Source organism: Halomonas ventosae (assembly GCF_004363555.1).
GTDB classification, from domain to species: domain Bacteria; phylum Pseudomonadota; class Gammaproteobacteria; order Pseudomonadales; family Halomonadaceae; genus Halomonas; species Halomonas ventosae.
The window spans coordinates 1-102,775 of record NZ_SNZJ01000017.1 but is presented as its reverse complement, the minus strand read 5'-3'; the positions used below and the strand labels follow the sequence as shown (position 1 = coordinate 102,775).

Genomic DNA, 102,775 nt, shown 5'->3' with positions numbered 1-102,775 from the left:
GGAGCTGCGCTTCAACTGGCACACCCTGAGCCACCGCTACAAGAAGACCGACAGCTACTTCGGCAGCGCCTTCTACACCCTGGACGTGTCGGGGGCGACGCCGCTGATCACCAGAAAAGTCGTGCAACTCAACAACGACTACATCCACCAGGTCATCGACGTCTACCACGTCTGACGACGACGCCCAAGCATGAGCGGGACAGGGACGTCCCAGCAGAGCATCGCGCTCCAACAACAACTGACCCCCTGGGAATCACCATGAAGAATGCCAAGAAGACCGCCCTCGCCAGCGTGCTGGGCACCGCTACCCTCATGTCTGCCTCCGCCGCCATGGCCGACAGCCACCCGGTCAAGGTCGGCCTGATGCTGCCCTACTCCGGCACCTACACGGCCCTGGGCGAGGCCATCACCAATGGCCTGAAGCTTGCCATCGAGCAGAATGGCGGCCAGCTCGGCGGCCGCGACGTCGAGTACGTGCAGCTCGACTCCGAGGCCAACCCCTCCAAGGCGCCCCAGAACATGAGTCGCCTGGTCAAGGGCGATGGCGTCGACTTCGTCATCGGCCCGGTCCACTCCGGCGTGGCCATGGGCATGCTGCGGGTGGCCAAGCAGTCCGGCGCCATCACCATCATCCCCAATGCCGGCCTGGAGGCCGCCACCAACCAGCTGTGCATGCCCAACGTCTTCCGCACCTCGTTCAGCATGTGGCAGAACAGCTTCCCGATGGGCAAGGTCGCCCATGACCGGGGGCACCGCGAGGTCGTGACCATCACCTGGGACTACGCCGGCGGCAAGGAGGACGTGGCCGGCTTCAAGGAGGCCTTCGAGGCACAGGGCGGCGAGATCGTCGAGGAGATCCTGGTGCCCTTCCCGAGCACCGAGTTCCAGAGCTACCTCACCCAGATCGCCAGCATCGCCCCGGACGCGGTCTACACCTTCTTCGCGGGGGGCGGCGGGGTCAGCTTCGTGCGCGACTACGCCGCCGCCGGCCTCAAGGAGAGCATCCCGCTGATGGGCTCGGGCTTCCTCATCGAGGGCAACATCGCGGCCATGGACGGTGCCGGCGAGGGTGTGCTGACCACCATGCACTACGCCGAGACCCTGGACAGTGAGGAGAACCGGGCCTTCTTGTCGGCCTACGAGGACGCCTACGAGGTGACCCCCGACACCTACTCGGTGCAGGGCTATGACACCGGCGCCATGCTGGTCCAGGCGCTCGACGCGGTCGGCGGCAACACCGAGGACCGGGACGCCCTGATCGAGGCCCTGGCCAAGGTGGAGCTCGAGAGCCCGCGGGGCCCGATGAGCTTCTCCAGCTCCCACCACCCGATCCAGAACGTCTACCTGCGCGAGATCCGCGACGGCAAGCACGAGGTGGTCGGCGTCGCTGCCGAGCAGCTCGAGGTGCCGGACGACGCCTGCCAGATGTGAGCCGGTGAACGTCTGACTTCCCGGGGCGAGCCTGGCTCGCCCCTTCCATCGCGGAGGAGATCGTCATGGATCTCGCATTCTTTGGTGTGCAGCTCCTCAACGGGCTGCAGTACGGACTGCTGCTGTTCCTGATCGCCAGCGGCCTGACCCTGATCTTCGGCATCATGGGCATCATCAACCTGGCCCACGGGGCCATGTACATGATCGGGGCCTACCTGGTGTGGGACCTGACCCTGCGGCTGGGCAACTTCTGGCTGGCGATCCTCATCGCCATTCCCATCGCCGTCGCCCTGGGGCTGGTCATCGAGCGGCTGTTCCTGGATACGCTCTACAAGCGCGACCACCTCTACCAGGTGCTGCTGACCTTCGGCCTGATCCTGGTGATCAACGAGGCGCAGCGCATCATCTGGGGCGGTGACGTCCACAGCGTGGCGATCCCGGCGCCCTTCGATGCCAGCCTGCAGCTTACCGACAACCTGCAGTACTCGGTCTACCGGCTGTTTGTGATGGGCGTCTGCCTGGCGCTGGCCGGCGTCATCTACTGGGTGATCCGCCATACGCGCCTGGGCATCATCATCCGCGCGGGGGCCGTGAACCGTGACATGGTGGAGGGTCTGGGCATCAACGTGCGCACCCTGTTCACGTTGATCTTCAGCGTCGGCGTCGCACTGACCGCCTTCGCCGGCATGATCGCCGCCCCCTTGACCTCCATCACCCCGGGCATGGGCGACAGCATCCTGATCACCTGTTTCGTGGTGGTGGTCATCGGCGGGATCGGCTCGATCAAGGGCGCCTTCTGGGGTGCCATCCTGATCGGCATGGCCGAGACCTTCGGCTCGGTGCTGATCCCCAGCATCGCCAGCATGGTGATCTACCTGATCATGGCCGCCGTGCTGCTGGTCAAGCCCCGCGGCCTGTTCGCTTGAGGAGACTGAGACATGTTGCATAGATATCCCAAGCGCGTCGCCGTCATCATGCTGGTCCTGCTGGCCATCGTCGCGATCTTCCCGCTCTGGGGGCCGGCGCTGTTCGGCGACCAGTCGGACTTCATCCTCGAGAAGCTGACCCTGATGGTGATCCTGGCGCTTTTCGCCATGAGCCTGGATCTGCTGGTCGGCATCGTCGGCCTGGTCAGCCTGGGCCACGCGCTGTTCTTCGGCCTCGGCGCCTATACCCTGGCGCTGGCCAGCCCCGACTTCGATGCGGCCTCGCTGTGGTGGATGCTGCCGCTGGTGATGCTGGTATCGGCCGTCGCCGCCCTGGTGGTGGGCCTGCTGGTGATCCGCACCAAGGGCATCTTCTTCATCATGACCACCCTGGCCTTCGGCCAGATGCTCTACTACCTGATCAGCACCGCACCCTTCGCCGGCGGTACGGATGGGGTCTTCATCATGTTCCGCCCCGATGTCACGGTCGGCGAGACGGCCCTGGTGGATATGAGCGATCCCCACACCTTCTTCTACTTCTGCCTGGGGATGCTGGTCGCGGGCTTCCTGTTCCTGCGCTGGCTGACCCGCTCCTACTTCGGCCAGGTGCTCGACGGCATCCACGACAACGAGCACCGCATGCAGGCGCTCGGCTATGCCACCAACGGCTACAAGCTGGTCGCCTTCGTGATCGCCGGGGTCCTCGCCGCCATCGCCGGCATGCTGGCGGCCATGCAGTACGGCTTCGCCAACCCGGCCCAGCTCGGTTGGCACACCTCCGGGGAGGTGCTGATGATGCTGATCCTTGGCGGCATGGGCACCATCTTCGGCCCTATCCTCGGCGCCTTCGCCTACGAGATCCTGCTCTATATCTACGAGCACCTGACCATGCACTGGCCGATCCTGATGGGCCTGACCATCATCGCGGCCGTGCTGGTGCTGCCACGCGGCATCGCCGGGCTGATCATCGCGCCGCCCTGGCGGCGCAAGGTGACATCCGCGGAGGGGGAAGATGCGCCTGATGATCAGGCCTCCGTGCGGCCCGCAACCCAGAGCAAGGAGGGCTAAGCCATGAGCCAGGAACCGATACTCGCCACCCGGGGTTTGACGCGCCGCTTCGGCGGCCTGGTGGCGGTCAACGGCGTCGACTTCGACGTCCGGCCGGGCGAGATCCACGCCATCCTCGGGCCCAACGGCGCCGGCAAGAGCACCCTGATCAACCTGCTGTCGGGGGAGATCCCGCCCTCGGAGGGCGAGGTGCTCTTCCACGGCAAGCCGATCCAGGGCAAGAGCGTGCGCCAGATCGCCCGCATGGGCATCGGCCGCAGCCACCAGAAGACCAATATCTTCCCGCGCCTCAACTGCCTGCAGAATTGCGAGCTGGCGGCGCGCATCCACCTGGGCGGTGTGTTCGGCAGCTGGCGCTCCCGCCAGCGTGCCCGCGAGGTCGGCGAGCGGGCCCTCGAGGTGCTCGAGACCTGCCACCTGGTCCATCGGGCCTATACCCCGGCCGCCGACATGAGCTATGGCGAGCAGCGCCAGCTGCAGATCGCCATGGTGCTGGCCACGGCCCCCAGCCTGATGCTGCTCGACGAGCCCATGGCCGGCATGGGCCGCGAGGAGACCGTGCAGGTCACGGAACTGCTCGAGAGCCTCACCGACCGCTACACCCTGGTGCTGATCGAGCACGACATGGACAGCGTCTTCCGCCTGGCCGACCGCATCACCGTGATGGTGGACGGCTGCGTGCTGGAGAGCGGGCCTACCGAGCAGATTCGCTCCAGCGAGAAGGTGCGCGACGTCTATCTCGGGCGCCACCACGAGGAGGCCACGGCATGACGGCACAACAGCAGATCACCCCGCTGATCGAGGCCCGCGGGCTGCATACCTACTATGGCGAGAGCCATATCCTGCACGGCGTCGACCTCACCCTGATGCCCGGCGAGACGCTGAGCCTGCTGGGGCGCAACGGCATGGGCAAGACCACCACGCTGAAGTCGATCCTGGGCTTCGTGCCACCGCGGCGCGGCGAGGTGCGCATCAAGGGCGTCCCGGCGGCGAAGCGTCGCCCCTGGCAGCTGATCCGCCAGGGCATCGGCTATGTGCCAGAAGGGCGCGGCATCTTCCCGGGGATCAGCGTGCGCGAGCACCTGATCATGGCCGCTCGCCCCAACGAGCAGGGCGAGTCGCCCTGGACGCTGGAGCGCGTGCTGGACACCTTCCCGCGACTCGGCCAGCGCATCAACCATGATGGCTCCTTCCTCTCCGGGGGCGAGCAGCAGATGCTCTCCATCGGCCGGGCGCTGACCCTCAACCCGGACCTGATGATCCTCGACGAGGCCACCGAGGGGCTCGCACCGCTGATCCGCGACGAGATCTGGAAGATCATCCACGAGATCAAGGCCTCGGGCATCGCCACCATCATCGTCGACAAGAACATCGACAACCTGCTCGACGTGGCCGAGAAACACATCCTGCTGGTCAAGGGCGAAGTGGTCTACAGCGGCGACTCCCGAGGCCTGAAGGATGATCCCACCATCCTCGACACCCACCTCGGCGTCGCCTGAGGTGTGACGGAGAGACGTTACATGCGACTTCACAAGGATTGGTCGATACCCGCGATCACCGCCGGCTTCGTGGCGGTGCTGGTCTCCTACTCCGGTCCCCTGGCGATCTTCTTCCAGGCGGCCCAGAGTGCCGAGATCTCCACGGCCATGATGACCTCATGGGTGTGGGCGATCTCCATCGGTGCCGCCGTCTCGGGAATCGTGCTCAGTCTATGGTTGAAGGTGCCCGTGGTCACCGCCTGGTCGGCACCGGGTACGGCACTGCTGGTGACCCTGTTCCCTGGCCTGTCCCTGAACGAGGCGGTGGGGGCCTATCTTACGGCGGCGGCGGTGATCTTCGTGATCGGGATCACCGGCTCCTTCGACCGCATCATCCAGGCGATCCCTCCTGGCATCGCCAGCGCCATGATGGCGGGCATCCTGTTCCAGTTCGGTGTCGGGGTCTTCGTCTCCCTGGAGGCGGTGCCGGCGCTGACCTTGGGCATGATCCTGACCTACCTGGTGTTCAAGCGGCTGACCCCACGCTACAGCCTGGTGGCGCTGCTGGTGGTCGGCGTCATCCTGGCCGTGGTGTTCGAGGATGCGAACCTCGATGGCGTGACGCTGAGCCTCGCAAACCCGCAGTTCATCCGTCCCGAGTGGAGCTGGAATGCGACCCTGAGCCTGGCCATCCCGCTGGTGCTGGTCAGCCTGACCGGCCAGTTCCTGCCGGGCATGGCGATCATGCGTAGCTCTGGCTACAACACGCCGGCCAGACCAATCGTTACCGTGACCAGCCTGACCTCCTTCGTCACCGCCTTCTTCGGAGGGGTCACCACGGTGATCGCCGCGATCACGGCGGCCATCTGCACCAGCAAGGAGGCCCATGAGGACCCCGGCAAGCGCTACGTGGCCGGGGTAGCCAACGGGGTTTTCTATCTGATCGGCGGCACCTTCGCGGGGACCATTGTGCTGCTGTTCACCTCATTGCCCGGCGAGTTCGTCGCAGTGCTGGCAGGTCTGGCGCTGATCGGTGCCATCACCAGCAACGTCAGTGCCTTCGCCGCCCACAAGGACCATCTGGAGGCTTCGGTAATCACCTTCATCGCCACGGCCTCGGGCATGAGCTTCCTGGGGCTGGGCTCGGCCTTCTGGGGGGTGGCGGTCGGCGCACTCGCCTATGCCCTGCTGCACCGACCGTTGCCTGGCCTCGGACGCAAGGCGAGACAAGCCCAGGCACGCAAGCAGAGCTGATATCGCGACCCAGCATAAAACTTCAAGAACAAGGCTTTTCAGAGGAGTCCTACGATGGACAAGATTCATGTGGCGATGGACGAGAGCGACGCCTCCCAGCGCGCCCTGATGCTCGGCCAGCTTTTATCCCGTCAGCTGGCGCTGCCGCTCTGTGTGACCTCCGTGGTGGCCGGTGAGGAGCGAGTCGAGCCGCGGCGAGTGGCCCTGCAGTCGCGTCTCTCGGAGCAGCAGGCGGAAGACACCAGCATCGAGGTGGTCGTCCACGCGAGTGCCAAGGACTATCTGGGCCAACTGGCCGGCCGGGAAGCGGTGGGGCTGTGCATGATGGCCCACGGCCGGCGGCCGGTACCCGAGATGCTGATCGGCAGCGTCACCGCCGGCGTGGTGCGGCGCGCCAACCGGCCGGTCTACCTGTGCGGGCCGCGCTTCGATGTTGACTCGCATCGCGAGGTCAAGGTGTTGATGGTCTGTGTGGATGGCTCCAGGCTTTCCGAGGCGATCCTGCCCCATGCGGTGGCGCTATCCAAGCGGCTGGGCGCCCGCCTGCAGCTGCTGCAGGTCATCGATACCGCGGCCGCCGCGGCGGTTCCACTGGATGGCGGCCATGCCGATGTGATGGAGTCCGGCTATGTGCATGGCCTGGCACGACGCCTGCGCAGCGAGCATGACATGGACCTGGACTGGGAGGTGCTGCATGGTGATCCGGCGGATTCCATCGTCAGCTACCTTGCGGACTGCCAGGACACCATGCTGGCCATGACCACCCATGGGCGCAGCGGGCTTTCCCAGGTGGTGGCCGGCAGTGTCAGCCACGAGGTGCTCCACGAGGTGCGCTGTCCGGTGGCGGTGCTGCGCCCCGCCGATGTTGGCTGAGCCATCGGGATGCCATCTGGCTGATGCAGGTCAAGGCGGTGTGGCCTGGGCTGGCCTAGTGTGACCTCATGGATCTGATCTGAGGAGGCCTGCCCATGACGACATTACGCGACGGTATCCACGCCACGGCCGGACGTCTGGCTCACACCATGGTCGGTGCCTGGCGGAGACATCGCCAGCACCGGGCCTGGGAGGAGCTGGATGAGGCCGAGCGCGAATCACGCCTGAATGACCTGGGGCTGGCGCGAATCGATTCTCCGCTGTTCTGGTCTGATGGAGGCTCGGTATCCGACCTGCTGCCGCGCATGATGGAAGTCCACGGGGTCGATCCTATGACACCCCTGGTTGTTGGCAATGGTGTGAAGCGTGATCTCGAGCGGGTCTGCAGTCTATGCCCCCACAAGACGCGCTGCGCCCGGGTGCTCGCGGATGGGCCGGAGCCCGAGGCCTGCGACTTCTGTCCCAATGCCGGTACCCTGGAAGCGTTGGGCAGCCATTGAGTTTGCAAGGTTTCATCTACCCTGAAGGCCCGCCGTGTTGGCGGGCCTTGTCGTTCAGGTGCGGTCGGGATCCTTGTGCTCTCCTTCCCGGGACTCCCCACTCTTGACTTCATAATCCCCCTCCAGCACCTGCTGCTCGCGATGGCTGCCGCTGGAGGTGTGCGTCTCCCGATAACGGGTTTCCTGATAGTGGAAGCTGGCGCCGTCCACGTCCTCGGCCTGTTCGGCGCGCATCTGTTCCATGCGTTTCTTCAGCCGGTGGCGTAGCAGCGGCATCAATGCCCAGCCCAGCAGCAGGAAGATCAGGCCGAACACCATGGCCACGATCATCAGGGTGCCGAACAGCAGCCAGGTGAGCAGCAGCTTCAGGCCGCCCAGGGGGCCGTCGGCGCGGGTCTGGCGGGCGCGTGCCTGCCACTCTCGGGCGGCGCGCCAGGCGGCATTCTGCTGTGCATCGCGGCGCGGGTCATGGGGATCGGGCATGCGGGACTCCAGTGTCTGTGAGGGGCGTCGGCACGGCCGACACCCCGTGAATGACTGCCCCTTGGAAAGCGCGGCGGGCGCTTCGTTCCGAGGCGGGCTCAGGAGGCGACCAGCCGCCACAGGGCGGCGGTCAGGATTCCGGCGGCGATGGCCGGCAGCGGCTTGCGCAGCACCAGCATCACCCCCGCCGTGGCGACCAGGGCCATCCGGGCCCCGCCGTCGCCGTTCACGGCCATGGGGGTGATCACCGCCACCAGCACCGAGCCGGCCATGGCGTTGATGAAGCGCTCGACCCGCGGGCCGATGGGCACCCGGGCCATCACGAAGACCCCGCCGGCGCGGGTCAGGTAGGTGACCAGCGCCATGATCACGATGGCCAGCAGCACGCCGCCGTTGGCGGCCGACAGGGTCATGGCGCCGTCTCCTTGCCCGTGGGGGGCAGCAGCAGGCCCACCACGCCGCCCGCCAGCGCCCCCACAATCACGTGGGCGTGGGGCGGCAGCCAGGCCATCGCCGCCAGGGCCGCCAGGGCCGCGGCGCCCCAGGGCAGCAGCACGCCGAGGTCGCGCTTGTCGCCCACCAGCATGGCCAGCAGGAAGCAGCCCATGATGGCATCCAGCCCGAAGCGGCCCGGCTCGCTGATGCCGCTGCCGAAGGCCACGCCGAGGCCGGTGCCGAGCATCCAGGTGGACCACAGCGCCAGGCCCCCGCCGACCAGGATGCCCAGGCGCGACGCCGAGGAGCCTCCGGTCATGGCCATGGCCCAGTTGGCGTCGCTGAGCAGGATCAGGCTGGCGTAGCGACGCCCGCTGGAGAGGTCGCGCAGGTGGGGGTAGAAGGCGGCGCCCATCAGCAGGTGACGGGCATTGATCGCCAGGGTGATGGCCACCAGCGGCAGCAGCGGGATGGTATCGCCCCACAGCTCCAGGGTCGCGAACTGAGCCGCCCCCGCGAACACCAGGCCGCTCATCAGCAGGGTCTCGGCCGCGGAGAGCCCCTGCTGCAGGGCCGCCACCCCGAAGGCCAGCCCGAAGACGATCACGAACAGCGACAGCGGCGCCATGCGCCGGAAGCCGTCGACGAGATGGCCAAGGGTCGGTCGCGAGGCGTCGGTCCGGGTCATGAGCGCCACACGTCGGCGACGATCTCGTAGCTCCGCAGCCGGTCCTCGGCGGCGTAGACATCGGTATTGAGCATCAGCTCGTCGGCGCCGGTCAGCTCCAGGAAGCGCTCCAGGCCCTCGCGCACGGTCTCGGGCCCGCCGATCACCGCGGCGCCCAGGAACTGCTCCACCTGGGACTGCTCCCGGGGTGACCAGTCCAGCGTCTCCACCGGTGGCAGGGCCTTGGTGCGCTGGCCGCGGATCATGCCCAGGAACTTGCGGCGGGCGGTGGAGGCGAGGTAGTCCGCCTGGAGGTCGTTCTCGGCGGCGATCACCGGCAGGCCGACCATGGCGTGGGGCCGGTCCAGCACCGCCGATGGCCGGAAGTTGTCGCGATAGAGCCTTAGCGCCTCGAACAGCTGGGCCGGGGCGAACTGGGCGGCGAAGGCGAAGGGCAGCCCCTCCCGGGCCGCCAGGCGCGCGCTGAAGTCGCTGGAGCCGAGCAGCCAGAGCGGCACCCGCGTGCCCTGGCCGGGCACCGCCCGCACTCGCTGGCCCGGGCGCTCGTCGTCGAGATAGCCCTGGAGCTCGGCCAGTCGCTGCGGGAAGTCATCGACGCCGGCATAGGGGTCGCGGCGCATGGCGGCCATGGTGGGGCCGTCGGAGCCCGGCGCGCGCCCCAGGCCCAGGTCGATGCGCCCGGGATAGAGGGTCTCCAGGGTGCCGAACTGCTCGGCGACCACCAGCGGCGGGTGGTTGGGCAGCATGATGCCGCCGCTGCCCACCCGGATGCGCTCGGTGGCGCCGGCGATATGCCCGATCAGCACCGCGGTGGCGGCGCTGGCGATGCCCTCGATGCTGTGGTGCTCGGCCAGCCAGTAGCGCGTGAAGCCGAGCCGCTCGGTGAGCCGGGCCAGCGCCACGCTCTCCCGGAAGCTGTCGGCGGCGCTGCCGCCCTCGCGGATCGGGGCCAGGTCGAGCACGGATAGGGGCGTGTCGGCGAGTCGGGACATGTCGTGGAGCGCTCCGGAAACGATTAGCCTGCTGAGTTTCTCCTAGCATCGGGGCGGCCGGTGCGGAATGCAATGCCCGCGCCGCCGAGGGGGCAGGCTGCCTGGCGGGCTGGGCCGGCCGCGGGTCGGCATGATAGCGTCCGGGCTCTCTGGCAGCATGATTTTTGTACAAATCCTCGACAAAGGAAGCGTCTTCATGGCGAATCACGGAGGACAGCGGGTCTTCGCCGTCTCGGCGCTGATCATCCTGGCACTGGTGGCGGTGGGCGCCGCCTTTCCCGACGGCTTCGGCGCCGCCGCCAGCGCCGCGCTCTCGACCACCACCCGGCTGTTCGGCTGGTTCTATCTCTTCTCGGTGTTCGGTTTCGTGCTCTTCCTGCTGGGCCTGGCCTTCAGCAAGTACGGCAAGATCCGCCTGGGACCCCAGGATAGCTCGCCGAGCTTCAGCTTCTTCTCCTGGATCAGCATGCTGCTGGCCGCGGGCTTCGGCGTCGGGCTGGTGTTCTACGGCATGGCCGAGCCCATGACCCACTATATCGACCCACCCTACGGCGACGTGCCGGCCGAGAGCGTCGAGTCGGCGCGCTATGCCATCCAGTACAGCTACTTCAACTGGGGCATCCACCAGTGGGCGGCCTTCTCGGTGGTGGGGCTGATCATCGCCTACTTCCAGTTCCGCAAGGGGCAGGCCGGTCTGGTCTCCTCGGTGCTCTCCTCGGTGACCGCCAGGCATCCCAGGGTGCGTCCCTATGCCTCCTGGCTGGATATCTTCGCGGTGGTGGCCACGGTGATGGGGGTGGCCACCTCCCTTGGGCTGGGCGTGCTGCAGATGAACGGCGGGCTCAATGCCGTCTTCGGCCTGCCCGAGAACGCCCTGTGGCAGTTCATCATCCTGTTCGTGATGTTCCTGGCCTATATGGCCTCGACCTGGTCGGGCCTGGACAAGGGTATCAAGCGCCTCTCCAACCTCAACATGATCCTGTGCATCGGCCTGATGCTTTACGTGCTGGTCACCGGCCCCACGGTGGCCATCCTCGAGACGATCACCCTGGGCCTCGGCGACTACCTGCAGAACTTCATCGGCATGAGCCTGCGCATCTCGCCCTACGGCGACATCACCTGGGCGAGCAGCTGGACGATCTTCTACTGGGCCTGGGTGATCGCCTGGTCGCCCTTCGTCGGCACCTTCGTGGCGCGGGTCTCGCGCGGGCGCACCATCAAGGAGTACGTGCTCGGCGTGCTGCTGATCCCGCCGCTGCTGGCCTGCCTGTGGATCGGCGTGTTCGGCGGTGCCGCCATCAACATGGAACTCGGTGCCGACGTGGGCCTGGCCGCGGCCACCCAGGACAACATCACCGTGGCGCTGTTCGAGATGTTCGAGTTGATGCCCTTCTCCGGGGCGCTCTCGGTGGTGGCGATGCTGCTGATCTTCATCTTCCTGGTCACCTCCGCGGACTCCGCCTCCTATATCGTCGCACAGATGACCGACGCCGGCTCCATCAACCCGCCGCTCTTCAAGCGGGTGGCGTGGGGCGTGCTGATCGCCGCCATCTGCCTGACGCTGATCGCCGCCGGCGGCCTGACCGGGCTGCAGTCGGCCTCGGTACTCTCGGCGCTGCCCTTCACCTTCATCCTCTACATGATGGTGGTGGTGCTGGTTCGCGAGCTGCGCAGCGATCGCAAGGCGATGCTCACTCAGCTCTATCGCCGCCATGGCGAGACCCCGGTGGGGGCGGATGCCTTCGAGGCCGAGTCCCTGGGCGAGGAGGAACGCCTGCGCCGGGCCCCCAGCGTGGTCAACCGGCGTGTCAAGCGCTGAACCGGGCTGTTGGTGGCGATCACCGCCGATGGCAGTGGCCAGCCGCCGCGGCAGGCCGTAAGCTCAGGGAACAATGGTGAAATCGGACTTCGACCATGACCCTCATCCGCACCGGCCGCGGCGCGCCACGTCGCGGTGCCACCCGTCGACGCCAGCGGCGCCGGCTCGACTGGGCCTGCTTCGATCGCTGGCTCGATCGGGTGGTGGTCGTGGCGGTGAGCATCGCCCTGCTGGTGGGCGTCGTGGCCCTGGTGCTCACCTTGTGGCTCTAGTCGCGTGCCGTGCCTTCCCTCCGCTGGATAAAGGATGGTCAGCCCCATGCTGGGATTCCTGCAGGGTTTTTCCTATGGTCTCTTCCTGACCTGCCTGCCGTGGCTGCTGGTGGGGCTGGTCAACCCACGCCTGGCCGTGCCGGTCGAGCCGCCCGGCCGCCTGCAGGTCATCCTGCGCTACGCCCTGGTGGTGCCCTTCATCAGCCTGCTGCTGTGGCTCACCTCGCTGTGGGGCGGCTTCGGGCCGACCCTGACGGGCTGGCTCGCCGGGCTGGTGGCGGTGCCGGTCGCGCTGCCGCTGGAGCGCCGGCTGCGCGGCTGGCTCGCTCGGCGGCGCGAGAAGCGCCGGCAGGCGGTGCGTGCGTCCGAGGAGGCGCACCGCCGAGCCGAGCGGCAGCGCGACGCACACGAGGCCGACCTGGCCGTCCTCGACCCGGCACGCCCACCGGCGGATGCCGACGACCTGGTGCTGGCCCTGTGCCGGGCCAAGCAGGGGCTGGTCGATGCACGCCGCCCCGACCTGGCGGTGCAGGCCGACCGCGTCTACAGCCGCTACCGCCATGTGCTGGAGGTGCTGGGGAGCCGCTTCGACAGCGGCGAGCTGGCCTTCGCCCGCGCCCGGGGCCTGGTGGTCGAGGTCTGCCGTACCGCGGTGGATACCCTCGACGCCATGGCCTCCCGGGCCAGTGGGGTGGCGAACGTCGACGGTGACTTCGTGCGCCGCCGCCTGAGTCGCGAGGGCCGGGCGCTGGGGGAGCAGGAGCGTGCCGCCCTGGTGCGGCGGCTGGAACTGCTCGAGGAGACCGAGAAGGGGCTGCGCGAGCTGGCCGCGCGCAACGAATCGGCGCTGACCGTCCTCGACGACACGGCCGTCTCCCTGGCGCGCATCGAGACCGGGCGCCCGCAGGCCTCGGTCACCACCGAGCAGGCGCTGGAGGAGCTGCGCCGCTTCGTCTCCCGTGCCGACCGCTACGGGCGTGGCCGGTCCTGAGGCCGGCCCGTCCCATGCCCTGACCCGATTCTTCGAGAGGTGCCCATGACCCAGCAACCCGAACGCGAGTCCCGCCTGTCGCTGCCACCGGTGGAGGAGATCGCCCACCAGCTGGACGACAGCGGCCTGGACGCCGGCACAGAGGACCCGTCGCTTTCGGCCGAGGCCGATGCCTTCGTCGACGAGCTGGTCGCCGGCGGCGATGCCGAGGCCATGGCGCGCCAGCGACGCGCCATCGACGAGCTGGGGCTGGAGCTGCAGCAGCAGGCCGCCCACCAGAGCACCATGCTGCAGACGCCGCTGCGCCAGCTGGCCCACCACGGGGACGAGGGCGGCCCCGTGGCCAGGGCCCTGGTCGACCTGCGCGGCCGGATGCAGGAGCTGGACCCGGGCCGTCATCGCCTGTCGCCGGGCCCGCTGGACCGCGTGCTGGCCTTGCTCCCGGGCGCTGGCAGTCGCCTGCAGCGCTACTTCCGCAAGTTCGAGACGGCCCAGCAGGCGCTGGATGCGATCATCGCCGACCTGGAAGGGGGGCGCGACATGCTGCATCGCGACAACCTCACCCTCGGCGACGACCAGCAGTCGCTGCACGAGAGCCACGTCCAGCTGCAGCGACAGGTCGCCCTGGGACGGCTGATCGACGAGCGGCTGCAGGCCGCCATCGCCCGCCGCGACGAGGAGGATCCCCAGCGGCGCTTCCTTGAGGAGGAGCTGCTGTTTCCGCTGCGCCAGCGCATCGTCGACCTCCAGCAGCAGCTGGCGGTGAGCCAGCAGGGCGTGCTGGCGCTGGAGGTGATCATCCGCAACAACCGCGAGCTGATGCGTGGCGTCGACCGCGCCATCAACGTCACCGTCTCGGCGCTCACCGTGGCGGTCACGGTCGCCCTGGCCATCGCCAACCAGCGGCTGGTGCTGGATCGCGTCGAGGCGCTCAATGCCACCACCTCGGAGATGATCGGCGGCACCGCACGGGCGCTGCGCCAGCAGGGCGTGGACATCCAGCAGCGGGCCTCGTCGGCAATGCTCGACATGCAGGCCCTGGAGCAGGCTTTCGGCGAGGTGATGGGGGCCATCGACGACCTCTCCCGCTATCGCCGCGAGGCCCTGCCGCGGCTGGACGACCAGATCGACCGGCTGGCGGCACTGGCCGACCGGGGCGGCGAGGCCATCGACCGCCTGCAGCGCGGCCGCGAGGAAGGCGACGCTGCCGGACGCGACCGGCACGACTGACCCGGCATCCAGCCCGCACTGGACTATGCTGCTCGAAGGCGCCGGGTCCGGCGCGCGACAGAGGGGGCAGGGCGATGGCCGAGGTCAGGAACATCTTCGTGGTGGGGCTCAACGACTTCAATCGCCAGCGTCTCGAGACGCTGCGTGGTGCCGGGCAGTGGCGCTTCCACGGGGTGATCGCCCCGGAGGCGGTCTACGACACCGAGGAGTTCGACATCGCCGCCATGCTGGCGGAGGCCACGGCACAGCTCGAGGCCTTCGAGGGTTCCATCGACGCCATCGTCGGCTACATGGACTTCCCGGTCTCGACCATGCTGCCGATCCTCTGTGAGCGCTTCGGCACCTCGACCACCTCGCTGGAAAGCCTGCTCAAGTGCGAGCACAAGTACTGGAGCCGCCGGGTGCAGCGTGAGGTGATTCCCGGCCACATCCCGGCCTTCGTCGCCTTCGACCCCTTCGACGACGAGGCGATGACCCGGATCAGCGAGGCGGGGCTCTACTTTCCCTTCTTCGTCAAGCCGATCAAGTCCTCGGGCTCGCGGCTGGGCTTTCGCATCGACACCCCCGAGGACTTCTACCACGCCATTGAGCAGCTGCGCGACGCCATCGGCCTGATCGCCGACCCCTTCAACACGGTGCTGGAGCAGGCGCGGCTGCCGCCGGAGGTGGCCGCGGTGGACGGGCACTTCTGCATGGCCGAGGAGATCATCGGCGGCTGGCAGTGCACGGTGGAGGGGTACGTCTACCAGGGCGAGGTGGAGAGCTACGGCATCGTCGACTCGCTGCGCTACCCTCAGGTGCTGAGCTTCTTCCACTATCGCTACCCCTCGGGGCTGCCCGGCGAGATCCAGGCAGAGATGGTCGAGCTGACCCGTACCGTCATGAGCCATATCGGCTACGACAATGCCGCCTTCAACGTCGAGTACTTCTGGGACGAGGTGCAGGGGCGCATCTGGCTGCTGGAGATCAACACGCGCATCTCCCAGTCGCACTGCGACCTCTTCGAGAAGGTCGACGGCATCAGCCATCAGCAGGTCACCATCGACCTGGGGCTGGGAAACCGCCCCGACATGCCGCATCGCGAAGGGGCCTTCCCCATCGCCGCCAAGTTCTTCTATCGGGTGTTCTTCTCCGATGCCCGGGTGACCCGGGTGCCCACCCCGGACGAGCTCGCCGCGCTCGAGGCCGACTTCCCGGGGGCCATGATCGATGTCCAGGTGGAGGAGGGGCAGTGGCTCTCCGCGCTGCCCGAACAGGACAGCTACAGCTATGCCCTGGCCTATGTCTGGATGGGGGCGTCATCGTCCGAACAGCTGCTCGCCGACTACGACCGGCTAGCGGCGCGCCTGGTGTTCGAGTTCGACAATATCCAGGGCTGAGCACGGCCGGCCCGGAGCAGGTTTCAAGGGACTAGTTCAGGGACTAACTCAAGGGACTTACTCAAGGGTCTAAGGAGTGCAGGATCATGCGTATCGTCAACGACTTTCCCCGCCGCGTCATGGAGGAGGAGACCTGGATTCCCCTGCCCGACGGCAGCCGGCTGGCGGCGCGCATCTGGCGGCCGGTGGACGCCGAGCTCCACCCCGTGCCGGCGATCCTCGAGTACCTGCCCTATCGCAAGCGCGACCTCACCGCCGAGCGCGACGTCCAGAGCCATCCCTACTGGGCGGGCCATGGCTATGCCGGGGTGCGGGTCGACATCCGCGGCACCGGCGAGTCCGACGGCGTGCTCACCGACGAGTACCTGCCCAGCGAGCTCGAGGATGGCCTGGTGATTCTCAAGTGGCTGGAGGCCCAGCCCTGGTGCACCGGCGACGTCGGCATGATCGGCATCTCCTGGGGCGGCTTCAACGGCCTGCAGATCGCCGCCCTGCGCCCGCCGCAGCTCAAGGCGGTGATCACCCTCTGCTTCACCGACGACCGCTACGCCGACGACATCCACCACATGGGCGGCTGCCTGCTCGCCGACAACCTCTCCTGGGCCTCGACCATGTTCGACGGCAACGCCTGCCCCCCCGACCCCGAGCTGGTGGGGGAGCGCTGGAGGGAGATGTGGCTCGAGCGCCTGGACGGTAGCGGCCTGTGGCTCGCCCAGTGGCTCGAGCACCAGCGCCGCGACGACTACTGGAAGCACGGCTCGGTGTGCGAGGACTACTCGCAGATCCAGTGCCCGGTCTATGCCGTCAGCGGCTGGGCCGACGGCTACTGCAACGCCGTCTTCCGGGTGCTCGAGGGGCTCGAGGTGCCGCGCAAGGGGCTGGTCGGCCCCTGGGCCCACAAGTACCCGCACCTGGGCGTGCCGGGGCCGGCCATCGGCTTCCTGCAGGAGTCGCTGCGCTGGTGGGACCAGTGGCTCAAGGGCATCGACACCGGGATCATGGACGAGCCCATGCTGCGCGTCTGGATGCAGGAGTCGGTGCCGCCCTCGGCACGCTACGACGAGCGTCCCGGGCGCTGGGTCGCCGAGCCCGACTGGCCATCGCCGAACATCGTGGCCGAGGCCTTCCAGCTCACCGAGGGGCACGATCTGGTGCCGGAAGACGAAGGGGGCGAGGAGGACGAGGCGGTTCTGGACATCCGCTCGCCCCTCTCGGTGGGGCTCTATGCCGGCAAGTGGTGCTCCTACAATGCCCCGCCCGACCTACCCCACGACCAGCGCGACGAGGATGGGGGCTCGCTGATCTTCCAGACGGCGCGCCTCGAGGCGCCACTGGAGATCTGCGGGTCGCCGATGGTCGAACTCGAGCTCTCCGCCGACCAGCCGGTGGCCATGGTGGCGCTGCGCCTCTCCGACATCGCCGAGGATGACAAGGCCACAAGGGTCTCCTACGGGCTTCTCAACCTGACCCACCGCGACAGCGACGAGCACCCCGAGCCGCTGGAGCCGGGCCGGCGCTATCGGGTCAGGATCCCGCTCAAGCACATCGCCCAGCAGTTTCCCGCGGGCCACGCCTTGCGCCTCTCCCTCTCCACCAGCTACTGGCCGCTGGCCTGGCCGGCGCCGCAGCCGGCACGCATCACCCTCTGGCCCGGCGCCAGCCGGCTGCTGCTGCCGAGGCGTGAGCCACGCCCCGCCGAGGAGGCCGCGCTGCCCGCCTTCGCCGAGCCGGAGGGCGCGCCGCCCCTGGCCAAGACGCTGCTGCAGCCGACCCAGGAGACCTGGCAGGTGATCCGCGACCTGGCCCAGGATCGCACCACCCTGGAGGTGGTCCATGACGAAGGGCGCTACCGGATCGATGACATCGACCTGGAGATCGCCGCCAGCGTCACCGAGCGTTATGCCTACGCCTACGGCAGCTACGACAGCGTCAGCGGCTGGACGGAGTGGCAGCGCAGCTTCAAGCGCGGTGACTGGGAGGTCAGCACCCTGACCCGCACCCTGCTGACTTCTGATGCCGACAACTTCCGCATCCGGGCTACCCTGGACGCCTGGGAGGGGGATACCCGGATCTATGCGCGCACCTGGGATGAGACCATTCCCCGCGATCTCGTCTAGGGCAGGAGGGGCTGCTATGGTGACGGCCTGATGCCACAGGGACGTCCCGCATGAGCCCGATCCCCGCCGCCGTGCCGACGACTCCCCGCGCCTCGCGCAAGGAGATCCTCGGCTGGGCGATGTTCGACTTCGCCAACCAGGCCTATACCCTGCTGATCATCACCGTGGTGTTCGGCGAGCTCTTCACCACGGTGATCGTCGGCGATCGCGGCGACGGCTACCGCCTGGCCAACTTCCTGTGGAGCCTGGCGCTGGCGATCAGCTACCTGCTGGTGGTGGTGACCGGCCCGCTATGCGGGGCGGTGATGGACTACCGGGCCGAGAAGAAGGGATTCCTGTTCGTCAGCTACCTGGCCACCGTGGCCACCACCGCCATGCTCTACTTCGTGGAACCGGGCTACGTGGTGCTGGGTCTCGTGCTGATCGTGCTCTCCAACTACGCCTACTCCATGGGCGAGTCCTTCATCGCTGCCTTCCTGCCGGACCTCGGTCCGCCCGAGGACCTGGGCAAGATCTCCGGCTTCGGCTGGGCGCTGGGCTACGTGGGCGGGCTCTTCGCCGCGGGGTTCACGCTGGTGGCGCTGGGCGAGGCCACGGCGGAGAACTTCGAGCGCATCCGCTGGGTGGGGCCCTTCGCGGCGGGCTTCTTCCTGCTGACCGCCATCCCCACCTTCCTGTGGGTGAAGGAGCGCGGCACGCCCCAGCCGCCCGGCAAGCCCTACCGCGAGATCGCCTGGGAGCGTGTCTCGACGACCCTGCACGAGCTCAGGCGCTTCCGCGACCTGGGCATCTTCCTGGTCTCGCTGCTCTTCTCCATGGCCGGCGTCTACATCATCATCGCCTTCGCCTTCATCTACGGCGCCCAGGTGATCGGCTGGGACGAGTCGGTGCGCAACATCATGTTCATCATCGTGCAGGTCACCGCGGCGGCAGGCGCCCTGGGCTTCGGCTTCATCCAGGACCGCATCGGCACCCGGGTCACCTACCTCTTCACCCTGGGACTCTGGGTGGCGGCGATACTGGCCATCTGGGCCACGCCGGAGGTCACCGCCTTCCTGCATGCCCGGTTCGGGCTCGACTGGGAGGCCCAGCACCTCTTCCTGGTGGTGGGCTGTCTGGCGGGGCTCTCCCTGGGCTCCAGCCAGTCCGCCAGCCGCGCCCTGGTGGGGCTCTTCTCGCCGAGCCGCAAGGCCGCCGAGTTCTTCGGCTTCTGGGGCCTGGCCAACAAGCTCGCCGGGGTGATCGGCATCATCGGCCTGGGGCTGCTGCAGTCGCTGGTGGGGCTCAAGGCGTCGATCCTGCTCTGCGCGGTGCTCTTCGTCATTGCCATCCTGGTCTGCCTCTTCGTCAACCAGGCCCGCGGCCAGCAGGCGGCCCGAGACTGGGAGGCGCGCAACGGGCGCTAGCGCAACGGATGCGGAATGTCGCTGTGGCATGATGGTCTCAAGGGGCAGATGCCGGGAGGGAAGGTCATGAGCGAGGAGCGCGCCACGCGCCGTGCGGGGCTGGGCATGATGCTGCTGTTCTGGGTGCTCTTCCTGGGCGGCGGGGCCTGGTGGTTCCACGGCTACCTGGAGACGCAGCGCAACCCCAATGCCCATCTCGCCAACGTCGCGGTGGGGGAGGGCGAGCCGGTGGTGCTGGAGCGCAACCGCGCCGGCCACTTCGTGGCCACCGGGCGCATCAACGGGCAGCCGGTGGAGTTCCTGCTCGACACCGGCGCCACCTATGTCGCGGTGCCCGCCGGGATGGCCGAGCGGCTGGGGCTCCAGAGCACCGGCAGCGCCTGGTTCAACACCGCCAACGGCCGGGTGCGCGGCGAGCTGGCTACCCTCGAGACGGTGAGCCTGGGCGGCTACGAGGCCCACGAGGTGCGCGGCTCGATCAGCCCGGGGCTCACCGGCGAGGCGGCGCTGCTGGGCATGAGCTTCCTCGACCGCTTCGACATCGAGATCCGCGATGCGCGCATGGTGCTGCGCCCCGCGGAGCGGCCCTGAGGTGGCCATGGCGAAGCCGGAACGCGGTCGCCGTGCCGACCAGCCCAGGCAGATCCCCGCGACCGGGTGGCTGGATATCGTATGGCGCGTCAAGCAGCAGGTCATCCAGGACTTCGTCGCCATGATGGCCGCCGGGATCGCCTTCAATGCCATGCTGGCGCTCTTCCCGACCATCGCCGCGATCATCTCGGTCTGGGCGCTGGTGATGGACCCCCAGGACCTGGCGAGTCAGATCGTGGAACTCAGCCGCTATCTCCCGCCCGAGGCCTCCACCCTGATCAAGGACCAGGCACGCAAGATCGCCGAGACCACCAGCACCGGCCTCAGCCTGACGGCCCTTGGCAGTGTGCTGGTGGCGATGTTCATCGCCTCCAAGGGCGTGCTCTGGATGGTGGCCGGGCTGAACGTGGTATACGGCGAGGAGGACCGTCGGGGATCGCTGCAGCGTGGCTGGATCGTCGCGGCGCTGACGCTGGGGCTGATCCTGGTCCTGCTGATCACCATCGTCTTCGTCGCCTTCTTTCCGCTGGCCATCGGCATGCTGGCGCTGGATACGCTGCTGGTGATGGCGATCGTGTGGCTGCGCTGGCCGGTGCTCCTGATGGTGATGATGCTGGTCATCGCCGTCTTCTATCGCTTCGGGCCCGACAGGCGGCCGCCGCGCTGGCAGTGGGTCAGCATGGGTTCCGTCGTCGCGACGCTCCTGTGGCTGATCGGCTCTGCGGGCCTCTCGTTCTACTTCGGCAGCGTGATCAACCTGAGTGATATCTATGGCTCGCTGGGGGCGGTGGTGATGCTGATGCTGTGGTTCTGGCTCTCGGCATTCACCGTGTTGCTGGGCGCGGAGTTCAACGCGGAAATGGAGCGCCAGACCTATCGCGATACCACCGTCGGCACGGCCCGCCCGCTGGGGGAGCGCGACGCCCACGCCGCCGATACCCTGGGCCGCAAGTGGCCCTGGCGACAGACCGGCCGGAAGCGCACTCCCTCCGACCAGGATCCCACCGACCAGAACACCAACGACCGAGGAGATACCCCATGACACTGGCCGATCGACTGGGCCTCGACCTGCCCATCCTCCAGGCTCCCATGGCGGGTGCCCAGGGCAGCGAGCTGGCCATTGCCGTCTCCCGTGCCGGCGGCCTCGGGGCCCTGCCCTGCGCCATGCTCTCGCCCGAGGCCATGGCGGAGGAACTCGAGGCCCTGCGCGCCGCGACCTCGGGGCCGGTGAATGTCAACTTCTTCTGTCACACGCCGCCCGCGCCCGACCCCGAGCGGCTGGCGCGCTGGCAGGCGGCGCTGGCGCCCTGGTATGCCGAGTTCGGCCTCGACACCGAGGCGGTGCCGGCCGGGGCCGGGCGGCGTCCCTTCGACCATGCGGCCTGCGACGCCCTCGAGCCCTTCCGTCCGGAGGTGGTGAGCTTCCACTTCGGCCTGCCGGCGCCTGAGCTGCTGACGCGGGTCAAGGCCTGGGGCGCGACGGTGCTCTCCACGGCCACCACGGTGGAGGAGGCGCGCTGGCTGGAGGCCCGCGGCGCCGATGCGTTGATCGCCCAGGGGCTCGAGGCCGGCGGCCATCGCGGGCTCTTCCTGACCGAGGACCTGACCACCCAGATGGGGACCCAGGCGCTGCTGCCCCAGGTCCGCCAGGCGGTGGAGGTGCCGGTGATCGCCGCCGGCGGCATCGCCGATGCCCGGGGCGTGGCGGCGGCCCTGGCGCTGGGCGCCGAGGCCGTCCAGGTGGGCACCGCCTTCCTCTGCTGTCCGGAGTCCCGCGCCTCGGCCATCCATCGCCGGGCGCTGATGAGCGAGGCGGCCCGCCATACGGCCCTGACCAACCTCTACAGCGGCCGCCCGGCCCGGGGCATCGTCACCCGGCTGATGCGCGAGCTGGGGCCGATCAGTGACGCGGCGCCGGCCTTCCCGCTGGCCACCGCGGCCATCACCCCGCTGCGGGCCGCTGCCGAGGCGCAAGGGCGTGGTGATTTCTCGCCGCTATGGGCCGGGCAGAACGCCAGCCGCTGCCGCGAGGTTCCCGCCGCCGAGGTGGTGCGCGAACTGGCCCGGGGCCTGCCGCGCTGACGCTGCCTCCTCGGCCCTGATACCATGGATGCATGAACAGTATTCCCGCCGCCGCCCCGGTCACCGCGCCCCTGGACGACCCGCGCTACTACCTGGCGAACTTCCGCTTCGTGCTGGCGTGGGTGGCCGAGCGCCACGGTGACCTGCTGGACGCGGCCGAGCACGGCTTCCTGGCGGCATTCGCCGCCCTGCCCGAGGCCTCGCAGGCGCTGCTGGTGCGCATGGTGATGCGCAAGGGGGAGCACTTTCGCACCTCGCGCCTGCGCTATCCCGAGATCGGCGACACCGAGGCGGCGCTCGCGCCCCTGGTCGAGGCGGGTCTGCTCGAGGCCGCGCCGGAACTCGACCTCGAGGAGCTCTTCCGCCAGCTGCGCCTGCCCGAGCTGCGCCGTGCCCTGTCCGGCGAGATCGCCGCCGCGGGGTTGGCCGCCGCCACCGGCAAGGCCGCGCTGTTCGAGGCGCTTGCGCCGCGGCTCACCGAGGACCTCCCGCTTGCCGACTGGTGGCCCGAGGCGCCGGACCGTGTCGTGCGTATTGCCGTGATGGCGACCTGCGACCGGCTGCGGCTGATGTTCTTCGGCAACCTGCGCCAGGACTGGGCCGAGTTCGTGCTCACCGAACTCGGCCTGCAGCGCTTCGAGCGGGTGGCGATCACCCCCGACTCCCGGGCCTTCCGGCGCCGCACGGAAGTGGATGCCTACCTGGCCCTGCACCGCCTGCGCGAACGGCTCGAGGCCGGGGAGGCGGTCTCGGTATTGCAGGCCGAACTGCCCGCGCCGCTGGCCGACAACGCCTGGCTGGCGGCGCGGCATCGGCGGCTCTGCGTGGCGCTGGGGCGACAGGCGGAGCGAGAGGGTCAGGGCGAGCCGGCCCTTGCCCTCTATGCCGAGGCCGGCTGGCCGGACGCGGGCCATACCGGCAGCGTCGAGGCGCGCATCCGCCACCTGCGCCTGCTGGAGCGCCGCGGGGAGCACGTCGCGGCCCTGGCCCTGGCCGAGCCCCTGGCCGAGGCCCCGTCCAGCGAGGAGGAGGCCCAGGCGCTGGGACGGCTGGTGCCGAGGCTGCGCCGCCGGCTGGGGCTTGCCCCGCGGACCTTCCCGCGAGAGCCGGCGCCTCGGCAGTGGACCCTGACCCTGCCGCCCGGTCCGGTTGAGGCCGGGGTGCGCGACCACCTGCACGATGATGCGGCGCCGGTGCACTACGTGGAGAACAGCCTGTTCACCGGGCTCTTCGGTCTGCTCTGCTGGGAGGCGCTCTTCGCGCCGCTGCCCGGCGCCTTCTTCCACCCCTTTCACCACGGCCCGGCGGACCTCTACCGCGAGGACTTCGTGGCCCGCCGCCGCGACCGCTTCGATGCCTGCCTGGCCCGGCTCGAGACCGGCGAGTATCGCGAGGCGATCCGCGCCACCTGGCGGGCGAAGCAGGGGCTGGCCTCGCCCTTCGTGCACTGGGGGGCGCTCGACGCGGCGCTGCTCGAGCGGGCGCTGGCCTGCCTGCCGGCCGCTCACCTGCGCGCCTGCTTCGAGCGGCTGCTCGGCGACCTCAAGGCCAACCGGGCCGGCCTTCCTGACCTGATCCAGTTCCTTCCCGAGGCCCCGCAGGGCGAGCCGCGCTACCGGCTGATCGAGGTGAAGGGGCCCGGCGACCGGCTGCAGGACAACCAGCGGCGCTGGCTGGCCTTCTTCCATGCCCGGGCGATCCCCGCCGGGGTCTGCCATGTGCGCTGGGCGGTGGACGGCGAATGAGCGGGGAGGCGGGCTATCGCGTGGCGGTGCGCGCGCTGTGCGACTTCACCGCCCGGGAGGGGGACCTGGACCATCGCTTCACCCCGGCTCCCAGCGCCCGGGAGGGCATCGCGGGCCATGCCCTGGTGGCGAGGCGGCGTGGCGGGGGATACGAGTCCGAGCTGCCGCTCTCCGGCGCCTTCGAGGGGCTGACGGTGGGCGGCCGTGCCGACGGCTTCGACCCGGCGGCCAACCGCCTGGAGGAGGTCAAGACCCACCGCGGGCGCCTGGAGCGCATGGCCGACAACCAGCGGGCCCTGCACTGGGCGCAGGTCAGCGTCTATGGTGCGCTGCTGTGTGCCGAGCGTGGCCTCGCCTCGCTGACCCTGGCGCTGGTCTACCTGGACATCACCACCGGCCGCGAGACCGTGCTGACCCGCGAGGCGAGCGCCACCGAACTGCAGGCCTTCTTCGCGACTCATTGCCGCCGCTTCCTGGCCTGGGCCGCGCAGGAGGCCCGGCATCGGGAGCGGCGTGACGGGGCGCTTGGCGAGCTCGCCTTTCCCCACGAGCGCTTCCGTCCCGGCCAGCGCGACCTGGCGGAGAGCGTCTACAAGGCCGCCAGCACCGGCCGCTGCCTGCTGGTCCAGGCCCCCACCGGCATCGGCAAGACCCTCGGCACCCTCTTCCCGCTGCTCAAGGCCATGCCCCGCCAGGGGCTCGACCGCGTGGCCTTCCTGACCATGAAGACGCCGGGACGCCGGCTGGCGCTGGATGCCCTGGTCGCCCTCGGGGCCGGGGGCGCCGGCAGCCCGGACGCCGCCGCCGCCCCGCTGCGGGTGCTGGAGCTCACCGCCCGGGAGAAGGCCTGCGAGTATCCCGACCGGGCCTGCCACGGCGAGGCCTGCCCGCTGGCGTCGGGCTTCTACGACCGGCTGCCGGCGGCACGCCAGGCCGCCGTGGCGCGAGGCTGGCTGGATCGCGAGGCGCTGCGCGAGGTGGCCCTCGACCATGGTGTCTGCCCCTACTACCTGGGGCAGGAGCTGGCGCGCTGGTGCGACGTGGTCGTCGGCGACGTCAACCACTGGTTCGATGCCAACGCCCTGCTGCATGGCCTCGCCCGCGCCAACGGCTGGCGCCTGGGCCTGCTGGTGGACGAGGCCCACAACCTGGTGGAACGGGCCCGGGGCATGTACAGCGCCGAGCTGGACCAGCGCCGCCTCGCCCGGCTGCGCCGTGAGGCTCCTGGGGCCCTGGCGCGCCCCCTGGGGCGCCTGGCCCGTCAGTGGCAGGCGCTGGTCCGGGAGGCGGGAATGGGCGAGGCCGGCGAGCCGGGCCGGCCGGCCTACCGCGTGCTCGACGGCCTGCCCGAGGGGATGGTCGCGGCCCTGCAGGGGGTCGCCAGCGCCATCACCGAGCACCTGGGCGAACACCCCGACCAGGCCTCCCTCGCGCTCCAGGAGCTGCTCTTCGAGGCGCTGGCCTTCACCCGCCTGGTGGAGTCCTTCGGCGAGCACTCGCTATGCGACCTGGCCCGCCACGGTCGCGGCCGGGCCGTGCTGGGGCTGCGCAACCTGGTGCCGGCGGACTTCCTGGCGCCGCGCTTCGCGGCGGCGCAGTCTGCGGTGCTCTTCTCGGCGACCCTGAGCCCCGCCCACTACCACCGCGACCTGCTGGGCCTGCCGGCCGCCACGGTGTGGCACGAGGTCGCCTCGCCGTTCGCCGCCGAGCAGCTCGAGGTGCGCATCCGCGCCGACATCTCCACCCGGCTGCGCGACAGGGAGGCGTCGCTTTCGCCCATCGTCGCCGAACTGGCCGGCCAATACCGTCGCCGGCCGGGCCACTACCTGGCCTTCTTCAGCAGCTTCGCCTACCTGGAGGCGGCCCTGGCACGGCTGCAGGCGGCCCATCCGGAGATTCCCGTGCGCGCCCAGACCCGCGGCATGCGCGAGGAGGCCCGCGACGCCTTCCTGGCCGGCTTCGCGCCGGGCGGGCAGGGGATCGGCTTCGCGGTGCTGGGCGGGGCCTTCGCCGAGGGCATCGACCTGCCGGGCGAGCGGCTGATCGGCGCCTTCATCGCCACCCTGGGGCTGCCGCCCTTCGATCCCTTCAACGAGGCCCTCAAGGCGCGGCTGGCGGCGCGCTTCGGACTTGGTGACGACTACGCCTATCGCATCCCGGGGCTGATCAAGGTGGTGCAGGCGGCGGGGCGGGTGATCCGTGGCCCCGGCGACGAGGGCACGGTGGTGCTGATGGACGACCGCTTCGCGCGCCCCGAGGTGCGGGCCCGGCTGCCGGGGTGGTGGGCGGTCGAGTGATCGTGCCTCAGCGCCGGAAGCGCGGAATCTCCTCCACCCGGGTGGCGATGTCCTCGTCCGCCTCGTAGAGCGCCTCGAGCTCCCGGGCGGCCTCCTGGATGGTCTGGATCTGTTGCGTCTCGTTGCCGAACACCTCGAGCTGGCGCAGCAGCGCCTGCTCGTCGTGGGGGCGGAAGGTGTCGATGGTGTGCTGGGCCTGCTCCCGGGGAATGCCCAGGCCGATCAGGGCGTCGCGGGTCAGCTCGAGGCTGGCGGGGAGCAGCTCGCGCACGATGTGGGTGATCCCGGCCCGCATCAGCAGGTGGGCATGGTGGCGGTTGCGCGCCCGGGCATAGAGCTGCAGATGGGGAAACTGGCGCCGCACCTGGCCGACGATGCGCATCGAGGCCTCGGGGTCTCCCACCGCCACCACCAGCACCCGGGCCCGGTCGGCCCCGGCAGCCTTGAGCAGGTCGATGCGCGAGGCGTCCCCGTAGTAGACCTGGTTGCCGTAGCGGCGCACCACCTCGACCTGGTCGGCGTTGATGTCGAGCACCGTGTAGGGGATCTTCAGCCCCTGCAGGGCGCGCCCCATGATCTGCCCGAAGCGCCCGAATCCGGCGATGATGATCTGCGGGGCGTCGTCGGGGAGGGTGTCGTAGTCGCGCTTCGCCCGACGACGGGTGAAGAGGCGGCGAAGGCCCCGCACATGCAGCTGGAAGAGCAGCGGGGTGGTCGCCATGGAGAGCGAGATCACGAGTATCAGCAGGCTGACCAGCGACGGGTCGAGCAGGGCGGCACTGGCCGCCGCGGAGAGCAGCACGAAGCCGAACTCGCCGCCCTGGGAGAGCAGCACCCCAAGGTTGAGCCCCTCCTTCCAGCCGGTGCCGTGGAGCCTGGCGGCGACCAGCATGGCCAGCGCCTTGAGCATCACCAGCCCCAGGGTCAGGCCGAGCACGACCAGCGGCATCTCGCCGATCAGGCGGATATCGGCCGTCATGCCCACCGCCATGAAGAACAGCCCCAGCAGCAGCCCGCGGTAGGGCTCGATATCGGCCTCGATGTTGTGGCGGTAGCTCGAGTCAGCGAGCAGCACGCCGGCGATGAAGGCCCCCAGGGCCATGGAGAGCCCGGCCAGCTCCATCAGCAGAGCGGCGCCGATCACCACCAGCAGCACCGTGCCGGCAAAGACCTCGCGGCTGCGGGTGGCCGCGGCATAGTGGAACAGCGGCCTCAGCAGGTAGCGGCCACCGACGATCAGCCCGAGGAAGGCGCCGACCGCCACCAGCACCTCCTGCAGCAGCGGCAACGGCCCCTCGGCGAGCAGGCTCTCGGCCGCGAGCATGGGAATGAGGGCCAGCACCGGGATGGCCGCCAGGTCCTGGAACAGCAGCAGGGCGAAGGCATTGCGACCGTGGCGGGTCTGCAGCTCCTTGCGCTCGCCGAGCAGCTGCAGCACCAGCGGCGTGGAGCAGAGCCCCAGGCTGAAGCCCACCACCAGCGCCGCGGCGGGGGAGAGCCCCAGCCACCAGGCGGCCAGCGAGAGCAGGGCCGTGGTGATGGCGACCTGCAGGCTGCCGAAGCCGAACACCGCCTTGCGCATCACGCGCAGGCGCGAGGGCTTGAGTTCGAGGCCGATCACGAACAGCAGGAAGACGATGCCGACCTGGGAGAACTGCAGCACCGCCTCGGCGTCGGCCACCAGGGCCAGGACCGAGGGGCCGATGACCACCCCTGCGGCCAGGTAGCCCAGTACCTCGCCGAGCCCCAGGCGCTTGAAGACCGGCACGATCAGCACCGCCGCCGCGAGGAAGATCAGCGCATTGAGCAGCAGGTCGGTGGCCAAGGGGCCTCCTTGAGAATGGCGGTGGGGAGCCCCATGCTAACCGATGGAGGCCATGCCGTGGCCACGCAAGCGTCGGGCCAGGCCCGCGGCTCGACACCGAGAGGTCCCTGGCCCGGAGGCCCTGTCAGAAGGAGAGCGTCATGCGACTCAATGCCGATTTCAGCCGCCGTGCGGTGGTCACGCCCGACCAGTACCGCTGGGTGGACTCCCCTACCCCGGGGGTGGAGCGGATGATGCTGGACCGGGTCGGCGACGAGGTGGCCCGGGCCACCTCCCTGGTGCGCTATGCGCCCGACAGCACCTTCCCGACCCACGAGCACGGTGGCGGCGAGGAGATCCTGGTGCTGGAGGGCGAGTTCGCCGACGAGCATGGCCGCTATCCCGCGGGCCACTACCTGCGCAATCCCATCGGCACGTCTCATGCACCGCGGGTGGGCGAAGAAGGGGCGCTGATCTTCGTCAAGCTGCACCAGTTCTCGCCGGACGACACCGAACAGAAGGTCATCGACACCCGCGCCGGCGGCTGGCGCCCCGGGCTCGTCGAGGGTCTCGAGGTGCTGCCGCTCCACGACTTCGAGGGCGAGCACGTAGCCCTGGTGAAGTGGGCGCCCAACACCCGCTTCCAGACCCATGCCCACTGGGGCGGCGAGGAGATCCTGGTCCTCGAGGGCACCTTCCACGACGAGCATGGGGCCTATCCCGCCGGCAGCTGGCTGCGCAGCCCCCATCGCAGCCAGCATACGCCCTTCACGGGCGAGGATGGCGCGCTGATCTACGTCAAGGTCGGGCACCTGCTGCCCGAGTGAGCGGCGGCCCCGTTACGCGTGCTGACAATTCGCTACCGGCCGCGATTGTGCGTTTCGCGACCGCTGTGCTACCTCTAAGGGCGGCACTTCGCCGAATGGAAATCGACAAGGAGACGTCGCATGGGTATCGAAGTAGGCGGCCTGCTGGGCCTTATCTGGCTGATCATCGTCATCTGGGCCATCGTCAAGGTGGCCAAGAGCCCGGCCGGCGGGCTGTCCAAGCTGATCTGGATCCTGGTCCTGCTGTTCTTCCCGCTGATCGGGCTGATCGTCTGGCTCCTGTTCGGGCCCAAGGGATAGCGATTCCCCGGCCTTCCACTCGCCGCATCGGCGGGCGCCTCGCGGTCCATTCGGGCCGCGGGTGTTGCGTGGCGTGAGCCGGACTCGCCGGGCTCAGGCCTGGTCCTTGCCCGCCTCGCGGGTGATCTCCTCCAGGGTGCGTCCCGACACCACGGACTCGGGTTCGGTCGAGGTGGGATTGCGCCTCGCATCGGCGGCCTCGTCCTCCATCTTCACCAGCAGCCAGCCCTCACCCTGCTCCAGGTGCGTGCGGATCAGCGCATAGCCCCCGCGCAGCTTCTCCCCCTCCAGCCAGACGGTGGCATGGCCCTCCTCGAGCTGCTCGGCGATCGAGGGCCGGTCGTCGCCCTCCTTGAGGTTGCGGTAGTGGCCGCGATCCCAGATCAGCACGGTGCCGGCACCGTATTCGCCCTCGGGAATCACACCCTCGAAGTCGGCATAGGCCAGGGGATGATCCTCGGTGGGGATCGCCAGGCGCTTGACCCGCGGGTCGGTGGAGGGGCCCTTGGGCACGGCCCAGGACTTCAGCACGCCATCGACCTCGAGGCGGACGTCGTAGTGCATTGTGGAGGCGGCGTGCTGCTGGATGACGAAGCGCGGCAGGTCGCCCTGCCGGCCGTCTTCCATGGGCTCGGGGGTACGGCGTGGGTCGCGCTTCTCGCGATAGCGTGTCGGGGTGTCGCGGGATGCGGCCATGGGGCACCTCCGGGCGGTGGCTACCCGCAGTCTAGTCGCTGACCGGGTTGTCCCGGGGCTCGCCACGATCACACTTGACACACTCCAGGGCGAGGCCGAGCCGCGAGCGCCGCCCGGCCTCGCTGGTCACCCAGGGGCGCTCGGTCCAGGGGGGCTGGTGGCGCACGTGCTGGTTATGGCCGCAGGCGAGTTCCGCGACCCAGTGGCCCTCCTCGTCGAGGTGGTAGCCGATGATGGGCTGCTGCATGGGGGAGGCTATCGCCGCGGCGGGGCCTTGTAGTGGCCGGGTACTCTCACCCGTTCACCGTTGGGCAGGTCGCGGACATGGGCGGGCACGAAGACCCGCGTGATCACGCTTCTGGCCTTGCGCTCTTTCATGGGTGAGCCCTCCGTGTCATCCCGGGACGTCGTGCCTCCACGTTAGCGCTCGCGGCCACCGGGAATCAATGCTGCCCGGGGCCAGCGGCCCCGGGCTTGGCTCAGTGGTGCCCCGGCCCGGAAGCGGGACGCGCGCCGCCCCGGGGCAGCCGGGTGAAGCGCACCGGCGGGCTGTACTTCTCGTTGGCGGGCGCACGCTCGGGGGCCGGGCGGACCCGCCAGCCCCGCGAGGTCGCCCACTCCTTGAGCTCCCGGTAGTCGAGCAGCGGGTAGTCCCGCGAGTAGGGGTTGGGGGAGGCCGACGGGAAGGCGAAGGCCACATGGGGATAGCGGGCCAGGGCGTCTTCGCTGTCATGGGCGCTGAGCGCCCGGTCCAGCGCGGACTGCCACGCCTGCGACTCGCGACGTGCTACGGCTTGGGTTGCTTGCATCGGATTGCCCTCCGTTGTTGTGCCTGTTGCCGGGCCATGAAAAACGCCCTGCCCGGCATGGCCGGACAGGGCGTCATCATCTGGGGTGGCGGCAGGCCGGCGGACGCGGGCGCGTCGCGTCTCACGGGTCGCGATGGGCATCTCCATCATGACGAGGCCTCCCTCCATCCTGCCGGGGCGGATGGCCCCGGCCTTGCGTCTACGGGATCAGTCCCAGCTCAGTGCGCCGCCCACCTGGTATTCGGTGACGCGGGTCTCGAAGAAGTTCTTCTCCTTGCGCAGGTCGATGATCTCGCTCATCCACGGGAAAGGGTTCTGCGCGCCGGGGAACTGCTCCTTCAGGCCGATCTGCGCCAGGCGGCGATTGCAGATGAAGTGCAGGTACTCCTCCATGATCGCCGCGTTCATGCCCAGCACGCCGCGGGGCATGGTGTCCCGGGCATAGGCGATCTCCAGCTCGGTGCCCTCGAGGATCATCTGGGTGACCTCGTCCTGGAACTCGGCCGTCCAGAGGTGCGGGTTCTCGATCTTGATCTGGTTGATCATGTCCACGCCGAAGTTCAGGTGCATGGACTCGTCACGCAGGATGTACTGGAACTGCTCGGCCACGCCGGTCATCTTGTTGCGCCGGCCCATGGAGAGGATCTGGCTGAAGCCGCAGTAGAAGAAGATGCCCTCGGTGACGCAGTAGAAGGCGATCAGGTTGCGCAGCAGCTCCTGGTCGGTCTCCGGGGTGCCGGTGTTGAAGTCCGGGCGCGCCAGCGATTGGGTATGCTTGAGGCTCCAGGCGGACTTGGCGGCCACCGAGGGAACCTCGCGGTACATGTTGAAGACCTCGCCCTCGTCCATGCCCAGCGATTCCACGCAGTACTGGTAGGCGTGGGTGTGGATCGCCTCCTCGAAGGCCTGGCGCAGCAGGTACTGGCGGCACTCGGGGTTGGTGATCAGGCGGTAGAGCGCCAGCACCAGGTTGTTGGCCACCAGCGAGTCCGCCGTGGAGAAGTAGCCCAGGCTGCGCTCGACGATGCGCCGCTCGTCCGCGGTGAGGCCCTCGGCACTCTTCCACAGCGCGATGTCGGCGTTCATGTTCACTTCCTGGGGCATCCAGTGGTTGGCGCTGCCGTCCAGGTACTTCTGCCAGGCCCACTCGTACTTGAAGGGCACCAGCTGGTTGAGGTCGGCGCGGGCATTGATCATCTGCTTGTCGTCGACCTCGATGCGCGCCGCGCCCATCTCCAGCTCCTCGAGGCCGGCGGCCACGTCGAGGGCCTCCAGCGAGGCCCGGGCACGCGCCAGGCGGTCGCCCTCGGCGGCCCGGTAGCTGCCGCGGCTCTCGGCAACGGCCGCATCGTCGGCCTGGGGCTCGGCAGCGGGCTGCGGCGCGGGCGCCGGCTTGGGTTGCTCGGCGACGGCTGTCTCGTCCTCGTGGAATTCGTCCCAGTTCAGCATGTTCTTCCTCGCTCCTCGAGATGGAAGATGTAAGAGGGAAACGCCCCTTGGGCGGAAGAAGGCGGCAACGGCGTGTGCCGCCTTCTTCATTGGCGCGTTTCGCACCGCTTATCCTGTTGCTTGGCGCTTGGCGCTTGGCGCTTGGCGCTTGGCGCTTGGCGCTTGGCGCTTGGCGCTTGGCGCTTGGCGCTGTTACTGGCAGGCCTCGCAGCCCAGCTCGTCGATCTCGCCGGCACTCGGTGCCCGCTGGCCGCCCTTGCCCTGCAGGAAGTCGTCGATGCCGCGCGGCTCGCGGCTCGCCCCGGCAGAGGGCTCTGGCGCCGGTGCCTGCCCCGGGGCGGCGTTGCTCACGGCATTGAGGGTGCCGCGGTCGACGGTGGACTTCTCCACCGAGGTGGCGCCCAGGGCGCGCAGGTAGTAGGTGGTCTTCAGGCCGCGGAACCAGGCCATGCGGTAGGTCACGTCGAGCTTCTTGCCGGAGACCCCCTTGATGTAGAGGTTCAGCGACTGGGCCTGGTCGATCCACTTCTGGCGCCGCGCGGCGGCCTCCACCAGCCACTTGGGCTCCACCTCGAAGGCGGTGGCATACTTGGCCTTGAGGTCGTCCGGGATGCGGTCGATGGGCTGGGCCGAGCCGTCGTAGTACTTGAGGTCGTTGATCATCACCTCGTCCCACAGCCCGCGCGCCTTGAGGTCGTTGACCATGGGCGCATTGACCACCGTGAACTCGCCGGAGAGGTTCGACTTCACGTAGAGGTTCTGGTAGGTCGGCTCGATGGACTGGGTCACGCCACAGATGTTGGAGATGGTGGCGGTCGGGGCGATGGCCATCACGTTGGAGTTGCGCATGCCCTGGCCGGCGATCTTGTCGCGCAGGCGGTCCCAGTCCTGGGTGGCGCTCTCGTCGACCTCGATGTACTTCTCGCCGCGCTCGGTCTTGAGCTTCTGGATGGAGTCGATGGGCAGGATGCCCTGGCTCCACAGCGAGCCCTCGAAGCTCTCGTAGCGGCCGCGCTCGGTGGCGAGGTCGCTGGAGGCCTCGATGGCGTGATAGCTGACCAGCTCCATGGAGCGGTCGGCGAACTCGACGGCCGCGTCACTGGCGTAGGCGATGTCCTGGGCGTAGAGGGCGTCCTGGAAGCCCATGATGCCGAGCCCCACCGGGCGGTGCTTGGCGTTGGAGTTCTTCGCCTGGGGCACCGCGTAGTAGTTGATGTCGATGACGTTATCGAGCATGCGCACGGCGGTGCGCACGGTCTTTCTCAGCTTCTCGCCGTCTAGCCTGCCGTCCACCACGTGCTGGGCCAGGTTGACCGAGCCCAGGTTGCACACCGCGATCTCGTCGGCCGAGGTGTTGAGGGTGATCTCGGTGCAGAGGTTGGAGCTGTGCACCACGCCGGCGTGCTGCTGCGGGCTGCGCAGGTTGCACGGGTCCTTGAAGGTGATCCAGGGATGGCCGGTCTCGAACAGCATCGAGAGCATCCTGCGCCACAGGTCCTTGGCGCGGACGCGCTTGTAGAGCTTGAGCTCCCCCGTGCGGGTCATCGCCTCGTACTCCTCGTAGCGCTGCTCGAAGGCCGCGCCGTAGAGGTCGTGGAGGTCCGGGCAGGTGGAGGGGGAGAAGAGCGTCCACTCGCCGTCATCGAAGACCCGCTTCATGAACAGGTCGGGCACCCAGTTGGCGGTGTTCATGTCGTGGGTGCGGCGGCGGTCGTCGCCGGTGTTCTTGCGCAGTTCCAGGAACTCCTCGATATCGAGGTGCCAGGTCTCGAGGTAGGCGCAGACCGCCCCCTTGCGCTTGCCGCCCTGGTTGACCGCCACGGCGGTGTCGTTGACCACCTTGAGGAAGGGGACGACGCCCTGGGACTTGCCGTTGGTGCCCTTGATCCAGGAGCCGAGCGCGCGCACCGGCGTCCAGTCGTTGCCCAGGCCCCCGGCCCACTTGGAGAGCAGGGCGTTGTCGCGGATGGCGCTGTAGATGCCGTCCAGCTCGTCGGGCACGGTGGTCAGGTAACAGCTGGAGAGCTGGCTGCGCACGGTGCCGGCGTTGAACAGGGTCGGCGTGGAGGCCATGTAGTCGAAGCTAGAGAGCAGCTCGTAGAACTCGATGGCCCGCGCCTCGCGGTCGTCCTCGCCCAGCGCCAGGCCCATGGCGACGCGCATGAACATCACCTGGGGCAGCTCGTAGCGCACCTCGTCGCGGTGGATGAAGTAGCGGTCGTAGAGGGTCTGCAGGCCCAGGTAGGTGAAGGCGTTGTCGCGATGGTGGTCCAGCGCCTCGCCCAGGCGGTCGAGGTCGAACTCGGCCAGTGCGGGGTCGAGCTGCTCGAACTCGATGCCCTTGGCGATATAGGCCTTGAAGGCCGGCGCGTAGAGCTCGGCCATCTCCCCGTAGGTGGCCTCGTCGGCGATGCCCAGGAAGGAGAGCGCCTCGCGGCGCAGGTTGTCCTGCAGCAGGCGGGCGGTGACGTAGGTGTAGTCGGGATCCTTCTCCACCAGGGTACGGGCGGTCATCATCAGCGCCTGGGAGACGCCGTCCACGGTGACCCCGTCGTAGAGGTTCTTCAGCGAGTCGTCGACGATCTTCTGGGCCTCGACGTTGGCCAGCCCCTCGCAGGCGTCCGCCACCAGGGTCTCGATGCGGCCCAGGTCCAGCGGGCGGGTGGTGCCGTCGGCGAGGGTCACGTTGAGGCTGGGGTGGGGCTTGACGATGTCGCCACCGGCCGCGGCCCGCGCCCGGGCGTGTGCCTCGCGGTAGAGCACGTAGGCGCGGGCGACCCGCTGCTCGCCGGCGCGCATCAGCGCCAGCTCGACCTGGTCCTGGATGTCCTCGATGTGCAGGGTGCCGCCGTCGGGCATGCGGCGCAGGAAGGCCTTCTCGATGCTCTCGGTGGACTGGCGGACGAAGTCGCGCACTCGCGAGGAGGTGGCAGCGTTGTCGCCCTCCACGGCGATGAAGGCCTTGCTCATGGCGATGGCGATCTTGTCGGCATCGAAGGCCACGACGTCGCCGTTGCGCTTGATGACGCGCAGGGCCTTGGGTGCGGTGACGGAAACGGACGGCTCGTCCGGTGTGACAATGGTATCCATGGCGCCGGGGGTCCCTGACTGGTGAGTCGGATGGTCGAAGGCCGCCTCGCGGGCGACGGTTGACAGGCATGGTGCCGGTTGCTAAGGCACATGATGTAGTGTTCGTGCCGGGTCGAGACACAAGATAGTGTGCTTTCTGGCCCCCATCAAGTGGATAACCTGTGGATCGGCTGTGGCCATCCGGGGGGCAGAATGGCCTCCGTCGCCAGGCCCCGTCGTTGGGCCTTGGAGACACTCCCTGTCGCCATGTGGAGACGGGAAGGCGGAATGTCGGATTTCGGGTATCCTTTAGCCATTGGCGTTGGCTCCCGAGAGCGGGAGCCCCGTGACCGCTCACCTGCCCGCCAGGATGGAACAGAGGATGGACGACAGCTTGCAAGCCCAGGAACAGGATCATGTGCTGATCATCGAGGATGACGAGCGGCTGGCCGGCCTGACCCGCGACTACCTGGAGGCCAACGGCTTCCGGGTCACGGTGGAGGCCGACGGGGCCCGCGGCGTCGAGCGGATCCTCTCCCTGCAGCCGGACCTGGTGATCCTCGACCTGATGCTGCCCGGCGAGGATGGCCTGTCGATCTGCCGCCGGGTGCGCAGCGAGTACCCCGGCCCGATCATGATGCTCACCGCCCGCACCGACGACATGGACCAGGTGCTGGGCCTGGAGATGGGCGCCGACGACTACGTGCCCAAGCCGGTGCAGCCGCGGGTGCTGCTGGCGCGCATGCGCGCCCTGCTGCGGCGCGCCGAGCCGGCCGAGTCCGGCGAGGAGACCCGCCTGACCTTCGCCGACCTGGTGATCGACAACGCCACCCGCGAGGCCTGGCTGGACGGCGAGCGCATCGACCTGACCAGTGCCGAGTTCGACCTGCTGTGGCTGCTGGCCAGCAATGCCGGCCGGGTGCTGACCCGCGAGGAGATCTTCGACCGCCTGCGCGGCATCAAGTACGACGGCCAGGATCGCTCCATCGACGTGCGTGTCTCGCGCATTCGCCCCAAGATCGGCGACGATCCCAACCAGCCGCACCGCATCAAGACGGTGCGCAGCAAGGGCTACCTCTTCGTCAGGGATGGCTGAAGCATGCGTCGGACCCTGGCCGACAGCACCTTCCTGCGCGTCTATGTCCTGCTGGCGCTGGCACTGCTGCTGACCTTCGGCCTGGCCCTGCTGGGGCTGGCCATGGTCGACCAGGTGCGCCGCGAACACTATCGCGAGCAGCTGGTCGAGCCGCCCATGCGGGTGCTGACCGCCTGGGTCGATTCCCTGCCCGAGACGGGACGCGAGGCGTGGCTGGCGAGTCGCGCCGAACAGCTCGACATGACCCTTCGGCTGGTGTCGGTCGACGACCTCTCGCTGAACTACTTCTCCCGCTCGCGCCTCGAGCGCGGCCGCGTGCTGGTCATGCCCCGGGGCGAGCATGGCTGGCGCCTGCAGCGCCTGCTCCCCGGTGGCGAGCGGCTGCTGGAGGTCGACGTGGCGAGCCTCAGCGAGCAGCAGCTGCGCGGGCTCACCGAGCTGCTCGCCGAGTGGCTCACCCAGGCCTCGGGCGAGGCGCGCCGGGCCCAGCTGGCGCAGGTCGCGGGGGACGGCATCCCCCTGCAGCTGAGCGAGTCCCCGCCCGAGGGGCTGGATACCCGCCAGCTGGCGCGCCTGGCCGAGGGGGAGGTGGTGATCCGGCTGCTGCCCGGGCGCTGGTCCATGGCGATGTACCGCCTGCTGCCCGGCAGCGACCCCCAGACCCGCTGGCTGGCCATCGGCCCGGTGAAGGCCTTCGAGCCGCTGCCGGTCTCGCTGCAGCTGCTGCTGCTGGTGCTGCTGCTCGGCGTGCTGGCGGCGATCATCTACCTGATCGTGCGCGGGGTGGAGGCGCGCATGGCGCGCCTGGAGCTGGCGGCGACCCGCATCGCCGGGGGACGGCTGGATACCCGGGTCAAGGTCGAGAGCGGCGACTTCCTGGGGCGCCTGGGGATGGCCTTCAACGGCATGGCCGCCCAGGTGCAGTCGCTGCTGCGCGCCCAGCAGGACATGATCCGCGCCGTCTCCCACGAGCTGCGCACCCCGGTGGCACGCATCCGGTTCGCGGTGCAGATGGTCGAGGACATGACCGATGATCCGGCGATCCGTCGGCAGCTGGAGGGCGTCGATGGCGACATCACCGAACTCGACGAGCTGATCGACGAGATCCTCACCTATGCCCGGCTGGGCAGCGAGACGGCCAATGGCGCCGAGCTCGAGACCTCGCTGGTCGATTGTCGCGCCATGGCCGAGCGGGTCATCGAGGCGTTGCGGCCGCTGCATCGCACTATCCGCATCGAGCTCGAGGCGGGGCCGGAAGTCGAGGTCCAGGCAGAGCCCCGCTACCTGCAGCGGGCGCTGCAGAACCTGGTGGCCAATGCCTGCCGTCACGCCCGTTCCCGGGTGGTGATCCGCCTGCAGAGCGAACCCCGGCTGGTGCGCCTGGACGTGGAGGACGATGGTCCCGGCATTCCCGCGGCGGCGCGCAGCGAGGTCTTCAAGCCCTTCGCGCGCCTGGACGACAGCCGCACTCGCCGCTCCGGCGGCTACGGGCTGGGGCTCTCCATCGTGCAGAAGGTCATGGCCTGGCACGGCGGCAGCGTGATGGTGGATGCCAGCGCCACGCTGGGCGGGGCGCGCTTCACCCTGCTGCTGCCACGGCGCAACGCTACGCCGGCCTGATCCCCTCCAGCACCGCGAAGGAGGTCTCCCTGGCGGTGCGCAGGAAGTCCTCCATCCAGGGCGCGCCGCGGGTCTCCTCGCGGATGGCCGCAAACAGCGTGCTCCACACCCCCTTCTCGCCCAGGGCCACGGCCTTGACGTAGTCGCGTTCCAGGTACTCGGTCAGCGCCCAGTTGGGCAGGGCGCAGACGCCGCGCCCGCTGGCCACCAGCTGCATCATCATGATCGTCAGCTCGGCGGTACGCACTTCCTTCGGCCGCACCCCGGCGGGGTCGAGGAACTGGGTGAAGACGTCGAGCCGGGAGTGTTCCACCGGATAGGTGATCAGGGTCTCCTCGGCCAGCTCCTCGGGCGTTACGAAGGGGCGCCCCGCCAGGGGATGCTGCCGGGCCACCGCCAGCAGGCCCTCGTAGCGGAACAGCGGCTCGTAGTGGATCCCGGGCAGCGGCTGGGGGTCGGCGGTGATCACCAGGTCGAGCTGTTCGCGGGCCAGCGCCGGCAGGGGGTCGAAGTGGTGGCCGCCGGGGATGTCGATCTCCACCTCCGGCCAGTGGTTGCGGAAGTGGTCGATGGTGGGCATCAGCCACTGGAAGCAGCTGTGGCACTCGATGGCCATGTGCAGCCTTCCCTGCTCGTTGCCGGCCAGCCGGGCCAGGTCGCGCTCGGCCATGCGCACCAGCGGCAGGACCTGCTCGGCCAGGGTCAGCAGGCGCGTGCCGGCCCGGGTGAACTCCACCGGCCGGGTCTTGCGCAGGAAAAGCGGGCTGCCCAGGCGCTCCTCGAGGTCCTTGATCTGGTGGGAGAGGGCCGACTGGGTCAGGTGCACACGTTCGGCGGCCTCCACCAGGGAGCCGGCATCGCGCAGCGCGACCAGGGTGCGCAGGTGACGGAGTTCGAGCATTAGAGTGAGCCTGATTCATCTTCAAGATTAAGAAGTTTAGTTTGATTCACATCCGCTGGCCAGCGAGACTTCCCGGCATCATTCATGCAAAAGGGACATCATCATGACGCTGGCTCATGTCATCGGCTATCCGCGCATCGGCGCGGACCGTGAATTGAAGCGTGCCACCGAGGCCTACTGGCAGGGCGACATCGACCGCGAGGCCCTGGAGGCCACCGGACGTGCCCTGCGCCTGGCGAACTGGGCGGCCCAGCGCGAGGCCGGACTCGACCTGGTGACGGTGGGGGACTTCGCCTTCTACGACCAGGTGCTCGATGTCTCGGTGCTGCTGGGGGCGGTGCCGCGGCGCTTCGGGGCCGAGGCGGAGGTGGCGCGCGGCGAGGTGTCGCTGGACACCGCCTTTCGCATGGCCCGGGGGCGGGCCCCCGGCGGCGAGCCGGCTGCGGCCTGCGAGATGACCAAGTACTTCGATACCAACTATCACTACCTGGTCCCGGAGCTGCATCCCGGCCAGCGCTTCCGGCTCTCCAGTACCCGGCTGTTCGACCAGGTGGAGGAGGCCCGGGCCGCCGGCCACCCGGTCAAGGTGGCCCTGACCGGGCCGCTGACCTGGCTGTGGCTGGGCAAGGGGCGCGGCGAGGCCGGCGACGATTTCGACCGGCTTTCGCTGCTCGACAGCGTCCTCGATGTCTACGCCGAGGTGCTGGAGCGGCTGGCCGGGCAGGGCGTCGAGTGGGTCCAGCTCGACGAGCCGGCGCTGGTGCAGGACCTGCCCCTGGCCTGGCGGCAGGCCTACGAGCGCGCCTACCATCGGCTGCAGGCCAGCCCGGTCAGGCTGCTGCTGGCAAGCCCCTTCGGTGGCCTGGGCGACAACCTCTCCCTGGCGGTGGGACTGCCGGTGGATGGCCTGCACATCGACGTGGTGCGTGCCCCGGCGCAGCTCGACGCGGTGCTGGACCGCCTGCTGCCCCACAAGGTGCTCTCGGTGGGGGCCATCGACGGGCGCAACGTCTGGCGAGCCGACCTGGCCCTGTGGCGCGAGCGCCTGGCCACGGCGCGCATGCGCCTGGGCGAGCGGCTGTGGATCGCCACCAGCTGCTCGCTGCTGCACGTGCCGGTGGACCTGGCCGCGGAGACCACGCTGGATGCCGAGCTCAGGAGCTGGCTGGCCTTCGCCCGGCAGAAGCTCGACGAGACAGCCACCCTGGCACGCCTGCTGGATGGCCGCGCCGGCGCTGCCGACCGGGATCGCGTGGAAGCCGCCAGCCGGGCCCTGCAGTCGCGTCGCGAGGCGCCGCGCCTGCATCGTCCCGAGGTGGCCGAGCGGCTGGCCCGGGTCACGGCGGCCGATACCCGGCGCGCGCACCCCTTCGCCGAGCGTGCCGTGGCCCAGCAGCGCCATCTCGCGCTGCCGCTGTTCCCCACCACCACGATCGGCTCCTTCCCCCAGACGGCTCAGATCCGCGCCGACCGGCGCGCCTTCAAGGCCGGCGAGCTCTCTCGCGAGGCCTATGAGGCCCGGATGCGCGAGGAGATCGCCCGGGTGGTGGCCCGCCAGGAGGCGCTGGGCATCGACATGCCGGTGCACGGCGAGCCCGAGCGCAACGACATGGTCGAATACTTCGGCGAGCAGCTCGACGGCTACGCCTTCACGCGCTTCGGCTGGGTGCAGAGCTACGGGACGCGCTGCGTCAAGCCGCCGATCCTCTTCGGTGACGTGGTCCGCCCGGCGGCGATGACGGTGCGCTGGAGCGAATATGCCCAGTCGCTCACCGAGCGGCCGATGAAGGGCATGCTCACCGGGCCGGTCACCCTGCTGCAGTGGTCCTTCGTGCGCGACGACCAGCCCCGCGAGACCACCTGCCGGCAGCTCGCCCTGGCGCTGCGCGACGAGGTCCTCGACCTCGAGGCGGCGGGCATCCGCGCCATCCAGATCGACGAGCCGGCGCTGCGCGAGGGGCTGCCGCTGCGTCGCGCCGAGTGGCAGGGCTACCTGGACTGGGCGGTGGCCTGCTTCCGGCTGGCCGCCTCGGGGGTGCGCGACGAGACCCAGATCCACACCCACATGTGCTATGCGGAGTTCAACGACATCATCGAGTCGATTGCCGCCCTGGACGCCGATGTGATCACCATCGAGACCTCGCGCTCGGCGATGGAGCTGCTCGACGCCTTCCAGGACTTTGCCTACCCCAACGCCATCGGGCCCGGGGTCTACGACATCCACTCGCCCAACATCCCCGAGGTGGCCTGGATGGTGGCGCTGATGGAGAAGGCCGCCGAGCGCATCCCGGTCGAGCGGCTCTGGGTGAACCCGGACTGCGGCCTCAAGACCCGCGGCTGGGAAGAGGTGGAGCCGGCCCTGGCCAGCATGGTCGAGGCGGCGCGGGAACTGAGGCGTCGCCATGGTTGACGCGCAGCGTTGAGCCCGAAGCCGGCGCGCGAGAGCGGAGTGGCTGGTATGCTGCGGCCTCAGGGAACATCGCCGACACGCAAGGAGCCGCCATGTCTCGTCACACCGCTTCCGCCGCCCGCCCCCTCGTCCTGCTGGGGGCGGTCCTGTGGCTTGCCGGCTGCGCCGCCACCCCCGACGGTGCGGCGACACGCCCCGAGGTCAGCGATCGCGGGGCGTCCCGCGAGGAGGCGGGTCCCGCGGCATCGCCCACCGCGCCGCTGATGCCCTCGCTCTTCTTCCCCGGCGACGCCGGGACGCTGACCGCCTGGCGCTGCACGCCGGCCCAGGACCTGGTCACTGCGGCGACCGAGGAGGAGCTGAGGCTCTGGTCCGCCCACGGGGCCTACCGGCTGCCGCCGGCGGTGGTGGCCAGCGGCGCCCGCTACCAGCAGGGCGAGCTCAGCTTCTGGAACAAGGGCGACCAGGCGGTGGTGGAGAGCGCCACGGGGCGGCTCGACTGTACTCGCGACCTGAGCCAGGAGGTGCTCACCCGTCGCCAGCGGCCGGGGACGATGTTCCACGCTCGCGGCAACGAGCCAGGCTGGGTGGTCAACCTGGCCAGCGACCGGCCCGAGGCGACCCTGGTGCTGGACTATGGGCAGCGCGAGATGACCCTGCCCTACCGGGTGACCACCCTGGACAACGGCGAGGGGCGCATGATCCTGGCCAGTGGCCGGGCCGATACGCCCTTCGAGTTGCGCCTCGAGGCGCGGGCCTGTTTCGACAGCATGAGCGGGCAGCCCTTCCCGGCGCGGGTCACCCTGAGCATCGACGGCGAGCAGTATAGGGGCTGTGGTCAGGGCATCGCGCCCTGAGCGGGGCCGGCGAAAACTGTCTGCGCTCGGCCATACGTCGTTAAAAATCGGCTTAAGGACCTCATTTAGCCGCAAGTAAACTCGATCCTTGCGCCGATTTTTGCCTGGTCTGGCCATCGCTCGACGACTTTTCGCCGAGCCCCGGCTGCTGGAATGGGATGAGTTTTCGGTTTAATCGAATGAAAGCGGCGGAACTTTGCGCTTTTCGTTGCAATTCGTGCACGTAAAATGGCGATCAATTATCCGATACCGCATCCAAGGAGATCGCCATGACTACCCGTGCCCTCGTCCTCACCGCCTCCATCCTCGGCGAGAAGGGCCAGTCCATCGCCCTGGCCGAGCATTTCCGGACCCGCGCCGCCGAGCGCGAGGGGCTGGCGGTGACCCACCGCGACCTGGTCGCCGAGGCGCTGCCGCACCTCGAGGCCAGCGAGCTGGGCGCCTGGCAGGTGCCGGCCGAGGAGCGTTCGGCCGAGCAGAGGGCGCTGGCCGAGCGCTCCGACGCCCTGATCCACGAGCTTCTCGACCACGACGTCCTGGTGCTGGCGGTGCCTCTCTACAACCTGGGCATCCCCTCCCAGCTCAAGGCCTGGTTCGATCGGGTGCTGCGGGCCGGCGAGACCTTCCGCTACACCGAGAGCGGCCCCAAGGGACTGGTCGAGGGCAAGCGGGCGGTGATCCTGGCGGCCCGCGGCGGCCAGTATGCTGGCACCGAGCTGGACAGCCAGACCCCGCACCTCAAGGGCATGCTGGGGCTGATGGGCATCACCGAGGTGGATGTGGTGTTCGCCGAGGGGCTCAACATGGGCAAGCGTGACGCGGCCATCGAGGAGGCGCGTCAGGCCATCGACGCCCTGGTGGCGCGCCTCTGACCGTCCCGGTCGACACGGGCCGAAAAGGTGCGGGGGTGGCCGGATGGCCACCCCCGTTTGCGTCGCTGCCTGTCGTCAGCACGTGCCGGGCGTGCCGACCAGCCACTGGCGGGACACGAAGTCGCTGGTGCAGAGCCCGGGTTCCGGGCTGAGGATGCGGGAACCCAGTCGGGTGAGGGCGTCACGGTTGCCGCGGGAGGGGGAGGGCAGCTGCTCGGAGACGCCGACCGGCTGCCACTCGCCGTCGTCGCGGGTGGCCAGGGTGAAGGCGAAGGGGTGGAAGCCCGGAAAGCCCAGCCGCAGGTCGGTGGCTACCAGGGTCTCGCGGCCCTCTCGCGGGCGAGTCTCGTAGCGCAGGAAGGGGCCGGCGAACCAGTCGAGGCGCCGGCCGCGTGCGCTGTCGAGTGCCTTCGCCTCCAGGTCGGCGCCCCGGGCATAGGTCTCCAGCGACGGCCGACGGTCGCCATCGAGCACCCCCACCAGGGCCTCGTGGAGGTGCGCGCCGTCGGCCACCGTGACCCGCCACAGCAGGGTATTGAAGGGGGTGGGCTGGACGAGCCGCGGCGCCTGTTCCAGACCCTGCTCGGCCAGCACCGGGGCGATGCGCGCCTCGACCAGCTGCTTGGCCCCGACGGCGAATACCAGGTAGGCACAGGAGAGGGCCAGTCCCCAGCGCGGGGCCCGCTGCGCCTTGCCGGTGGCCAGTGCCACCCCCACACCCACCAGCAGCGGCAGGCTGTAGAGCGGGTCGATGATGAAGACGATGGGCCAGGCCGCGGGGCGCACCTCCAGCGGCCACCAGAGCTGGGTGCCGTAGGTGGTCAGGGCGTCGAGCAGCGGGTGGGTCAGCAGGATGAGTCCGAAGAAGAGCCCCCAGCGGCGCAGGGAGATGTCCCGGGCCGGTGCGAATCGCGCCGCGAGCAGTGCCAGGGCGGTGGCCAGTCCCGCCAGCACGAACAGCGAGTGGGAGAAGCCTCGGTGCTCGGTGACATTGGCCACGGCATCACCGTAGTCGCTGATCACGTCCAGGTCGGGCAGGGTGCCGAGGGCCGCGCCCACCAGGACCGCCTTGCGGCCCAGCCGCCGGCCGAGCACGGCGCCGCCGATTGCCGCGCCCAGCGCGGCCTGGGTAATCGAGTCCATCAGGAGGTCCTTGGTCAGCGGTAAGCCTTTCCTGTGACGCCCCGCTGTGCCGGGGGTTCCCCCGGGCGGCGCTCAACCGGGCCGTGCCCAGGGCGGAGAGGCGGCCAGGATGCGCGCCTGCACCGGGCAGTCGTCGCGGTGGGCGCCCGACAGGTAGCCGGTGCTCATCAGCAACTCGCCCACGATCTCCGGCCCGGTGAAGCGGAAGGTGCGCCGGAAGAGGCGCACCCAGGCGGCATGATCCAGCGGATGGTGGTGGTCGAGCCAGGAGCGCAGGCTGCCGTGCTCGGCCTGCAGCACCTGCACCACCGCGGCGTTGTGAATCACGGCATCGACCTTGAGGCGGTTGCGGATGATGCCCGCATCCGCCAGCAGCCGCGCCCGTTCGGCTTCGCCATAGTTGGCGATGCGGTCGATGTCGAAGCCCTCGAAGGCCTCCCGGAAGGCCTCGCGCTTCTTCAGCACGGTGAGCCAGGAGAGTCCCGCCTGGTTGATCTCCAGCACCAGGCGTTCGAAGAGGGTGCCGTCGTCGTCCACCGGGAAGCCGTATTCGTGGTCGTGATAGGGGCCGTGGAACGGATGCCCGGGGGCCAGGTCGCAGTAGTGGCTCATGCTGTCGCTCCGGGTGGCAGTGGGGCCGGGAAATGACCGACAATCGTGCCGATACCTTATACCGGGGAGTGCCCGTCATGACATCACCGCTACGCCTGACCCTCGCCGGCGCCCTGCTGGCCGTCACCGCCATCCCCGCCTGGGCCGAACCCGTGGTGGAGATACACAAGGACCCGAACTGCGGCTGCTGCACCGCCTGGGCCGAGCACCTGGAGGCCGAGGGCTTCGAGGTCACACAGCACGAGACCCGCGACATGCGGGCGGTGAAGATCGAGCATGGCGTCTCGCCCGAGCTCGCCTCCTGCCACACCGCGGTGGTGGATGGCTACGTGATCGAGGGCCATGTCCCGGCGGCCGACATCCGTCGCCTGCTGGACGAACGGCCCGACCTGGCGGGACTGGCGGTGCCGGGCATGCCCCATGGCTCTCCCGGCATGGAGACCGGCCGCCAGGACGACTATGCGGTGCTGGGCTGGCGCCATGACGATCGCACGCCGGCGATCTTCTCCGAATACACCCACGACTGACGCGACAGGAGTTTCCCATGCAGTACCTGCACACCATGGTCCGGGTCAGCGACCTCGACGCCTCGCTGCACTTCTACTGTGACCTGCTCGGCCTGACCGAGGTGCGTCGCAAGGAGAGCGAGAAGGGCCGCTTCACCCTGGTCTTCCTGGCCGCCCCGGCGGACGAGGCCCGCTCCGCCGAGCTCAAGGCGCCGGAGCTGGAGCTGACCTGGAACTGGGATCCCGAGGAGTACTCCGGCGGGCGCAACTTCGGCCACCTGGCCTACCGGGTGGACGACATCTATGCCCTCTGCGAGCACCTGCAGGCGAATGGCGTGACCATCAACCGTCCGCCCCGGGACGGCCACATGGCCTTCGTCAGAAGTCCCGACAATATCTCCGTCGAGTTGCTCCAGAAGGGGGAACCCCAGGAACCGAAAGAGCCTTGGGCTTCCATGGAAAACACGGGTACCTGGTAATCGCCAGGGCTCGGTGTCCGGGTGGCAGGCTCAATCCGGCCGCCAGGCCATACGTCCGCTGCCCAGGAAGACCAGCGCCAGGGCGCCGAACAGGAAGAAGCCCTGCAACTCCAGAGCCCAGCCGCCGTTGTCCTTGAAGGCGGTGATCTCCCCCATGTGCACCAGAAAGATGGCCACCACCATGTTGGCGGCCATCAGCAGTCCCGCCACGCGGCTACGCCAGCCGACCAGCGCCATCAGCGGCGCCGCAACCTCGCCGACCAGCACGCCGTAGGCGAGCACGGTGGGTAGCCCCTGGCCGGCCAGGGTATTGCCGATCCAGGTCAGGCTGCCCGGGTTGAGCAGCTTGGTCAGCCCGTGGGGCAGCAGCAGGCCTGCCACGGTGAGTCGCAGGATCAGCTTGCCGAGGGCATCGTTGTGGAGCGCGTGAAGCATGCGGGGCCTCATGGGGAGCAATGAACGGTGGAGCGGGGGAATTGTCTCGATGCCCCGGCTGGGGCAAGCTTGGCGCCTGGGCAATCGCCTCGTGCCTCAAGGAAGATACCATGATGATCAAACCGTTACGCAATACACTGATGCTCGCGGCCGGCGCCCTGCTGCTGGCCGCCTGCGGGGGTGGGCCGGCGCCCCAGGTCGCCGACGAGCCCACGGCCCGGCTCGAGGGGCCGGTGGTCGACCAGCGCTGGAACCTGCTGCTGGTGGGCACCGACGAGCGCCTCGAGATGCCGGAGCACCCCCACTTCGTGATCGATCGCGATGGCCGGGTGAGCGGCAGCGACGGCTGCAATCGGCTGACCGGTCGGGCCGCGCTGGGCGACAACAACCGCATCGCGTTCTCGGACCTGGCCACCACGCGTCGCGCCTGCCCCCGGGCCGAGGACGCCGCCCGGGTGACCGGCATGCTGGAGAACGCCTACCGCTACCTGATCGACCACGACCGGCTGGTGTTCTTCGGCCCCGACCAGCGGGTGCTGGGCGGCTGGCGACGCGTCGACTGATCCTGTAGCGACCGATCCCTGAACGATAAGGGCCCGCCATTGGCGGGCCCTTTCGTCCTGGGGGAGTGGACAGCGATCAGAGCGCGGCGATCTTGTCCTTCTGTTCGACTAGCACCTTGCGAGCCGCCTGGAAATCCGCGAGCTTGCCGCGCTCCTTCTCGACCACCGCCTCGGGCGCCTTGGCGACGAAGCTCTCGTTGGAGAGCTTCTTCTCGATGCCGCCGATCAGCTTGTCCTGCTTGTCGATCTCCTTGGCCAGGCGGGCGAGCTCGGCCTCCTTGTCGATCAGGTCAGCCATGGGCACCAGTACCTCCATCTCGCCCACCAGCTGGGTGGCAGACAGCGGCGCCTGCTCGGGGGCGTCGAGCCACTCGGCGCGCTCCAGCTTGGCCAGCTTGGCGAGGAAGGGCCGGTTGGCCGCCAGGCGCTCACGGTCGGCGGCGCCGCCCTTGGTGAGCAGCACCTCCAGCGGCTTGCCCGGGGCGATGTTCATCTCGGCGCGGATGTTGCGCACCGCGACGATCACGCCCTTGAGCCACTCGATATCGCGGGTCGCCGACTCGTCGACCCTGCTGTCGTCGGCCTGCGGCCAGGGCTGGACCATCAGGGAGTCCCCCTCGCCCTGGCAGGTGCCGGCGAGCGGCGCGACGCGCTGCCAGATCTCCTCGGAGATGAAGGGCATCATCGGGTGGGCCAGGCGCAGGATCGCCTCCAGCACGCGCACCAGGGTGCGGCGCGTGCCGCGCTTGGCCTCCGCGCTGGCGTTATCGTCCCACAGCACCGGCTTGGAGAGCTCCAGGTACCAGTCGCAGTACTCGTTCCAGACGAAGTCGTAGAGCGCCTGGGAGGCGTGGTCGAAGCGGAACTCCTCCAGGGCTCGGGTCACCTGGGTCTCGGTCTGCTGCAGGCGCGAGACGATCCAGCGGTCGGCCAGCGACAGTTCGACCGGCTCACCCCCCAGGCCGGTGTCCTCGCCCTCGGCGTTCATCAGCACATAGCGCGAGGCGTTCCACAGCTTGTTGCAGAAGTTGCGGTAGCCCTCCAGGCGGCCCATGTCGAACTTGATGTCGCGCCCGGTGGTGGCCTGGGAGAGGAAGGTGAAGCGCAGGGCGTCGGTGCCGTGGGGCTCGATGCCCTCGGGGAACTCGGCGCGGGTGGCCTTCTCGATCGCCCGGGCCTTCTGCGGCTGCATCATGTTGCCGGTGCGTTTCTGGACGAGGCTCTCCAGGTCGATGCCGTCGATCAGGTCGATGGGGTCGAGGACGTTGCCCTTGGACTTGGACATCTTCTGGCCCTGGCCGTCGCGCACCAGGCCATGCACATAGACCTGCTGGAAGGGCACCTCGCCCATGAACTTGCCGGTCAGCATGATCATCCGCGCGACCCAGAAGAAGATGATGTCGAAGCCGGTGACCAGCACGCTGGAGGGGTGGAAGGTCGCCAGCTCCGGGGTCTCTTCCGGCCAGCCCAGGGTGCCGAAGGTCCAGAGCCCGGAGCTGAACCAGGTGTCGAGCACGTCCTCGTCCTGGGTCAGCTCGACCTCGGCGGGAAGGTCATGCTTCTCGCGGGCCTCCTGCTCGCTTCTCGCCACGTAGACGTTGCCTTCGGCGTCGTACCAGGCGGGGATGCGGTGGCCCCACCACAGCTGGCGGGAGATGCACCAGTCCTGGAGATCGCGCATCCAGGCGAAGTACATGTTCTCGTAGTTCTTCGGCACGAACTGGATGTCGCCCTTCTCCACGGCCTCGATGGCGGGCCTGGCCAGCTCCTCGACGGCCACGAACCACTGGTCGGTGAGCAACGGCTCGATGACGTCGCCGGAGCGGTCGCCATAGGGCAGGGTGTTGCTGACGGTCTCCACCTGCTCGAGCAGGCCGGCGGCCTCCATGTCGGCGACGATGCGTGCCCTTGCCTCGAAGCGATCCAGCCCGGCATAGGCCTCGGGCAGGGTCGGGTCGATCTCCGGCAGCGGCCGACCCTGGATATCGAAGGCCTCGGCGCGGGCGAGGATGGCGGCGTCCTGGGTGAAGACGTTGATCAGCGGCAGGCCCTGGCGGCGACCCACCTCGTAGTCATTGAAGTCGTGGGCCGGGGTGATCTTCACGCAGCCCGAGCCCTTCTCCATGTCGGCGTGCTCGTCGGCCACGATCGGGATACGGCGCCCCACCAGCGGCAGTTCCACGAACTTGCCGACCAGCGACGCGTAGCGCGGATCCTCGGGGTTGACCGCCACCCCGGTATCGCCGAGCAGGGTCTCCGGGCGAGTGGTGGCGACGACCAGGTGGTCCTTGCCGTCATCGGTGGTGACGCCGTCGGCCAGCGGGTAGCGGAAGTGCCAGAAGCTGCCCTGCTGGTCGCGGTTCTCGACCTCGAGGTCCGAGATGGCGGTGTGCAGGGTGGGGTCCCAGTTGACCAGCCGCTTGCCGCGGTAGATCAGCTCCTCCTCATGGAGGCGCACGAAGACCTCCTGCACCGCCCGGTAGAAGCCGTCGTCCATGGTGAAGCGCTCGCGCGACCAGTCGACGCTGGCGCCCATGCGGCGCAGCTGGCGGGTGATATGCCCGCCGGACTCCTGCTTCCACTCCCATACCCGGTCGATGAAGGCCTCGCGGCCCAGGTCGAAGCGGGTCTTGCCCTCCTCGGCGGCGACCTTGCGCTCGACCAGCATCTGGGTGGCGATGCCGGCGTGGTCGGTGCCCACCTGCCAGAGGGTGTTGCGTCCCTGCATCCGCCGCCAGCGGATCAGGGTGTCCATGATGGTGTCCTGGAAGGCGTGGCCCATGTGCAGGCTGCCGGTCACGTTGGGCGGCGGGATCATGATCGCGTAGGGCTCGCCCTCGCCCGAGGGGGCGAAGCGGTTGTCGGCTTCCCAGCGCGCGTACCAGCGGGATTCGATCTGCTCGGGTTGGTAGGTCTTGTCCATGGGCATTCCGGGTCGAGGAGGTGGCACCGACCCATGGCAGCGCGCCTCGCGGGAGCTGCCAGGGTGCCGGGGATGCTGAAAAATGGGCCCGATTATAGCGTGATGCCGGGGGAGGCGTCAGCCCGCCTGGCCCTTGAGCTGGTGGGGGGTGACCGGGTAGCCGCGCTTCTTGTAGGTCTGCCAGCACTCGCGCTTGGCGATGAGCACGTCCTGGTGCTGGTTGATGATCTCGGCGACCCGCTCGAAGCGCGAGAACCACTCGGGGATCCCGGGATGCAGGTTGAGCAGCGCCTGGGGCGGCTCGCCGTCCATCGGCAGGTCCTGCCAGCCGATGGTCACCGGCACGCCCTCGGCCGCCTCGTCCCCCGACAGGGCGTGCGGCACGTAGGCATCGGCCCGAAAGGTCCAGAGCCGGTCGTCCAGCTCCCGGGCCATGGCCTCGTCCTCGGCGTGCAGGTGCAGCCGGTAGCCCTTGCGATAGATCGTCTCGGCCAGCCGGCAGGCGAAGAGCAGGCGGGCCTCGAGCGTGGTATCAGGGAGGATATAGAAGTCGACTTGGGTCATGGGTTATCGCAGAGCAACTCGTCGCGGGGCTGGCCCGGCGACAGGGAGCGAGGGGGCGCTGTGAACCCTTCCCTGGGCGCTACCGATGCCATTCCTGGCATAGGACCCCCTCTTCGCCCTGTCTCCGGCGCCCCTTGATCGGAAGGAGGCGTAAGCTCGAGTGTCTCAGGCCAGGCGCGTCAGCCAGCCTCGGGTGTCCTCGCGGCGGCCGTACTGCAGGTCGAGCAGGCGGGTGCGCAGGCGCTTGGCCACCTCGTTGTCGCCCTGGGCGGAGAGGCGGATGCGGTCGCTCTCGGTGACCAGCTCGCCCACCGGGGTGATCACCGCGGCGGTACCGCAGGCGAAGATCTCGGTGATCTCGCCGGAGGCGGCGCCCTCGCGCCACTCCTCGATGCTGATCGGGCGCTCCTCCGGGGTAAGGCCCTCGTCCCTGGCCAGGGTCAGCACCGAGTCGCGGGTCACGCCCTCGAGGATGGTGTCGGTGAGGCGCGGGGTGACGATGCGGCCGTCGCGGAACACGAAGAACAGGTTCATGCCCCCGAGCTCCTCGACCCACATGTTCTCGGCGGCGTCGAGGAAGGCGACCTGGCTGCAGTCATGGGCCGCGGCCTCCTTCTGGGCGGCCAGCGAGGCGGCGTAGTTGCCGCCGCACTTGGCGTAGCCGGTGCCGCCGGGAGCGGCGCGCTTGTAGTGCGAGGAGAGCCAGATGGAGACCGGCTTCACGCCGCCCTGGAAGTAGGCGGCCGCCGGCGAGGCGATGACGTAGTAGTCGACCTCATGGGACGGGCGCACCCCGAGGAAGGTCTCGCTGGCGATCATGAAGGGACGCAGGTAGAGGCTCGACTCGTCGGCCTCGCTGGCCGGGGTCGGCACCCAGGCCTGGTCGCGAGCGAGCAGGGCCTTGAGCGAGTCGATGAAGTCCTCGTCGGAGAGCTCCGGCAGGGCCAGGCGGCGGGCGCTGCGGCGGAAGCGCTCGGCGTTCTTTTCCGGGCGGAAGGTCCAGACCGAGCCGTCGGCGTGGCGGTAGGCCTTGATGCCCTCGAAGATCTCCTGGCCGTAGTGCAGCACCGCGGCGGCGGGGTCCAGGGTCAGCGGGCCGTAGGGGCGCACCTCATGGCCGTGCCAGCCGGCATCGAGGGTCCAGCGGACATGGGCCATGTGGTCGGTGAAGTAGCGACCGAAGCCCGGGTTGTCGAGGATGTCGTTGCGGATCGTTTCCGCGGTGGGGCGAGTGGAGGGGCTCACGGAAAAGCGTTCAAGGGACACGGCAAGGGGTCTCCGCTACTGGCGGGGCGCATCCGGGCGCCCGTGCACTAAACAGGATACCGGGCCGGCAAGGGCCCGGTGCATGGAAGTCGACATCCCACATGAAAAGGTCACCACCGCGAAAAGGCAACCCTGCCGGGCGCGAAATCAGTCGTCGGTGATCTCGACCTCATGGTCGGTCTCGCGGTCCAGCAGGTACTGGGTCAGCAGCCCCACCGGGCGGCCGCTGGCCCCCTTCTCCTTGCCGGAGGTCCAGGCGGTGCCGGCGATGTCCAGGTGCGCCCACGGGAACTTGTCGGCGAAGCGCGAGAGGAAGCAGGCGGCGGTGATGGTGCCCGCCGGGCGGCCGCCTATGTTCGCCAGGTCGGCGAAGTTGGAGTCGAGCTGCTCCTGGTACTCGTCCCACAGCGGCAGGTGCCAGGCGCGGTCCCAGGCGGTCTCGCCGGCATCCAGCAGGTCCAGCGCCAGGTCGTCATCGTTGGCGAGCAGGCCGGTGGCATGGTGGCCCAGGGCGATGATGGCGGCCCCGGTCAGGGTGGCGATGTCCACTACGCTTGCAGGCTCGAAGCGCTCGGCGTAGGTCAGGGCATCGCACAGCACCAGGCGGCCCTCGGCATCGGTATTGAGCACCTCCACGGAGAGGCCCTTGAGCGTCTTGATGATGTCGCCGGGCTTGGTGGCACGGCCGTCGGGCATGTTCTCGGCGGCGGCGACGATGGCCACCAGGTTGATCCTCGGCTTGATGGCCAGCACCGCGGTCACGGTGCCGAACACGCTGGCCGCCCCGCACATGTCGAACTTCATCTCGTCCATCGCCTCGCCGGGCTTGAGCGAGATGCCGCCGGTGTCGAAGGTGATGCCCTTGCCCACCAGCACGTGGGGCGCCTCGTCGGGGTTCTCGGCACCCTGGTAGCTCATGACGATCAGCCGCGAGGGCTGCTCGCTTCCGCGGCCCACGGAGAGCAGGCTGTGGGCGCCCAGGCGCTCCAGGGCCTCCTCGTCGAGGATCTCCACGGAGAGCGCCCCGCCGGAGCCCTCGCCCAGCGCCTCGGCCTGCTCCGCCAGGTAGCTGGGGGTACAGACGTTGCCCGGCAGGTTGCCCAGGGTGCGGGTGGTGGCCACGCCCTGGCCGATGGCGTCGCCGATGCGCCCGCCCAGGCGGGCCGCCTCGGCATCGCCCTGCTCGCTGACCAGCAGGGTGACGCGGGCGAGCTGCGGCGCGGGGGCCTTCTCGGACTTGAACTCGTCGAAGCGGTAGACGGCGCGATGGGCGGCCTCGGCCACCATGCGGGCCTTCCAGTCACAGGCCCGGTCGGGCACCGGCACGTCGTTGAAGGCCACGGCGACCTCCTCGACGGGCAGCGCCGCCAGGGCGGTGAAGGCGGCATCCAGTGCCTTGCGGAAGGCGCCTTCCCGGCACTTGTCGCGCTCGCCGAGGCCCACCAGCATCAGACGATCGGCATTGAGCCCCGGGGCGAAGGGGACCATCAGCACATTGCCCAGCCTGGCATCGAAGTCACCGCGCTCGATCAGCTGGCCGATCAGCCGCTCGCTGACGTCGTCGAGCTTGGCGGCCGCGGGCAGCAGCGCGCCATCCTTGAACACCGGTACCACGAGACAGGCCGTCTCGGCCTTGGCGGGATTGGCCGTCTGAACGGGGAATTCCATGGTGTCTCCACAAGACAAGCGATGGGGGATTCTGGATAATGCCGGCACGTTGCCGAGTCATCCCAGTGTACCCAAGGCAAGGCGTCATTGCATGGAAGATGGCCGGGCCCCGCGGGGTGCCGGGCCGGGAGACAGCGTTGATCATATTCCGTTACCTGACCCGCGAGATCCTGCTGACCATGGCCGCCGTGGCTGGCGTCCTGCTGCTGGTGATCATGGGCAGCCGCTTCATCCGCTACTTCTCCAATGCCGCCGAGGGGGAGATCCCGGCGAGCATCCTCGGCACCCTGATGCTCTTCCACCTGCCGGGGTTCCTTGAGCTGATCCTGCCGCTGGCGTTCTTCCTGGGCATCCTGCTGGCCTATGGCCAGCTCTACCTCAACAGCGAGATCACCGTGCTGGTGGCCTGCGGCACCAGCCCCAACCGCCTGCTGCAGGTCAGCCTGGTGCCCGCCACCCTGGTGGCGATCCTGGTGGGGATGTGCAGCCTCTGGCTGACCCCGACCGGGGCCCTGCACAACGAGGTGCTGCTCGAGGAGCAGCGCAGCCAGCTCGACTTCTCCGCCCTGGCGCCGGGGCGCTTCCAGGACTTCGGCGGCGGCCGCACGGCCTATACCGAGGCCATGAACGAGGACCAGAGCCGCATGCAGGAGGTGTTCATCAGCGAGCGTCAGTCGCGCGGCGACGGCACCCCCGAGAGCGTGGTGACCCGAGCCGAAACCGGCTACCAGACCACCGATCCCGAGACCGGCAGCCGTTTCCTGGTGCTCGCCGACGGCGAGCGCTACAGCGTCGACCCCGGGCGGGCCGAGGCCGAGCGGCTGGAATTCGGCACCTATGCGGTGCGCCTCTCGGGGGCCGCCGAGAAGGCCGAGCTCGATGCGCCCGAATACGCCACCACCGCCGCGCTGTTCGCCGATGACGCCCGGCCGGCGCGGGCCCAGCTGCAGTGGCGGCTTGGCCTGCCGTTGATGGTCTTCATCCTGACCCTGCTGGCCATGCCGCTCTCCCGGGTCAACCCCCGCCAGGGACGCTTCGCCAAGCTGCTGCCGGCGATCTTCCTCTACGTGGCCTACCTCAGCCTGCTGCTGGCGGCGCTGGACGCCATCGGCCGTGGCAGCTGGCCGGTGGCGCTTGGGATGTGGCCGATCCATGGCGGCTTCCTGGCCATCGGCCTGGCGATGATGGCCCGGGCCCAGCACAAGGGGATGAGCGGATGATCATCGACCGGCTCGACCGCTACATCGCCCGCAACGTGCTGGGCGCCATCATCGTGGTGCAGGTGGTGCTGCTGGGCCTGGACCTGGTGATCACCTACATCAATGATCTCGGCGACGTGGAAGGCGACTATGGCGCCTTCCAGGTACTGCTCTACCTGCTGATGCGCCTGCCCTGGCGCTTCTACCAGTACGCGCCGGTGGGGGTGCTGATCGGGGCGCTGATCGGGCTTGGCAGCATGGCCTCGAGCAACGAGCTGACGGTGATGCGCGCCGCCGGCCGCTCGCTGGTCCGCATCCTCTGGGGCGTGATGAAGCCCATCATCCTGGTGATCGTGGTGGTGCTCGCCATCGCCGAGTTCGTCAGCCCGCGTACCGAGCAGTTCGCCAGCGCCTGGCGCCTCGAGCAGATGCAGGGCGAGGGCGCGGTGCTCACCGAGCGCGGCGGCTGGCAGCGCGAGGGTGACAGCTTCTATCGCTTCGGTGCCATCCGCGCCGATGATACCGTGCTCGACCTGACCCGCTACCGCTTCGAGGGCAAGACCCTGCGCGAGGCGACGAGCGCCCGCCGGGCGGTGTGGCGCGATGACCGCTGGGAACTGGAGGACGTGGCGGTGACCCGCTTTCTCGAGGCGCGCACCGAGGTCGAGCGCCATGAGACCCTGGGCTGGGAGACCGCCATGACGCCGGACCAGCTCGACCGGCTACTGCGTGACGTGGAGAGCCAGGCGCCCAGCGAGCTGTGGGCCTATGCCCGCTACCTGCGCGACCAGGGCCAGCAGGCGACCCAGCCGCTGCTCTATTTCTGGCAGAAGATGCTGATGCCGTTGACCATGGCGTCGCTAGTCCTGGTGGCGGCCTCCTTCGTGTTCGGCCCCTTGCGCACCGTGGCCGCGGGCACGCGGGTCTTCTACGGGGTGATCACCGGCCTGGTCTTCAAGTACCTGCAGGACCTGCTGGGGCCGGCCTCCACGGTATTCGGCTTCTCGCCGGCCTGGGCGGTGCTGGCGCCGACCCTGCTATGTGCCGGGGTGGGGTTCTATCTGTTACGCCGTACGGGCTGAGCCGGGGGATTCATGCAACGACGTTTCGACCAACTCGACGCTGTCTGGCCGGCCGGCCTCGGCCGGCGGCTGGGCGCCATGCTCTATGATGGCCTGCTGGTGCTGGCGATCTGGATCGTCATGGTCTCGGCGCACCTGGCCGTGGTGCGGCTGGTGCTGGAGGTGCCGGCGGAGCAGGTGGGCACGGGGCTTGTCCAGGTGCTGTCGCTGCGCCTGCTGCTGGCGGTCACTGCCTTCGTCTTCTTCGGCTTCTTCTGGACCCGTGGCGGCATGACGCTGGGCATGCAGGCCTGGCGGCTGCGGGTGCAGACCCTCGATGGCTGCTCGATCACCGGCTTCCAGGCGCTGCAGCGCTTCCTGGTGGCCAGCATCTCGCTGGCCGCCTTCGGCCTGGGATACCTGTGGATCCTGGTCGACGGCGAGAAGCGTAGCTGGTCGGACATCGCCTCCGGCACCCGGGTGGTGGTCCTTCCCAAGCGCCCTTGAGGAGCGCGCGACGCGCCGGTCCTGACCTCGGTCAGGTTTTTGCGCGATGCCGCTTGCGATTACCCATGCGAATCATTTACATTTACTTCATGGCCAGCGTGAGGTGATGTGATGTACGTGTGTATTTGCAAGAACGTGACCGACCACCGCATCCGGGACGTCGTCGAGGACGGGGCGCGCAGCTGGCGCGAGGTCCAGCAGGTGACGGGGTGCGGGACTCAGTGCGGCAAGTGCGCCTGCACCGGCAAGGACATCACCCGCGAGGCAATCCAGGCCGAACTCAGTGCCGCGGCCGAGGGACTCGCCTACGCCGTCTGATGGCAATAGCTATTGTTCTCCTTCGCCTTAACAAGTCCATGATTTGATTGAGTTATATGTGATATTGCCTAGACTGTGGTAGGTGCGGGCTGGCCAGGCTTCGGTGGTCGTGCCAAGCTGACAGCCAGTTCCCTGACAACCCTGATCGAGGTAATGAGATGAAAGGCGACAGCAAGGTCATCGAACATCTGAACACCGCGCTCGGCAACGAGCTGGTGGCCATCAACCAGTACTTCCTGCATGCCAAGATGTACAAGGACTGGGGCCTGAAGGCGCTGGCCAAGTGGGAGTACGATGAGTCCATCGAGGAGATGAATCACGCCGACAAGCTGATCGAGCGCATCCTCTTCCTCGAGGGGGTGCCCAACCTCCAGGATCTCGGCAAGCTGAACATCGGCGAGAACGTGCGTGAGATGCTCGAGTGCGACCTGAAGATCGAGCATGAGGGTCGCAACGACTACATCGAGGCGATCACCTACTGTGAGCAGGTCAAGGACTATGTCAGCCGTGACCTCTTCCGGGACATCCTCGCCGACGAGGAAGACCACATCGACCATATCGAGACCGAGCTCGGCCTGATCGACAAGGTCGGCATCGAGAACTACCTGCAGAAGCAGATGCAGGAAGCCGGCGAGGAATAACGCGCAAAGCGACTGTCATTGCTGAGCCTCGACGAGCGCCCCGCGGCCTGTGGCCACGGGGCGCTCCTGCGTCAGGGGAACGCCTTCTCCAGGGCAAAGCGGGGGACCGGCTCGCCCTGGACCTCGACGCTCTCCAGGAACATGTCCAGGGGGCGGGTCCAGAGGCCATAGTCGCCGTAGAGGGCGCGATAGACCACCAGCGGCTCCTCGGTCTCGCTGTGCCGGGCGACGCCCAGCACCTCGTACAGCGGGCCCTTGTAGTGACGGTAGATGCCGGGGCGAGGGCAGTGGTGTTCCATGGGGCGGCTCCTTTGGTCTTAACGGCAGGGTCTCAAGGACAGGGTCTCAAGGGCGTGGGCTCGGGGGCGTGGCCTGGGGCGCGCTGTCAGGGGGTGGCGCGGGCCTGTTTCGCCAGCCGGGCCAGCACCCTGGCGGCGGCGGTGAAGCCGAAGCTGCCGGTGACGAAGCTCGCCGCCCCGAAACCCGAGGCGCAGTCGAGCCGGCTGGCCTCGCCCTCGGCGGGCTTCTGGAAGCACACCTCGCCATCGGCACCGGGGTAGACCAGCTGCTCGTCCGAGTAGACGCACTCCACCGAGAAGCGCCGCTTCGGGTTGCGCGAGAAGCCGAAGTCGCGGCGCAGCCGGGCGCGCACCTTGGCGAGCAGCGGGTCGTGCTCGGTGCGGGACAGGTCGGCCACCCGGATGCGGGTGGGGTCGGTCTGGCCGCCCGCGGCGCCGGTGACCACGATCGGCAGCTTGCGACGCCTGCACCAGGCGATCAGCGCCGCCTTGGCAACCACGCTGTCGATGGCGTCCACCAGCTGGTCGGCATCGTCGGGGATGCGCCTGGCCAGGTTGGCAGGGGTGACGAAGGCGCTGTCGGCCACCACCTCGATGCCCGGCTGGATGGCCCGGCAGCGCTCGGCCAGCACTTCCACCTTGGGGCGGCCGATGGTGCCGTCCAGGGCGTGCAGCTGACGGTTGACGTTGGAGACGCAGACATCATCGAGGTCGATCAGCGTCAGCTTGCCGATGCCGGAACGCGCCAGGGCCTCCACCGTCCAGCTGCCCACGCCCCCCACGCCCACCACCACCACGTGGGCGCTGCGGAAGTGCTCGGCGGCGCGTCGGCCATAGAGCCGGCGGATGCCGCCAAAGCGAGCGTCGTAGTCGTCCATGGCAGCGGTGGAGGCGGTGAAGGCAGCGGAATCGGTCATGGCATCACGCTCGGGTGGTGGCGGTGTCGGGGCGGCGCCGGCAAATGGCCCGACCAGCCGAAGCGCTCGAAGAGCGTCGTCATGCAGGCGTCCAGGGGGCAGCAGAGATCGAGGCGTTCTCCGCTCACCGGGTGGTCGAAGGCCAGGCCTACCGCCGCCAGCAGCAGGCGCGGGCATTCCAGGTGCTCGGCGAAGAAGCGGTTATGGTTGCCCTTGCCGTGCTTGGCATCGCCGATGATCGGGTAGCCACGTCGGGAGAGGTGGCGGCGGATCTGGTGGCGGCGACCGGTCTGCGGTCGTGCCTCCATCAGCGAGTAGCGGCTCTGGGGATAGCGATCCACCTGCACCGGCAGTTCGACGCTGTCGAGCCGGCGGATCTCGGTCACCGCCTCCATGGCCGGCATCTCGGCCTTGGGGCGGCGCCCCTCTTCATCGCGCAGCGGGTAGTCCAGCCGCTCCTGGTGCGGCCCGATGCCCCGCACCACGGCCAGGTAGCGCTTCGCCACCCGGCGGGCGGCGAAGGCCGCCTGGAGGGCCGCCGCGGTCTCGGGGTCGAGCGCGAAGACGATCACCCCGGAGGTCGGGCGGTCCAGGCGGTGGACCGGATAGACTCGACGACCGAGCTGGTCGCGCAGCCGTTGCAGCAGGAACTCGCGCTCGCCGCGGGCAAGCGCGCTGCGATGCACCAGCAGGCCGGCCGGCTTGTGCACGGCGACCAGGTGGTCATCCTGATGGAGAAGGCTCAGCGCGGGTGTCATCGGGGCACCGTCACGGGTCAAGGGGGCGCCATTGTCGCCGGCCGGCGGCGTGCTGTCATCCCGCCCGTACCTCGTGGCGTGCCTGAAAGTCCGGCGGGAGTTCGACATCGCCGCTAGTCTGGTCGACATGAGAACGCGTCTACGCCTGGGGGCCCTGCTGATGGCGCTGAGCCTGCTGCCCGCCCTGCTGTCGGGCTGTGCCAGCCTTAACCGGCAGTACCAGGCCCTGCTGGTGCTGGGCGACCTCTCGGCGGGCAGCGGGGAGAGCCGGCTGAAGCGTCGCAGCGAGCCCCCCCGCCGGGAGGGGGGCCACTACGTGCGCCAGGGCCGCGCCTACCAGGCGGATCTCTACCACCCCCGGGAGCCCAGCCGGGGATCGCTGCTCCTGGTGCACGGCTTCACCGAGCAGGGCCGTCGCGACCCGCGTCTGGTGGCGCTGGCGATGACCCTCGGCCGGGTGGGCTTCACGGTCATGGTGCCGGAACTCGAGGGGCTGCGTGACTACTCCATCAGTACCCGGGAGGTGGAGGCGATCGTCGATGCCATCCGCCATGCGACCTGGGCGGCGCCCGAGGCACCGTCGCGCACCGCGGTGGCGGCGGTGAGCTTCGCGGTGGGACCGGCCTTGATCGCCGCCATGGACGAGGCGGTGGCCCATCGGGTGAGCTTCGTGGTGGCCGTGGGCGGCTACTATGACATGACGGACATGCTGCGCTATGTGACCACCGGGGAGGATCGCGGGGGTGCCGGCCGGGCGGCGCCGCCACCGCAGCGTGAGGCGCGCTGGGCCGTACTGCTGAGCCAGCTGCACTGGCTGGAGGACGAGCAGGACCGGGCGCTGCTCGAGACCATCGCCCGGCGCCGGCTGGCGGACCCCGAGGCGCCGGTGGCCGGGGAGGCCCGTCGGCTGGGAGCATCGGGCCGGGCGCTCTATGAGCTGGTGACCAACCAGGACCCGGGCCGCGTGGAGGCCCTGATCGCCAGGCTGCCGCCCTCGCTGGTGAGGGAGCTCGAGGCGCTGGACCCCTCGCGTCGCGCGCTCGACAGCCTGCAGGCCAGGCTGGTGCTGATCCACGGCCCGCAGGACCGGGTGATCCCGGTCAGCCACAGCCGACGCCTGCGCGATGCCTTGCCGCCGGGGCAGGCGCGCCTCTTCGAGGCCGGGGCGCTGCAGCACGTGGCGGTCTCGCCCGGGTGGCGGGACGGCTGGGGCCTGTGGCGTGCGCTGGTGCATGTGCTGGCGCTGGGGGAGGGCGAATAAGGCCGGTGGCCGTGCCGGCGGGCGCCACCATGGTCGGCTCGCCTTGCGCTGCACAAATCGTCATGCTGGGCAGATCGCTGCCCGGAGCCCGAAACATGAAGCATTCGCCAGCCTACCACCTCGCCGCCACCGTGCTGCATGGCTTCGACGAGTACCGCTCGCGCTTCAAGCAGATCACCGACGATGCCAGCCGTCGCTTCCGGGATGCCGCCTGGCGCGAGGCCCAGCAGGCCTCGGCGGAGCGCATCGACCTCTACGACGAGAAGGTCCAGGAGACGCTGGCACGGCTGCGGCGCACCTTCGACGATGACCTGCTGACCCACTGCGAGTGCTGGGGGGAGGCCCGGCGCCACTACGCCGAGCTGATCAGCCAGCGGCTGGACTACGAGCTGGCCGAGACCTACTTCAACTCGATGTTCTGCTCGCTCTTCCACCACCGCCACATCCGCAACGACTGGATGTTCGTCTACAGCTCCCGGGAGCGCGCGGCGCACCACTCCGGCCTCACGCTGTGCCGGCGACACAGGGTGAGCGGCGACTGGGCAGCCGGATTGCGCTGGGCGCTGGGCGAGGCACGCTTCGAGACCCCCTTCGTCGACCCGGAGCGGGATGCGGTCCTGGGCAGCGAGGTGCTCCAGCAGCTGCTGCCGGAGGCGATCCGGGACGACCCCGAGGCCGAGATCGAACTGATCAAGAGCGTCTTCTACCGCAACAAGGGGGCCTACCTGGTCGGCCGGATACTGGGCGGCGGCCAGCAGGTGCCGCTGGTGCTGCCGGTGCTGCATGAGGAGGGCGAGGGGCTGCACCTGGATACGGTGTTGATCGAGTCCGACGAGGTGTCGATCATCTTCTCCTTCACCCGCGCCTACTTCCAGGTGAAGGTGGTGGTGCCCAGCGAGTTCGTGCACTACTTGCAGGAGCTGATGCCCGACAAGCCCCAGGGCGAGCTGTATGCCGCCATCGGCTTCTTCAAGCACGGCAAGACCGAGTTCTTTCGCGCCCTGAACCGCCAGGTGGCCAAGCGCGAGGACCAGTTCATCATTGCCCCGGGGGTGCGTGGCATGGTCATGGCGGTCTTCGTGCTGCCCTCGTTCCGCACCGTGTTCAAGATCATCAAGGACCGCTTCGACCCGAGCAAGGAAATGACCCGCGAGAACGTCCGCGAGAAGTATCGTCTCGTCAAGCGCCACGACCGGGTGGGGCGCATGGCCGATACCCAGGAGTTCTCCAACTTCATCGCCCGCCAGGACCACTTCGACCCCGATTGCCTGGCGCACCTGCTGGAGGTGGCCCCCTCCACCGTCTACCTGCGCGGCGACAAGGTGATCATCAAGCACTGCTACACCGAGCGCATGATGACCCCGCTCAACCTCTACCTCGAGCAGTGCGACGAGGCGGAGACGCTCGCGGTGCTCAAGGACTACGGCAATGCCATCAAGCAGATGGCCGCGGCCAACATCTTTCCCGGCGACATGCTGCTCAAGAACTTCGGGGTGACCCGCCACGGCCGGGTGGTGTTCTACGACTACGACGAGATCTGCTACCTCACCGAGTGCAACTTCCGGCATATTCCCGAGCCCATGTACCCCGAGCAGGAGCTGGCCGACGAGCCCTGGTACTCGGTGGGGCCCGGTGATATTTTCCCCGAGGAGTTCGGCCCCTTCCTGTTCGCCGACGTGCGGTTGCGCAAGCTCTGCTACCAGCTCCACCCGGAGCTGTTCGATGCCGACTACTGGAGGGGGGTGCAGCAGGCGATCCTCGACGGCCGGGTGATCGACGTCTATCCCTATCGCAACAAGCAGCGCTTCGCCGGTGGCGACGACAACGGCCTGACCTACTGAGCGAGGCGCGACAGGCACCGCAAGCACGAGGCGACCCATGGGTGACCCGAGACGCCCCCACCTGGTGGTCTTCACCGGGGCCGGGATCAGTGCCGAGAGCGGCATCCAGACCTTCCGCGCCAGCGACGGCCTGTGGGCGGACCACCCCGTCGAGGAGGTCGCCACGCCCCAGGCCTGGCAGCGGGACCCCGGGCGGGTGCTGCGCTTCTACGACCAGCGCCGCGACCAGGTACGCCGTGCCCGTCCCAACGCCGCCCACAAGGCCCTGGCGGCGCTGGAGAAGCACGGCTTCCGGGTCAGCATCATCACCCAGAACATCGATGACCTCCACGAGCGTGCTGGCTCGCGCCACGTGCTGCACCTGCATGGCGAGATCCTCAAGGCGCGCTCCTCGGTGGACCCGCGCATGCACTACCCCTTGCCCCGCGGGGGCATCCGCCTCGGGGACATCTGCGACAAGGGCAGCCAGCTGCGCCCGGACGTGGTGTGGTTCGGCGAGAGCGTGCCGCACTTCGCGGACGCCTGCGAGATTGCCGCCCAGGCCGACCTGCTGCTGGTGGTGGGGACCTCACTCGCCGTGATGCCGGCGGCCTCGCTGCTCGAGCACGCCCCCCTGGACGCCCCCTGCGTGCTGGTCGACCCCGAGGCCGATGCCCTGGCCCCGCCGGGCGTGGCCCGCCTCGGCCAGACCGCCGGCAAGGGCGTGCCGGCACTGGTGCGGCACTGGCGGCGTGAGGGGCGGCTCTGGCTGCCGGAGACGGTACTTGAGTAGAAAGGGGCAAGAAGCAAGGAACGAGGGGCGCCGGGGACAAGCCGGAGGGGAGGTCCTACGCCAAGGATGGCGTCGGTAGCGTACAAGGAGGTATTCACAGCGCCTCCCCGCAGGCTTGTCGACGGAAGAGCCCCGAGTAGCCTTGCTATCTGCGGTAGCCCCAAGTTCAGCCCCGAACCGTGCGGTGTTCTGCACGGGGCTCATGCTAGAATGCCGCCCCCTCCGGCCCCGGGACCACGCCACCATGCAGGACGACAGCTTCCACGACGCCATCACCGAACGCGACCCCGCGACCGCTCCTTCCAGTGACCCCGCCACCGGTCTCTCCCGTGACCCCGCGACCGGTCATCCGCGGCCGCCGCGCCGCGAGTTCAAGGCGCGGGGCAGCTTCGTCACCCGCTGCGAGGGCTGCAACCTGCCGGCACTCAACTGCCTCTGTCCCTACCGCGTCACCGCCACCAGCGAAGCGAGAGTTTGGCTGCTCACCCACCCCCTGGAGCACCACAAGCCCACCAACACCGGGCGGCTGATCGGCGACGTCCTGCCCGACACCGAGCTCTTCACCTGGTACCGCACGGCGCCCGACGAGCGGCTGCTGGCGCTGCTCGAGGACAGGCGCTATGCGCCCTTCGTGATCTTCCCCGACGACCAGCCGGACTATGCCGACCGGGTGGTGGGCATGGAGGCGGTGACGGCGGCAAGAGAGGAGAAAAGGACCCCGGTCTTTATCATTCTCGACGGGACCTGGCGGCAGGCGCGGCGGATCTTCCGCAAGAGCCCCTACCTCGACAGGCTGCCGGTGCTGCCCCTGGCGACCGAGCGGCTGACCCGCTATCGGCTGCGCAAGCCGGCCTCCGCCGCTCACCTGTGTACTGCCGAGGTGGCCATCGAACTGCTGCGCCAGGCCGGAGACGCCCAGGCGGCCGAGGTGCTTGACGATTATTTCGATGCCTTCAACGACAGCTACGCCGCCAGTCGGCGCCACGAGAAGCTCGAGGCACCGACGGCGGCGATGCGGCGTCTGCTGGAACGGGCCCGTCGCTGAACCTGGGTCCTTTCCCCGCGCTCACTCCTCGCGCTTGCTGAGTATCCAGTCGACCAGCTTTTCGGCCTCCTCCTCGCTCACCTCGACACGCTCGCCGGCGTCCGGCATGGTCGCGGATCCCCAGTGATCCTCGCCTCCCGTCATCACGACCTCGACCAGGTAGCCCTTCATCTCGCCATCCGCGTACTTGGCGGCGATGCTCTTGAAGCCTGGCGCCCGCGGGGTGTCATCGTCCCGGGCGTGACAGCTCAGGCACTGCTTCTCCTCTGCCAGTTTCTGCATGTCGCCATGCATGTCTGCAGCGACAGGAAAGGTGCCCAGCAACAGGCCGGTCAGCGCCATGGATGCAATGGCCGTTTTCATCTCCTCGCTCCCCCTGTTCATCCGGATGCCTTCCTCCGGATGCTTGCCAAGGTTGGTGGTCATAAAGGACTGCAATGATGGCGCCCATGGGGCCGCCGCGATCAGCGTTGCAGCTGCCTTGAACATAGGTCAGAGGGACAGGAGGCGGGATATGCTTTCTCTCATGCCGGGGCTCAGCATGTCTCATGTCGATGTCCGCCGTCGCCCGGGCGCGAGCGCTCGGGTCCGATGTCGGGCAGCGTCACCGTCACGGCGTTCGCCCCGGCGGGGCGGTCAGCCGCCGAACAGGGCCCCGGCGATGCGGAAGCCGGCGATCCAGGTCCCGGCGGCGGAACCGAGGGTGGCGGTCAGGAAGACCAGCAGGGTGCGCGATACCCGGTTGCGCCACCAGCCCTTGAGCTCGGTAACGTCGTGGCGCAGGGTCGAGAAGTCCCGCACCTTGGGCTTGCGCATCCACAGCTCCACCCCGGCGGCGACGAAGCCGGCGCCGATGGTGGGGTTGAGCGAGGTGAGCGGCGCGGCGAAGAAGGTCGCCGCCACCGTGACCGGGTGGGCCAGCGCCGCCAGGGTGGCCGCCCCGGAGAGCACGCCGTTGATCAGGAACCACTCCCCCACCAGCTGCCAGCCCAGCTCGGTGTTGCGCGAGAAGCCGATGGCGAAGCCGGTCAGCACCAGCAGCGAGACCAGCCAGGGCAGCGACCGCCACAGGCGCGACGGCGGCGGGGTGGCCTCGAGCATCTCGCGTTCCGGGGCGGGGTCGGCGGGCAGCGGCTGCTCCAGCTGCTCGGCCATGCCCTTCATGTGGCCGGCGCCGATCACCACCAGCACGTGGCGATAGCGTCCGGGGGCGGCATCCTCCGCCAGGCGCAGCACCATGTAGCGATCCCGTTCGCTGATCAGCGGCGTGTAGAGGGACTCCGATTCGGCGGCGAACTCGCTGAAGGTGGACTCCAGGACGTCGCCCTCCTTGAGGCGCTCGATCTCCTCGGCGGAGACCTGCTGGCGCGACAGCACGCTGCCGAGCAGCCCCGAGAACAGCGAGAGGCGCTGCCACCAGGGCACGTTGTGGTAGATGCGCTTGAGGGTGATGCCCACGTCGCGGTCGATCAGCAGCAGCGGCAGGCCGGCGTCACGGCTCTCCTCCAGGGCGGCGCGCATCTCGGCACCGGGCTCGATGCCCGACTGCTCGGCCACGCGCTGCTGGAAGGCCCCCAGCGCCAGGCTGGCGGCCACCATGCCGGCCTTGCCCTGGCGGAAGATCTGGAACAGATCCTGCTCGCCCAGGGCATCGGGGTTCGTCAGGCTGTGGTGGCGCGAATCGCACAGTTCGATGGCCACGGCGTCGAACGCGCCGGAACGGATCAGCGCGCGCACGTCCGCGGCGCTCTCGGCGGAGACATGGGCCGTGCCCAGCAGGGTGTAGCGGGTCTCGCCCACGACGAGCTCCCGGCGCGGACCGCTGGTGGTGTCGTTCGGGCGGGTGGTGGTCACGGAGTCCTGGGAGTCGGTCATGGACGCTCGGGCTGAAGGAGTGAAAGGGCGATTATCCACGAAGCCCGCCGGCGGGCCAAACCCGCCGCGACGCTTTCATCGGCTTGGCTTGGCTACTTGCGCCAGAAGGCCGGGGTGAACAGCACCAGCACGGTGAAGATCTCCAGGCGGCCGAGCAGCATGGCCACCACCAGGATCCACTTGGCCAGGTCCGGCAGCTCGCCGTAGTGGGCGGAGGCCTCGCCCAGCGCCGGGCCCAGGTTGTTGAGCGCCGAGCCCACCGTGGACCAGGCGGTGACCTGGTCGACCCCGGTTGCCATCACGCCCACCAGCATCAGGAAGAACAGCATCACGTAGGCGGAGAAGAAGCCCCACACCGCCTGGGCGATGCCGTCCGGCACGCTGACCTTGCCGATCTTCACCGTGATCACCGCATTGGGGTGGATCAGGCGCATCACCTCGCGCATGCCCTGCTTGAGGATCAGGATGATGCGGATCACCTTCATGCCGCCGCCGGTGGAGCCCGAGCAGCCGCCGACGAAGGCCGCGACGAACAGCAGGAAGGGCAGGGCGCCGGGCCAGGTGGAGAAGTCCGCCACGGCGAAGCCAGCGGTGGTGGCCACCGAGACCACCTCGAACAGGCCGTGTCGCAGCCCCCGCTCGGTGCCGTAGGTGTCGGTCAGCCACAGCGAGACCACCGTGATCACGGTCAGGCCGAGCAGGAAGAGCATCAGGAAGCGCGCTTCCGGGTCCTGGAAGTAGTGCGTCACGCTGCGCTGTCGCCAGGCCAGGAAGTGCAGGCTGAAGCTCACCGCGGAGACGATCAGGAAGAACACGCAGATCATCTCGATCAGCGCGCTGTCGAAGTGGCCGATGCTGGCGTCGTAGGTGGAGAAGCCGCCGATGGCCACGGTGGAGAAGCTGTGGCCCAGGGCGTCGAACCAGTCCATGCCGGCCGCCATGTAGGCCAGCATGCAGGTCAGGGTCAGGCTGGCGTAGATGTACCACAGCGCCTTGGCGGTCTCGGTGATGCGCGGGGTGAGCTTGGAGTCCTTCAGCGGGCCGGGGATCTCGGTGCGGTAGAGGGCCATGCCGCCGACCCCCAGGGTCGGCAGGATGGCCACGGCCAGCACCACGATCCCCATGCCGCCCAGCCACTGCAGCTGCTGGCGGTAGTAGAGGACCGCTTTGGGCAGGAATTCGATGCCGGTGATCACCGTGGCGCCGGTGGTGGTCAGGCCCGAGAAGGACTCGAAGACGGCGTCGGCGGGGGCCAGGGCCGTGTCGCCGGTGAGCATCAGCGGCAGTGCGCCGAACAGTCCCAGCACGCTCCAGAAGAGCGCCGCGATCAGGAAGCCATCCCGGGTGCGCAGCTCCTTGCGGGCGTGGCGGTTGGGCAGGTACATCACCGCCCCGGTGGCCACGGTGATGGCGATGGCCACCGCGAAGGCCTCCCACATGCCGTCGGCGAACAGCAGCGAGATCAGGATCGGCGGCACCATGGTCAGGCTGAACATCATCAGCAGCAGGCCCAGGATGCGCAGGATCATGCGCAGGCTCATCGGGCGGCTCTCCTCGGGTCGCCGGGGGTCATGGACCGTGCCATCAGAAGAACGTCAGCCCGACCTGGAAGAGCCGCTCCACGTCGCGCAGCCGGCGCTTGTCGATCACGAACAGGATGACGTGGTCGCCGGACTCCACCACCACGTCGTCATGGGCGATCAGCACCTCCTTGCCGCGCACCACGGCGCCGATGGTGGTGCCCTGGGGCAGGTCGATCTCGCCGATGGCGCGGCCCACCACCCGGGACGATTGGGTGTCGCCGTGGGCGATGGCCTCGATGGCCTCGGCCGCGCCGCGGCGCAGCGAGTGGACGTTGACGATGTCGCCGCGCCGCACGTGGGTCAGCAGGCTGCCGATGGTGGCCTGCTGGGGGGAGATGGCGATATCGATCTCGCCGCCCTGCACCAGGTCCACGTAGGCGGCATTGTTGATCAGCGTCAGCACCTTCTTGGCACCCATGCGCTTGGCCAGCATCGACGACATGATGTTGACCTCGTCGTCGTTGGTCAGCGCGCAGAAGATGTCGCAGTCCTCGATGTTCTCCTCCTCCAGCAGCCGCTTGGCGGTGGCGCTGCCGTGCAGCACCACGGTGCGGTCGAGCCGTTCGGAGAGTTGGGTGCAGCGCTCGAGGTTGTGCTCGATGATCTTGACCTGGTGGCTGTGCTCCAGGTGTTCGGCCAGGCGCTCGCCGATATTGCCGCCGCCGGCGATCATCACCCGGCGGAAGTCGCGGTCGAGGCGGCGCAGCTCGCTCATCACCGCGCGGATGTCGCGGCGGGCGGCGATGAAGAACACCTCGTCGTCGGCCTCGATCACGGTGTCGCCGCGGGGGATGATCGGCCGGTTCTGGCGGTAGATGGCCGCCACCCGGGTGTCCACGCTGGGCATGTGGCGGCGCAGGAAGCCCAGCTCCTGGCCGACCAGCGGCCCGCCGTAGATGGCCTTTACCGCCACCAGCTGCACCAGGCCGCCGGCGAACTCCAGCACCTGCAGGGCGCCGGGATGCTCGATCAGCCGGCGGATATGGTCCGTGACCACCTGCTCGGGGCTGATCAGCACGTCGATGGGCACCGCCTCGTGGGCGAACAGGCCCTTGCGGGTCAGGTAGGCGGTGGCGCGTACCCGGGCGATCTTGGTCGGCGTGCGGAACAGGGTGTGGGCCACCTGGCAGGCGATCATGTTGACCTCGTCGGAGTTGGTCACCGCGATCAGCATGTCGGCGTCCTCGCAGCCGGCCTGGCGAAGCACCATGGGGTAGGAGCCCGCCCCGGAGACCGTGCGGATGTCCAGGCGGGTATGCAGCTCGCGCAGGCGCTCGCCGTCGGTGTCCACCACGGTGATGTCGTTCTCCTCCCGGGCCAGGTGCTCGGCCAGGGTGCCGCCGACCTGGCCGGCGCCGAGGATGATGATCTTCATGGTCGTTGCCGTCCGCTCCGGTCAGGCCGAGGGGTACCGAGTGCGGCGCACCTTGTGCGCCGCAACATGACGAGGCAAGCCTAAACCAGCCGCCGTGAGAAGAACAGGCCGCGTCGTGGCTCAGTCAAGGGTGAAGCCGACCTTGATGGTGACCTGCCAGTGGGCGACCCGCCCGTGCTCGATATGGCCGCGGGTGTCCACGACCTCGAACCAGCGCATGCCATGCAGGCTCTCGGCCGCCTTGGTCAGCGCACTCTGGATGGCGTCCTCGATGTCCTTCTCCGAGGAGCCCGTCAGCTCGATGTGCTTGTAGGTGTGGTGGCTCATGGGACCTCCAGTGTCAGGGAACGGACCACCCGCCCTCAGGCGGGGTGCCTCTCCAGTCTGGCATAGAAGAAGCCGTCGTGGCTGTCCGGCTGTGGCAGCAATTGCCGTCCGGCACCCGAGGCGCGGCCCCAGGCCATGTCGGCCGGGGTGGTCGCCACCGCCTCCGGGGTGCGGGCGAGGAAGCGCTCGATCTGCTCGGCGTTCTCCTCGGGCAGCACCGAGCAGGTGGCGTAGAGCAGGGTGCCGCCGGGGCGCAGCAGCGGCCAGAGGTTGTCGAGCAGCCGGCCCTGGAGCTCGGCCAGCCTGGGGATGTCCGAGGGGCGGCGCAGCCGCTTGATGTCGGGGTGGCGGCGGATCACGCCGCTGCCGGAGCAGGGGGCATCGAGCAGGATGGCGTCGAAGGGCGTGCCGTCCCACCAGTCGCGGGTGGTGGCGTCGCCCTCGGCCAGGGTCGCGGAAAGCCCCAGGCGCGCCAGGGTATCCTCGACCCGGGCCAGGCGGCCGGCATCGCTGTCGATGGCCTGCAGGTCGATGTCGAAGAGTTCCAGCAGGTGGGCGGTCTTGCCGCCGGGGGCGCAGCAGGCGTCCAGCACCCGGGCGCCGGGCCGCGGGGCCAGCGACGGGCCGAGCAGCACGGCGGCGAGCTGGGCCGACTCGTCCTGGACGCTGACATGGCCTGCGGTGAAGCCGGGCAGTGTCTCGACGTCGCGGGGCGTCTCGAGGGTCAGGCCGTCCGGGGCATGCGCACAGAGGCGAGCCGGGATGCCCGCCGCGGCGAGGCGGTCCAGGTACATCTCGCGGTCGCCATGGCGGCGGTTGATCCGCAGCGTCATGGGCCCCGGGGTGTTGTTGGCCTCGCAGATGGCGCGCCAGTCATCGGGCCAGGCCTGGCGCAGGGCCTTGAGCCACCAGCGGGGATGCAGCAGTGCCACGGCCGGGTCGCGGTCGACCTCGGCCTGGAGCTCGGCGCTCTCGCGCTGCAGGCGACGCAGGCAGCCGTTGAGGACCCGGGTGGCCCACTCCTTGCCGAGCAGGCGCGCGGCGCCGGCGGTCTCGCCCACGGCGGCGTGGGCCGGAATGCGCAGGTAGAGCAGCTGGTGGATGCCGAGCAGCAGCAGGGCCTGGACGTCGGCGTCGCGGGCCTTGAACGGCTTGGCCAGCAGCTTGCCGGCCAACGCCTCGAGGCGTGGCAGGGTGCGGCAGGTGCCGAAGCAGAGCGCCTTGAACAGGGCGCGGTCGCGGGCCACCACCTGATGGTCATCGAGGCCGGTGAGGGAGCCCTTGCCGGTGATCACCGGAGCCAGGGCGCGGGCGGCGGCGGCCCGCACGGCCAGGCCGTTGTCGCGACTGCCTTCCCGGTCGCGGGGCGCAGGGGTTGCCTGACTCATGGGGTGGCCTCCTCATCGGTGTGTCCCAGCCGGGTACCGGGCGCGAGGCGCTCGGCGCGGGCCTTGAGCAGCTCGCTCACCGCCAGGGGCTTGCCGCCGGGCAGCTGGGCGCGGGTTACCTCGAGCAGCTGGTCGCCGGCCTCGCCGCAGGCGATGCGCAGGGCATCGGGGCCATGGGCGCGCAGGGTGCCGGGTGGCATCGGGGCCTCGCCTGCGTCGGGAGAGGCGGCCTGCGCCATCCGCAGGCGTAGCCGGTCGTCGCCCAGGGCGCACCAGGCCACCGGCCAGGGGTTGAAGGCGCGGACCCGGGCGGCGAGCTCCATGGCCGGGCGGCGGAAGTCGAGCTCCGCCTCGGCCTTGGAGAGCTTGGCGGCATAGGTGACCCCCGCTTCGGGCTGGGGCGTGGCGTCGAGTCCCGGACCGGCCAGCGCATCCAGCGCCTCGACGAGCGCCTGGCCGCCCAGGCTCGCCAGGCGGTCGTGGAGCTCGCCGCCGGTGGTGGTAGCGGCGATCGGGGTGTGCCTGACCAGCAGCATGTCGCCGGTGTCCAGCCCCGCGTCCATCTGCATGATGGTCACCCCGCTCTCCTGGTCGCCGGCCTCGATGGCCCGCTGGATGGGGGCGGCCCCGCGCCAGCGCGGCAGCAGCGAGGCGTGGACGTTGAGACAGCCCAGCGGCGGGATCTCGAGCACGGCACGGGGCAGGATCAGCCCGTAGGCCACCACCACCATGATGTCGGCTTCAAGGCCCGCCAGTTCGGCCTGTACCTCGGGCGCCTTCAGGGACGACGGCTGGAAGACCGGCAGGCCATGCTCCTGCGCCAGGGCCTTCACGGGGCTCGGGGTCAGCCTGCGACCGCGGCCGGCCGGGCGGTCGGGCTGGGTATAGACGGCGACGACGTCGTGGCGGCTCGCCAGCAGCGCCGCCAGGCTCTCGGCGGCGAAGTCGGGGGTGCCGGCGAAGATGACGCGCAGGGGTCGGGACATGTTCAGGGCCTTGCCAGTGGGCGATGCCCGTCATGATAACGGAGCTGGCCGGAAACGACGAAGGCCGACGCAACGGCGTCGGCCTTCTCCGGGAGGTCCGGTTCGGCGGGTGTCAGGCGGGCTGCATCAGCCGGTGGCGCTTCTGCATCTTCTTCATCACCCGGTCACGCTTGAGCGCGGAGAGGTAGTCGACGAACAGCACGCCCTCCAGGTGATCGTACTCGTGCTGGATGCAGTGGGCGAGCAGGCCATCGGCCTCCATCTCGTAGGGCTGGCCGTCACGACCCAGCGCCTTGAGGTGTACCTTCAGGGCACGGGGGACCTCGGCGTAGTACTCCGGGATCGACAGGCAGCCCTCCTGCATCGGCTCGCGTTCGTCGCCGATGGGCGTGAATTCCGGGTTGATCAGCACCAGCGGCTGCGACTGGTCGTCGCTGACGTCCATGACGATGACCCGGCGATGCACGTCCACCTGGGTAGCGGCCAGTCCGATGCCGCGCGCGTCGTACATGGTCTCGAGCATGTCGTCGACCAGCCGACGCACCTCGTCGTCTACCGTCTCGACCGGCGTCGCGATGGTGCGCAGCCGCTCGTCGGGAAATTCGAGGATAGGTAATTTGGCCATGGCGTTGGAATCACCGTTATGCTGTCATTTACAAGATGACACTATTCTAGAAGTACGCGCCCGGGGGCGAAACCGCCGAGCGTGCATCACATCGATAGTATCTGACTATACCACGTCGTCGTCGTTCCATGGCGCCAGGCGTGAGGCCAGCAACGCGGGGGAGAGCAGGGATGAGACAGACAGGATGCGCAGCGGGGTGGCGCCAGCGGCTGAAGGGGAGGGTCGGTACCCTGCTGGTGGGTGGGGCCCTGGGCCTCGCCGCCACGCTGGCCCAGGCTCAGGGACTCTCCTGGGAGGATGGCCTGAGAGGCGATGCACCGGATCGCTATACGGTGGTCAGGGGGGACACCCTGTGGGACATCTCCGGCCGATTCCTGCAGCACCCCTGGCAGTGGCCCGAGGTATGGCAGGTCAATCCGCAGATCGAGAACCCGCACCTGATCTATCCCGGCGATGTCGTCTACCTCTACGACTGCAACGGACGCCCCTGTCTCGGCCTCGAGCGTGGCCAGGGCATGGTCCGGCTGTCGCCCGAGGTCCGCACCACCCCGCACCGCGAGGCCATCGAGCCGATTCCCCTGGATGCCGTGCGCCACTTCCTGCGCGAGCACCGCGTCATCGACGACCCCGAGGCGCTGGACGAGCTGGCCTATGTGGTCGCCGGGGACGATGGCCGCCTGGTCAGCGGTGGCGGCGACCGCCTCTATGCCCGCGGCCGGGTCGAGGGCGGTGGTCGCTTCGGCATCTACCGGGTGGGCGAGCGCTATGTCGACAGCGCCAGCGGCGAACTGCTCGGCCTCGAGCTGGAGAGCGTCGGCCAGGCGCGCCGCCTGCGCCAGGAGGAGGACATCGCGGTACTGGAGGTGACCTCTTCCAGCCAGGAGGTGCGCAACGACGATATCGTGCTGCCGCTGGAGGATCGCCGGCTGGTCACCGAGTTCCTGCCCCGCGCCCCTGACCGGGAGGTCGAGGGGCGCATCCTGGCGGTCCCCGGTGGCGTGCGCTTCATCGGCCGCCTGCAGGTGGTGGCGCTGGACCGCGGCCGCCGCGACGGCCTGGAGGCAGGCCATGTGCTGATGGTCGAGCAGCGCGGCGAGCTGGTCAGTGACCCGCGCACCGGCGAGGCGCTGCGCCTGCCCGGCGAGGATGCCGGCCTGGTGATGGTCTTCCGGCCCTACGAGAAGATGAGCTACGGCCTGGTGATGCAGGCCAGTCGCACCCTCTCCGTGGGCGATCGCATCCACAGCCCGCAGCGGCTGCTGGATACGGCGCTGCGCTAGGGCGAGACACGACGGTGCAGGCGCGGGAATGGCTGGCCCTCGCCCGGCTGCCCGGCATGGGCGCCGCGCGCCTGGCCGAACTGGTGGCGGCGCGGCCCGACTGGCCGGACGGCTGGCTGGCGGTGCTGCCGCGCGAGGCGGCCATGCCCCTGCGGCTGTGGCTCGACCACCCCGCCCGCAGTCCACTCGCCGCCGAGCTCTCCGCCGACGAGGCGTGGCTCGCGGCCGAGCCCGCCCGGCACCTGATCCATCCCGACCATCCGGCCTGGCCGAGGCTGCTCGGGCAGATTGCCGACCCTCCGCCGGTGCTCTGGGCGCTGGGCGACCTCGGGGCCCTCGGCCCGCCGCGGCTGGCCATGGTCGGCTCGCGGCGGCCGACCCGCGAGGGGCTCACCAATGCCGCCGGCTTCGCCCGGGAGCTGGCCGGACGGGGCTGGTGCGTGGTCAGCGGCATGGCACTGGGCATCGATGCCGCCGCCCAGCAGGCGGCACTCGACGCCGGCGGGGCGAGCGTGGCGGTGCTCGGTTGCGGGGTGGATGTGATCTATCCGCCGCGCAACCATCGCCTTCACCGGCGCCTGCAGGAGAGCGGCGGCCTGCTGCTCTCCGAGCATCCGCCGGGCACCACGGCACGGGCCGGCTTCTTCCCGCGACGTAACCGCATCGTCACCGGCCTCTCGCTTGGCGTGCTGGTGGTGGAGGCCGCCGAGCGCAGCGGCTCGCTGGTCAGTGCCCGACTGGCTCTCGAGCAGAATCGCGAGGTCTTCGCCCTGCCCGGCTCGATCCACAACCCCATGGCCCGGGGCTGCCTGCAGCTCATCCGCGATGGCGCCGTGCTGGTCCGCGACCTGGATGACATCCTCGCCGAGCTCAGCCAGTGGGCCGCGGCCACCGCGCCCATATCGACCCCCGGGCCCGAGCCGGCCGAGGCGGGGGAGGATTCGCTGCTGCGCTGGTTGAGCGACACGCCCACGCCGGTGGATGCCCTGGTGGCCCTGACCGGCCGGGGCGTCGCCGACTGCCAGCGCGGCCTGCTCGAACTGGAGCTCGAGGGCGCCGTGACCCAGGCCGCCGGCGGCTGGGTGCGCCTGCCGACTCGGCCGGGGGCGTGATAGGATATGCCCCCTGACGCCGGTCATCCGGCATGTCGAGCTCAGGCGAGGAGACCCATGATCGAGGCCAGAGAACTTGAGCAGGCCGTGGCGGCCCTGCGGGCCGGAGGCGTGATCGCCTACCCCACCGAGGCCGTCTGGGGGCTGGGGTGCGACCCCGATGACGACCAGGCCCTGGCCCGCCTGCTGCGCCTCAAGGCGCGCGACCCGGCCAAGGGCGTGATCCTGGTGGCGGCGAGCATCGACCAGGCCGCCCCCTGGCTCGAGGGCGTGTCAGAGGAGCAGCGGGCGACGCTGGCGTCGAGCTGGCCGGGGCCCGCGACCTGGCTGGTGCCCGACAACGGCCGCGCCCGCCCCCTGGTGCGCGGCAACCATGAGCGGGTGGCGCTGCGGGTCAGTGACCATCCGCTGGTCGTGGCGCTGTGCGAGGCCTTCGGCGGACCGGTGGTCTCGACGTCCGCCAACCGGGCCGGCGAGCCGGCGGCGATGAGTGCCGAGCAGGTCAGGGCCGTCTTCGGCGATGAGCTCGATGCCGTTCTGGACGGCCCGCTGGGCGGCCTCGCGCGCCCCAGCACCATCCGCGACCTGGTCACCGGCCGGGTGCTGCGTTCCTGACGCGCTCCCGGTTCCCGCCCATCCTCTTCCAGCCCAGGAGGCCCCGTTGGCCCACGCCAATCTCGATGACGTCAAGACCTACCTGCTCGACCTCCAGGAGCGCCTCTGTGCGGCCCTGGCCGCCGAGGATGGCGGCCGCTTCCGCGAGGATGCCTGGGACCGGCCCGAGGGTGGCGGCGGCCGCTCACGGGTGATCGAGCACGGCCGGCTCTTCGAGAAGGGCGGCGTGAACTTCTCCCACGTGTTCGGCGAGCGCCTGCCGCCCTCGGCCACCGCGGCACGGCCGGAGCTCGTCGGGCGCAGCTTCCATGCGGTGGGGGTCTCCTGGGTGCTGCACCCGGAGAACCCCCATGTGCCCACCAGCCATGGCAACGTGCGCTTCATCATCGCCGAGAAGGCGGGGGAAGCCCCCGTCTGGTGGTTCGGCGGCGGCTTCGACCTGACCCCCTACTACCCGGTGCATGAGGACGTGGTGCACTGGCACCGGGTGGCGCGCGATGCCTGCGCCCCCTTTGGCGAGGAGGTCTACCCCCGCTACAAGGCCTGGTGCGACGACTACTTCTACCTGAAGCATCGCGACGAGACCCGCGGCGTCGGCGGGCTCTTCTTCGACGACCTCAACGAGGGCGGCTTCGCGCAGTGCTTCGCCTTCCAGCGCGCCGTGGGCGACGCCTTCCTCGATGCCTACCTGCCCATCGTGCGGCGCCGTCGCGACACACACTTCGGCGAGCGGGAGCGCGACTTCCAGCTCTATCGCCGCGGGCGCTACGTGGAGTTCAACCTGGTGTGGGACCGCGGCACCCTGTTCGGGCTGCAGAGCGGCGGGCGCACCGAATCGATCCTGATGTCGCTGCCGCCCCTGGCGCGCTGGGAGTATGACTGGCACCCCGAGCCGGGCAGCCCCGAGGAGGCCCTCTACCGCGACTACCTGCGGCCCCGCGACTGGCTCGGCGAGCCGCACGAGGAGAACGAGGCATGACCGATCGCTATTGCGTCTTCGGCCACCCGGTCGGCCACTCGAAGTCGCCGGCCATCCACGCCGCTTTCGCCGACCAGACCGGTGATGACATCGAGTACGTCGCGATCGAGGCACCGCTGGATGATTTCGCCGGTGCCTGGCGGCGCTTCGTGGCCGAGGGCGGCCGCGGGGCCAACGTCACCGTGCCCTTCAAGGAGGCGGCCTTCCGCCTCTGCGATACCCTCAGCGAACGCGCCCGCCGGTCCGGGGCGGTCAACACCCTGATCCTGGGGGGCAACGGCCTGACATACGGCGATACGACCGACGGGGTCGGCCTGGTGCGCGACCTCGAGCGCCATGGCGTGGCGCTGGCCGGGGCACGGATCCTGGTGCTGGGCGCCGGTGGCGCGGTGCGCGGCGTGCTGGAGCCGCTGCTGGCCGAGGGGCCGGCGAGCCTCTTCGTGGCCAATCGCACGGCGGCGAAGGCCGAGGCCCTGGCCGCCGACTTTCGCGACCTGGGCGAGATCGCCGGTGGCGGCTTCGAGGTGGTGGAAGGGCCCTATGACCTGGTGATCAACGGCACCAGCGCGAGCCTGGCGGGTGACCTGCCGCCGCTGCCCGACGACCTCTTCGCGCCGGGCGCCACCGCCCACGACATGATGTACGGCGCCGAACCCACGGTCTTCCTGCGCTGGGCCGCCGAGTGTGGCGCCCGCACCGTGGATGGCCTGGGCATGCTGGTGGAGCAGGCGGCGGAGTCCTTCTTCCAGTGGCGCGGCAGGCGCCCCGATACCGCCCCGGTGCTGGAGAGCCTAAGGCAGTCGCTCAGCCTCTCTTGACGTGGAGCCTTCAGCGTCTCTTGACGTAGAGCCCGACCATGCACAGCGCCACACCGGCCACCGAGGTCAGCATGCCGCCGTTGACCAGCCAGGGGTGGCGGTCGATCCAGGGCACGAAGGGCTGGGCGGTGTCGCGGCAGACGCCCGACCGGTAGTCCCAGTGTCCCTCCTGGACGAGCAGGCAGTCGCGCACGTCGCCCAGTTCCATGAAGTAGGCGCCCATCAACACCAGGATGGGCGCCACCAGCAGCAGCAATCCGAGCTTCAGCATAGGTGTCGAGTCTTCCGTCAGGGGCGCGGGCAGTTGGGCGTGCGGCCGGCGTTGCGCGCCCGCTCGTAGCGGGCCATGGCCTCGCCCATGGCCGCTTCCAGGCCGCCGATGCGCTGGCCGTGGCTGGGGTGGGTGGACATCCAGGCCGGTGGCCGGGCACCGCCCCCGGCGGCCCCCATGTTGTTCCACAGCGCGATGCTGGCCCGCGGGTCAAAGCCGGCGTCGGCCATCAGGGTCAGGCCCAGGGTGTCGGCCTCGCTCTCGTGGCGCCGCGAGAAGGGCAGCAGGATGCCGTACTGGGCGCCCATGCCCAGCGCCGCCATCATGGTCTCGCCCCCGGCGCCCTGCATGCCGGAGGCGGAGGAGATCACCGAGAGGCCGAGCTGGGTGGCGGTCTGGGTGGAGGCGCGCTCGTTGGCATGGCGGGCCAGCACATGGGCGATCTCGTGGCCGATCACCGCGGCGAGCTGGTCCTGGTTCTGGGCGACCTGGAGCAGGCCGGTGTTGATGCCCACGTAGCCGCCGGGGAGGGCGAAGGCGTTGGCGTCCTCGGACTCGAAGACCTTGACCTGCCAGTTCTGGTTGCGCTCCCGCTCGGGCAGGGCACGAACCACGGCCTCGGTCACGCACTGCACGTAGCGCAGCGGCGCACCGCCGACCGTCGGCAGCTCCTGCTGATACTGGGCGAAGGCCTGGGCCCCCATCTGGTCGAGCTGCTCGTCGGACATCAGGGTCAGTTGCGATCGTCCGGTGGGCGAGGTGGTGCAGGCGGCGAGGCTGACGCTCAGGGCGCCTACGGCAAGCAAACGGGTCCAGCGCATGGAGAGCTCCTGTCGGTTCCAGATCACTGAGACTCTGGACGGGGCGTCGAGGTTCGCCACAAGATACCCCGAACGCCGGTGAGGTCAACCGCGAAACATGCACACCCGGAGGAAGCCCATGGACGCCGAGCTGTCGCGTCGTTTGCTCAAGCTGCTGGATCACGTCGAACACTGGCTGCCGCCAGCCCCGCTGGAGGTGGACTGGGAGCGGGATGTCGCCGCCCTCTGGCAGCGCCATGCCCTGGGGGGCCGGCTGCTGCCGGTGCCGCCCCGCGACGCCCTGGCACTCGACGACCTGCTGGGCATCGAGCGCCAGAAGCTGGCGCTGGTCGACAACACCCGCGCCTTCCTGCAGGGCCATCCTGCCAACCACGCCCTGCTGTGGGGCTCGCGAGGCAGCGGCAAGTCGTCGCTGATCCGTGCCCTGCTCAACAGCCTGTCCGGTGAGGGGCTGCGCCTGGTGCAGGTGGACCGCCATGACCTCTCGGCGCTGCCGATGCTGGTGGAGCAGCTGCGCCACCAGCGCCAGCGCTTCGTCGTCTACTGCGACGACCTCTCCTTCGAGGGGCACGACGATGCCTACAAGGCACTGAAGAGCGTGCTGGACGGGGCCCTGACCGGACCGCCGTCCAACGTGCTGCTCTACGCCACTTCCAACCGCCGCCACCTGCTGCCGGAGTCGATGAGCGACAACGAGGGCTCGCGGCTGGTGGGCGACGAACTCCACCACGGCGATGCCGTGGAGGAGAAGATCTCGCTCTCCGACCGCTTCGGCCTGTGGCTGGGCTTCCACCCCTTCAACCAGGACGTCTACCTGGAGGCGTGCTGTCACTGGGTCACCCAGTTGGGGCACCGCGAGGACTGGAACGCCGAGGCCCGCGCCGAGGCGATCCGCTTCGCCACCCTGCGTGGCGGGCGCAGCGGTCGCGGCGCCTGGCAGTTCGCCACCCAGTGGGTGGGCAGGCGCCGCCTGCACGGGAAGTAGCTGATACGTCAGGTAGAGTCCAGGGAGCGGGGCTGATCCGGCGACAGGCTCTACCACTTCCCTACGACCTGTCCCCGGCGCCCCTCTTGTCCTTTGGCGATCTTACCCCTGCGGAATCAGCGAACCGTCCTCGCCGACGCCCAGGCGGATGGTGGGGGTGAGCAGGCCGGCGGGCAGGGTCATGCCCAGGCCGTGCAGGTCCCCGGGGGTGATCGCCAGTTCGCTGCCGGCGGGCAGCTCGCCCTGGCGGGCCAGCTGGCTGGCCAGCTCCACCATGGGAGCCAGCTGCTCGCGGCCGCCGCCCAGCAGGTCGAAGGCCACCGGCAGGCGCAGCCTGGCATCGTCGCCCGAGGTGAGGGTCACGTCCTGCTCGTAGTCGCCACTGACCGGCTCCACGCCGGGCATGTCCAGGGTCCAGCGGAAGCCTGCCATCTCCACGGGGGGCATCCCGGTGGGCAGGCCGAGCCCCATGGCGAGGGTCGCCTGCAGGGGCAGGCTGCCGGCGCCGAGGCTCGACATCGCCAGGGACATGAGGTCGCTGGTGTCGAGGCGGGCATCCACGGCGTAGGGGCCGATGCGCACCTCCTCGACCCCCAGCGAGGTCACGGCCAGGCGGAAGGCGAAGAGACCGGTCTGGGGAATCGCCAGGCAGCCGCCGAGCAGGGCAGCCAGGCAGAACGGGGCGAGCAGGCGCCAGCGGCGCGTCAGGCGGCGGGAGAGCATGGTGTGGAGACCTCCGGGAGAGCAGCGGTGCTGCATTGCAGCGAAGCGCGTATTTCAGGGCCAGCGGCGCTCCACGTCAAGCCGTCGGGGCCCCTACCGGCCCGCGGCAGAAGCAAGACTGTCGGCGCTCGACGACAGCGCCCGGCGGGTCATGATGACCGGCCGGGCGCGGAGGAGATGAAGGGGAGTGGCCGGGCGGCTCAGCGGCGGCTCCTGCGCGCCTCCTTGGTGCGGCCCAGTTCACGCTTCTTGGCCTTCTCCCGGTCGCTGGCGCCGGCCAGCGAGTCGTAGGGGTTCTCGCCGGACCGGAACTCGAAGCGCATGGGGGTGCCGCGCACCTTGAGCACCTTGCGGAAGGTGTTGGTCAGGTAGCGCTTGTAGGCCTCGGGTAGCGAGCCGGTCTGGTTGCCATGGACGACGATGATCGGCGGGTTGCTGCCGCCCTGGTGGGCCATGCGCAGCTTGATGCGTCGCCCGCGCACCAGCGGCGGCTGGTGGGCCTCCACGGCATCCTGGAGGATGGTGGTCAGGCGATTGGTGGACCAGTGGGCGTTGGCCGAGGCGAAGGCGCGCTCCAGCGACGGGTAGAGGTCCCCCACCCCGGTGCCGTGCAGCGCCGAGATGAAGTGCAGGTCGGCATAGTCGGCGAAGCCCAGGCGACGCTTGATCTCTGCGCGCATCGACTCCTTGGCCTCGTGCTCCAGGCCGTCCCACTTGTTGACCGCCAACACCAGGGCGCGCCCGCTGGTCAGTACGTAGTCCAGCAGATGGAGGTCCTGTTCGACGAGGCCGGTGCGGGCGTCGAGCACCACGATGGCCACGTGACACTCCTTGATCGCCTCCAGGGTCTTGATGATCGAGAACTTCTCGGCCACCTCGCGGACGTTCTTGCGGCGCCTGACCCCGGCAGTGTCGACCAGCACGTAGGGCTTGCCGCGACGCTCGAAGGGGATCTCGATGGCGTCGCGGGTGGTGCCGGCCTCGTCGAAGACCACCACCCGCTCCTCGCCGAGCAGGCGGTTGACCAGGGTCGACTTGCCCACGTTGGGGCGGCCGATCACGCCGATGCGGATGCCCTTGGTGCCGGTGTCCGCGGGGATGCTCTCGTCCCGCGCGGGAAAGGGCTCGAGCACCTCCTCGATCAGGGCGGTGACATTGCGGCCATGGGAGGCGGCAATGGGGTGCGGGTCGCCGAGCCCCAGCTGCCAGAAGTCGGCCATGGCGCTGTGCTCCTCCAGGCCGTCGACCTTGTTGACCACCAGCCAGGTCTTCTTCTGGTTGACCCGCAGGTGGTTGGCGATGGCCTCGTCGGCGACGTTGAGGCCGGCGCGGGCGTCGACCAGGAAGAGCACGATGTCGGCCTCGTCGATGGCCACCAGCGACTGCTCGGCCATGGCCGCATCGATGCCCTCCTCGTCACCGCTGATGCCGCCGGTATCGATCACCGTGTAGGCCTTGTCGCCGAGCATGCCGTTGCCGTACTTGCGGTCGCGGGTCAGCCCCGGGAAGTCTGCCACCAGGGCGTCCCGCGAGCGGGTCAGGCGGTTGAAGAGCGTCGACTTGCCGACATTGGGGCGGCCGACCAGGGCGATCACCGGCGTCATGGGCGAAGCTCCAGGGCTTCCAGGGTGCCGTCGTTGGCCAGCGCGTAGATGCGCCGGCGGTCGGTGAGCGGGCGCACGCCGATCCCCGAGCCGTCGACGCGGGTGCGGCCGACGATCTCGCCCTCGCGGGCATCGATCAGGTGCAGATAGCCCTCGACGTCGCCCACCACCAGGTGGTCGGTGGCATAGGCCGGCGCGGTGAGCGAACGTCCCTCGAGGGCCTCGTTGCGCCAGATCTCGTTGCCGGTGCCGGCGTCCACGGCAATGACGTGGCTGGCCTCGTCGACCACGAACAGGAAGTCGCCCACCAGGATCGGGGTGTGGTAGCTGGAGAGCTCCTGCGACCACTGCACCTCGCCGGAGGGGGCATCGAGGGCGGCCAGGCGGCCGTTGTAGCTGGTCACGAAGAGCCGGCCGTCCTGGGTGAGGACGGGCTGGCCGGCCAGGTCGACCAGCCGGTCGATCTCGCTGCGCCCCTGGGGAATGGCGATGCGGCGCTCCCAGAGCGGCTGGCCGCTGAGGTTGTCCAGCGTCACCAGCCGGCCGTTGGCGAAGCCGGCGAAGGTGACCGGGTCGATCACCGTGGGGGTACCGGTGCCGCGCAGGGTCAGCGAGGGGCGCGGGCCGCTGTAGACCCAGCGTTCGTCGCCGCTCTGACGGTCCAGGGCGGTGACGCGGCCATCGACGGCCTGCACCACCAGCAGCTGCTGGTTGGCCTGGGGCGCGGCCAGCACCTCGCTGGTGACCCGCGCACGCCACTGGATCTCGCCGTCGGCCTGGTCCAGGGAGAGCACCTCGCCGTTGCGGGTGGCCAGGAAGAGGCTGCCGGCCACGGCGGTCAGGCCGCTGGAGACCGGCGTATCGAGCTCCACCTCCCAGCGGGTCTCGCCGCTGTCGGCGTCGAGCGCCTCCACCAGGCCACGGCCATCGGCGGCGAACAGGGTGTCACCGTCCTGGGTTGGCGCCACCGGGTAGCCGGCGTCGCCCAGCCCGTCGCCAACGCGCTCGCGCCACAGGGTCTCCAGCTCGGTGGTGGCCTCCAGGGAGGTGAGTTCCCGCGGGGCATACTCGGGCTCGGCCTTGCCGGCACAGCCGGCCAGCAGGGCCAGGGCGGCGGTGGCGGCAATCAGCAGGGTCGGTCTCATAGAGTGGCCTCCTCGGCGCCGAGGTCGTCCAGCTTGAGCTGGACGCCGTACAGCGGCTGGTCACGTTGCTCGGCGAGGGTCAGGGCCTCGCGCCAGGCCTCACGGGCCCGGTCGGCGCGCCCCAGGGCATGCTGGGCATCGCCGCGCACCTCGGCGCGCTGGGCCGCCAGGGCCTCGGGCACGCCCTCCAGGGTGGTCAGGGCTGTCTCGGCACTGCCCTCGGCGAGCTGCAGGCGGGCCAGGCGCAGGCGCGCCAGGCCCTCGAGGTAGTCGCGTTCGCTGTTCTCGATCACCGCCGCGAGGGCGGTCCGGGCACGCTCCCGGTCACCCGCATCGACGGCCAGGCGGGCGTCGAGCAGCCGTGCCAGGTCGGCATAGAGGGTCTTGCCGTGCTCGTCGGTGATCTCGCCGACCAGCTCGTCGGCCCGCTGTCGGGCATCATCGTCCAGGTCGTCCCGGCCGGTGAGGTCGAGCAGCTGCTGGTAGCGCATGGAGGCGGCCTCGGCCTTGCCCGCCTGGTAGTCCTGCCAGGCGTTCCAGCCGAACACGCCGGCCGCGGCAATGACCACGCCGGCGATCAGTGAGGTACCGTTCTCCTTCCACCAGCGCTTGATGGCCTCAAGCTGTTCTTCCTCGGTTCTCAGCTCCGCCACGGGCGGTCTCCTCTGATGCAGGTGGCCGTCAGGCGAAGGATTCGCCTTCCAGCAGGGTTGTCAGGGTCTCGGCGAGCCCGGCCTGGGGGAGGCGCTGCTGCTCGCGCTCCTCGCGCAGGAACTTCAGGGTCACGCTGCCCTCTGCCAGCTCGTCCTCGCCGAGCAGCAGGGCCAGGCGGGCGCCGCTGCGGTCGGCCTTCTTGATGCGGCTCTTGAAGCTGCCGCCGCCGCAGTGCAGCTGCAGGCGCAGCTCGGGCAGCGCCTCGCGCAGGCGCTCGCCGAGCAGCAGGGCGGCGGACGTGGCCGCCTCGCCCATGGGCAGCAGGTAGACGTCCAGCTCGTCGCGAGCGGTGTCGGGCAGCAGTTCCAGGGTGTCGAGCAGCAGTACCAGCCGCTCGAGGCCCATGGCGAAGCCCACCGCCGGGGTCGGCTTGCCGCCGAGCTGCTCCACCAGGCCGTCATAGCGGCCGCCGGCGCACACCGTGCCCTGGCTGCCCAGCGCCGTGGTGGTCCACTCGAAGACGGTGCGGCCGTAGTAGTCCAGGCCGCGTACCAGCCGCGGGTTGATCACGTAGTCGATGCCGGCAGAGTCGAGCAGCGCGCAGAGCTGCTCGAAGTGCGCGCGGGAGGCGTCGTCCAGGTGGTCCATCAGCCGCGGCGCACCATCGAGCATCTCGGCCATGTCGGGGTTCTTGGAGTCGAGGATGCGCATCGGGTTGCTGGTCAGGCGCCGGCGGGAGTCCTCGTCGAGCAGGGCGTGGTGCTGCTCGAAGTAGGCCACCAGGGTGTCGCGGTAGGCGGCACGCGCCTCGGAGGAGCCCAGGGAGTTGAGCTCCAGGGTGACGTGCTCGTGGAGCCCCAGGGCCTTCCACAGGCGGGCCGAGAGCAGGATCGTCTCGGCATCGATGTCCGGCCCCTCGAGGCCGAAGGCCTCCACGCCCACCTGGTGGAACTGGCGGTAGCGTCCCTTCTGGGGACGCTCGTGGCGGAACATGGGGCCCTGGTACCAGAGGCGCTGGGTCTGGTTGTGCAGCAGGCCGTGCTCCATGGCGGCGCGCACGCAGCTCGCCGTGCCCTCGGGGCGCAGGGTCAGGCTGTCGCCGTTGCGGTCGTCGAAGGTGTACATCTCCTTCTCGACGATGTCGGTGACCTCGCCGATGGAGCGCTTGAAGAGCGCCGTCTGCTCGACGATGGGCGTGCGGATCTCGGCGTAACCATAGCGGCGCATCAGCGCCTGGACCTGGCCCTCGACGTACTGCCAGAGCGCCGACTGGTCCGGCAGCAGGTCGTTCATGCCGCGGATGGCCTGGATCTTCTTCTTGCCTGGTTCTTTCTGACTGTCTTGGGACTTGCTCAATGCTTGCTCCTTGTCTGCTCGCCGGAGGCCACCCGAGGGTCAGGCGTCCCGGGCGATGACATCCTGTTCGGCCTGCTGCTTCTCGCGCACCTTGTCGCGAATCAGCCGCTCCAGGTCGTCGACCAGGTGGTCGTTGCGCAGCTTGCTCGCCGGCTTGCCGTCGATGTAGACGAGGTTGGCGGGGCTGCCGCCGGTGAGGCCGATATCGCTCTCCTTCGCCTCGCCGGGGCCGTTGACCACGCAGCCGATCACCGAGACGTCAAGCGGCGTCATGACGTCCTCCAGGCGCTCCTCGAGGGCGTTCATGGTGCCGATGACGTCGAAGTTCTGGCGCGAGCAGCTCGGGCAGGCGATGAAGTTGATGCCCTTGCTGCGCAGGCGCAGGCTCTTGAGCATGTCGTAGCCGACCTTGATCTCCTCGACCGGGTCGGCGGCCAGCGACACGCGGATGGTGTCGCCGATGCCGTCCATCAGCAGCATGCCCAGCCCGATGGAGGACTTGACGGTCCCCGAGCGCAGCCCGCCGGCCTCGGTGATGCCGAGGTGCAGCGGCTGCTCGATACGCGTGGCCAGGTCGCGGTAGGCGGCCACCGCCATGAAGACGTCGGAGGCCTTGACGCTGACCTTGAAGTCGGGAAAGTCGAGGCGATCCAGGTGGTCGATATGGCGCATCGCCGACTCGACCAGGGCCGCGGGGGTGGGCTCGCCGTACTTCTTCTGCAGGTCCTTCTCCAGCGAGCCGGCGTTGACGCCGATGCGGATCGGGATGCCGTTGTCGCGGGCGGCCGAGACCACGGCGCGCACGCGCTCTTCCCTGCCGATGTTGCCGGGGTTGATGCGCAGGCAGTCGACGCCGAGCTCGGCGACGCGCAGGGCGATCTTGTAGTCGAAGTGGATATCGGCGACCAGCGGGACCTCGACCTCGCGCTTGATGCGGCCGAAGGCCTCCGCGGCGTCCATGTCGGGGACCGAGACGCGCACGATGTCGGCGCCGGCGGCCTCGAGCTGGCGGATCTGCGCCACGGTGGCGGCCACGTCCAGGGTGTCGGTGTTGGTCATGCTCTGGACGGAGATGGGGGCATCGCCCCCGACCGGCACCTTGCCGACATGGATCTGGCGCGACTTGCGACGAACGATGGGGGATTGTGCGTGCATGGTGACGGAATCATTCTCCCAGGGTGAAGCGGGCGACGTTGTTGGCGCCGGCGCGGGCCGCGAGGTCCACGGGCTCGCCTTGCCAGACCAGCTCGACGCCGGTGGCGTTGCCCACGGTCAGGCGGAACGGTGGTTCGCCTTCGACGCGTGCCGTGGTGCCGGGTTCCTGGAGGCCAACGAAGACGCGCTCGTTGCTGGCGTCGAAGATCTCGGTCCAGGACTGCTCGTTGAAGGTCAGCTCCAGCACCCGCCTGTCGGCGGCCGGCGCCTCGGCGGGGCTCCCGGTCTCGGGGGCCGCCTCGGCGGTGGTGTCTGGCTCGGCCTCCGTGACCGCCTCGTCATCGCTGGCGGCGGTGTCGTCGGCAGCGCTCTCGTCCTCGGTCGGTGACGGCACTTCGGCGGCCTCGTCGGCGGCCGGCGCCGGTGTTTCGGCATCGTCCGGCGCGTCCACGGCGGGGGCGTCCTCGACCAGGCCGAGGTCGCTCTCCTCCTCGGGCAGTGGCGGCAGGGAGGCATCGCCGCTGGTATCGTCCTCGGTGATGGTGGTGCTGCCATCCAGGCTATCCACCGACACCGGCCCGCTGTCGCCGGGGGCGGGTGGCTGGCTGCCGCCGCGGCTCTGCCACCACATCAGCGTCAGGCCGATCAGGCCGGCGACCACCAGCACGGTGACCAGGCGGAACAGCCAGGCGCCGAGCTTCGAAGGCGGCCGGGTGACCTGCACCGGGGTGATGCGGTGCTCGGTCTCCTGGCTGCCAAAGCGTGCCTTGTAGGCCTCCAGGACGGGGCGGTCGTCGATGCCGAGCAGGTGGGCATAGCTGCGCAGGTAGCCGCGGCGATAGGCGGCCACCGGCACCTCCTCGTAGCTGTCGCCCTCCAGCCCCTGGATCACCGCCGGGCGCAGGTTCAGGGCGGCGGCGACCTCCTCGCGGTCGAGGCCCTGGGCCTCGCGCTCGCGACGCAGCATCTCGCCCGGGGAGGCCTGGCGTGGCGCGGTCTCGGCGGCATCATCGGTGTGAATGTCGCTCATGGCTGAGCATCCTTCGTCAGAAAACGGTGGTCAGGGCCCGGCACGGGATCACTCCAGCTGGTCGGCATAGAAGCTGGCGGTGGCCGGGTCGCCGCGATCCCGGGCGATGTCGCGGGCCAGGCGCAGGGCCTCGGCCCGCGGGCCGGCCAGGCGCATGTAGGTCTCGAGCTGCTGCTCGGCGCGCTCGAGGTTGCCCTGGGCGTACTCGAGCTCGGCCGTCAGCAGGTAGCTGCGCGGGCGGCGCGGCGCGATGGCCTGGGCGCGGGCCAGGCTCTCGCGGGCGGCCGCGACGTCGCCCATCTCGAGCCGGCACTGCCCGAGGTTGGCGAACAGCTGCGCCCGGTTGTCGTACTGGGTATCGCGGGAGGCCTGCTCGAGCTGCTCGCAGGCCTCATCGAGGCGGCCACGATCATACAGGAATGCGGCGTAGTTGTTGCGTGCCCGGGTTAACGAGGGGGCGGCCTCGAGGGCGCGCCGGAAGGTCTCGTCGGCGAGCCCGGCCTCGCCCTGGCGCTGGTGGACCATGGCCATGGCCTGCAGGGCCTCGGCATCCCGGGGATCGATCTGCAGGGCGCGGTCCAGGGCATTCATGGCGCGGGGGAGGTTGTCGCGCTCGAGGTAGGCGACGCCCAGTCGGGTATAGGCATCGGAGGCCTCGTTGTCGTTGCCCCCGGGCAGGTTGGTCTGGGTGGCGCAACCGGCCAGCCACAGCGAGCCCAGCAGCATGGTGGCGGCGGGTATCTGCCTCAGGCCGATCATGCGCGGGCGACGGGTCATGGCATCCTCTCCAGGTGGGCACGGAACCGGTGACCGCGGGTGGCTGGCGATACGCGGCCGAGGGTGAAAAAAGGCCCGTCCATCAAAGCGCCGAGCCCTGTTGAAGTCAAGGTGACCCCCGCTCAGTCGGCGTCGATCTGGATGGACTGGATATAGCGCGCGTGGCGCTTGGTGCGATCCTTTACCCTGCCCACCAGCTGGCCGCAGGCGGCATCGATGTCGTCGCCGCGGGTGGTGCGGATCGGCGCCGTGTAGCCCAGCTCATAGAGCCACTGCTGGAAGCGCACCACCTGGTTGCGCGACGGCTTCTCGTAGCCCGAGTGCGGGAAGGGGTTGAACGGGATCAGGTTGATCTTGCACGGCAGCTCCTCGAGCAGGGCGGCGAGCTGCTCGGCGTGTTCCTGCTGGTCGTTGACGTCCTTGATCACCGTGTACTCGATGGTCACCATCCGCGTGTCGTGGCACTTGGCCAGGTAGCGGTGGCAGGCGTCGAGCAGGCTGCGGATGTTGTACTTGCGGTTCAGCGGTACCAGCTCGTTGCGCAGCTCGTCGTTGGCGGCATGCAGCGAGATGGCCAGGCTCACGTCGAGCTCGTCGCCGAGCCTGTCGAGCATCGGCACCACCCCGGAGGTGGAGAGCGTGACGCGGCGCTTGGAGAGGCCGTAGCCGTCGTCGTCGAGCATCAGCTTCATCGCCGGGACGACGTTGTCATAGTTCAGCAGCGGCTCGCCCATGCCCATCATCACCACGTTGGTGACGGGGCGATGGGCGGTGTCGCGGCGTGGCCCCACGGAGCGCTGGGCCACCCACACCTGGCCGATGATCTCGGCGGCGGTGAGGTTGCGCTGGAAGCCCTGCTTGCCGGTGGAGCAGAAGCTGCAGTCCAGCGAGCAGCCGACCTGGGAGGAGACGCACAGGGTGCGCCGCTTGCCGTTGTCGGCGGGGATCAGCACCGTCTCCACGTAGCTGCCGTCCTCCACCTCGAGCACCCACTTGCGGGTGCCGTCGCTGGAGGTGCCCTCGTAGACCACGCCCGGGCCGCGGATCTCGGCGACCTCGGCCAGGCGCGAGCGCAGCGCCTTGGAGAGGTTGGTCATGGCGGCGAAGTCATCGCAGCCCTCGATGTGGATCCACTTCATCACCTGGGCGGCACGGAACTTCTTCTCGCCGATGGAGAGGAAGAAGGCTTCCATCTCCTCGCGGGTCATGCCGAGCAGGTTGGTGAGACGGGGAGCAGTGGTGGCAGTCATGGCGGTCAGCGAGTCGTTGGGGCAGGGCGGGGGTGGGAACACCCCCGCGGGAGAGGCGTGATCAGCCGCGCGGGCAGATCTCGTCGGCCTCGAAGAAGTAGGCAATCTCGCGCTCGGCGGACTCGGGGGAGTCGGAGCCATGCACGGCGTTGGCGTCGATGGTCTCGGCGAAGTCGGCACGGATGGTGCCCGGCGCCGCTTCCTTGGGGTTGGTGGCACCCATCAGGTCACGGTTCTTGGCGATGGCGTCCTCGCCCTCGAGCACCTGCACGATCACCGGCCCGGAGGTCATGAAGCCGACCAGATCCTTGAAGAAGGGGCGCTCCTTGTGCTCGGCATAGAAGCCACCGGCCTTCTCCTCGGAGAGCTGGAGCATCTTGGCGGCCACGATCTTCAGGCCTCCCTTCTCGAAGCGGCTCTCGATCTCGCCGATCACGTTCTTGGCGACGGCATCGGGCTTGATGATGGACAGGGTGCGCTGGTTGGCCATGGGGGCATGTCTCCGGTTGGTTGGACAATGAAGTGCGATGGATGAAGCTTTGATGGATAGCGCCGCGCCGCCCCTGGCTCCCCGGGGGAGAGGGCGGCGCGGCGAATCGGATCATGGGCCGGCGGGCGGCGGTTCGGCAGCGTGCGCCGACTGGGCGGGGAGTATAACGCTCCCGGACGGCGTTGAACAATCGTTCAGACGCTGAAGCTCTCGCCGCAGCCGCACTGGTCCTTGACGTTGGGGTTGTTGAAGCGGAAGAAGCGGTTGAGCCCCTCCGAGACGTAGTCGACCTCGCTGCCATCGAGCATCTCGAGGGCCTCGGGGGCGACGAAGACCGTCACGCCGTGCTCCTCGAAGGTCACGTCGTCGTTGGCCGCCTCGTCGGCGAAGTCGAGCACGTAGCTGTAGCCGGAGCAGCCGCTGGGCTTGACCGAGACCCGCAGGCCAAGGCCGTGGCCCCGCTCATCGAGCACCCGGTGGATCTGCTCGGCGGCGGCAGTGGTGATCGAAAGGTGCGCCATGGTCTCTCTCCTGAACGTGGTAGGGTCAGACCGCCCGGCGACGCAGCCCGTCAAGGGCGTGTCGCAGGGCATCCAGTGTGCGATCGATATCGGCCTCGGTGGTGAAGCGGCCGAAGCTGAAGCGCAGCGAGGCAAGCGCCAGGGGGCGCGGCAGGCCGATACCCTTCAGTACATAGGAGGGCTCGACGCTCGCCGAGTTGCAGGCCGAGCCGGTGGAGAGCGCGATGTCGCGCAGCGCCATCAGCAGCGACTCGCCCTCGACCCCCGCGAAGGCCAGGTTGAGGATGTTGGGGACCGCCACCTCGACCGCGGTGTTGCGGTGGATGCCCTCGAGATCGCCGAGGCCCTCGAGCAGGCGGTCGCGCAGCGCGGTGATGCGGGCCTGGTCGGCCTCGCCCTCGGCGGCGGCGATGGCGAAGGCCTCGCCCATGCCGGCGATCTGGTGGGTGGCGAGGGTGCCCGAACGCATGCCGCGCTCGTGGCCGCCGCCGTGGATCAGCGCCTCCAGCCGGAGGTCGGGGCTGCGCCGCACGTAGAGGGCGCCGATACCCTTGGGGCCGTAGGCCTTGTGCCCCGAGAGCGACATCAGGTCGATGCCGAGCCTGCCGACGTCCAGCGGGAGCCGGCCCACCGCCTGGGCGGCATCCACGTGGAAGGTGGCCCCGGAGGCATGGGCCACCTCGGCCAGTGCCGCCAGGTCGTGGATCACGCCCAGCTCGTTGTTCACGGCCATCAGCGAGACCAGCACGGTGTCGTCGCGTATCGCCTCGCGCAGCTGCGCCGGGCTGATCCGCCCGTCACGGTCCGGCGTCAGCCAGGTCACCTCGAAGCCCTCGGCCTCCAGCGCCTTGGCGGTGTCGACCACCGCCTTGTGCTCGATGATGGAGGTCACCAGGTGGCGGCCACGGGCCCGGTTGGCGCGCATGAAGCCGATCAGCGCCAGGTTGTCGGCCTCGGTGGCGCCGCTGGTCCAGACGATCTCGCGGGGGTCGGCCGCGATCAGGTCGGCGACCTGGCGGCGGGCGCTCTCCACGGCCTGCTCCGCCTGCCAGCCGAGCATGTGGCTGCGCGAGGCGGGGTTGGCGAAGATGCCGTCGAGGGTCAGGTAGTGGCTCATGACCTCCGCAACCCGCGGGTCGACCGGGGTGGTGGCGGCATAATCGAGGTAGACGGGTGCGCTCATGGGCTCGCTGTTCTGGTTGTCGAATCGGGACTGTGGGGTCGGGGCTGTTCCAGCGGGTGCCAAGAGCGGCAGTTCAGCTGGTGGAGGCCAGGATGCCGTCGTCCCGCCGGCCACGCTGGCGGCTGGCGATGGCCTGGATCTCACCACGCCCGGCCAGCTGGGCCAGGGTGACGTCCTGGAGGAAGTCATGGATATGCTCGGAGAGCTCGCACCACAGGTGGTGGGTCAGGCAGGTGTCGCCCTGCTGGCAATCCGAGAGGCCGCCGCAGCGGGTGGTGTCCACGGACTCGTTCACCGCCTCGATGACCTGGGCCACGGTGATGCCCTCCGGCGCCTGGGCCAGCAGGTAGCCGCCGCCCGGACCGCGCACGCTGTCCACCAGCTTGGCGCGCCGCAGCCGCGCGAACAGCTGCTCCAGGTAGGAGAGCGAGATTTCCTGGCGCTTCGAGATGTCGGCGAGGCAGATGGGGCCGGTGTCGGCATTCATGGCCAGGTCGAGCATGGCGGTGACGGCGTAGCGTCCCTTGGTGGTCAGGCGCATGAGGAACTCACCTCGGCACCGACACGCGGGTCGGCAGTCAATGAACGTGATCCGCCATTATGGTAAAGACCGAGTATCCTGGTCAACCATTGCGCCGTCGAGGCCCGGCGTCGGCCGCACGCTCGTCCTGCGCCGCCTCCTCCGTATGCTGCTCTTCCCGGGGCGGGCAGCAGCTGTCGACGTCGGCGAGGATGTCGGCGAAGTCCTCGTCGCGCAGCTCCGGCAGGCGGCCGTCGCGGTAGCTGGCGTCGACCTTGCGCAGGGTCGTGCACATGCGCTCGATGCGCTCGTCGACGGCGTGCATGTGGTCGAGCATCGCCTGGATGGAGCGCGCCACCGGGTCGGGCATGTCCTGGCTGACGCCGTAGGCGTCGAAGCCGAACTTGCGGCGCATCGCCTCGCGCCGTGCGGGGTCCACTTCCAGCTCCTCGGCCTGGTCGGGGTCGACGCGCTGCACGACCTTGCCGGGGATGCCGACCACGGTGGCGCCGGCGGGCACCTCCTTGGTGACCACGGCGTTGGAGCCGATCTTGGCGCCGGTGCCCACGCTGAAGGGGCCCAGTATCTTGGCGCCGGCGCCGACGATCACGCCGTCCTCCAGGGTCGGGTGGCGCTTGCCCTTGTTCCAGCTGGTGCCGCCCAGGGTCACGCCCTGATAGAGGGTGACGTCGTCGCCCACCTCGGCGGTCTCACCGATCACCACGCCCATGCCGTGGTCGATGAAGAAGCGCCGGCCGATGGTCGCTCCCGGATGGATCTCGATGCCGGTCAGCAGGCGCGCCAGCTGTGACAGGGTGCGCGCCAGCCACTTGAGGTTCTTCCGCCACAGCCAGTGGCTGAGGCGGTGGATGAGCAGGGCATGCAGGCCCGGGTAGTTGGTCAGCACTTCCAGGAAGTTGCGTGCCGCCGGGTCGCGGGCAAATACGCTGTTGATGTCCTCGCGCAGACGTTCAAGCATGCAGCGGTCCTTGGGTGGCAGGGCGTTGGGGGATGGCTTTCATAGTGGGGGCGCGGCGGTCCTGCTTCAAGCCGCGCCCGCCATCTACTCGCGGCGCTCGGCCTGCTGCTCGGTGGCGGTGAGGATGCCGCGCAGGATGTTGAGCTCCATGCGCTCGGGGCGGGCCCGCAGGGTGAAGCGGCGCAGCCGGGCCATCAGCTGTCGTGGGGTGGCCGGGTCGTGGAAGCCGATGGTGACCAGGGTGCGCTCCAGGTGCTCGAAGTAGCGCTCGAGTTCCTGGTGGCTCGCCAGCGGCTGGGTCGGTGGTACCTCGGCCTGGGCCGTCGGTTCCTGCTGGCCAAGCCACGCCTGCCGGCACTCGTAGGCCAGCACCTGCACCGCGGCAGCCAGGTTCAGGGAGCTGAAGTCGGGGTTGGTGGGGATATGCACATGGGCATGGCAGCGCTGCAGCTCGGCGTTGGTCAGGCCGCTGTCCTCGCGGCCGAAGACCAGGGCGACGCGCGCCTCGGGGCTGGCCAGCTCCGTCGGGAGGCGCTCGCCGAGTGCGCGAGGCGTGATCATCGGCCAGGGCAGGGTGCGCGAGCGGGCGCTGGCCCCGACGACCAGGGTGGCGTCGCCCACCGCCTGCTCCAGGGACTCCACCGTGCGGGCGCCGTGGACGATATGGTCGGCCCCCGAGGCGCGTGAGACGGTATCGGCGGTGAGCGGCTCGCAGCGCGGCGCCACCAGGGCCAGGTCGGACAGGCCCATGTTGTGCATGGCGCGGGCGGTGCCGCCGATGTTGCCGGGGTGGCTGGTGCCGATCAGGACGATGCGAATGCGCTCGAGCATGGTGGGCCTGTGGATGCTGGGGGGAGGCGGGCGATTCTATCACGCCGGCCCGGCGCGTCGAATGGCGCGCCCCGCGCGCTTCTGCTAGGATGCGCGCCGACCCGTTCTTTAACACCACCGACTCCCCAAGGCCCGATCATGCATCCGATGGTCCAATTCGCGCTGCGTGCGGCACGCAGCGCCGGCGAACAGTTCCTGCGCATCCGCGAGCGAATCGAGAACTCCCACCAGGAGCACAACCTCGACCGCCTGCTCGAGGATGCGGCCCGCAATGCCGAGACGCTGATCGTCCGTCAGCTCTCGCGCGGCTACCCCCAGCACGGCGTACAGGGGCGCTTCACGCCTCATCGCGCCGGTGAGGGCGAGGGTGCCGATACCCTGTGGAAGATCGAACCCTTCCACGGCTACTCCAACCTCAGCGTTGCCTCCCCCGGCTTCGCGCTGTCGGTGGTCTGTCTCGTCAAGGGCCGCCCGGAGCATGCGGTGGTGATCTGTCCCTTCAGCGATGACGAGTACCTGGCCAGTCGCGGGCGCGGAGCCCAGCTCAACGGCAAGCGCCTGCGCGTGTCGAAGAACACCGCCGTGGCCGGCACCCGCATCGCCATGAGCCTGCCCGAGACCTGGCTGCGCTCGCGCTTCCTGCCCTCCTACCTGACCCTGGTGCAGCAGCTCGGCCCGCAGATCGAGCTGCAGCGCGCCTCCGGCAGCGGCCTGCTCGATATCGCCGAGCTGGCGGCGGGGCGTGCCGACGCCGCCTTCGTGCTGGGCCTGGAGGAGCAGGACCTGCACGTCGGCTCGCTGCTGCTCAAGGAGAGCGGCGCCCTGATGGGCACCCCCGATGGCCAGCCCAGCGTCGATATCGAGGGGCGCCTGATGGCCGCCGGACCGCGCCTCTACAAGGCCCTGGTGCAGCAGCTCAAGCCGCATTTCTGATCTTAGCGCCAAGCGCCTAGCCACAAGCGCCAGGTGAAAAGGAAAACCCCCGTCGGTATCACCGGCGGGGGTTTTCTGTCTCTACCTCGGCGAAGCGGCGGGGCGCTGTCAGGGCAGCTCCTCGGCCTCGGGGTCCTCCTTCTTCGCCGGGATCAGGTCCTCGCGATCCAGCTTCACCGCCAGCAGCAGGGCCGCTGCCACGTAGATGGAGGAGAAGGTCCCGACCACCACACCGGCGATCAGGGCGATGGAGAAGAAGTGGATCATGTCCCCGCCCAGCAGCAGCAAGGCCAGCAGCACCAGCAGGGTGGTGCCGGAGGTCGCCAGGGTGCGCGACAGGGTCTGGTTGATCGCCTCGTTGAAGATCGCCGGCATGTCATCGATGCGTGACTTGCGGATGGTCTCGCGGATGCGGTCGTAGACCACGATGGTGTCGTTGAGCGAGTAGCCGATCACCGCCAGCAGGGCGGCGAGCACGGTGAGGTCGAATTCCCACTGGAACAGCGAGAAGAGGCCGACGACGATGATCACGTCGTGCATCAGCGCCAGCAGGGCGCCGATGGCGAACTTGTACTGGAAGCGGAAGGCCACGTAGAGCATCACGATGCCCAGTGCCACCAGCAGGCCCATGCCGCTCTGGTCGCGCAGCTGGTCGCCCACCTGGGCGCCGACGAACTCGGCACGCACCAGCTCCACCTCGTCGCCGGCGTCGCGCAGCAGGTTCACCACCTGCTCGCCGACATCGGGGTCGAAGGCCTGCTGCAGGCGGATCAGCACCTCGGTGGAGGCGCCGAAGGTTTGCACCGAGACGTCACGGAACCCGGTGTCCTCCAGGACCTGGCGCACGGCGTCCAGGGATGGCGCCACCGCGTAGCGGACCTCCACCAGGGTGCCGCCGGTGAAGTCCAGCCCCAGGTTGAGCTGCTGGAACAGCAGCGCGGCGATCGACACCAGCAGCATCAGCCCCGAGATCGCGAAGGCGACCCGGCGCTTGCCCATGAAGTCGAGCTGTCGATTGACGAGGGATTTCATTGCCACCTCTTATATCCAGAGCTTCTTGACCGGCTTGCCGCCGTAGGTCAGGTTGACCATCGCCCGCGTCACCATCAGGGCGGTGAACAGCGAGGTGATGATCCCCAGCGAGAGGGTCACGGCGAAGCCCTTGACCGGCCCGGTGCCGATGGAGAACAGGATCACCGCCACCAGCAGGGTGGTGATGTTGGCATCGATGATCGAGGTGAAGGCGCGCTCGTAGCCGGCCGTGATGGCCTGCTGCACCGACAGCCCCGTGCGCAGCTCCTCGCGTATGCGCTCGAAGATCAGCACGTTGGCGTCCACCGCCATGCCCAGCGTCAGCACGATGCCGGCGATGCCGGGCAGCGTCAGGGTGGCGCCGAGCAGCGACATGGCCGCCACCAGCAGGGTCAGGTTGAGGGCCAGGGCGACGTTGGCGAAGACGCCGAACACCTTGTAGCGCACCAGCATGAACAGCACCACCAGCAGCAGGCCGATCTGCACCGACATGATGCCGCGCTCGATGTTCTCGGCGCCCAGGCTTGGCCCGATGGTGCGCTCCTGCACGAAGTAGATGGGCGCGGCCAGCGAGCCGGAGCGCAGCAGCAGGGCGAGCTCGGCCGCCTCGGTGGGCGAGTCGAGCCCGGTGATGCGGAAGCTGTTGCCGAGCGCACTCTGGATGGTGGCCAGGCTGATGATGCCGCGTTCGGTGTAGGGCTCGCGCTCCACGACCTCCTCGCCGTCCTCGATCACCGTGCGCTCGCGGGTCTTGTGCTCGATGAACAGCACCGCCATGTTGCGGCCGATGTTGGTGCGGGTGGCCCGGTTCATCAGGGTGCCGCCGGTGCCGTCCAGGTCGATGTTGACCTGGGGGCGGCCGTTCTCGTCGAAGCTGTGGTTGGCGTTGGAGACGCTGTCGCCGGTGATGATCACGTCGCGCATCAGGTCGGCACGGCGCGACTCCTGATTGCGGAACGGGAAGGACTCGGTCTCGCTCTCGGGGGTGTCGGGGCGGGCCTCGAGGCGGAACTCGAGGTTGGCGGTGGCGCCGACGATGCGCTTGGCGGCCACGGTGTCCTGCACGCCCGGCAGCTCGACCACGATGCGGTCCGGCCCCTGGCGCTGAACCAGCGGCTCGGCCACGCCCAGCTCGTTGACCCGGTTGCGCAGGGTGGTGAGGTTCTGGTTGATGGCGTAGTCCTGGAGCTCCTGGACGGCCTGGTCGGTCATGGTCATGACCAGGCGGGCGCCGCGGTCGTCACCCTCGCTCTGATAGTCGAAGTCGGGGAACTCGCGGGCGATCAGGCCCCGCGCCTCGTCACGGTCCTCGGCGTTGGCGAAGGCCATGGAGACGGTGCGCTCCTCGATCTGGGTGTCGCGGTAGCGGATCCGTTCGCTGCGCAGCTGCTCGCGCATGGCGCTGGCATTGACCTCGAGGCGCTGCTCCAGCGCGGCGTCCATGTCGACTTCCAGCAGGAAGTGCACGCCGCCGCGCAGGTCGAGACCCAGGGTCATGGGCGAGGCTGAGAGCGACTGCAGCCAGGCGGGTGTGGACTCGGCCAGGTTCAGCGCCACCACGTACTCGCTACCCAGCAGGTCGCTGATGCGGTCGCGGGCCTTGATCTGGTCGTCGGCATCGGAGAGGCGGATCAGCACGCTGTTGGACTCTTCCTCGACGGCCTGGATCTCGATGTCGGCCTCGTCGAGGGAGGTGCGGATGCGCTCCAGCTGGCGCGCGTCGATGGTGGCGTCGCCCTGTTCGCTGCTGATCTGGACCGCCGGGTCCTCGGGGAAGAGGTTGGGAAGGGAGTAGACCAGGCCGGCGAGGAGCACGACGAGTATCAGCAGATACTTCCACAGGGGGTAACGGTTGAGCATGGGGGCCCTGCCCTCAGGTTGCGGACGTTGGAGGCTGACGAGGCGACCGGAGAGGGCGGGAGCCGGTCGCGCGGCTCCTGCCGCACCGGCCGCAGGGCGGCCCCCGCCGCGCGCCCGGGAGGGGCGCGGCGGGGCGGGAAGGCGCCCGGGTCAGATGGACTTGAGCGTGCCCTTGGGCAGGACGGCGGCCACGGCATTCTTCTGCACGTTGACCTCGGTGCCTTCGGCGATCTCCATGCTCAGGAACTCGCTGTCGTCGCTCACCTTGGTGATGCGGCCCAGCATGCCGCCGCCGATGACGATCTCGTCACCCTTGGAGAGGTTGCCGATCAGCTGCTTGTGCTGCTTGGCACGCTTGGCCTGGGGGCGCCACAGCAGGAAGTAGAAGATGGCCACGAAGCCGACCAGCATGACGATCTGGGCGATGCCGCCACCGGCGGCGCCGGCATCCTGGGCCATGGCCGGGGAAATGAAGAAGTCCAGCATGTATGACGATCTCCTGGGTGATGAAAGCGGGATATTCTACGGCCGGCCCTGGGGGCCGGCCGTGGGTCAATTCGGTGCGGGAGGAACCGGCAGACCGCGCTGCGCATAGAAGCCTTCCACGAAGTTCGCCAATGTACCCGCTTCGATGGCACCGCGCAAACCGGCCATCAGGCGTTGATAGTGGCGCAGGTTGTGGATGGTATTGAGCATCGAGCCGAGCATCTCCCCGCAGCGATCGAGGTGGTGCAGGTAGGCGCGGGAGAAGTGCTGGCAGGTGTAGCAGTCGCAGCCCGCCTCGAGCGGCCGGGTGTCGAAGCGGTGCTTGGCATTGCGGATCTTGACCGTGCCCTCGGCGGTGAAGAGGTGGCCGTTGCGCCCGTTGCGGGTGGGCATCACGCAGTCGAACATGTCGACCCCGCGGCGCACGCCCTCCACCAGGTCCTCGGGCTTGCCCACGCCCATCAGGTAGCGCGGGGTGTCGTCGGGCATCCAGGTCGGCAGGTAGTCGAGCACCCGGATCATCTCCTCCTTGGGCTCGCCCACCGAGAGGCCGCCGATGGCCAGGCCGTCGAAGCCGATCTCGAGCAGGCCCTCGAGCGAGCGCTCGCGCAGCCCGGGGTACATGCCGCCCTGGATGATGCCGAACAGCGCCGAAGGCGAGTCGCCATGGGCCTCCCGGGAGCGCTGCGCCCAGCGCAGCGAGCGCTCCATGGAGAAGGCGGCCTCCGCCTCGGTGGCGGGGTAGGGGGTGCACTCGTCGAAGATCATCACCACGTCGGAGCCCAGCGAGCGCTGCACCGCCATGGACTCCTCGGGGCCCATGAACACCTTGGCGCCATCCACCGGCGAGCGGAAGTGCACGCCCTGCTCGGTGATCTTGCGCATGGCGCCCAGCGAGAAGACCTGGAAGCCGCCGGAGTCGGTGAGGATCGGTCTCTCCCACTGGGCGAAGTCGTGCAGGTCGCCGTGGGCCTCGATGACCTCGGTGCCGGGACGCAGCCACAGGTGGAAGGTGTTGCCGAGGATGATCTCGGCGCCGATCTCCTCCACGGAGGCCGGGGTCATGCCCTTGACGGTGCCGTAGGTGCCCACCGGCATGAAGGCGGGCGTCTCCACCGTTCCCCGGGGGAAGGTGAGGCGGCCGCGGCGCGCCCGGCCATCGCTGGCCAGGCGCTCGAATGTCATGAAGCTGTCTTTACGCATGGGAACTCTCGTGGCGCATCGGGGCTGGGGCGTCGGCGTGTCAGGGCTCGGGTGTCAGGGCTCGGGTGTCAGGGCTCGGGTGTCAGGGCTCGGGTGTCAGGGCTTGCGCGTCAGGAACATGGCATCGCCATAGCTGAAGAAGGCGTAGCGCTCGTCCACCGCCGACCGGTAGGCCGCCATCGTCGTCTCGTAGCCGGCAAAGGACGACACCAGCATCAGCAGGGTCGACTCCGGCAGGTGGAAGTTGGTAATCAAGGCATCGACGCAACGCCAGCCGTAGCCCGGGTAGATGAAGATGTCGGTCTCCCCGCTGAAGGGGGCGATCTCGCCATTCGCACTCTTCAGGCAGGCCGACTCCAGGCAGCGCACGCTGGTGGTGCCCACCGCCACCACCCGGTTGCCCCGGGCACGGGCGGCGCGCACCTGCTCGCAGGCGGCCTCGTTGACCTCGATCCACTCGCTGTGCATCTGGTGCTCGCGGATGTCGTCGGCGCGCACCGGCTGGAAGGTGCCGGCCCCCACGTGAAGGGTGACGTAGGCGCTCTCGATGCCCCTGGCGGCCAGCGCCTCGAGCAGCGGCTCGTCGAAGTGCAGCCCGGCGGTGGGGGCGGCCACGGCCCCGTCGCGGCGCGCATAGACGGTCTGGTAGCGCTCGCGGTCGGCCAGCTCGTCCTCGCGGGTGATGTAGGGGGGCAGCGGCATGTGGCCGTGCTGTTCCAGCAGCGCAATCAGCGGCGTCTCGCCGATGAAGCGCAGCTCGAAGAGCGCCTCGCGGCGCCCCTCCACCACGGCGCGGATGCCCCCCTCGAAGACCAGCTCGGTGCCGGGCTTCGGCGACTTGCTCGAGCGCAGGTGGGCGAGGCCGCGATGCGCGTCCAGGGGGCGCTCGAGCAGCATCTCCACCTTGCCGCCGCTGGCCTTGTGGCCGTGCAGGCGGGCGGGAATCACCCGGGTGTCGTTGAACACCAGCAGGTCCCCGGGGGCGAGCAGCTCGACCAGGTCGGGGAAGCGGCGGTGGGCGAGCGCGCCGGTGGCGCCATCGACGCACAGCAGGCGGCAGTCGCTGCGCTGCTCGGAGGGGTAGCGGGCAATCAGCTCCTCGGGGAGCTCGTAGTGGAAGTCGGCGCGCTGCATGGGGGCGTTCTGATCCGGCTCAGGGGGCGTGTCGGGCGGCTTCGCGAGCCGCGCAAAGCCCGACAGGATACCGTCTCGCGGCAGGGAAGTCAGCCGGCCGATTGACCTGCCCCGGTGCCCACGTATAATGCCAGCGCGTTGCCGGCGTGGCGGAATTGGTAGACGCAGCGGATTCAAAATCCGCCGGGTGCAAGCCCTTGTCGGTTCGAGTCCGACCGCCGGTACCAGCCTGACGCCAGATCTGAAACAGCCGCCTGCGGGCGGCTGTTTGCGTTTCTGCCTTGCCTATCATGCCTCACCGGGCGTCTTGTCTCCCTGACCCTCTTTTTCGCGATGGATCGAGAGGCCTGCTCAATCGACGCTGGTGTCCCGGAAGCCGGCATTGATCAAACAGTAGATCCCGTAGCCGAACAGGCCGAGGGCCACCACGCCCAGCAGCCAGGGGCCGAAGGGCTGCCCGGCGAGCACGTTCAGCGCGCCGCCGAGTCCTTGGGCCTCGCTGGGGTCGGTCTGCCAGGCCGCCAGGCACAGGAACCCCCCGATGATCACGAAGACCACCCCGCGGGCCGAGAGGCCCCAGCGGGTGATGCCCTCGAAGAAGCGGCGCTGGGTCGTGGCCATCTCGTGGTGGTGCCAGTTCTTGAGGTAGGAGCGGGTGATGGCCCGCCACAGCTGGCGCAGGCCGACGCCCAGGAACACCAGGCCGACCGCGAAGACCAGGATCACGCCGCCCCGGTGGCTCATCAGCAGGGCGGTGCGATCCTGGGCGGTGGCCTCTCCCGAGGACATCGCCACGTTGCGCAGCAGGTCGAAACAGTAGACCCCCAGGCTGCCGTGGGTGAGGCTGCTGACGAGGAAGCCCACCCGGGTCCCGACGCCCTTGAGGCCCAGCCCCACGTCCTCGGTATCCAGCAGGGCCTGCAGCAGGCGCCACAGGGCATAGGCGAAGAGCCCGGCGCCGAGCAGGCCCAGCATGACGTCGCCGAAGGGGCGGGCGACCAGCTGATTGATCGCCTCCTTGGAGCCGACATTCTCCCCGCCCAGCCCGGCTGCTGCCAGGGTGGCGAGGCCGCCGATCAGCAGGTAGACGATGCCCTTGGCGACATAGCCGGCGCGCGCCGCCAGGGCGAGGCCGTGCTTGAAGCGTGTCTCGGGGGTTGGCATGGCAGCTCCTGGGGTAGGGGGCCTGTTGCCATTCAGGCCAGGCCGACGATCACCAGCGCCAGGGTGCCGCCGGTCAGGGCGTAGCCCAGCAGGGCCATCAGGCCGTCGTTGGCGAGCAGTGCCAGGGCGAAGAGCGTCAGGGCCAGGCCCGCCCCGTTGGCGGTGAAGGGCACCACCTCCATGGGCGGCATGGCCAGGGCGATCAGCAGGCAGGTCAGCGCCACGGCGAGGTGGGCGGGTGGCCGGGTTAGCCACACGAGCCGCTGCTTGAGCAACCGGTCGACCCAGCGGGCCGGGCGCTCCATCCAGCGGGTGGCCCTGGTGAAGCGCGCCCGCGAGACCCGGCGCTTCAGCAGCCAGGCCGGCAGCCAGATGTGGTCCCGGCCGACCAGCAGCTGGACGGAGGAGAGCACCACCAGAATGGCCATCAGGGTCGGTACCCCGGGAATGTCGCCGACCAGCGGCGCCAGGGTGACCAGCCCGGCGACCAGCAGGAAGGGGGCGAAGGAGCGCCGGCCCACGCTGTCGAGGATGGCGCCGAGGCTGACGCTCTCCTGTCGCCGACCGGCCTGCTGAGCCCTCTCCAGCACGCCGGCCAGGTTGGGCGGGGGTACCTGCTCGGGAGCGTCGCTGACGTCACCGGCCATGGTGCCGCCTCCCGGTCCAGAGCAGCAGGACGCCGAGCAGCAGCAGCGCCGGCCCCACGAAGGCGACGGGGCTGGAGGCCCACCAGCCGACGATGGGCAGGATGGCGCCGAGGATCAGCAGGGCGATGGCGAGGGTCCGGACCGTCATGGGCAGCGTCTCTGTCGAGGTGTGTCGACAGTGTAGCGTCGCGAGCGAGGGCTCTGCAGCCCCGCGGGACTGTCGCCTTGCCCCGGGATGGCGTAAGGTAGTGGCAACACAGTCCTTCGCCCCTCCTCGGGTGGAGGGCTGTTTTCGTTGGTTACCCCGGAAAACGTGCAATCAGCGTTGACGGTGCCCAGGAGGTCTCATGGCGACGCGTCCCCCCATCATCATCAACCGGCTCGATGCCGAGCGGCTGCAGCGGCTCATTGACGAGGCCGACGACAAGGACCTGGCGGTGGCCCGCTCCCTGGAAGAGGAGCTGGCGCGCGGCGAGGTGGTCGACCCGCAGCAGATTCCCGAGGATGTGGTCAGCATGTGCAGCCAGGTGCAGTTCACCGACCTGGCCCGCGAGCGGCAGATCATTCGCACCCTGGTCTATCCCCATGCGTTGGCTGCCACCGAGGACGGTATCTCGGTGATGGCCCCCGTGGGCGCGGCCCTGCTCGGCCTGCGCATCGGCGATACCATCGACTGGCCACTGCCGGGCGGTCGCGAGGTGCAGCTGCGCATCGATGCCATCCTCTGGCAGCCCGAGCGGGAAGGCCAGTTCCACCGCTGAGCCCCGATCCATCCTGACACTGGAGGTTCCTGCATGCCCTTCTCGCTCTGGCTCTCGCTGGCCGCGGTCTGCGCCATGGGGGCCATGTCGCCCGGGCCCAGCCTGGCCCTGGTGCTGCGCCATACCCTGGGCGGCGGGCGCCTGCCCGGGGTCGCGGCGGGCCTCGCCCATGCCCTGGGCGTGGGTTTCTATGCGTTGCTCACGGTGTGGGGCCTGGGGGCGCTGATCGTGCGCTTCCCGCTGCTGTTCCAGGCGATCACCTTGGGCGGGGCGGCCTACCTGGCGTGGCTGGGGATCAAGGCCCTGCGCGCGGGGCGGGCCGGCGCCCTGGATGCCGAGGCCATGGCCACCAGCGGTCGCCAGGCGGCCCGCGAGGGCGTGCTGGTGGCGCTGGGCAACCCCAAGCTGATCCTCTTCTTCATCGCCCTGCTCAGCCAGTTCGTGACCCCCGACATGAGCCTCGCGGCCAAGGCGCTGGTGGTGCTCACGGCGATGATCATCGACGGCGGCTGGTACGTGCTGGTGGCGGTGGGCCTGTCCCACTCGCGGGTGCTGCCCTGGCTGCAGGCCCGTGCCCACTGGCTCAATCGCATCACCGGCGTGCTGCTGCTGGCGCTGGCGCTGCGGGTGGTGGCCGGGCCCATTGCCTGAGCTAGTTGTGTAAACCCATCAGGTTGTTCACGGAAAGGCCCAGCCGGCTAACCGGAGGATGATAATCCAGGCTGGCATGCGGCCGATGCCAGTTGTACTGA

At 69.4% G+C, this 102,775-nt stretch carries 104 protein-coding genes, 1 tRNA gene and 1 pseudogene; 50 read left to right on the top strand and 56 right to left on the bottom strand.

What is annotated here, in order from left to right; genetic code table 11:
- The first annotated feature begins 4 nt into the window (after positions 1-4).
- The 9 genes from DFP85_RS14305 (at position 5) to DFP85_RS14265 (ending at position 7,530) form a co-directional block, all read left to right on the top strand.
- Positions 5-175 (top strand): aromatic-ring-hydroxylating dioxygenase subunit beta, encoded by a 171-nt coding sequence (locus DFP85_RS14305; RefSeq protein ID WP_279512946.1) that lies wholly within the window; start codon positions 5-7, stop codon positions 173-175.
- Positions 176-258: 83 nt separating this feature from the next.
- Positions 259-1,431, top strand: a complete 1,173-nt coding sequence (locus DFP85_RS14300; protein WP_133637122.1) for an ABC transporter substrate-binding protein — start codon at positions 259-261, stop codon at positions 1,429-1,431.
- Positions 1,432-1,496: 65 nt separating this feature from the next.
- A complete protein-coding gene (locus DFP85_RS14295; protein WP_133637121.1) occupies positions 1,497-2,357 on the top strand; it encodes a branched-chain amino acid ABC transporter permease in 861 nt (286 codons plus the stop codon).
- Positions 2,358-2,369: 12 nt separating this feature from the next.
- Entirely contained in the window at positions 2,370-3,425 is a 1,056-nt protein-coding gene (locus DFP85_RS14290) for a branched-chain amino acid ABC transporter permease (protein WP_133637120.1), read from the top strand.
- Positions 3,426-3,428: 3 nt separating this feature from the next.
- On the top strand, positions 3,429-4,196 hold the full coding sequence (locus tag DFP85_RS14285) for an ABC transporter ATP-binding protein (RefSeq protein ID WP_133637119.1): 768 nt from the start codon (positions 3,429-3,431) through the stop codon (positions 4,194-4,196).
- Positions 4,193-4,924: an ABC transporter ATP-binding protein gene (locus DFP85_RS14280; RefSeq protein WP_133637118.1), complete on the top strand. Its 732-nt coding sequence runs from the start codon at positions 4,193-4,195 to the stop codon at positions 4,922-4,924. The genes DFP85_RS14285 and DFP85_RS14280 overlap by 4 nt, the downstream gene beginning before the upstream one ends.
- 21 nt (positions 4,925-4,945) lie before the next feature.
- Positions 4,946-6,157 (top strand): benzoate/H(+) symporter BenE family transporter, encoded by a 1,212-nt coding sequence (locus DFP85_RS14275; protein WP_133637117.1) that lies wholly within the window; start codon positions 4,946-4,948, stop codon positions 6,155-6,157.
- Positions 6,158-6,211: 54 nt separating this feature from the next.
- A complete protein-coding gene (locus DFP85_RS14270; protein WP_133637116.1) occupies positions 6,212-7,030 on the top strand; it encodes a universal stress protein in 819 nt (272 codons plus the stop codon).
- 95 nt (positions 7,031-7,125) lie between these two features.
- Positions 7,126-7,530, top strand: coding sequence for a DUF6455 family protein (locus DFP85_RS14265; protein WP_133637115.1), 405 nt, complete (start codon positions 7,126-7,128; stop codon positions 7,528-7,530).
- Between the two features lie 54 nt (positions 7,531-7,584).
- Here DFP85_RS14265 and DFP85_RS14260 read toward each other — a convergent pair whose 3' ends face one another.
- From DFP85_RS14260 to DFP85_RS14245, 4 genes are all read right to left on the bottom strand, one after another.
- Positions 7,585-8,013 (bottom strand): hypothetical protein, encoded by a 429-nt coding sequence (locus tag DFP85_RS14260; protein ID WP_133637114.1) that lies wholly within the window; start codon positions 8,011-8,013, stop codon positions 7,585-7,587.
- 98 nt (positions 8,014-8,111) lie between these two features.
- Positions 8,112-8,426, bottom strand: a complete 315-nt coding sequence (locus DFP85_RS14255; protein WP_133637113.1) for an AzlD family protein — start codon at positions 8,424-8,426, stop codon at positions 8,112-8,114.
- Positions 8,423-9,136 carry an AzlC family ABC transporter permease gene (locus DFP85_RS14250; protein ID WP_133637111.1) on the bottom strand — a complete coding sequence of 238 codons (714 nt, stop codon included), beginning with the start codon at positions 9,134-9,136 and terminating at the stop codon, positions 8,423-8,425. Before DFP85_RS14250 ends, DFP85_RS14255 begins: the two co-directional genes overlap by 4 nt.
- Positions 9,133-10,128: an LLM class flavin-dependent oxidoreductase gene (locus DFP85_RS14245; RefSeq protein ID WP_133637109.1), complete on the bottom strand. Its 996-nt coding sequence runs from the start codon at positions 10,126-10,128 to the stop codon at positions 9,133-9,135. Before DFP85_RS14245 ends, DFP85_RS14250 begins: the two co-directional genes overlap by 4 nt.
- 196 nt (positions 10,129-10,324) lie before the next feature.
- Here DFP85_RS14245 and DFP85_RS14240 point away from each other — a divergent pair, with 196 nt between their 5' ends.
- The 12 genes from DFP85_RS14240 (at position 10,325) to DFP85_RS14190 (ending at position 26,057) form a co-directional block, all read left to right on the top strand.
- Positions 10,325-11,947, top strand: coding sequence for a BCCT family transporter (locus DFP85_RS14240; protein ID WP_133637107.1), 1,623 nt, complete (start codon positions 10,325-10,327; stop codon positions 11,945-11,947).
- 95 nt (positions 11,948-12,042) lie between these two features.
- Positions 12,043-12,219 (top strand): hypothetical protein, encoded by a 177-nt coding sequence (locus DFP85_RS18940; protein WP_166644647.1) that lies wholly within the window; start codon positions 12,043-12,045, stop codon positions 12,217-12,219.
- Between the two features lie 46 nt (positions 12,220-12,265).
- Positions 12,266-13,210, top strand: coding sequence for a cobyrinic acid a,c-diamide synthase (locus DFP85_RS14235; protein ID WP_133637105.1), 945 nt, complete (start codon positions 12,266-12,268; stop codon positions 13,208-13,210).
- Positions 13,211-13,255: 45 nt separating this feature from the next.
- Complete coding sequence (locus DFP85_RS14230; protein ID WP_133637103.1) at positions 13,256-14,440, top strand: toxic anion resistance protein; 1,185 nt, start codon at positions 13,256-13,258, stop codon at positions 14,438-14,440.
- A 74-nt stretch (positions 14,441-14,514) separates the two neighbouring features.
- A complete protein-coding gene (locus DFP85_RS14225) occupies positions 14,515-15,819 on the top strand; it encodes an ATP-grasp domain-containing protein (RefSeq protein WP_133637101.1) in 1,305 nt (434 codons plus the stop codon).
- Positions 15,820-15,905: 86 nt separating this feature from the next.
- On the top strand, positions 15,906-17,936 hold the full coding sequence (locus tag DFP85_RS14220) for a CocE/NonD family hydrolase (RefSeq protein ID WP_133637099.1): 2,031 nt from the start codon (positions 15,906-15,908) through the stop codon (positions 17,934-17,936).
- A gap of 50 nt (positions 17,937-17,986) precedes the next feature.
- Positions 17,987-19,342 (top strand): MFS transporter, encoded by a 1,356-nt coding sequence (locus DFP85_RS14215; RefSeq protein WP_243737307.1) that lies wholly within the window; start codon positions 17,987-17,989, stop codon positions 19,340-19,342.
- 66 nt (positions 19,343-19,408) lie between these two features.
- Entirely contained in the window at positions 19,409-19,933 is a 525-nt protein-coding gene (locus DFP85_RS14210) for a retropepsin-like aspartic protease family protein (RefSeq protein WP_133637097.1), read from the top strand.
- A gap of 7 nt (positions 19,934-19,940) precedes the next feature.
- A complete protein-coding gene (locus tag DFP85_RS14205; protein ID WP_133637095.1) occupies positions 19,941-20,975 on the top strand; it encodes a YihY/virulence factor BrkB family protein in 1,035 nt (344 codons plus the stop codon).
- The gene (locus tag DFP85_RS14200; RefSeq protein WP_133637094.1) at positions 20,972-22,015 is read left to right on the top strand and encodes an NAD(P)H-dependent flavin oxidoreductase; all 1,044 of its coding nucleotides are present in this window, start codon (positions 20,972-20,974) and stop codon (positions 22,013-22,015) included. Before DFP85_RS14205 ends, DFP85_RS14200 begins: the two co-directional genes overlap by 4 nt.
- A gap of 32 nt (positions 22,016-22,047) precedes the next feature.
- On the top strand, positions 22,048-23,760 hold the full coding sequence (locus DFP85_RS14195; protein WP_133637092.1) for a VRR-NUC domain-containing protein: 1,713 nt from the start codon (positions 22,048-22,050) through the stop codon (positions 23,758-23,760).
- Positions 23,757-26,057 carry an ATP-dependent DNA helicase gene (locus DFP85_RS14190; RefSeq protein ID WP_133637090.1) on the top strand — a complete coding sequence of 767 codons (2,301 nt, stop codon included), beginning with the start codon at positions 23,757-23,759 and terminating at the stop codon, positions 26,055-26,057. Before DFP85_RS14195 ends, DFP85_RS14190 begins: the two co-directional genes overlap by 4 nt.
- A 7-nt stretch (positions 26,058-26,064) precedes the next feature.
- On the opposite strand, the gene DFP85_RS14185 is transcribed toward DFP85_RS14190, so the two are convergent.
- Entirely contained in the window at positions 26,065-27,882 is a 1,818-nt protein-coding gene (locus DFP85_RS14185; protein ID WP_133637088.1) for a monovalent cation:proton antiporter-2 (CPA2) family protein, read from the bottom strand.
- Positions 27,883-28,022: 140 nt separating this feature from the next.
- Between DFP85_RS14185 and DFP85_RS14180 the strand changes: the two genes are divergently transcribed.
- Together DFP85_RS14180 and DFP85_RS14175 are read left to right on the top strand one after the other, a co-directional pair.
- On the top strand, positions 28,023-28,688 hold the full coding sequence (locus tag DFP85_RS14180) for a cupin domain-containing protein (RefSeq protein ID WP_133637086.1): 666 nt from the start codon (positions 28,023-28,025) through the stop codon (positions 28,686-28,688).
- A gap of 120 nt (positions 28,689-28,808) precedes the next feature.
- Positions 28,809-28,988 carry a PLDc N-terminal domain-containing protein gene (locus DFP85_RS14175; protein WP_133637084.1) on the top strand — a complete coding sequence of 60 codons (180 nt, stop codon included), beginning with the start codon at positions 28,809-28,811 and terminating at the stop codon, positions 28,986-28,988.
- A gap of 93 nt (positions 28,989-29,081) precedes the next feature.
- On the opposite strand, the gene DFP85_RS14170 is transcribed toward DFP85_RS14175, so the two are convergent.
- The 6 genes from DFP85_RS14170 to DFP85_RS14150 all read right to left on the bottom strand — a co-directional run bounded on the left by DFP85_RS14170 (position 29,082) and on the right by DFP85_RS14150 (position 35,032).
- Complete coding sequence (locus tag DFP85_RS14170; protein ID WP_133637082.1) at positions 29,082-29,684, bottom strand: DNA polymerase ligase N-terminal domain-containing protein; 603 nt, start codon at positions 29,682-29,684, stop codon at positions 29,082-29,084.
- Positions 29,685-29,715: 31 nt separating this feature from the next.
- The gene (locus tag DFP85_RS14165; protein ID WP_133637080.1) at positions 29,716-29,931 is read right to left on the bottom strand and encodes a DUF3565 domain-containing protein; all 216 of its coding nucleotides are present in this window, start codon (positions 29,929-29,931) and stop codon (positions 29,716-29,718) included.
- A gap of 8 nt (positions 29,932-29,939) precedes the next feature.
- Positions 29,940-30,062, bottom strand: a complete 123-nt coding sequence (locus tag DFP85_RS19225) for a hypothetical protein (protein ID WP_278032651.1) — start codon at positions 30,060-30,062, stop codon at positions 29,940-29,942.
- A gap of 101 nt (positions 30,063-30,163) precedes the next feature.
- Positions 30,164-30,493, bottom strand: coding sequence for a hypothetical protein (locus tag DFP85_RS14160; protein ID WP_133637078.1), 330 nt, complete (start codon positions 30,491-30,493; stop codon positions 30,164-30,166).
- A 207-nt stretch (positions 30,494-30,700) separates the two neighbouring features.
- A complete protein-coding gene (locus DFP85_RS14155) occupies positions 30,701-31,942 on the bottom strand; it encodes a ribonucleotide-diphosphate reductase subunit beta (RefSeq protein WP_133637076.1) in 1,242 nt (413 codons plus the stop codon).
- 192 nt (positions 31,943-32,134) lie between these two features.
- Positions 32,135-35,032 carry a ribonucleoside-diphosphate reductase subunit alpha gene (locus DFP85_RS14150; protein WP_133637074.1) on the bottom strand — a complete coding sequence of 966 codons (2,898 nt, stop codon included), beginning with the start codon at positions 35,030-35,032 and terminating at the stop codon, positions 32,135-32,137.
- A 361-nt stretch (positions 35,033-35,393) separates the two neighbouring features.
- On the opposite strand from DFP85_RS14150, the gene DFP85_RS14145 reads away from it, so the two are divergent.
- On the top strand, positions 35,394-36,107 hold the full coding sequence (locus tag DFP85_RS14145) for a winged helix-turn-helix domain-containing protein (RefSeq protein ID WP_133637072.1): 714 nt from the start codon (positions 35,394-35,396) through the stop codon (positions 36,105-36,107).
- Between the two features lie 3 nt (positions 36,108-36,110).
- A complete protein-coding gene (locus DFP85_RS14140; RefSeq protein WP_133637070.1) occupies positions 36,111-37,727 on the top strand; it encodes an ATP-binding protein in 1,617 nt (538 codons plus the stop codon).
- Here DFP85_RS14140 and DFP85_RS14135 read toward each other — a convergent pair.
- On the bottom strand, positions 37,714-38,628 hold the full coding sequence (locus DFP85_RS14135; protein ID WP_133637069.1) for a LysR family transcriptional regulator: 915 nt from the start codon (positions 38,626-38,628) through the stop codon (positions 37,714-37,716). The two genes, DFP85_RS14140 and DFP85_RS14135, sit on opposite strands and share 14 nt — an antisense overlap.
- A 103-nt stretch (positions 38,629-38,731) precedes the next feature.
- Here DFP85_RS14135 and metE point away from each other — a divergent pair, with 103 nt between their 5' ends.
- From metE to DFP85_RS14120, 3 genes are all read left to right on the top strand, one after another.
- Positions 38,732-41,038 (top strand): 5-methyltetrahydropteroyltriglutamate--homocysteine S-methyltransferase, encoded by a 2,307-nt coding sequence (metE, locus tag DFP85_RS14130; protein WP_133637068.1) that lies wholly within the window; start codon positions 38,732-38,734, stop codon positions 41,036-41,038.
- A gap of 92 nt (positions 41,039-41,130) precedes the next feature.
- Positions 41,131-41,895: a COG3650 family protein gene (locus DFP85_RS14125; protein ID WP_133637066.1), complete on the top strand. Its 765-nt coding sequence runs from the start codon at positions 41,131-41,133 to the stop codon at positions 41,893-41,895.
- 269 nt (positions 41,896-42,164) lie between these two features.
- Positions 42,165-42,767, top strand: a complete 603-nt coding sequence (locus tag DFP85_RS14120) for an FMN-dependent NADH-azoreductase (protein WP_133637065.1) — start codon at positions 42,165-42,167, stop codon at positions 42,765-42,767.
- Between the two features lie 75 nt (positions 42,768-42,842).
- On the opposite strand, the gene DFP85_RS14115 is transcribed toward DFP85_RS14120, so the two are convergent.
- Together DFP85_RS14115 and DFP85_RS14110 are read right to left on the bottom strand one after the other, a co-directional pair.
- Entirely contained in the window at positions 42,843-43,910 is a 1,068-nt protein-coding gene (locus DFP85_RS14115; protein ID WP_133637063.1) for a metal-dependent hydrolase, read from the bottom strand.
- A gap of 72 nt (positions 43,911-43,982) precedes the next feature.
- Complete coding sequence (locus tag DFP85_RS14110; RefSeq protein WP_133637061.1) at positions 43,983-44,522, bottom strand: DNA-3-methyladenine glycosylase I; 540 nt, start codon at positions 44,520-44,522, stop codon at positions 43,983-43,985.
- Between the two features lie 77 nt (positions 44,523-44,599).
- Here DFP85_RS14110 and DFP85_RS14105 point away from each other — a divergent pair, with 77 nt between their 5' ends.
- Together DFP85_RS14105 and DFP85_RS14100 are read left to right on the top strand one after the other, a co-directional pair.
- Positions 44,600-45,049, top strand: a complete 450-nt coding sequence (locus tag DFP85_RS14105) for a DUF411 domain-containing protein (RefSeq protein WP_133637059.1) — start codon at positions 44,600-44,602, stop codon at positions 45,047-45,049.
- A gap of 17 nt (positions 45,050-45,066) precedes the next feature.
- Positions 45,067-45,507 carry a VOC family protein gene (locus DFP85_RS14100; protein WP_133637057.1) on the top strand — a complete coding sequence of 147 codons (441 nt, stop codon included), beginning with the start codon at positions 45,067-45,069 and terminating at the stop codon, positions 45,505-45,507.
- Positions 45,508-45,537: 30 nt separating this feature from the next.
- Here DFP85_RS14100 and DFP85_RS14095 read toward each other — a convergent pair whose 3' ends face one another.
- Positions 45,538-45,942: a DoxX family protein gene (locus DFP85_RS14095; protein ID WP_133637055.1), complete on the bottom strand. Its 405-nt coding sequence runs from the start codon at positions 45,940-45,942 to the stop codon at positions 45,538-45,540.
- Positions 45,943-46,052: 110 nt separating this feature from the next.
- Between DFP85_RS14095 and DFP85_RS14090 the strand changes: the two genes are divergently transcribed.
- Positions 46,053-46,505: an META domain-containing protein gene (locus DFP85_RS14090; RefSeq protein WP_133637054.1), complete on the top strand. Its 453-nt coding sequence runs from the start codon at positions 46,053-46,055 to the stop codon at positions 46,503-46,505.
- Between the two features lie 76 nt (positions 46,506-46,581).
- On the opposite strand, the gene DFP85_RS14085 is transcribed toward DFP85_RS14090, so the two are convergent.
- The 4 genes from DFP85_RS14085 to DFP85_RS14070 all read right to left on the bottom strand — a co-directional run bounded on the left by DFP85_RS14085 (position 46,582) and on the right by DFP85_RS14070 (position 52,926).
- The gene (locus tag DFP85_RS14085; protein WP_133637052.1) at positions 46,582-49,428 is read right to left on the bottom strand and encodes a valine--tRNA ligase; all 2,847 of its coding nucleotides are present in this window, start codon (positions 49,426-49,428) and stop codon (positions 46,582-46,584) included.
- Positions 49,429-49,545: 117 nt separating this feature from the next.
- Positions 49,546-49,992, bottom strand: coding sequence for a DNA polymerase III subunit chi (locus DFP85_RS14080; protein ID WP_133637050.1), 447 nt, complete (start codon positions 49,990-49,992; stop codon positions 49,546-49,548).
- A 165-nt stretch (positions 49,993-50,157) separates the two neighbouring features.
- Positions 50,158-51,258 (bottom strand): branched-chain amino acid aminotransferase, encoded by a 1,101-nt coding sequence (locus tag DFP85_RS14075; RefSeq protein ID WP_133637048.1) that lies wholly within the window; start codon positions 51,256-51,258, stop codon positions 50,158-50,160.
- A gap of 147 nt (positions 51,259-51,405) precedes the next feature.
- Positions 51,406-52,926 (bottom strand): leucyl aminopeptidase, encoded by a 1,521-nt coding sequence (locus tag DFP85_RS14070; RefSeq protein WP_133637046.1) that lies wholly within the window; start codon positions 52,924-52,926, stop codon positions 51,406-51,408.
- Between the two features lie 137 nt (positions 52,927-53,063).
- Between DFP85_RS14070 and lptF the strand changes: the two genes are divergently transcribed.
- The 5 genes from lptF to bfr all read left to right on the top strand — a co-directional run bounded on the left by lptF (position 53,064) and on the right by bfr (position 56,652).
- Positions 53,064-54,146, top strand: a complete 1,083-nt coding sequence (lptF, locus tag DFP85_RS14065) for an LPS export ABC transporter permease LptF (protein ID WP_208108514.1) — start codon at positions 53,064-53,066, stop codon at positions 54,144-54,146.
- Positions 54,143-55,207: an LPS export ABC transporter permease LptG gene (gene lptG / locus DFP85_RS14060; RefSeq protein ID WP_133637042.1), complete on the top strand. Its 1,065-nt coding sequence runs from the start codon at positions 54,143-54,145 to the stop codon at positions 55,205-55,207. The genes lptF and lptG overlap by 4 nt, the downstream gene beginning before the upstream one ends.
- A 12-nt stretch (positions 55,208-55,219) precedes the next feature.
- The gene (locus tag DFP85_RS14055; RefSeq protein ID WP_133637040.1) at positions 55,220-55,693 is read left to right on the top strand and encodes an RDD family protein; all 474 of its coding nucleotides are present in this window, start codon (positions 55,220-55,222) and stop codon (positions 55,691-55,693) included.
- Between the two features lie 111 nt (positions 55,694-55,804).
- Positions 55,805-56,011, top strand: a complete 207-nt coding sequence (locus tag DFP85_RS14050; protein ID WP_133637038.1) for a (2Fe-2S)-binding protein — start codon at positions 55,805-55,807, stop codon at positions 56,009-56,011.
- A gap of 158 nt (positions 56,012-56,169) precedes the next feature.
- Positions 56,170-56,652 (top strand): bacterioferritin, encoded by a 483-nt coding sequence (bfr, locus tag DFP85_RS14045; protein WP_133637036.1) that lies wholly within the window; start codon positions 56,170-56,172, stop codon positions 56,650-56,652.
- A 71-nt stretch (positions 56,653-56,723) separates the two neighbouring features.
- Here bfr and DFP85_RS14040 read toward each other — a convergent pair whose 3' ends face one another.
- The 3 genes from DFP85_RS14040 to DFP85_RS14030 form a co-directional block, all read right to left on the bottom strand.
- Positions 56,724-56,951, bottom strand: coding sequence for a DUF1653 domain-containing protein (locus tag DFP85_RS14040; RefSeq protein WP_106231784.1), 228 nt, complete (start codon positions 56,949-56,951; stop codon positions 56,724-56,726).
- Between the two features lie 86 nt (positions 56,952-57,037).
- A complete protein-coding gene (gene tcdA, locus DFP85_RS14035; RefSeq protein ID WP_133637034.1) occupies positions 57,038-57,868 on the bottom strand; it encodes a tRNA cyclic N6-threonylcarbamoyladenosine(37) synthase TcdA in 831 nt (276 codons plus the stop codon).
- On the bottom strand, positions 57,865-58,626 hold the full coding sequence (locus DFP85_RS14030) for a pseudouridine synthase (RefSeq protein WP_133637032.1): 762 nt from the start codon (positions 58,624-58,626) through the stop codon (positions 57,865-57,867). Before DFP85_RS14030 ends, tcdA begins: the two co-directional genes overlap by 4 nt.
- Before the next feature lie 127 nt (positions 58,627-58,753).
- Between DFP85_RS14030 and DFP85_RS14025 the strand changes: the two genes are divergently transcribed.
- The 4 genes from DFP85_RS14025 to DFP85_RS14010 all read left to right on the top strand — a co-directional run bounded on the left by DFP85_RS14025 (position 58,754) and on the right by DFP85_RS14010 (position 63,545).
- Positions 58,754-59,887, top strand: a complete 1,134-nt coding sequence (locus DFP85_RS14025) for an alpha/beta hydrolase family protein (protein ID WP_133637029.1) — start codon at positions 58,754-58,756, stop codon at positions 59,885-59,887.
- A gap of 95 nt (positions 59,888-59,982) precedes the next feature.
- On the top strand, positions 59,983-61,728 hold the full coding sequence (gene aceK / locus DFP85_RS14020; protein ID WP_133637027.1) for a bifunctional isocitrate dehydrogenase kinase/phosphatase: 1,746 nt from the start codon (positions 59,983-59,985) through the stop codon (positions 61,726-61,728).
- Positions 61,729-61,765: 37 nt separating this feature from the next.
- The gene (locus tag DFP85_RS14015) at positions 61,766-62,500 is read left to right on the top strand and encodes an SIR2 family NAD-dependent protein deacylase (RefSeq protein ID WP_133637025.1); all 735 of its coding nucleotides are present in this window, start codon (positions 61,766-61,768) and stop codon (positions 62,498-62,500) included.
- Positions 62,501-62,744: 244 nt separating this feature from the next.
- Positions 62,745-63,545: a tRNA-uridine aminocarboxypropyltransferase gene (locus DFP85_RS14010; RefSeq protein ID WP_133637024.1), complete on the top strand. Its 801-nt coding sequence runs from the start codon at positions 62,745-62,747 to the stop codon at positions 63,543-63,545.
- A gap of 21 nt (positions 63,546-63,566) precedes the next feature.
- Here the strand turns inward: DFP85_RS14010 and DFP85_RS14005 are convergent, their stop codons facing one another.
- The 8 genes from DFP85_RS14005 to def all read right to left on the bottom strand — a co-directional run bounded on the left by DFP85_RS14005 (position 63,567) and on the right by def (position 71,704).
- Entirely contained in the window at positions 63,567-63,908 is a 342-nt protein-coding gene (locus DFP85_RS14005) for a c-type cytochrome (RefSeq protein WP_208108513.1), read from the bottom strand.
- Between the two features lie 273 nt (positions 63,909-64,181).
- Complete coding sequence (locus tag DFP85_RS14000) at positions 64,182-65,420, bottom strand: TraB/GumN family protein (RefSeq protein ID WP_133637021.1); 1,239 nt, start codon at positions 65,418-65,420, stop codon at positions 64,182-64,184.
- A gap of 92 nt (positions 65,421-65,512) precedes the next feature.
- Positions 65,513-66,961: a TrkH family potassium uptake protein gene (locus tag DFP85_RS13995; protein ID WP_133637019.1), complete on the bottom strand. Its 1,449-nt coding sequence runs from the start codon at positions 66,959-66,961 to the stop codon at positions 65,513-65,515.
- A 43-nt stretch (positions 66,962-67,004) separates the two neighbouring features.
- Positions 67,005-68,378, bottom strand: coding sequence for a Trk system potassium transporter TrkA (gene trkA, locus DFP85_RS13990; protein WP_133637018.1), 1,374 nt, complete (start codon positions 68,376-68,378; stop codon positions 67,005-67,007).
- Between the two features lie 120 nt (positions 68,379-68,498).
- Entirely contained in the window at positions 68,499-68,705 is a 207-nt protein-coding gene (locus DFP85_RS13985) for a dodecin (protein WP_133637016.1), read from the bottom strand.
- Between the two features lie 35 nt (positions 68,706-68,740).
- Positions 68,741-70,093 carry a 16S rRNA (cytosine(967)-C(5))-methyltransferase RsmB gene (rsmB, locus tag DFP85_RS13980; RefSeq protein ID WP_133637014.1) on the bottom strand — a complete coding sequence of 451 codons (1,353 nt, stop codon included), beginning with the start codon at positions 70,091-70,093 and terminating at the stop codon, positions 68,741-68,743.
- The gene (fmt, locus tag DFP85_RS13975; RefSeq protein ID WP_133637012.1) at positions 70,090-71,079 is read right to left on the bottom strand and encodes a methionyl-tRNA formyltransferase; all 990 of its coding nucleotides are present in this window, start codon (positions 71,077-71,079) and stop codon (positions 70,090-70,092) included. The genes rsmB and fmt overlap by 4 nt, the downstream gene beginning before the upstream one ends.
- Before the next feature lie 112 nt (positions 71,080-71,191).
- Entirely contained in the window at positions 71,192-71,704 is a 513-nt protein-coding gene (gene def, locus DFP85_RS13970; RefSeq protein WP_133637010.1) for a peptide deformylase, read from the bottom strand.
- A 170-nt stretch (positions 71,705-71,874) separates the two neighbouring features.
- Here def and DFP85_RS13965 point away from each other — a divergent pair, with 170 nt between their 5' ends.
- From DFP85_RS13965 to aroE, 5 genes are read left to right on the top strand one after another with little or no spacing between them, the layout of a single operon-like run.
- The gene (locus tag DFP85_RS13965; RefSeq protein WP_133637008.1) at positions 71,875-72,984 is read left to right on the top strand and encodes a LysM peptidoglycan-binding domain-containing protein; all 1,110 of its coding nucleotides are present in this window, start codon (positions 71,875-71,877) and stop codon (positions 72,982-72,984) included.
- Between the two features lie 14 nt (positions 72,985-72,998).
- Positions 72,999-74,096 carry a DNA-processing protein DprA gene (gene dprA, locus DFP85_RS13960; protein ID WP_166644646.1) on the top strand — a complete coding sequence of 366 codons (1,098 nt, stop codon included), beginning with the start codon at positions 72,999-73,001 and terminating at the stop codon, positions 74,094-74,096.
- Between the two features lie 57 nt (positions 74,097-74,153).
- Positions 74,154-74,711: an L-threonylcarbamoyladenylate synthase type 1 TsaC gene (tsaC, locus tag DFP85_RS13955; protein ID WP_133637006.1), complete on the top strand. Its 558-nt coding sequence runs from the start codon at positions 74,154-74,156 to the stop codon at positions 74,709-74,711.
- 46 nt (positions 74,712-74,757) lie between these two features.
- Positions 74,758-75,690, top strand: coding sequence for an oxygen-dependent coproporphyrinogen oxidase (hemF, locus tag DFP85_RS13950; RefSeq protein ID WP_133637004.1), 933 nt, complete (start codon positions 74,758-74,760; stop codon positions 75,688-75,690).
- Positions 75,687-76,508 (top strand): shikimate dehydrogenase, encoded by an 822-nt coding sequence (gene aroE / locus DFP85_RS13945; protein WP_133637002.1) that lies wholly within the window; start codon positions 75,687-75,689, stop codon positions 76,506-76,508. The genes hemF and aroE overlap by 4 nt, the downstream gene beginning before the upstream one ends.
- A 10-nt stretch (positions 76,509-76,518) precedes the next feature.
- Here aroE and DFP85_RS13940 read toward each other — a convergent pair whose 3' ends face one another.
- Together DFP85_RS13940 and DFP85_RS13935 are read right to left on the bottom strand one after the other, a co-directional pair.
- Positions 76,519-76,779, bottom strand: a complete 261-nt coding sequence (locus tag DFP85_RS13940; protein ID WP_133637000.1) for a hypothetical protein — start codon at positions 76,777-76,779, stop codon at positions 76,519-76,521.
- 17 nt (positions 76,780-76,796) lie between these two features.
- Positions 76,797-77,600, bottom strand: a complete 804-nt coding sequence (locus DFP85_RS13935; protein ID WP_133636994.1) for a M48 family metallopeptidase — start codon at positions 77,598-77,600, stop codon at positions 76,797-76,799.
- A 118-nt stretch (positions 77,601-77,718) separates the two neighbouring features.
- Here DFP85_RS13935 and DFP85_RS13930 point away from each other — a divergent pair, with 118 nt between their 5' ends.
- The gene (locus tag DFP85_RS13930; RefSeq protein ID WP_133636992.1) at positions 77,719-78,585 is read left to right on the top strand and encodes an ATP-binding protein; all 867 of its coding nucleotides are present in this window, start codon (positions 77,719-77,721) and stop codon (positions 78,583-78,585) included.
- 102 nt (positions 78,586-78,687) lie between these two features.
- Here the strand turns inward: DFP85_RS13930 and DFP85_RS13925 are convergent, their stop codons facing one another.
- From DFP85_RS13925 to trmJ, 15 genes are all read right to left on the bottom strand, one after another.
- Positions 78,688-79,308 (bottom strand): hypothetical protein, encoded by a 621-nt coding sequence (locus DFP85_RS13925; RefSeq protein ID WP_133636990.1) that lies wholly within the window; start codon positions 79,306-79,308, stop codon positions 78,688-78,690.
- A gap of 200 nt (positions 79,309-79,508) precedes the next feature.
- Complete coding sequence (der, locus tag DFP85_RS13920; RefSeq protein ID WP_133636988.1) at positions 79,509-80,912, bottom strand: ribosome biogenesis GTPase Der; 1,404 nt, start codon at positions 80,910-80,912, stop codon at positions 79,509-79,511.
- Complete coding sequence (bamB, locus tag DFP85_RS13915; RefSeq protein ID WP_133636986.1) at positions 80,909-82,057, bottom strand: outer membrane protein assembly factor BamB; 1,149 nt, start codon at positions 82,055-82,057, stop codon at positions 80,909-80,911. Before bamB ends, der begins: the two co-directional genes overlap by 4 nt.
- A complete protein-coding gene (locus tag DFP85_RS13910) occupies positions 82,054-82,710 on the bottom strand; it encodes a YfgM family protein (RefSeq protein WP_133636984.1) in 657 nt (218 codons plus the stop codon). The genes bamB and DFP85_RS13910 overlap by 4 nt, the downstream gene beginning before the upstream one ends.
- A gap of 28 nt (positions 82,711-82,738) precedes the next feature.
- Positions 82,739-84,067, bottom strand: coding sequence for a histidine--tRNA ligase (gene hisS, locus DFP85_RS13905; RefSeq protein WP_279512943.1), 1,329 nt, complete (start codon positions 84,065-84,067; stop codon positions 82,739-82,741).
- Between the two features lie 39 nt (positions 84,068-84,106).
- On the bottom strand, positions 84,107-85,222 hold the full coding sequence (gene ispG / locus DFP85_RS13900; protein WP_133636982.1) for a flavodoxin-dependent (E)-4-hydroxy-3-methylbut-2-enyl-diphosphate synthase: 1,116 nt from the start codon (positions 85,220-85,222) through the stop codon (positions 84,107-84,109).
- Positions 85,223-85,232: 10 nt separating this feature from the next.
- The gene (locus tag DFP85_RS13895; RefSeq protein WP_133636980.1) at positions 85,233-86,252 is read right to left on the bottom strand and encodes a RodZ domain-containing protein; all 1,020 of its coding nucleotides are present in this window, start codon (positions 86,250-86,252) and stop codon (positions 85,233-85,235) included.
- Positions 86,253-86,300: 48 nt separating this feature from the next.
- Positions 86,301-87,029: a type IV pilus biogenesis/stability protein PilW gene (gene pilW, locus DFP85_RS13890; protein ID WP_133636978.1), complete on the bottom strand. Its 729-nt coding sequence runs from the start codon at positions 87,027-87,029 to the stop codon at positions 86,301-86,303.
- A 122-nt stretch (positions 87,030-87,151) separates the two neighbouring features.
- Positions 87,152-88,279, bottom strand: coding sequence for a dual-specificity RNA methyltransferase RlmN (gene rlmN / locus DFP85_RS13885; protein WP_133636976.1), 1,128 nt, complete (start codon positions 88,277-88,279; stop codon positions 87,152-87,154).
- Positions 88,280-88,340: 61 nt separating this feature from the next.
- Positions 88,341-88,769, bottom strand: a complete 429-nt coding sequence (gene ndk / locus DFP85_RS13880; protein ID WP_133636974.1) for a nucleoside-diphosphate kinase — start codon at positions 88,767-88,769, stop codon at positions 88,341-88,343.
- A gap of 194 nt (positions 88,770-88,963) precedes the next feature.
- A complete protein-coding gene (locus DFP85_RS13875) occupies positions 88,964-89,290 on the bottom strand; it encodes a HesB/IscA family protein (RefSeq protein WP_106231851.1) in 327 nt (108 codons plus the stop codon).
- Between the two features lie 25 nt (positions 89,291-89,315).
- The gene (locus DFP85_RS13870) at positions 89,316-90,473 is read right to left on the bottom strand and encodes an IscS subfamily cysteine desulfurase (protein ID WP_133636972.1); all 1,158 of its coding nucleotides are present in this window, start codon (positions 90,471-90,473) and stop codon (positions 89,316-89,318) included.
- Between the two features lie 73 nt (positions 90,474-90,546).
- Positions 90,547-91,014, bottom strand: a complete 468-nt coding sequence (gene iscR, locus DFP85_RS13865; protein ID WP_133636970.1) for a Fe-S cluster assembly transcriptional regulator IscR — start codon at positions 91,012-91,014, stop codon at positions 90,547-90,549.
- A gap of 82 nt (positions 91,015-91,096) precedes the next feature.
- On the bottom strand, positions 91,097-91,972 hold the full coding sequence (cysE, locus tag DFP85_RS13860) for a serine O-acetyltransferase (protein ID WP_133636968.1): 876 nt from the start codon (positions 91,970-91,972) through the stop codon (positions 91,097-91,099).
- An 84-nt stretch (positions 91,973-92,056) separates the two neighbouring features.
- Positions 92,057-92,803 carry a tRNA (cytosine(32)/uridine(32)-2'-O)-methyltransferase TrmJ gene (gene trmJ / locus DFP85_RS13855; RefSeq protein WP_133636966.1) on the bottom strand — a complete coding sequence of 249 codons (747 nt, stop codon included), beginning with the start codon at positions 92,801-92,803 and terminating at the stop codon, positions 92,057-92,059.
- A gap of 138 nt (positions 92,804-92,941) precedes the next feature.
- Here trmJ and DFP85_RS13850 point away from each other — a divergent pair, with 138 nt between their 5' ends.
- Positions 92,942-93,736, top strand: coding sequence for an inositol monophosphatase family protein (locus DFP85_RS13850; protein ID WP_106231860.1), 795 nt, complete (start codon positions 92,942-92,944; stop codon positions 93,734-93,736).
- A 108-nt stretch (positions 93,737-93,844) separates the two neighbouring features.
- Here DFP85_RS13850 and secF read toward each other — a convergent pair whose 3' ends face one another.
- From secF to queA, 5 genes are all read right to left on the bottom strand, one after another.
- Positions 93,845-94,768: a protein translocase subunit SecF gene (secF, locus tag DFP85_RS13845; RefSeq protein WP_133636964.1), complete on the bottom strand. Its 924-nt coding sequence runs from the start codon at positions 94,766-94,768 to the stop codon at positions 93,845-93,847.
- Positions 94,769-94,777: 9 nt separating this feature from the next.
- Entirely contained in the window at positions 94,778-96,628 is a 1,851-nt protein-coding gene (gene secD, locus DFP85_RS13840; RefSeq protein ID WP_133636962.1) for a protein translocase subunit SecD, read from the bottom strand.
- Between the two features lie 150 nt (positions 96,629-96,778).
- Positions 96,779-97,114: a preprotein translocase subunit YajC gene (gene yajC / locus DFP85_RS13835; RefSeq protein ID WP_089713395.1), complete on the bottom strand. Its 336-nt coding sequence runs from the start codon at positions 97,112-97,114 to the stop codon at positions 96,779-96,781.
- Between the two features lie 66 nt (positions 97,115-97,180).
- A complete protein-coding gene (gene tgt / locus DFP85_RS13830) occupies positions 97,181-98,299 on the bottom strand; it encodes a tRNA guanosine(34) transglycosylase Tgt (RefSeq protein ID WP_133637123.1) in 1,119 nt (372 codons plus the stop codon).
- Positions 98,300-98,413: 114 nt separating this feature from the next.
- Complete coding sequence (queA, locus tag DFP85_RS13825) at positions 98,414-99,451, bottom strand: tRNA preQ1(34) S-adenosylmethionine ribosyltransferase-isomerase QueA (protein ID WP_133636961.1); 1,038 nt, start codon at positions 99,449-99,451, stop codon at positions 98,414-98,416.
- 140 nt (positions 99,452-99,591) lie between these two features.
- On the opposite strand from queA, the gene DFP85_RS13820 reads away from it, so the two are divergent.
- Positions 99,592-99,678 (top strand) — tRNA-Leu (locus DFP85_RS13820).
- A 124-nt stretch (positions 99,679-99,802) separates the two neighbouring features.
- On the opposite strand, the gene DFP85_RS13815 is transcribed toward DFP85_RS13820, so the two are convergent.
- Genes DFP85_RS13815 through DFP85_RS18935 form a run of 3 tightly spaced genes read right to left on the bottom strand, consistent with a single transcriptional unit; the run spans position 99,803 to position 101,410 of the window.
- The gene (locus tag DFP85_RS13815; RefSeq protein WP_133636960.1) at positions 99,803-100,615 is read right to left on the bottom strand and encodes a DUF1206 domain-containing protein; all 813 of its coding nucleotides are present in this window, start codon (positions 100,613-100,615) and stop codon (positions 99,803-99,805) included.
- A gap of 32 nt (positions 100,616-100,647) precedes the next feature.
- The gene (locus DFP85_RS13810) at positions 100,648-101,262 is read right to left on the bottom strand and encodes an exopolysaccharide biosynthesis protein (RefSeq protein WP_133636958.1); all 615 of its coding nucleotides are present in this window, start codon (positions 101,260-101,262) and stop codon (positions 100,648-100,650) included.
- Entirely contained in the window at positions 101,252-101,410 is a 159-nt protein-coding gene (locus DFP85_RS18935) for a hypothetical protein (RefSeq protein ID WP_166644645.1), read from the bottom strand. The genes DFP85_RS13810 and DFP85_RS18935 overlap by 11 nt, the downstream gene beginning before the upstream one ends.
- A gap of 199 nt (positions 101,411-101,609) precedes the next feature.
- On the opposite strand from DFP85_RS18935, the gene rnk reads away from it, so the two are divergent.
- The gene (rnk, locus tag DFP85_RS13805; RefSeq protein WP_133636956.1) at positions 101,610-102,023 is read left to right on the top strand and encodes a nucleoside diphosphate kinase regulator; all 414 of its coding nucleotides are present in this window, start codon (positions 101,610-101,612) and stop codon (positions 102,021-102,023) included.
- 33 nt (positions 102,024-102,056) lie between these two features.
- On the top strand, positions 102,057-102,674 hold the full coding sequence (locus tag DFP85_RS13800; RefSeq protein WP_133636954.1) for a LysE family translocator: 618 nt from the start codon (positions 102,057-102,059) through the stop codon (positions 102,672-102,674).
- A 1-nt stretch (position 102,675) separates the two neighbouring features.
- On the opposite strand, the pseudogene DFP85_RS13795 reads toward DFP85_RS13800, so the two are convergent.
- Positions 102,676-102,775, bottom strand: a pseudogene (locus tag DFP85_RS13795) (IS481 family transposase); the annotation flags it as partial.

Excerpts from the sequence above, each read along its gene's own strand:
- queA (WP_133636961.1), bottom strand. The coding sequence starts at position 99,451 with ATGCAGCGCGCCGACTTCCACTACGAGCTCCCCGAGGAGCTGATTGCC.
- iscR (WP_133636970.1), bottom strand. The coding sequence starts at position 91,014 with ATGCGCCTGACCACCAAGGGACGCTACGCCGTCACCGCCATGCTCGAC.
- DFP85_RS13985 (WP_133637016.1), bottom strand. The coding sequence starts at position 68,705 with ATGAGCCACCACACCTACAAGCACATCGAGCTGACGGGCTCCTCGGAG.
- DFP85_RS13850 (WP_106231860.1), top strand. The coding sequence starts at position 92,942 with ATGCATCCGATGGTCCAATTCGCGCTGCGTGCGGCACGCAGCGCCGGC.
- DFP85_RS14150 (WP_133637074.1), bottom strand. The coding sequence starts at position 35,032 with ATGGATACCATTGTCACACCGGACGAGCCGTCCGTTTCCGTCACCGCA.
- aroE (WP_133637002.1), top strand. The coding sequence starts at position 75,687 with ATGACCGATCGCTATTGCGTCTTCGGCCACCCGGTCGGCCACTCGAAG.
- DFP85_RS14055 (WP_133637040.1), top strand. The coding sequence starts at position 55,220 with ATGCAACGACGTTTCGACCAACTCGACGCTGTCTGGCCGGCCGGCCTC.
- DFP85_RS14080 (WP_133637050.1), bottom strand. The coding sequence starts at position 49,992 with ATGACCCAAGTCGACTTCTATATCCTCCCTGATACCACGCTCGAGGCC.
- lptG (WP_133637042.1), top strand. The coding sequence starts at position 54,143 with ATGATCATCGACCGGCTCGACCGCTACATCGCCCGCAACGTGCTGGGC.
- DFP85_RS14115 (WP_133637063.1), bottom strand. The coding sequence starts at position 43,910 with ATGGACTCGATTACCCAGGCCGCGCTGGGCGCGGCAATCGGCGGCGCC.
- DFP85_RS14260 (WP_133637114.1), bottom strand. The coding sequence starts at position 8,013 with ATGCCCGATCCCCATGACCCGCGCCGCGATGCACAGCAGAATGCCGCC.
- DFP85_RS14285 (WP_133637119.1), top strand. The coding sequence starts at position 3,429 with ATGAGCCAGGAACCGATACTCGCCACCCGGGGTTTGACGCGCCGCTTC.
- trmJ (WP_133636966.1), bottom strand. The coding sequence starts at position 92,803 with ATGCTCGAGCGCATTCGCATCGTCCTGATCGGCACCAGCCACCCCGGC.
- DFP85_RS14170 (WP_133637082.1), bottom strand. The coding sequence starts at position 29,684 with ATGGCCGCATCCCGCGACACCCCGACACGCTATCGCGAGAAGCGCGAC.
- DFP85_RS14090 (WP_133637054.1), top strand. The coding sequence starts at position 46,053 with ATGATGATCAAACCGTTACGCAATACACTGATGCTCGCGGCCGGCGCC.
- DFP85_RS14050 (WP_133637038.1), top strand. The coding sequence starts at position 55,805 with ATGTACGTGTGTATTTGCAAGAACGTGACCGACCACCGCATCCGGGAC.
- DFP85_RS14265 (WP_133637115.1), top strand. The coding sequence starts at position 7,126 with ATGACGACATTACGCGACGGTATCCACGCCACGGCCGGACGTCTGGCT.
- fmt (WP_133637012.1), bottom strand. The coding sequence starts at position 71,079 with ATGTCCCGACCCCTGCGCGTCATCTTCGCCGGCACCCCCGACTTCGCC.
- tsaC (WP_133637006.1), top strand. The coding sequence starts at position 74,154 with ATGATCGAGGCCAGAGAACTTGAGCAGGCCGTGGCGGCCCTGCGGGCC.
- yajC (WP_089713395.1), bottom strand. The coding sequence starts at position 97,114 with ATGCTGGACTTCTTCATTTCCCCGGCCATGGCCCAGGATGCCGGCGCC.
- DFP85_RS18940 (WP_166644647.1), top strand. The coding sequence starts at position 12,043 with ATGACCCTCATCCGCACCGGCCGCGGCGCGCCACGTCGCGGTGCCACC.
- rlmN (WP_133636976.1), bottom strand. The coding sequence starts at position 88,279 with ATGACTGCCACCACTGCTCCCCGTCTCACCAACCTGCTCGGCATGACC.
- DFP85_RS14085 (WP_133637052.1), bottom strand. The coding sequence starts at position 49,428 with ATGGACAAGACCTACCAACCCGAGCAGATCGAATCCCGCTGGTACGCG.
- ispG (WP_133636982.1), bottom strand. The coding sequence starts at position 85,222 with ATGCACGCACAATCCCCCATCGTTCGTCGCAAGTCGCGCCAGATCCAT.
- DFP85_RS14300 (WP_133637122.1), top strand. The coding sequence starts at position 259 with ATGAAGAATGCCAAGAAGACCGCCCTCGCCAGCGTGCTGGGCACCGCT.
- DFP85_RS13940 (WP_133637000.1), bottom strand. The coding sequence starts at position 76,779 with ATGCTGAAGCTCGGATTGCTGCTGCTGGTGGCGCCCATCCTGGTGTTG.
- DFP85_RS14005 (WP_208108513.1), bottom strand. The coding sequence starts at position 63,908 with ATGAAAACGGCCATTGCATCCATGGCGCTGACCGGCCTGTTGCTGGGC.
- DFP85_RS14230 (WP_133637103.1), top strand. The coding sequence starts at position 13,256 with ATGACCCAGCAACCCGAACGCGAGTCCCGCCTGTCGCTGCCACCGGTG.
- DFP85_RS14105 (WP_133637059.1), top strand. The coding sequence starts at position 44,600 with ATGACATCACCGCTACGCCTGACCCTCGCCGGCGCCCTGCTGGCCGTC.
- tgt (WP_133637123.1), bottom strand. The coding sequence starts at position 98,299 with ATGACATTCGAGCGCCTGGCCAGCGATGGCCGGGCGCGCCGCGGCCGC.
- DFP85_RS14140 (WP_133637070.1), top strand. The coding sequence starts at position 36,111 with ATGCGTCGGACCCTGGCCGACAGCACCTTCCTGCGCGTCTATGTCCTG.
- DFP85_RS14255 (WP_133637113.1), bottom strand. The coding sequence starts at position 8,426 with ATGACCCTGTCGGCCGCCAACGGCGGCGTGCTGCTGGCCATCGTGATC.
- DFP85_RS14165 (WP_133637080.1), bottom strand. The coding sequence starts at position 29,931 with ATGCAGCAGCCCATCATCGGCTACCACCTCGACGAGGAGGGCCACTGG.
- DFP85_RS14225 (WP_133637101.1), top strand. The coding sequence starts at position 14,515 with ATGGCCGAGGTCAGGAACATCTTCGTGGTGGGGCTCAACGACTTCAAT.
- DFP85_RS14195 (WP_133637092.1), top strand. The coding sequence starts at position 22,048 with ATGAACAGTATTCCCGCCGCCGCCCCGGTCACCGCGCCCCTGGACGAC.
- rsmB (WP_133637014.1), bottom strand. The coding sequence starts at position 70,093 with ATGAGTCAGGCAACCCCTGCGCCCCGCGACCGGGAAGGCAGTCGCGAC.
- trkA (WP_133637018.1), bottom strand. The coding sequence starts at position 68,378 with ATGAAGATCATCATCCTCGGCGCCGGCCAGGTCGGCGGCACCCTGGCC.
- tcdA (WP_133637034.1), bottom strand. The coding sequence starts at position 57,868 with ATGACCGATTCCGCTGCCTTCACCGCCTCCACCGCTGCCATGGACGAC.
- DFP85_RS14220 (WP_133637099.1), top strand. The coding sequence starts at position 15,906 with ATGCGTATCGTCAACGACTTTCCCCGCCGCGTCATGGAGGAGGAGACC.
- DFP85_RS13875 (WP_106231851.1), bottom strand. The coding sequence starts at position 89,290 with ATGGCGCACCTTTCGATCACCACTGCCGCCGCCGAGCAGATCCACCGG.
- DFP85_RS14120 (WP_133637065.1), top strand. The coding sequence starts at position 42,165 with ATGACTACCCGTGCCCTCGTCCTCACCGCCTCCATCCTCGGCGAGAAG.
- bfr (WP_133637036.1), top strand. The coding sequence starts at position 56,170 with ATGAAAGGCGACAGCAAGGTCATCGAACATCTGAACACCGCGCTCGGC.
- DFP85_RS14100 (WP_133637057.1), top strand. The coding sequence starts at position 45,067 with ATGCAGTACCTGCACACCATGGTCCGGGTCAGCGACCTCGACGCCTCG.
- DFP85_RS14180 (WP_133637086.1), top strand. The coding sequence starts at position 28,023 with ATGCGACTCAATGCCGATTTCAGCCGCCGTGCGGTGGTCACGCCCGAC.
- DFP85_RS14145 (WP_133637072.1), top strand. The coding sequence starts at position 35,394 with ATGGACGACAGCTTGCAAGCCCAGGAACAGGATCATGTGCTGATCATC.
- DFP85_RS14240 (WP_133637107.1), top strand. The coding sequence starts at position 10,325 with ATGGCGAATCACGGAGGACAGCGGGTCTTCGCCGTCTCGGCGCTGATC.
- DFP85_RS14290 (WP_133637120.1), top strand. The coding sequence starts at position 2,370 with ATGTTGCATAGATATCCCAAGCGCGTCGCCGTCATCATGCTGGTCCTG.
- cysE (WP_133636968.1), bottom strand. The coding sequence starts at position 91,972 with ATGCTTGAACGTCTGCGCGAGGACATCAACAGCGTATTTGCCCGCGAC.
- DFP85_RS14125 (WP_133637066.1), top strand. The coding sequence starts at position 41,131 with ATGTCTCGTCACACCGCTTCCGCCGCCCGCCCCCTCGTCCTGCTGGGG.
- DFP85_RS14210 (WP_133637097.1), top strand. The coding sequence starts at position 19,409 with ATGAGCGAGGAGCGCGCCACGCGCCGTGCGGGGCTGGGCATGATGCTG.
- DFP85_RS14205 (WP_133637095.1), top strand. The coding sequence starts at position 19,941 with ATGGCGAAGCCGGAACGCGGTCGCCGTGCCGACCAGCCCAGGCAGATC.
- DFP85_RS14040 (WP_106231784.1), bottom strand. The coding sequence starts at position 56,951 with ATGGAACACCACTGCCCTCGCCCCGGCATCTACCGTCACTACAAGGGC.
- DFP85_RS14000 (WP_133637021.1), bottom strand. The coding sequence starts at position 65,420 with ATGACCGACTCCCAGGACTCCGTGACCACCACCCGCCCGAACGACACC.
- DFP85_RS14190 (WP_133637090.1), top strand. The coding sequence starts at position 23,757 with ATGAGCGGGGAGGCGGGCTATCGCGTGGCGGTGCGCGCGCTGTGCGAC.
- metE (WP_133637068.1), top strand. The coding sequence starts at position 38,732 with ATGACGCTGGCTCATGTCATCGGCTATCCGCGCATCGGCGCGGACCGT.
- secD (WP_133636962.1), bottom strand. The coding sequence starts at position 96,628 with ATGCTCAACCGTTACCCCCTGTGGAAGTATCTGCTGATACTCGTCGTG.
- DFP85_RS14030 (WP_133637032.1), bottom strand. The coding sequence starts at position 58,626 with ATGACACCCGCGCTGAGCCTTCTCCATCAGGATGACCACCTGGTCGCC.
- rnk (WP_133636956.1), top strand. The coding sequence starts at position 101,610 with ATGGCGACGCGTCCCCCCATCATCATCAACCGGCTCGATGCCGAGCGG.
- pilW (WP_133636978.1), bottom strand. The coding sequence starts at position 87,029 with ATGACCCGTCGCCCGCGCATGATCGGCCTGAGGCAGATACCCGCCGCC.
- DFP85_RS14250 (WP_133637111.1), bottom strand. The coding sequence starts at position 9,136 with ATGACCCGGACCGACGCCTCGCGACCGACCCTTGGCCATCTCGTCGAC.
- DFP85_RS14270 (WP_133637116.1), top strand. The coding sequence starts at position 6,212 with ATGGACAAGATTCATGTGGCGATGGACGAGAGCGACGCCTCCCAGCGC.
- aceK (WP_133637027.1), top strand. The coding sequence starts at position 59,983 with ATGAAGCATTCGCCAGCCTACCACCTCGCCGCCACCGTGCTGCATGGC.
- DFP85_RS14070 (WP_133637046.1), bottom strand. The coding sequence starts at position 52,926 with ATGGAATTCCCCGTTCAGACGGCCAATCCCGCCAAGGCCGAGACGGCC.
- DFP85_RS18935 (WP_166644645.1), bottom strand. The coding sequence starts at position 101,410 with ATGACGGTCCGGACCCTCGCCATCGCCCTGCTGATCCTCGGCGCCATC.
- DFP85_RS14215 (WP_243737307.1), top strand. The coding sequence starts at position 17,987 with ATGAGCCCGATCCCCGCCGCCGTGCCGACGACTCCCCGCGCCTCGCGC.
- DFP85_RS14275 (WP_133637117.1), top strand. The coding sequence starts at position 4,946 with ATGCGACTTCACAAGGATTGGTCGATACCCGCGATCACCGCCGGCTTC.
- DFP85_RS14200 (WP_133637094.1), top strand. The coding sequence starts at position 20,972 with ATGACACTGGCCGATCGACTGGGCCTCGACCTGCCCATCCTCCAGGCT.
- DFP85_RS13965 (WP_133637008.1), top strand. The coding sequence starts at position 71,875 with ATGAGACAGACAGGATGCGCAGCGGGGTGGCGCCAGCGGCTGAAGGGG.
- DFP85_RS14010 (WP_133637024.1), top strand. The coding sequence starts at position 62,745 with ATGCAGGACGACAGCTTCCACGACGCCATCACCGAACGCGACCCCGCG.
- DFP85_RS19225 (WP_278032651.1), bottom strand. The coding sequence starts at position 30,062 with ATGAAAGAGCGCAAGGCCAGAAGCGTGATCACGCGGGTCTTCGTGCCC.
- DFP85_RS13930 (WP_133636992.1), top strand. The coding sequence starts at position 77,719 with ATGGACGCCGAGCTGTCGCGTCGTTTGCTCAAGCTGCTGGATCACGTC.
- DFP85_RS13815 (WP_133636960.1), bottom strand. The coding sequence starts at position 100,615 with ATGCCAACCCCCGAGACACGCTTCAAGCACGGCCTCGCCCTGGCGGCG.
- DFP85_RS14175 (WP_133637084.1), top strand. The coding sequence starts at position 28,809 with ATGGGTATCGAAGTAGGCGGCCTGCTGGGCCTTATCTGGCTGATCATC.
- DFP85_RS13800 (WP_133636954.1), top strand. The coding sequence starts at position 102,057 with ATGCCCTTCTCGCTCTGGCTCTCGCTGGCCGCGGTCTGCGCCATGGGG.
- DFP85_RS14015 (WP_133637025.1), top strand. The coding sequence starts at position 61,766 with ATGGGTGACCCGAGACGCCCCCACCTGGTGGTCTTCACCGGGGCCGGG.
- DFP85_RS14280 (WP_133637118.1), top strand. The coding sequence starts at position 4,193 with ATGACGGCACAACAGCAGATCACCCCGCTGATCGAGGCCCGCGGGCTG.
- DFP85_RS13870 (WP_133636972.1), bottom strand. The coding sequence starts at position 90,473 with ATGAGCGCACCCGTCTACCTCGATTATGCCGCCACCACCCCGGTCGAC.
- bamB (WP_133636986.1), bottom strand. The coding sequence starts at position 82,057 with ATGAGACCGACCCTGCTGATTGCCGCCACCGCCGCCCTGGCCCTGCTG.
- DFP85_RS14295 (WP_133637121.1), top strand. The coding sequence starts at position 1,497 with ATGGATCTCGCATTCTTTGGTGTGCAGCTCCTCAACGGGCTGCAGTAC.
- DFP85_RS13810 (WP_133636958.1), bottom strand. The coding sequence starts at position 101,262 with ATGGCCGGTGACGTCAGCGACGCTCCCGAGCAGGTACCCCCGCCCAAC.
- DFP85_RS13925 (WP_133636990.1), bottom strand. The coding sequence starts at position 79,308 with ATGCTCTCCCGCCGCCTGACGCGCCGCTGGCGCCTGCTCGCCCCGTTC.
- DFP85_RS14025 (WP_133637029.1), top strand. The coding sequence starts at position 58,754 with ATGAGAACGCGTCTACGCCTGGGGGCCCTGCTGATGGCGCTGAGCCTG.
- DFP85_RS14160 (WP_133637078.1), bottom strand. The coding sequence starts at position 30,493 with ATGCAAGCAACCCAAGCCGTAGCACGTCGCGAGTCGCAGGCGTGGCAG.
- DFP85_RS14095 (WP_133637055.1), bottom strand. The coding sequence starts at position 45,942 with ATGCTTCACGCGCTCCACAACGATGCCCTCGGCAAGCTGATCCTGCGA.
- DFP85_RS13995 (WP_133637019.1), bottom strand. The coding sequence starts at position 66,961 with ATGAGCCTGCGCATGATCCTGCGCATCCTGGGCCTGCTGCTGATGATG.
- DFP85_RS14155 (WP_133637076.1), bottom strand. The coding sequence starts at position 31,942 with ATGCTGAACTGGGACGAATTCCACGAGGACGAGACAGCCGTCGCCGAG.
- secF (WP_133636964.1), bottom strand. The coding sequence starts at position 94,768 with ATGAAATCCCTCGTCAATCGACAGCTCGACTTCATGGGCAAGCGCCGG.
- DFP85_RS13895 (WP_133636980.1), bottom strand. The coding sequence starts at position 86,252 with ATGAGCGACATTCACACCGATGATGCCGCCGAGACCGCGCCACGCCAG.
- DFP85_RS13935 (WP_133636994.1), bottom strand. The coding sequence starts at position 77,600 with ATGCGCTGGACCCGTTTGCTTGCCGTAGGCGCCCTGAGCGTCAGCCTC.
- def (WP_133637010.1), bottom strand. The coding sequence starts at position 71,704 with ATGGCCAAATTACCTATCCTCGAATTTCCCGACGAGCGGCTGCGCACC.
- ndk (WP_133636974.1), bottom strand. The coding sequence starts at position 88,769 with ATGGCCAACCAGCGCACCCTGTCCATCATCAAGCCCGATGCCGTCGCC.
- DFP85_RS14135 (WP_133637069.1), bottom strand. The coding sequence starts at position 38,628 with ATGCTCGAACTCCGTCACCTGCGCACCCTGGTCGCGCTGCGCGATGCC.
- DFP85_RS14110 (WP_133637061.1), bottom strand. The coding sequence starts at position 44,522 with ATGAGCCACTACTGCGACCTGGCCCCCGGGCATCCGTTCCACGGCCCC.
- DFP85_RS14235 (WP_133637105.1), top strand. The coding sequence starts at position 12,266 with ATGCTGGGATTCCTGCAGGGTTTTTCCTATGGTCTCTTCCTGACCTGC.
- der (WP_133636988.1), bottom strand. The coding sequence starts at position 80,912 with ATGACGCCGGTGATCGCCCTGGTCGGCCGCCCCAATGTCGGCAAGTCG.
- DFP85_RS14245 (WP_133637109.1), bottom strand. The coding sequence starts at position 10,128 with ATGTCCCGACTCGCCGACACGCCCCTATCCGTGCTCGACCTGGCCCCG.